Origin of the sequence: Nocardioides sp. zg-1308, assembly GCF_013155375.1 — a bacterium.
Lineage (GTDB): Bacteria > Actinomycetota > Actinomycetes > Propionibacteriales > Nocardioidaceae > Nocardioides > Nocardioides renjunii.
Genome location: NZ_JABJQY010000002.1, coordinates 2,084,259 through 2,195,763, shown reverse-complemented (window position 1 = coordinate 2,195,763; position 111,505 = coordinate 2,084,259). Strand labels below are relative to the sequence as shown.

At 72.9% G+C, this 111,505-nt stretch carries 107 protein-coding genes (2 of these 107 only partly in view); 55 read left to right on the top strand and 52 right to left on the bottom strand.

Annotated elements, in window-relative coordinates:
• A protein-coding gene (locus HN031_RS12330) for a VOC family protein (protein WP_172270268.1) crosses the window boundary here: on the bottom strand, positions 1-123 show its 5' portion. It extends 246 nt beyond the left edge of the window; the window shows 123 of its 369 coding nt (coding positions 1-123); the start codon lies at positions 121-123; the stop codon falls past the left edge of the window.
• Positions 124-227: 104 nt separating this feature from the next.
• Here HN031_RS12330 and HN031_RS12325 point away from each other — a divergent pair, with 104 nt between their 5' ends.
• Genes HN031_RS12325 through yidC form a run of 4 tightly spaced genes read left to right on the top strand, consistent with a single transcriptional unit; the run spans position 228 to position 4,239 of the window.
• The gene (locus HN031_RS12325; RefSeq protein WP_172270266.1) at positions 228-1,892 is read left to right on the top strand and encodes a phospho-sugar mutase; all 1,665 of its coding nucleotides are present in this window, start codon (positions 228-230) and stop codon (positions 1,890-1,892) included.
• Entirely contained in the window at positions 1,885-3,069 is a 1,185-nt protein-coding gene (locus tag HN031_RS12320; RefSeq protein ID WP_172270264.1) for a right-handed parallel beta-helix repeat-containing protein, read from the top strand. The genes HN031_RS12325 and HN031_RS12320 overlap by 8 nt, the downstream gene beginning before the upstream one ends.
• A gap of 26 nt (positions 3,070-3,095) precedes the next feature.
• Positions 3,096-3,383, top strand: coding sequence for a hypothetical protein (locus HN031_RS12315; RefSeq protein ID WP_172270262.1), 288 nt, complete (start codon positions 3,096-3,098; stop codon positions 3,381-3,383).
• A 58-nt stretch (positions 3,384-3,441) separates the two neighbouring features.
• Entirely contained in the window at positions 3,442-4,239 is a 798-nt protein-coding gene (yidC, locus tag HN031_RS12310) for a membrane protein insertase YidC (RefSeq protein WP_172270260.1), read from the top strand.
• Here yidC and HN031_RS12305 read toward each other — a convergent pair.
• On the bottom strand, positions 4,229-5,170 hold the full coding sequence (locus HN031_RS12305; protein ID WP_172270258.1) for an NAD(P)-dependent alcohol dehydrogenase: 942 nt from the start codon (positions 5,168-5,170) through the stop codon (positions 4,229-4,231). The genes yidC and HN031_RS12305 overlap by 11 nt on opposite strands.
• Before the next feature lie 82 nt (positions 5,171-5,252).
• Here HN031_RS12305 and HN031_RS12300 point away from each other — a divergent pair, with 82 nt between their 5' ends.
• Entirely contained in the window at positions 5,253-5,882 is a 630-nt protein-coding gene (locus HN031_RS12300; protein WP_172270256.1) for a TetR/AcrR family transcriptional regulator, read from the top strand.
• 64 nt (positions 5,883-5,946) lie between these two features.
• On the opposite strand, the gene HN031_RS12295 is transcribed toward HN031_RS12300, so the two are convergent.
• Positions 5,947-6,564: a hypothetical protein gene (locus HN031_RS12295; RefSeq protein ID WP_172270254.1), complete on the bottom strand. Its 618-nt coding sequence runs from the start codon at positions 6,562-6,564 to the stop codon at positions 5,947-5,949.
• A gap of 78 nt (positions 6,565-6,642) precedes the next feature.
• On the opposite strand from HN031_RS12295, the gene deoC reads away from it, so the two are divergent.
• The 5 genes from deoC (at position 6,643) to HN031_RS12270 (ending at position 11,157) form a co-directional block, all read left to right on the top strand.
• Entirely contained in the window at positions 6,643-7,620 is a 978-nt protein-coding gene (deoC, locus tag HN031_RS12290; protein WP_367650744.1) for a deoxyribose-phosphate aldolase, read from the top strand.
• Positions 7,621-7,631: 11 nt separating this feature from the next.
• On the top strand, positions 7,632-9,086 hold the full coding sequence (locus tag HN031_RS12285; RefSeq protein WP_172270252.1) for an aldehyde dehydrogenase family protein: 1,455 nt from the start codon (positions 7,632-7,634) through the stop codon (positions 9,084-9,086).
• On the top strand, positions 9,086-9,946 hold the full coding sequence (locus tag HN031_RS12280; RefSeq protein ID WP_172270250.1) for an aldehyde dehydrogenase: 861 nt from the start codon (positions 9,086-9,088) through the stop codon (positions 9,944-9,946). Before HN031_RS12285 ends, HN031_RS12280 begins: the two co-directional genes overlap by 1 nt.
• A 105-nt stretch (positions 9,947-10,051) precedes the next feature.
• The gene (locus HN031_RS12275; protein ID WP_172270248.1) at positions 10,052-10,498 is read left to right on the top strand and encodes a MarR family winged helix-turn-helix transcriptional regulator; all 447 of its coding nucleotides are present in this window, start codon (positions 10,052-10,054) and stop codon (positions 10,496-10,498) included.
• A 17-nt stretch (positions 10,499-10,515) separates the two neighbouring features.
• On the top strand, positions 10,516-11,157 hold the full coding sequence (locus HN031_RS12270) for a maleylpyruvate isomerase family mycothiol-dependent enzyme (protein ID WP_216652122.1): 642 nt from the start codon (positions 10,516-10,518) through the stop codon (positions 11,155-11,157).
• Between the two features lie 59 nt (positions 11,158-11,216).
• Here HN031_RS12270 and HN031_RS12265 read toward each other — a convergent pair whose 3' ends face one another.
• Positions 11,217-12,884: a substrate-binding domain-containing protein gene (locus tag HN031_RS12265; protein ID WP_172270246.1), complete on the bottom strand. Its 1,668-nt coding sequence runs from the start codon at positions 12,882-12,884 to the stop codon at positions 11,217-11,219.
• Positions 12,885-12,979: 95 nt separating this feature from the next.
• Here HN031_RS12265 and HN031_RS12260 point away from each other — a divergent pair, with 95 nt between their 5' ends.
• On the top strand, positions 12,980-13,570 hold the full coding sequence (locus HN031_RS12260) for an ATP-binding protein (RefSeq protein ID WP_172270244.1): 591 nt from the start codon (positions 12,980-12,982) through the stop codon (positions 13,568-13,570).
• Here HN031_RS12260 and HN031_RS12255 read toward each other — a convergent pair whose 3' ends face one another.
• Entirely contained in the window at positions 13,571-14,650 is a 1,080-nt protein-coding gene (locus HN031_RS12255; protein ID WP_172270242.1) for an adenosine deaminase, read from the bottom strand.
• Positions 14,651-14,685: 35 nt separating this feature from the next.
• Here HN031_RS12255 and HN031_RS12250 point away from each other — a divergent pair, with 35 nt between their 5' ends.
• Positions 14,686-15,138, top strand: a complete 453-nt coding sequence (locus HN031_RS12250; RefSeq protein ID WP_172270240.1) for a MaoC family dehydratase — start codon at positions 14,686-14,688, stop codon at positions 15,136-15,138.
• A 17-nt stretch (positions 15,139-15,155) separates the two neighbouring features.
• On the opposite strand, the gene HN031_RS12245 is transcribed toward HN031_RS12250, so the two are convergent.
• Positions 15,156-16,202, bottom strand: coding sequence for an NAD(P)-dependent alcohol dehydrogenase (locus tag HN031_RS12245; protein ID WP_172270238.1), 1,047 nt, complete (start codon positions 16,200-16,202; stop codon positions 15,156-15,158).
• A 69-nt stretch (positions 16,203-16,271) separates the two neighbouring features.
• Here HN031_RS12245 and HN031_RS22335 point away from each other — a divergent pair, with 69 nt between their 5' ends.
• Positions 16,272-16,838 carry a TetR family transcriptional regulator gene (locus tag HN031_RS22335; RefSeq protein ID WP_172270236.1) on the top strand — a complete coding sequence of 189 codons (567 nt, stop codon included), beginning with the start codon at positions 16,272-16,274 and terminating at the stop codon, positions 16,836-16,838.
• 18 nt (positions 16,839-16,856) lie between these two features.
• Here HN031_RS22335 and HN031_RS12235 read toward each other — a convergent pair whose 3' ends face one another.
• The 3 genes from HN031_RS12235 to HN031_RS12225 all read right to left on the bottom strand — a co-directional run bounded on the left by HN031_RS12235 (position 16,857) and on the right by HN031_RS12225 (position 20,260).
• Entirely contained in the window at positions 16,857-18,449 is a 1,593-nt protein-coding gene (locus HN031_RS12235) for a VWA domain-containing protein (RefSeq protein WP_172270234.1), read from the bottom strand.
• Between the two features lie 96 nt (positions 18,450-18,545).
• A complete protein-coding gene (locus tag HN031_RS12230) occupies positions 18,546-19,841 on the bottom strand; it encodes a thymidine phosphorylase (protein WP_172270231.1) in 1,296 nt (431 codons plus the stop codon).
• Positions 19,841-20,260 (bottom strand): cytidine deaminase, encoded by a 420-nt coding sequence (locus HN031_RS12225; protein ID WP_367650743.1) that lies wholly within the window; start codon positions 20,258-20,260, stop codon positions 19,841-19,843. The genes HN031_RS12230 and HN031_RS12225 overlap by 1 nt, the downstream gene beginning before the upstream one ends.
• A gap of 185 nt (positions 20,261-20,445) precedes the next feature.
• Between HN031_RS12225 and HN031_RS12220 the strand changes: the two genes are divergently transcribed.
• The 4 genes from HN031_RS12220 (at position 20,446) to HN031_RS12205 (ending at position 25,738) form a co-directional block, all read left to right on the top strand.
• On the top strand, positions 20,446-21,564 hold the full coding sequence (locus HN031_RS12220; RefSeq protein WP_172270227.1) for a BMP family ABC transporter substrate-binding protein: 1,119 nt from the start codon (positions 20,446-20,448) through the stop codon (positions 21,562-21,564).
• 87 nt (positions 21,565-21,651) lie between these two features.
• Positions 21,652-23,175 carry an ABC transporter ATP-binding protein gene (locus HN031_RS12215; RefSeq protein ID WP_172270225.1) on the top strand — a complete coding sequence of 508 codons (1,524 nt, stop codon included), beginning with the start codon at positions 21,652-21,654 and terminating at the stop codon, positions 23,173-23,175.
• Positions 23,172-24,437 carry an ABC transporter permease gene (locus HN031_RS12210; protein WP_367650742.1) on the top strand — a complete coding sequence of 422 codons (1,266 nt, stop codon included), beginning with the start codon at positions 23,172-23,174 and terminating at the stop codon, positions 24,435-24,437. Before HN031_RS12215 ends, HN031_RS12210 begins: the two co-directional genes overlap by 4 nt.
• Positions 24,434-25,738, top strand: coding sequence for an ABC transporter permease (locus HN031_RS12205; protein WP_367650741.1), 1,305 nt, complete (start codon positions 24,434-24,436; stop codon positions 25,736-25,738). The genes HN031_RS12210 and HN031_RS12205 overlap by 4 nt, the downstream gene beginning before the upstream one ends.
• A 5-nt stretch (positions 25,739-25,743) precedes the next feature.
• On the opposite strand, the gene HN031_RS12200 is transcribed toward HN031_RS12205, so the two are convergent.
• A complete protein-coding gene (locus HN031_RS12200) occupies positions 25,744-26,541 on the bottom strand; it encodes a trans-aconitate 2-methyltransferase (protein WP_172270223.1) in 798 nt (265 codons plus the stop codon).
• A gap of 127 nt (positions 26,542-26,668) precedes the next feature.
• Between HN031_RS12200 and HN031_RS12195 the strand changes: the two genes are divergently transcribed.
• Complete coding sequence (locus tag HN031_RS12195; RefSeq protein WP_172270221.1) at positions 26,669-27,877, top strand: HAMP domain-containing sensor histidine kinase; 1,209 nt, start codon at positions 26,669-26,671, stop codon at positions 27,875-27,877.
• Here the strand turns inward: HN031_RS12195 and HN031_RS12190 are convergent.
• From HN031_RS12190 to HN031_RS12175, 4 genes are read right to left on the bottom strand one after another with little or no spacing between them, the layout of a single operon-like run.
• On the bottom strand, positions 27,863-29,056 hold the full coding sequence (locus HN031_RS12190) for an amidohydrolase (protein ID WP_172270219.1): 1,194 nt from the start codon (positions 29,054-29,056) through the stop codon (positions 27,863-27,865). The two genes, HN031_RS12195 and HN031_RS12190, sit on opposite strands and share 15 nt — an antisense overlap.
• A gap of 5 nt (positions 29,057-29,061) precedes the next feature.
• Positions 29,062-30,096 (bottom strand): methylmalonyl Co-A mutase-associated GTPase MeaB, encoded by a 1,035-nt coding sequence (gene meaB / locus HN031_RS12185; protein WP_172271648.1) that lies wholly within the window; start codon positions 30,094-30,096, stop codon positions 29,062-29,064.
• Positions 30,097-30,103: 7 nt separating this feature from the next.
• A complete protein-coding gene (gene scpA / locus HN031_RS12180; protein ID WP_172270217.1) occupies positions 30,104-32,263 on the bottom strand; it encodes a methylmalonyl-CoA mutase in 2,160 nt (719 codons plus the stop codon).
• Positions 32,260-34,059, bottom strand: coding sequence for a methylmalonyl-CoA mutase family protein (locus tag HN031_RS12175; RefSeq protein WP_172270215.1), 1,800 nt, complete (start codon positions 34,057-34,059; stop codon positions 32,260-32,262). Before HN031_RS12175 ends, scpA begins: the two co-directional genes overlap by 4 nt.
• Before the next feature lie 141 nt (positions 34,060-34,200).
• Here HN031_RS12175 and HN031_RS12170 point away from each other — a divergent pair, with 141 nt between their 5' ends.
• The 5 genes from HN031_RS12170 (at position 34,201) to HN031_RS12150 (ending at position 41,721) form a co-directional block, all read left to right on the top strand.
• Positions 34,201-35,424, top strand: coding sequence for a hypothetical protein (locus tag HN031_RS12170; RefSeq protein WP_172270213.1), 1,224 nt, complete (start codon positions 34,201-34,203; stop codon positions 35,422-35,424).
• 10 nt (positions 35,425-35,434) lie between these two features.
• Positions 35,435-38,572: a DUF3604 domain-containing protein gene (locus HN031_RS12165; protein WP_172270211.1), complete on the top strand. Its 3,138-nt coding sequence runs from the start codon at positions 35,435-35,437 to the stop codon at positions 38,570-38,572.
• Between the two features lie 117 nt (positions 38,573-38,689).
• On the top strand, positions 38,690-40,234 hold the full coding sequence (locus tag HN031_RS12160; protein ID WP_172270209.1) for a BCCT family transporter: 1,545 nt from the start codon (positions 38,690-38,692) through the stop codon (positions 40,232-40,234).
• On the top strand, positions 40,231-41,172 hold the full coding sequence (locus tag HN031_RS12155) for a glycine betaine ABC transporter substrate-binding protein (protein WP_172270207.1): 942 nt from the start codon (positions 40,231-40,233) through the stop codon (positions 41,170-41,172). The genes HN031_RS12160 and HN031_RS12155 overlap by 4 nt, the downstream gene beginning before the upstream one ends.
• Before the next feature lie 45 nt (positions 41,173-41,217).
• Positions 41,218-41,721: an Hsp20/alpha crystallin family protein gene (locus tag HN031_RS12150; RefSeq protein WP_172270205.1), complete on the top strand. Its 504-nt coding sequence runs from the start codon at positions 41,218-41,220 to the stop codon at positions 41,719-41,721.
• Positions 41,722-41,736: 15 nt separating this feature from the next.
• Here HN031_RS12150 and HN031_RS12145 read toward each other — a convergent pair whose 3' ends face one another.
• The 3 genes from HN031_RS12145 to HN031_RS12135 are packed head-to-tail and all read right to left on the bottom strand — an operon-like array spanning position 41,737 to position 45,227.
• Positions 41,737-42,513 carry a succinate dehydrogenase/fumarate reductase iron-sulfur subunit gene (locus tag HN031_RS12145; protein ID WP_172270203.1) on the bottom strand — a complete coding sequence of 259 codons (777 nt, stop codon included), beginning with the start codon at positions 42,511-42,513 and terminating at the stop codon, positions 41,737-41,739.
• 10 nt (positions 42,514-42,523) lie between these two features.
• The gene (locus HN031_RS12140) at positions 42,524-44,404 is read right to left on the bottom strand and encodes a fumarate reductase/succinate dehydrogenase flavoprotein subunit (RefSeq protein ID WP_253943060.1); all 1,881 of its coding nucleotides are present in this window, start codon (positions 44,402-44,404) and stop codon (positions 42,524-42,526) included.
• A gap of 1 nt (position 44,405) precedes the next feature.
• Positions 44,406-45,227 carry a hypothetical protein gene (locus HN031_RS12135; protein WP_172270201.1) on the bottom strand — a complete coding sequence of 274 codons (822 nt, stop codon included), beginning with the start codon at positions 45,225-45,227 and terminating at the stop codon, positions 44,406-44,408.
• 146 nt (positions 45,228-45,373) lie between these two features.
• Between HN031_RS12135 and HN031_RS12130 the strand changes: the two genes are divergently transcribed.
• From HN031_RS12130 to HN031_RS12120, 3 genes are all read left to right on the top strand, one after another.
• A complete protein-coding gene (locus HN031_RS12130) occupies positions 45,374-46,102 on the top strand; it encodes a succinate dehydrogenase cytochrome b subunit (RefSeq protein ID WP_322921254.1) in 729 nt (242 codons plus the stop codon).
• A gap of 100 nt (positions 46,103-46,202) precedes the next feature.
• Positions 46,203-48,155 (top strand): fumarate reductase/succinate dehydrogenase flavoprotein subunit, encoded by a 1,953-nt coding sequence (locus HN031_RS12125; RefSeq protein WP_216652404.1) that lies wholly within the window; start codon positions 46,203-46,205, stop codon positions 48,153-48,155.
• Positions 48,152-48,895, top strand: a complete 744-nt coding sequence (locus HN031_RS12120) for a succinate dehydrogenase/fumarate reductase iron-sulfur subunit (RefSeq protein WP_172270199.1) — start codon at positions 48,152-48,154, stop codon at positions 48,893-48,895. The genes HN031_RS12125 and HN031_RS12120 overlap by 4 nt, the downstream gene beginning before the upstream one ends.
• A 188-nt stretch (positions 48,896-49,083) precedes the next feature.
• On the opposite strand, the gene HN031_RS12115 is transcribed toward HN031_RS12120, so the two are convergent.
• The 3 genes from HN031_RS12115 to HN031_RS12105 all read right to left on the bottom strand — a co-directional run bounded on the left by HN031_RS12115 (position 49,084) and on the right by HN031_RS12105 (position 51,865).
• Positions 49,084-50,031 (bottom strand): hypothetical protein, encoded by a 948-nt coding sequence (locus HN031_RS12115; RefSeq protein WP_172270198.1) that lies wholly within the window; start codon positions 50,029-50,031, stop codon positions 49,084-49,086.
• Positions 50,032-50,302: 271 nt separating this feature from the next.
• Positions 50,303-51,352 (bottom strand): YihY/virulence factor BrkB family protein, encoded by a 1,050-nt coding sequence (locus tag HN031_RS12110; RefSeq protein WP_172270197.1) that lies wholly within the window; start codon positions 51,350-51,352, stop codon positions 50,303-50,305.
• A gap of 3 nt (positions 51,353-51,355) precedes the next feature.
• Positions 51,356-51,865, bottom strand: coding sequence for a 2'-5' RNA ligase family protein (locus HN031_RS12105; protein WP_172270196.1), 510 nt, complete (start codon positions 51,863-51,865; stop codon positions 51,356-51,358).
• 60 nt (positions 51,866-51,925) lie between these two features.
• Here HN031_RS12105 and trpS point away from each other — a divergent pair, with 60 nt between their 5' ends.
• From trpS to HN031_RS12090, 3 genes are all read left to right on the top strand, one after another.
• On the top strand, positions 51,926-52,975 hold the full coding sequence (gene trpS, locus HN031_RS12100; protein WP_322425813.1) for a tryptophan--tRNA ligase: 1,050 nt from the start codon (positions 51,926-51,928) through the stop codon (positions 52,973-52,975).
• 103 nt (positions 52,976-53,078) lie between these two features.
• On the top strand, positions 53,079-53,588 hold the full coding sequence (locus HN031_RS12095; protein ID WP_172270195.1) for a sigma-70 family RNA polymerase sigma factor: 510 nt from the start codon (positions 53,079-53,081) through the stop codon (positions 53,586-53,588).
• Entirely contained in the window at positions 53,585-54,787 is a 1,203-nt protein-coding gene (locus tag HN031_RS12090; RefSeq protein WP_172270194.1) for a hypothetical protein, read from the top strand. The genes HN031_RS12095 and HN031_RS12090 overlap by 4 nt, the downstream gene beginning before the upstream one ends.
• Positions 54,788-54,795: 8 nt before the next feature.
• Here HN031_RS12090 and HN031_RS12085 read toward each other — a convergent pair whose 3' ends face one another.
• The 3 genes from HN031_RS12085 to HN031_RS12075 all read right to left on the bottom strand — a co-directional run bounded on the left by HN031_RS12085 (position 54,796) and on the right by HN031_RS12075 (position 58,592).
• On the bottom strand, positions 54,796-54,954 hold the full coding sequence (locus tag HN031_RS12085; RefSeq protein WP_172270193.1) for a hypothetical protein: 159 nt from the start codon (positions 54,952-54,954) through the stop codon (positions 54,796-54,798).
• Between the two features lie 106 nt (positions 54,955-55,060).
• The gene (locus tag HN031_RS12080; RefSeq protein ID WP_172270192.1) at positions 55,061-56,311 is read right to left on the bottom strand and encodes an MFS transporter; all 1,251 of its coding nucleotides are present in this window, start codon (positions 56,309-56,311) and stop codon (positions 55,061-55,063) included.
• A 73-nt stretch (positions 56,312-56,384) separates the two neighbouring features.
• On the bottom strand, positions 56,385-58,592 hold the full coding sequence (locus HN031_RS12075) for an NADP-dependent isocitrate dehydrogenase (RefSeq protein WP_172270191.1): 2,208 nt from the start codon (positions 58,590-58,592) through the stop codon (positions 56,385-56,387).
• 178 nt (positions 58,593-58,770) lie between these two features.
• Between HN031_RS12075 and HN031_RS21070 the strand changes: the two genes are divergently transcribed.
• Complete coding sequence (locus HN031_RS21070) at positions 58,771-59,886, top strand: aquaporin (protein WP_216652120.1); 1,116 nt, start codon at positions 58,771-58,773, stop codon at positions 59,884-59,886.
• On the opposite strand, the gene HN031_RS12065 is transcribed toward HN031_RS21070, so the two are convergent.
• Positions 59,883-60,581 (bottom strand): hypothetical protein, encoded by a 699-nt coding sequence (locus HN031_RS12065; RefSeq protein WP_172270189.1) that lies wholly within the window; start codon positions 60,579-60,581, stop codon positions 59,883-59,885. The genes HN031_RS21070 and HN031_RS12065 overlap by 4 nt on opposite strands.
• A 70-nt stretch (positions 60,582-60,651) precedes the next feature.
• On the opposite strand from HN031_RS12065, the gene HN031_RS12060 reads away from it, so the two are divergent.
• Positions 60,652-61,641 carry a malate dehydrogenase gene (locus HN031_RS12060; RefSeq protein ID WP_172270187.1) on the top strand — a complete coding sequence of 330 codons (990 nt, stop codon included), beginning with the start codon at positions 60,652-60,654 and terminating at the stop codon, positions 61,639-61,641.
• Positions 61,642-61,705: 64 nt separating this feature from the next.
• Here the strand turns inward: HN031_RS12060 and HN031_RS12055 are convergent, their stop codons facing one another.
• From HN031_RS12055 to HN031_RS12030, 6 genes are all read right to left on the bottom strand, one after another.
• Positions 61,706-62,029, bottom strand: a complete 324-nt coding sequence (locus HN031_RS12055; RefSeq protein ID WP_172270185.1) for a DUF3017 domain-containing protein — start codon at positions 62,027-62,029, stop codon at positions 61,706-61,708.
• A 1-nt stretch (position 62,030) separates the two neighbouring features.
• Entirely contained in the window at positions 62,031-62,879 is an 849-nt protein-coding gene (locus tag HN031_RS12050) for a bifunctional methylenetetrahydrofolate dehydrogenase/methenyltetrahydrofolate cyclohydrolase (protein ID WP_172270183.1), read from the bottom strand.
• Positions 62,880-62,905: 26 nt separating this feature from the next.
• Positions 62,906-64,498 carry a bifunctional phosphoribosylaminoimidazolecarboxamide formyltransferase/IMP cyclohydrolase gene (purH, locus tag HN031_RS12045; RefSeq protein WP_172270181.1) on the bottom strand — a complete coding sequence of 531 codons (1,593 nt, stop codon included), beginning with the start codon at positions 64,496-64,498 and terminating at the stop codon, positions 62,906-62,908.
• Between the two features lie 102 nt (positions 64,499-64,600).
• Positions 64,601-65,218: a phosphoribosylglycinamide formyltransferase gene (gene purN, locus HN031_RS12040; RefSeq protein WP_172270179.1), complete on the bottom strand. Its 618-nt coding sequence runs from the start codon at positions 65,216-65,218 to the stop codon at positions 64,601-64,603.
• Positions 65,219-65,227: 9 nt separating this feature from the next.
• Complete coding sequence (locus HN031_RS12035) at positions 65,228-66,424, bottom strand: YibE/F family protein (RefSeq protein ID WP_172270177.1); 1,197 nt, start codon at positions 66,422-66,424, stop codon at positions 65,228-65,230.
• Position 66,425: 1 nt separating this feature from the next.
• Entirely contained in the window at positions 66,426-67,709 is a 1,284-nt protein-coding gene (locus tag HN031_RS12030; protein ID WP_216652118.1) for a DUF6350 family protein, read from the bottom strand.
• Between the two features lie 122 nt (positions 67,710-67,831).
• Here HN031_RS12030 and HN031_RS12025 point away from each other — a divergent pair, with 122 nt between their 5' ends.
• Positions 67,832-69,724 (top strand): hypothetical protein, encoded by a 1,893-nt coding sequence (locus HN031_RS12025; protein ID WP_172270176.1) that lies wholly within the window; start codon positions 67,832-67,834, stop codon positions 69,722-69,724.
• A gap of 75 nt (positions 69,725-69,799) precedes the next feature.
• A complete protein-coding gene (locus tag HN031_RS12020; RefSeq protein ID WP_172270175.1) occupies positions 69,800-71,098 on the top strand; it encodes a hypothetical protein in 1,299 nt (432 codons plus the stop codon).
• 238 nt (positions 71,099-71,336) lie between these two features.
• On the opposite strand, the gene sucD is transcribed toward HN031_RS12020, so the two are convergent.
• Both sucD and sucC read right to left on the bottom strand, forming a co-directional pair.
• Positions 71,337-72,218 (bottom strand): succinate--CoA ligase subunit alpha, encoded by an 882-nt coding sequence (gene sucD, locus HN031_RS12015; protein WP_172270174.1) that lies wholly within the window; start codon positions 72,216-72,218, stop codon positions 71,337-71,339.
• 17 nt (positions 72,219-72,235) lie between these two features.
• A complete protein-coding gene (sucC, locus tag HN031_RS12010; protein ID WP_172270173.1) occupies positions 72,236-73,405 on the bottom strand; it encodes an ADP-forming succinate--CoA ligase subunit beta in 1,170 nt (389 codons plus the stop codon).
• Positions 73,406-73,545: 140 nt separating this feature from the next.
• Here sucC and HN031_RS12005 point away from each other — a divergent pair, with 140 nt between their 5' ends.
• Both HN031_RS12005 and HN031_RS22330 read left to right on the top strand, forming a co-directional pair.
• Positions 73,546-74,868: a deoxyribodipyrimidine photo-lyase gene (locus HN031_RS12005; protein WP_172270172.1), complete on the top strand. Its 1,323-nt coding sequence runs from the start codon at positions 73,546-73,548 to the stop codon at positions 74,866-74,868.
• 299 nt (positions 74,869-75,167) lie between these two features.
• Positions 75,168-75,863 (top strand): M23 family metallopeptidase, encoded by a 696-nt coding sequence (locus tag HN031_RS22330; RefSeq protein ID WP_216652116.1) that lies wholly within the window; start codon positions 75,168-75,170, stop codon positions 75,861-75,863.
• A gap of 160 nt (positions 75,864-76,023) precedes the next feature.
• Here the strand turns inward: HN031_RS22330 and pcrA are convergent, their stop codons facing one another.
• From pcrA to HN031_RS11970, 6 genes are all read right to left on the bottom strand, one after another.
• Positions 76,024-78,417: a DNA helicase PcrA gene (pcrA, locus tag HN031_RS11995; protein WP_172270170.1), complete on the bottom strand. Its 2,394-nt coding sequence runs from the start codon at positions 78,415-78,417 to the stop codon at positions 76,024-76,026.
• A gap of 47 nt (positions 78,418-78,464) precedes the next feature.
• Positions 78,465-78,821 carry a hypothetical protein gene (locus tag HN031_RS11990; RefSeq protein ID WP_172270169.1) on the bottom strand — a complete coding sequence of 119 codons (357 nt, stop codon included), beginning with the start codon at positions 78,819-78,821 and terminating at the stop codon, positions 78,465-78,467.
• Positions 78,822-78,839: 18 nt separating this feature from the next.
• Entirely contained in the window at positions 78,840-79,295 is a 456-nt protein-coding gene (locus tag HN031_RS11985; RefSeq protein WP_172270167.1) for a universal stress protein, read from the bottom strand.
• A gap of 1 nt (position 79,296) precedes the next feature.
• Positions 79,297-80,721: an APC family permease gene (locus HN031_RS11980; protein ID WP_216652115.1), complete on the bottom strand. Its 1,425-nt coding sequence runs from the start codon at positions 80,719-80,721 to the stop codon at positions 79,297-79,299.
• 100 nt (positions 80,722-80,821) lie between these two features.
• Positions 80,822-81,487, bottom strand: a complete 666-nt coding sequence (locus HN031_RS11975) for a response regulator transcription factor (protein WP_172270163.1) — start codon at positions 81,485-81,487, stop codon at positions 80,822-80,824.
• Entirely contained in the window at positions 81,484-82,806 is a 1,323-nt protein-coding gene (locus tag HN031_RS11970) for an ATP-binding protein (RefSeq protein WP_172270161.1), read from the bottom strand. The genes HN031_RS11975 and HN031_RS11970 overlap by 4 nt, the downstream gene beginning before the upstream one ends.
• A 167-nt stretch (positions 82,807-82,973) precedes the next feature.
• Between HN031_RS11970 and HN031_RS11965 the strand changes: the two genes are divergently transcribed.
• Positions 82,974-84,236, top strand: coding sequence for a PspC domain-containing protein (locus HN031_RS11965; RefSeq protein ID WP_172270159.1), 1,263 nt, complete (start codon positions 82,974-82,976; stop codon positions 84,234-84,236).
• 20 nt (positions 84,237-84,256) lie between these two features.
• Entirely contained in the window at positions 84,257-84,526 is a 270-nt protein-coding gene (locus HN031_RS11960) for a hypothetical protein (RefSeq protein WP_172270157.1), read from the top strand.
• A 3-nt stretch (positions 84,527-84,529) separates the two neighbouring features.
• On the opposite strand, the gene HN031_RS11955 is transcribed toward HN031_RS11960, so the two are convergent.
• Positions 84,530-85,636 carry a glycerophosphodiester phosphodiesterase family protein gene (locus HN031_RS11955; RefSeq protein ID WP_172270155.1) on the bottom strand — a complete coding sequence of 369 codons (1,107 nt, stop codon included), beginning with the start codon at positions 85,634-85,636 and terminating at the stop codon, positions 84,530-84,532.
• 66 nt (positions 85,637-85,702) lie between these two features.
• Here HN031_RS11955 and HN031_RS11950 point away from each other — a divergent pair, with 66 nt between their 5' ends.
• Both HN031_RS11950 and HN031_RS11945 read left to right on the top strand, forming a co-directional pair.
• Positions 85,703-86,245 (top strand): YbaK/EbsC family protein, encoded by a 543-nt coding sequence (locus HN031_RS11950; protein WP_367650740.1) that lies wholly within the window; start codon positions 85,703-85,705, stop codon positions 86,243-86,245.
• Positions 86,246-86,349: 104 nt separating this feature from the next.
• Positions 86,350-86,907, top strand: coding sequence for a hypothetical protein (locus tag HN031_RS11945; RefSeq protein WP_172270151.1), 558 nt, complete (start codon positions 86,350-86,352; stop codon positions 86,905-86,907).
• A gap of 89 nt (positions 86,908-86,996) precedes the next feature.
• Here the strand turns inward: HN031_RS11945 and HN031_RS11940 are convergent, their stop codons facing one another.
• Positions 86,997-87,509 (bottom strand): Gmad2 immunoglobulin-like domain-containing protein, encoded by a 513-nt coding sequence (locus HN031_RS11940; RefSeq protein ID WP_172270149.1) that lies wholly within the window; start codon positions 87,507-87,509, stop codon positions 86,997-86,999.
• A 51-nt stretch (positions 87,510-87,560) separates the two neighbouring features.
• Here HN031_RS11940 and HN031_RS11935 point away from each other — a divergent pair, with 51 nt between their 5' ends.
• On the top strand, positions 87,561-88,601 hold the full coding sequence (locus tag HN031_RS11935; protein WP_172270147.1) for an LLM class F420-dependent oxidoreductase: 1,041 nt from the start codon (positions 87,561-87,563) through the stop codon (positions 88,599-88,601).
• Positions 88,602-88,610: 9 nt separating this feature from the next.
• On the opposite strand, the gene HN031_RS11930 is transcribed toward HN031_RS11935, so the two are convergent.
• Positions 88,611-89,123 carry a hypothetical protein gene (locus tag HN031_RS11930; RefSeq protein ID WP_216652114.1) on the bottom strand — a complete coding sequence of 171 codons (513 nt, stop codon included), beginning with the start codon at positions 89,121-89,123 and terminating at the stop codon, positions 88,611-88,613.
• Positions 89,124-89,205: 82 nt separating this feature from the next.
• Here HN031_RS11930 and HN031_RS11925 point away from each other — a divergent pair, with 82 nt between their 5' ends.
• Both HN031_RS11925 and HN031_RS11920 read left to right on the top strand, forming a co-directional pair.
• Positions 89,206-90,354 carry an acyl-CoA dehydrogenase family protein gene (locus HN031_RS11925; RefSeq protein WP_172270143.1) on the top strand — a complete coding sequence of 383 codons (1,149 nt, stop codon included), beginning with the start codon at positions 89,206-89,208 and terminating at the stop codon, positions 90,352-90,354.
• A gap of 27 nt (positions 90,355-90,381) precedes the next feature.
• Complete coding sequence (locus HN031_RS11920; RefSeq protein ID WP_172270141.1) at positions 90,382-90,597, top strand: amphi-Trp domain-containing protein; 216 nt, start codon at positions 90,382-90,384, stop codon at positions 90,595-90,597.
• Here the strand turns inward: HN031_RS11920 and HN031_RS11915 are convergent.
• Positions 90,587-91,477 carry an alpha/beta fold hydrolase gene (locus HN031_RS11915; RefSeq protein WP_172270139.1) on the bottom strand — a complete coding sequence of 297 codons (891 nt, stop codon included), beginning with the start codon at positions 91,475-91,477 and terminating at the stop codon, positions 90,587-90,589. The two genes, HN031_RS11920 and HN031_RS11915, sit on opposite strands and share 11 nt — an antisense overlap.
• Before the next feature lie 128 nt (positions 91,478-91,605).
• Here HN031_RS11915 and HN031_RS11910 point away from each other — a divergent pair, with 128 nt between their 5' ends.
• Complete coding sequence (locus HN031_RS11910) at positions 91,606-93,240, top strand: ATP-dependent DNA helicase RecQ (protein WP_172270137.1); 1,635 nt, start codon at positions 91,606-91,608, stop codon at positions 93,238-93,240.
• Positions 93,241-93,280: 40 nt separating this feature from the next.
• Positions 93,281-93,661, top strand: a complete 381-nt coding sequence (locus HN031_RS11905; RefSeq protein ID WP_172270135.1) for a hypothetical protein — start codon at positions 93,281-93,283, stop codon at positions 93,659-93,661.
• 6 nt (positions 93,662-93,667) lie between these two features.
• On the opposite strand, the gene HN031_RS11900 is transcribed toward HN031_RS11905, so the two are convergent.
• On the bottom strand, positions 93,668-94,609 hold the full coding sequence (locus tag HN031_RS11900; protein WP_172270133.1) for an NAD(P)/FAD-dependent oxidoreductase: 942 nt from the start codon (positions 94,607-94,609) through the stop codon (positions 93,668-93,670).
• A 140-nt stretch (positions 94,610-94,749) separates the two neighbouring features.
• On the opposite strand from HN031_RS11900, the gene HN031_RS21560 reads away from it, so the two are divergent.
• Complete coding sequence (locus HN031_RS21560; RefSeq protein WP_367650739.1) at positions 94,750-95,223, top strand: GyrI-like domain-containing protein; 474 nt, start codon at positions 94,750-94,752, stop codon at positions 95,221-95,223.
• A gap of 25 nt (positions 95,224-95,248) precedes the next feature.
• On the opposite strand, the gene HN031_RS11890 is transcribed toward HN031_RS21560, so the two are convergent.
• Both HN031_RS11890 and HN031_RS11885 read right to left on the bottom strand, forming a co-directional pair.
• Positions 95,249-95,551, bottom strand: a complete 303-nt coding sequence (locus HN031_RS11890; RefSeq protein WP_172270131.1) for a hypothetical protein — start codon at positions 95,549-95,551, stop codon at positions 95,249-95,251.
• Positions 95,552-95,608: 57 nt separating this feature from the next.
• Positions 95,609-96,262 carry a TetR/AcrR family transcriptional regulator gene (locus HN031_RS11885; RefSeq protein WP_172270129.1) on the bottom strand — a complete coding sequence of 218 codons (654 nt, stop codon included), beginning with the start codon at positions 96,260-96,262 and terminating at the stop codon, positions 95,609-95,611.
• 84 nt (positions 96,263-96,346) lie between these two features.
• Between HN031_RS11885 and HN031_RS11880 the strand changes: the two genes are divergently transcribed.
• From HN031_RS11880 to HN031_RS11870, 3 genes are read left to right on the top strand one after another with little or no spacing between them, the layout of a single operon-like run.
• Complete coding sequence (locus HN031_RS11880; protein ID WP_172270127.1) at positions 96,347-96,718, top strand: DUF1761 family protein; 372 nt, start codon at positions 96,347-96,349, stop codon at positions 96,716-96,718.
• A 28-nt stretch (positions 96,719-96,746) separates the two neighbouring features.
• Positions 96,747-97,037, top strand: coding sequence for a DUF1905 domain-containing protein (locus tag HN031_RS11875; RefSeq protein ID WP_172270125.1), 291 nt, complete (start codon positions 96,747-96,749; stop codon positions 97,035-97,037).
• 30 nt (positions 97,038-97,067) lie between these two features.
• Positions 97,068-97,463, top strand: a complete 396-nt coding sequence (locus HN031_RS11870; RefSeq protein WP_172270123.1) for an HNH endonuclease — start codon at positions 97,068-97,070, stop codon at positions 97,461-97,463.
• Here the strand turns inward: HN031_RS11870 and HN031_RS11865 are convergent.
• Positions 97,423-97,698, bottom strand: coding sequence for a hypothetical protein (locus tag HN031_RS11865; RefSeq protein WP_172270121.1), 276 nt, complete (start codon positions 97,696-97,698; stop codon positions 97,423-97,425). The genes HN031_RS11870 and HN031_RS11865 overlap by 41 nt on opposite strands.
• Before the next feature lie 39 nt (positions 97,699-97,737).
• Between HN031_RS11865 and HN031_RS11860 the strand changes: the two genes are divergently transcribed.
• The gene (locus HN031_RS11860) at positions 97,738-98,247 is read left to right on the top strand and encodes a metallophosphoesterase (protein WP_172270119.1); all 510 of its coding nucleotides are present in this window, start codon (positions 97,738-97,740) and stop codon (positions 98,245-98,247) included.
• Here the strand turns inward: HN031_RS11860 and HN031_RS11855 are convergent.
• Positions 98,216-98,743: a DUF2243 domain-containing protein gene (locus tag HN031_RS11855; RefSeq protein WP_172270117.1), complete on the bottom strand. Its 528-nt coding sequence runs from the start codon at positions 98,741-98,743 to the stop codon at positions 98,216-98,218. The two genes, HN031_RS11860 and HN031_RS11855, sit on opposite strands and share 32 nt — an antisense overlap.
• A 45-nt stretch (positions 98,744-98,788) precedes the next feature.
• Positions 98,789-98,989, bottom strand: a complete 201-nt coding sequence (locus HN031_RS11850; RefSeq protein WP_172270115.1) for a hypothetical protein — start codon at positions 98,987-98,989, stop codon at positions 98,789-98,791.
• 90 nt (positions 98,990-99,079) lie between these two features.
• On the opposite strand from HN031_RS11850, the gene HN031_RS11845 reads away from it, so the two are divergent.
• The 3 genes from HN031_RS11845 to HN031_RS11835 all read left to right on the top strand — a co-directional run bounded on the left by HN031_RS11845 (position 99,080) and on the right by HN031_RS11835 (position 104,251).
• Positions 99,080-100,933 (top strand): long-chain fatty acid--CoA ligase, encoded by a 1,854-nt coding sequence (locus HN031_RS11845; RefSeq protein ID WP_172270113.1) that lies wholly within the window; start codon positions 99,080-99,082, stop codon positions 100,931-100,933.
• Positions 100,930-101,967, top strand: a complete 1,038-nt coding sequence (locus HN031_RS11840; protein ID WP_172270111.1) for a hypothetical protein — start codon at positions 100,930-100,932, stop codon at positions 101,965-101,967. The genes HN031_RS11845 and HN031_RS11840 overlap by 4 nt, the downstream gene beginning before the upstream one ends.
• A 133-nt stretch (positions 101,968-102,100) precedes the next feature.
• Positions 102,101-104,251 (top strand): MMPL family transporter, encoded by a 2,151-nt coding sequence (locus HN031_RS11835; protein WP_172270109.1) that lies wholly within the window; start codon positions 102,101-102,103, stop codon positions 104,249-104,251.
• Between the two features lie 19 nt (positions 104,252-104,270).
• Here HN031_RS11835 and map read toward each other — a convergent pair whose 3' ends face one another.
• Positions 104,271-105,044 (bottom strand): type I methionyl aminopeptidase, encoded by a 774-nt coding sequence (map, locus tag HN031_RS11830; protein ID WP_172270107.1) that lies wholly within the window; start codon positions 105,042-105,044, stop codon positions 104,271-104,273.
• Between the two features lie 38 nt (positions 105,045-105,082).
• Complete coding sequence (locus HN031_RS11825; RefSeq protein ID WP_172270105.1) at positions 105,083-105,778, bottom strand: hypothetical protein; 696 nt, start codon at positions 105,776-105,778, stop codon at positions 105,083-105,085.
• A gap of 104 nt (positions 105,779-105,882) precedes the next feature.
• Here HN031_RS11825 and xylB point away from each other — a divergent pair, with 104 nt between their 5' ends.
• Genes xylB through HN031_RS11810 form a run of 3 tightly spaced genes read left to right on the top strand, consistent with a single transcriptional unit; the run spans position 105,883 to position 109,614 of the window.
• Positions 105,883-107,268: a xylulokinase gene (xylB, locus tag HN031_RS11820; RefSeq protein WP_172270103.1), complete on the top strand. Its 1,386-nt coding sequence runs from the start codon at positions 105,883-105,885 to the stop codon at positions 107,266-107,268.
• 10 nt (positions 107,269-107,278) lie between these two features.
• The gene (gene xylA / locus HN031_RS11815) at positions 107,279-108,445 is read left to right on the top strand and encodes a xylose isomerase (RefSeq protein WP_172270101.1); all 1,167 of its coding nucleotides are present in this window, start codon (positions 107,279-107,281) and stop codon (positions 108,443-108,445) included.
• Between the two features lie 59 nt (positions 108,446-108,504).
• A complete protein-coding gene (locus HN031_RS11810) occupies positions 108,505-109,614 on the top strand; it encodes an ROK family transcriptional regulator (RefSeq protein ID WP_172270099.1) in 1,110 nt (369 codons plus the stop codon).
• Between the two features lie 34 nt (positions 109,615-109,648).
• Here the strand turns inward: HN031_RS11810 and HN031_RS11805 are convergent, their stop codons facing one another.
• Positions 109,649-110,878 (bottom strand): ROK family transcriptional regulator, encoded by a 1,230-nt coding sequence (locus HN031_RS11805; RefSeq protein WP_172270097.1) that lies wholly within the window; start codon positions 110,876-110,878, stop codon positions 109,649-109,651.
• Positions 110,879-110,887: 9 nt separating this feature from the next.
• On the bottom strand, positions 110,888-111,505 hold the 3' portion of the coding sequence (locus tag HN031_RS11800; protein ID WP_172270095.1) for a sugar ABC transporter permease. Its footprint extends 693 nt past the window's final position; the window shows 618 of its 1,311 coding nt (coding positions 694-1,311); its start codon lies off the right edge, out of view — the gene reads right to left on this strand; it ends in the stop codon at positions 110,888-110,890.

Sequence of the window (111,505 nt, the reverse complement as noted above, 5' to 3'; positions counted from 1 at the left end):
GCCGTAGCCGATGGCCTCCCCGAAGTCCATCAGGCGCCGGTGGCCCAGCACCCCCAGGACCCTGTCGTAGAACGCCGCTGCGCGCGGCAGGTCGGTGCAGTTGATGCCCAGGTGGTCGATCATCACCCGATCGTGGCACCGCCCACCGACAACGTCATGGCGCGCGGTCGCGCCGGCGACCAGTGGCCATGACGTCCCGCCCGGTCGCCGAGGGATAGCGTGCGTCCATGACCGCCGCGACCTCCGAGACCGAGCTGATCGAGCGCGCCCGTGCGTGGGCCGCCGAGGACCCCGACGAGCAGACCCGGGCCGAGCTCGGGGCCCTCGTCGAGGCGGCCGGGCGCGGTGAGTCGACCGACCTGGCCGACCGCTTCGCCGGCACCCTCGAGTTCGGCACCGCCGGCCTGCGCGGCGCGCTCGGCGCGGGGCCCAACCGGATGAACCGCGTCGTGGTGACCCGTGCGGCGGCCGGCCTGGCGGCGTACCTCCGGGACACCGGCCACGCCGGCGGGTCCGTCGTCGTCGGCTTCGACGCCCGGCACAACTCCGACGTCTTCGCCCGCGACACCGCCGAGATCATGACCGGCGCCGGCTTCAAGGCCTACGTCATGCCGCGCACGCTGCCCACTCCCCTGCTCGCCTTCGCGATCCGCGAGCTCGGCTGCGCCGCAGGCGTCATGGTCACCGCGAGCCACAACCCGCCGCAGGACAACGGCTACAAGGTCTACCTCGGCGACGGCAGCCAGATCGTGCCGCCGGCCGACGGCGAGATCGCGGCGCGGATCGCCGCCGTCGGGCCGCTCGCCGACCTGCCGCGCGGCGACGCCGGCCGGCTCGTCGGCGAGGAGATCGTCGACCGCTACCTCGACACCGTGGCCGGCCTGGCCGGCGACGGCCCGCGCGACCTCACGCTCGTCTACACCCCGCTGCACGGCGTCGGCGGCACGACCGTGGCCCAGGTCCTGGAGACCGCCGGCTTCGACGCCCCGCACGTCGTCGAGCAGCAGGAGCACCCCGACCCCGACTTCCCGACCGTCGCGTTCCCCAACCCCGAGGAGCCGGGCGCCATGGACCTGGCCATGGACCTGGCTGCCCGCAGCGGCGCCGACCTCGTGGTGGCTAACGACCCCGACGCCGACCGGTGCGCGGTCGCCGTGCCGGACGCCCACGGCTGGCGGATGCTGCGCGGCGACGAGGTGGGCGCCCTCCTGGCCCACCACCTGCTCGCCCGCGGCCGCACCGGCACCTTCGCCAACTCGATCGTGTCCTCCAGCCTGCTCGGCAAGATGGCCGCGGCCGCCGGTCAGCCGCACGAGGAGACGCTGACCGGCTTCAAGTGGATCGGCCGGGTCGAGGGCCTCGCGTTCGGCTACGAGGAGGCACTCGGCTACTGCTGCGACCCCGAGCACGTCCGGGACAAGGACGGCGTCTCGGCGCTGCTGCTGGTCTGCGAGCTGGCCGCCGAGGCCAAGGCGCAGGGACGCGGGCTCACCGACATCCTCGACGACATCGCCCACGAGCACGGCCTGCACGCCACCGACCAGCTCTCGGTGCGGTTCGAGGACCTGGCCCACATCCCCGCCACGATGGATCGGCTGCGGGCCACGCCGCCGACCTCCCTCGGCGGCCTCGCGGTCGAGCTGGTCGAGGACCTCTCCGAGGGCACGGCGCAGCTGCCGCCGACCGACGGCCTGCGCTACTCGCTCGCCGAGGACGCCCGGGTGATCGTGCGCCCGAGCGGCACCGAGCCGAAGGTGAAGTGCTACCTCGAGGTCGTCGTCCCGGTCGGCGAGGACCCCGACGACGGCGGCGTCGACGCCGCCCGCATCTCCGCCGTCGGCCGGCTCGACGCGATCAAGGCCGACCTGCGCAGCAGCGCCTTCGGTGGCTGAGGTGCAGGCGTCCCGTGGGCTCGCCGCGGTGGTGGGCCTGGTGCTCGGCGCCGCATCCATCCCCGCCTCCATCCCTGCGTCCGTCGCCGCGCCCGCCCCGGCGGCGTACGACGACAGCGCCCCGCGCACGTGGCACGTGGGCCCCACCCGCACGCTCACCGTGCCGAGCCAGGCGGCGGCCGTCGCGCGCGACGGCGACACCGTGCTCATCGACGCGGGCACCTACTCCGGCGACGTCGCGACCTGGACGCAGGACGACCTCACCCTGCGCGGCGAGGGTGGCCGGGCGCACCTGCGCGCCGACGGCCAGGACGCCCAGGGCAAGGCGATCTGGGTGATCGCCGGCGACCGCACGACCGTCGACCGCATCGAGCTCAGCGGCGCCGCCGTGGTCGACCGCAACGGCGCCGGGATCCGGCAGGAGGGCACGGGTCTCACCGTCACGCGCAGCTGGTTCCACGACAACGAGAACGGCATCCTGACCGGCGCCGACCCGGCCAGCGACATCGTCATCCGCGGCTCGCGGTTCTTCCGCAACGGCGGCGGCGACGGCTACTCCCACAACGTCTACATCGGCGCCGTGCGCTCGCTGACGGTCACCGGGAGCTGGCTGTCGGGAGCCGACACCGGCCACGAGCTCAAGTCGCGGGCCGCGCGCACCACCATCGTCGGCAACCGCATCAGCGACGGCGACAGCACCGCGAGCTACTCCATCGACCTGCCCAACGGCGGCCGCGCGCTGGTCGCCGGCAACGTCGTCGTGCAGGGACCCGCCTCGGAGAACCCCGCGGTCGTGTCCTACGGCGCCGAGGGCCTCACCCACCCGTCCCGCACTCTGTGGGTCGTCAACAACACCTTCGTCAACCAGCGCTCGTCGGGCACCTACGTCGCGGTGGCCGAGGGCGCCAGCGCCCACCTGCGCAACAACCTCCTCGTCGGTCCCGGGGACCTCACCAGCGGGCCGGCCGACGCGCGGGGCAACCGCCGCGTGGGCCCCGCCGGCTTCGTGGCGCCCGGGTCGGAGGACTTCCGGCTCCGCCCCGGCTCCCCCGCCGTCGACCGCGGCGTGACCGTCCCGGCGCGCTGGCGCGCCCGGTGGGAGTACGTCGCCCCCGCCCGGCAGGTCCGTCGCCCGGTCGCCGGGCGGGTCGACCTCGGGGCGTTCGAGCTCCGGTGACCGACGCGCGGGGCTACGCTGGCGCCATGGTCCGGTCCGTGGTGGTCGCGCTGGCGTCGCTCGTCGCCGCCATCTCGCTCGCGCCGACCGCGTCGGCCGTGTCGGCGATGTCGACCGAGGCCCTCGTCGTGCTCGCCGCGCTGGCGACCTCGACGGCGCTGATGGCCGTCCACGGACCCGCGGCCGTCCCCGACGCCACCCTGCGCTCGCTGCGGCCGCGGCGTCGCGCCGTCGACGTACCCCTCGTGCTGGCCGGGCGGACGACCGACGTGGGCCACCACCCGGTCCGACCGCGCGCTCCTGGACTCGTCTGACGCTCGCCCCCGCGCGAGCACGCAGACCCGTCCCGCCCCACCTGCTCCAGGAGCCACCATGTCCCTGCTCGAACCGTTCAAGCACGCCCTCGCCGCGGTCCTCGCGGCCACCCACGACGGCCTCACCTCGCTCGGTGCCGGTCCCGACGCCGCCACCACGTGGCTGCTGTGCATCGCCGCCGTGGTCGTCCTCGTGCGCACCGCGCTGCTCCCCCTCGTGGTCCACGGGGTCCGGCAGGCACACGCCGCCGCCCGCGCCCGGCCGCACCTGCGTGGGATCGCCGAGCGCTACCGCGGCCGCACCGACGCCGAGAGCCTCCGGGCGCACCACGAGGAGCGCCGCCTGGTCTCCGCCGAGCACGGGGTCAGCCGTCTGGGCTGCCTCCCGGTGCTGGTGCAGCTGCCGGTGTGGCTCGGTCTCTACCACCTGCTGGCCGACGTGTCCTCCGGTGCCGCCGTCGGCGCCATGGGGCCCGACCTCGTGTCGTCCTTCGGCGCCGCCTCGGTCGTCGGGGTCTCGCTCGCCGGACGGGGCTACCTCGGTGCCGGTGCCGTCCACCTCGCCGTGGTCGCGGGCTTGGCGGTGACCGCCGCGGCGCTGTCCTACGTCACCCAGCGCTACGTCGTCGCGTCGAACACCACGGTCGACGGCCTGCCCGAGGCGGTCGTCACCGCGCAGGCCGTCCTCCCTGTCGTGTCGGCGGGCGGCCTGCTCCTCGCCGGCGGTGTCGCCCCGGTGGCGCTGCTCGTCTACTGGGTGTGCAGCTCCACGTGGACGCTGGGCCAGAGCGCCGTCGTCGCGCGCTGGTTCCCGACGCCGGGGACGGCGGCAGCGGCGAGGCGACTCACGGCGTGACCACCAGGTTGCCCACCTTGTGCCCGGAGTCGACGATGCGGTGCGCCTCGACGACGTCGGCGAGCGGGAGGGTGCGGTCGACCACGGTCTCCAGCTCGCCCGACTCGACGAGCTCGAGCAGCGTCGTGAAGTCCTCGGCTCGCTCCGGCGCCACGCCGGCGACGACGTCGCCCCGCGCCCTCAGGGTCGACCAGAGGTCGGCGACGACGAGCAGCAGCACGCCCCCCGGCGCGACGAGCGAACGACCCACGGCCGTGGAGATGCTCCCGACGGTGTCGAGCACGACGTCGTACCGTTCCGCGACGGTGTCCAGCGGGGTCCGGGCGTAGTCGATCACCGCAGCCGCCCCGAGGGACTCGACCAGTGCTCCGTTGGTCGGGCCGCACACACCGGTGACGCGTCCGCCTGCGCGGTGCGCGAGCTGGACGGCGGCCGCGCCGACAGATCCTGAGGCGCCGTTGACCAGGACGGCAGTGCCCGGGCGTACGCGGTCGCGCAGGAAGTGCAGGGCGGTGCTGCCACCGAAGAGGACAGCCGCGGCGTCAGCGTGGCTCACGGCGGCGGGCTTCCGCACGAGCTTGTCCGCCTTCACCGCGACGAGCTCCGCGTGCGCGCCCATGCCGGCGCCGGTCATCCCGCAGACCTCGTCGCCGACGGCCAGGCCGGTGACCCGGCCCCCGACCTGCTCGACCACCCCGGACAGCGTGACGCCGAGCACCTGCCGCCGGGGCCCGCGCACCCCCAGGACGAGCCGGGCCGGCGTGGCGAACCCGCGGGGGAACTGGGCCCCGCGGATGCGGGCGTCGCCGGAGTTGACGGTGGTCGCCGCGACCCGGACCACCACCTGCCCAGCGCCGGCCGCCGGGTCCGGGACCTCTCGCACCGAGACGACCTCCGGCGGTCCGTACCGCTCGACGACTGCTGCCTTCATGGCACCCACTCCCTTACGCCTGTAAGACGACCGTTCCGCACTGTAGCCTTACGTGTGTAAGCCGGTCGATCCGAGGAGCACGATGTCCAGACCACCTCTCTCCCCCGCGGCCATCGTCGAGGCAGCCACGAGGGTGGCCGACGCCGCCGGACTGGGTGGGGTGAGCATGCGCAGCGTGGGTCGCGAGCTGGGCGTCGAGGCGATGTCGCTCTACCACCACGTGACCAACAAGGACGCGCTGCTCGACGGTCTCGCTGACTGGGTGTTCACGCAGGTCGACCTGCCAGTGGTCGGCCGTCCGTGGCGCGCCCAGATGGAGCTGCGCGCCCGGTCGGCCCGGGAGGTCCTCGTCGCCCACCCCTGGGGGCTCGGCCTGATCGAGTCGCGTCGCAACCCCGGCCCGGCCACCCTCCGTCACCACGACACGGTGCTGGGCTGCCTGCGGACCGCAGGATTCTCCGTCCCGCTGGCCGCGTCGGCGTTCTCCGTCATCGACGCCTACGTCTACGGGTTCGTGCTGACCGAGGTGAACCTGCCCTTCGAGGCGGGAGCGGCGGCCGAGGAGCTCGTCGCCGGGATCGACCTGCTCGCCGAGCTCCCGCACCTCGCCGAGATGGTCGCGCAGCAGGTCGTCGGCGGCAGCTACAGCTACGGCGACGAGTTCGAGCCGGGACTCGCGCTGGTCCTCGACGGGCTCGAGGCGCGATTGTGAGACGTGGCCCGCTGCGCTGACCGGGACCCGGGTCCCGGGTCCGCAGACCCTCGCCGGCTGAGCCTCACAGGAAGAATGACACGACCAGCACCAGGGACGCCCCCGCCACCAGCCCGATGGGCAGCCACGCGGGCTCGCGGCGTACGGCGTCGGGCAGCGCCAGCTGCTCGCGCGACCCCGGCCGCACCCCGGCGGCGCTGCGGGCGTGCTCGACGAGCTCGCGGAGCCGGTCGTCGACGAAGTCGGGGTAGGACATGCCCTCGCGCGCCCCGCCGGCCTCGCCCCCGCCCCGTCCGGCGGTGATCGACTTGCGCCACGACCGGCCCACGACGGTCGACACCCAGCGCCGGTCGGCGGCGCGGACGGCCAGCACCTGGCGCACGGCGAGCTCCTCGACGGCGGCGAGGCGGATGTGCACGGTCTCGACGAGGTTGCGCATGACGAGGTGCTGCTCGGTGGCCCACAGCGCCGGGCGCAGCATGGCGGCCCAGGAGAGCACCGCGACCAGCAGCGCGGCGGCGGCCACCCAGGGCGGGAACCCGTCGTCGAGGTAGGCCAGCCCGGCCACGACGACGAGGCTCGACAGCACCAGCGCGAGCCAGCCCGAGACCCGGCCGCTGGTGGCGTGGAACCGCTCGACCACCGTGTCGGGCCCGTCGTGCTCGTCCTGCAGGCGTGCCATCTTCTCCTCGTCCAGCTGGGCAGATGTCGGCCCTCTGGGGATTGCCGGGCTCTTCGTGGCCAACTCTATGCTGGGTCGGTGACACCCACTGCCAGCCCTCAGGTGAGCGGGGCCTTCGACGACATCGTGCGCTCGGACTCCTCGCTGCGCCGCTTCCTGCACGGCCTGCCCGGCGTCGACCAGGTCGGCTGCGAGGCCCGCGCCGCCGGCCTCGCCACCCGCTCCATCAAGACCACGGCCAAGGCCTACGCCATCGATCTCGCGATCCGCATGGTCGACCTCACGACGCTCGAGGGCCAGGACACCCACGGCAAGGTCCGCGCGCTCGCGTCCAAGGCGATGCGGCCCGACCCCGCCGACCCGTCCTGCCCGGCCACTGCCGCCGTGTGCGTCTACCCCGACATGGTGGCGACGGCCAAGGAGGTCCTCGGCGACAGCGGCGTCCACGTCGCCGCCGTGGCCACCGCGTTCCCCAGCGGCCGTGCGGCGATGGACATCAAGCTCGCCGACACCCGTGACGCCGTGGAGGCGGGCGCCGACGAGATCGACATGGTCATCGACCGCGGCGCGTTCCTCTCCGGTCGCTACCTCGACGTGCACGACGAGATCGCGCAGGTCCGCGAGGCCTGCGCCCGCCCCGACGGCACCAGCGCGCACCTCAAGGTGATCTTCGAGACCGGCGAGCTGCAGACCTACGACAACGTCCGTCGTGCCAGCTGGCTGGCCATGATGGCCGGCGGCGACTTCATCAAGACCTCCACCGGCAAGGTGCAGCCGGCCGCCACCCTGCCGGTCACGCTCGTCATGCTCGAGGCGGTCCGCGACTTCCGCGACCAGACCGGCCGGATGATCGGGGTCAAGCCCGCGGGCGGCATCCGGACCACCAAGGACGCCATCAAGTACCTGGTGATGGTCAACGAGATCTGCGGCGCTGACTGGCTCGACCCCGACTGGTTCCGCTTCGGGGCCTCCACGCTGCTCAACGACCTGCTGATGCAGCGCACCAAGATGACGACCGGTCGCTACTCCGGTCCCGACTACTTCACGCTGGACTGAGGCTGAGCGACATGAGCAACCCCTTCGAGTATGCACCCGCGCCGGAGTCGCGCGCGATCGTGGACATCAAGCCGTCCTACGGCCTGTTCATCGACGGCGAGTTCGTCGACGGCACCGGCACGACGTTCAAGACCGTCAACCCGGCCACCGAGGAGGTGCTCGCCGAGGTCGCCGAGGCCAGCGACGCCGACGTCGACGCGGCCGTGAAGGCCGCCCGCCGGGCCCACACCCGCGTCTGGTCGCGGATGTCCGGCGCCGAGCGGGCCAAGTACCTCTACCGGATCGCCCGGATCATCCAGGAGCGCGGCCGCGAGCTCGCCGTCCTGGAGTCCATCGACAACGGCAAGCCGATCAAGGAGTCGCGCGACGTCGACGTCCCGATCGTCGCCGCGCACTTCTTCTACTACGCCGGCTGGGCCGACAAGCTCCAGTACTCCGGCTTCGGCACCACGCCGCTGGGCGTGGCCGGCCAGGTCATCCCGTGGAACTTCCCGCTGCTCATGCTGGCGTGGAAGATCGCGCCGGCGCTGGCCTGCGGCAACACCGTGGTGCTCAAGCCCGCCGAGACCACGCCGCTGACCGCCCTCCTCTTCGCCGAGATCTGCCAGCAGGCCGACCTCCCGCCCGGCGTGGTCAACATCGTCACCGGCGCAGGTGACACCGGGCGCGCCATCGTGTCGCACCCCGACGTCGACAAGGTCGCCTTCACCGGCTCGACCGAGGTCGGCAAGGCCATCGCCCGCGCGGTCGCCGGCAGCGACAAGAAGGTGACCCTGGAGCTCGGCGGCAAGGCCGCCAACATCGTCTTCGACGACGCGCCGCTCGACCAGGCCGTCGAGGGGATCGTCAACGGCATCTTCTTCAACCAGGGCCACGTCTGCTGCGCGGGCTCGCGCCTGCTCGTGCAGGAGTCGGTCGCCGATGAGGTGATGGACCGCCTCAAGCGCCGCATGGCGACGCTGCGCGTGGGCGACCCGCTCGACAAGAACACCGACGTCGGAGCGATCAACTCGGCCGAGCAGCTCGCCAAGATCCGCGAGCTGTCGGCGATCGGCGAGGCCGAGGGCGCCGAGCGGTGGTCGGCCCCGTGCGACCTGCCCGCCAACGGCTACTGGTTCGCCCCGACCGTCTTCACCGGTGTCTCCCAGGCCCACCGCATCGCCCGCGAGGAGATCTTCGGGCCGGTCCTGTCGGTGCTGACCTTCCGCACGCCGTCCGAGGCGGTCGAGAAGGCCAACAACACGCCGTTCGGCCTGTCCGCCGGCGTGTGGACCGACAAGGGCTCGCTCATCCTCTCGATGGCCAACCGCCTCCGGGCCGGTGTGGTCTGGGCCAACACGTTCAACAAGTTCGACCCGACCTCGCCGTTCGGCGGCTACAAGGAGTCCGGCTACGGCCGCGAGGGCGGCCGCCACGGGCTCGAGGACTACCTCAAGGGAACCAGCGTGAAGGGAGCGGACAGCTGATGAGCCGCATCGACGTGCGCAAGACCTACAAGCTCTACATCGGCGGGCAGTTCCCCCGCTCGGAATCGGGCCGCTCCTACGTCGTCAACGACGCCAAGGGCCGCCTGCTCGCCAACGCCGCGCTCGCCTCCCGCAAGGACGCCCGCGACGCCGTGGTCGCCGCCCGCTCCGCCTTCGGCGGGTGGTCGGGCCGCACCGCCTACAACCGTGCCCAGGTCGTCTACCGCGTCGCCGAGGTCCTCGAGGGCCGCCGCGAGCAGTTCGAGGCCGAGCTGCGCGCGGCCGAGGGGGTCTCCTCCTCCCGGGCCCGCGCCTACGTCGACGCCGCCATCGACCGCCTGGTCTGGTACGTCGGCTGGGCCGACAAGATCACCCAGGTCGTCGGCAACGCCAACCCCGTGGCGGGGCCCTACTTCAACCTGTCCACGCCCGAGCCGAGCGGCGTGATCGCCGTCGTCGCACCCCGAGGCCCGCTCCTCGGCCTGGTCAGCGTCGTGGCGCCGCTCATCGTCACCGGCAACACCGTGGTGGTGATCGCCAGCGAGCAGCACCCGCTGACCGCGATCACCCTCGGCGAGGTGATGGCGACCAGCGACCTGCCCGGTGGCGTGGTCAACGTCCTCACCGGCTCGCAGGCCGAGATCGCGCCGTGGCTGGCCTCGCACATGGACGTCAACGGCATCGACCTCACCGGCGTCACCGACCCCGCGCTCGCGACCGAGCTCGAGGTGGCGGCCGCCGACAACCTCAAGCGCGTACGCCGTCCCGCACCGGACACGGACTGGCTGGCCGAGCCCGACCTCGACCGGATGACGCGCTTCCTCGAGACCAAGACGGTCTGGCACCCGATCGGCGTCTGAGCCACCGATCGACCACGACGGCCCCCGGAGGACCTCCGGGGGCCGTTGCCGTACCCCTTGCCATCCCTGTTGCCGCTCCTGACCCAAAATGACATCATTGGTGTCATGTCATCCCGCGGTGAAGTCCTCTACGACCTGCTCCGCCTGGTCCGCCCGATCGTGCTCGGCTCCGCCCGCGTCGTGGACGAGGGCCTCCGCGGGACGGGGTGGACCGTGGGGTCCCGCGCCGTCATGGAGGTGCTGGTCGTCGACGGAGCGGCCACCGTCCCGCGCGTCGCCACGCGGTTGTCGCTCGCCCGGCAGAACGTCCAGCGCCAGGTCGACGAGCTCGTGCGGCTCGGGCACGTGGCGACCGCGCCCAACCCCGACCATCGCCGGTCCGTCCTCGTGGCACCGACCGCCGAGGGTCGTCGCCTCTTCGGCCGGGTGCACGACCGCGAGCTCGCGGACCTCGCCCGACTGGCCCCGGAGTGCTCGGTGCAGGAGATCGCCGCTGCGACCGAGGTGCTGCGCAGCGTCGAGGCCGCGGTCCGCGCCCGGTGGGCGCAGTGACCTGGGTGCAGGTCCCGGTGGACGCTGACGACGTCTTCGCCCGGACGACGCGCAACCGGCGGGCGGCAGCGGACCTCCTCGCGTCGCTGACGTCGGAGCAGTGGCAGGCGCCGACCCTGTGCGAGGGCTGGACGGTGCGGCACCTGGCCGCCCACCTCGTGCAGCCGATGGTCGTCGGCTTCGGTCGGTTCCTGCTCGTGTCGCTGCGCCACCGCGGGGACACGGCGGCGACCGTCGACCACGTCACCCGGTCCCTCGCCCGCCGCGAGCCGGCCGAGCTGGTGTCCCTGCTGCGCGAGCGCGCGGCCGACCGGGTGGACCCGCCGCGGGTCGGCCCGATGGGGCCCTTCGCCGACACCTGCATCCACCTGCGCGACATCGCCCGGCCGCTCGGCCTGCCGGCCGACGTGCCGCGGGAGGACTGGCTGCTGCTGCTCGACCACCTCGCGTCCGGGACGGCGGCACCCGCCCTGACGCGCCCGGGGTGGACCGACGGCCTCGCGCTGCGAGCCACCGACGCGGACTGGGCCCGCGGCTCCGGGGCCGTGGTGGAGGGCGCCCTGGAGGCCCTCGCGATGGCGGTCACCGGCCGCCCGGCGGCGCTGGACGACCTGCGCGGACCGGGCGTCGGGGTCCTGCGCGAACGCCTCGCACGCTGATCCTCCGGGCGGTGCGCCCGGTGGACCAGCGTGCGGGTCGGATCAGCGTGCGGGTCGGATCAGCGGTTGAGCAGGGCCTGGGCCAGCACGCCGAGGATCTCGTTGGGGTTGTTGACCAGGTAGTTCTGGCCGCCCGTCGCCGCGGCGATCTGGTCGAGCTCGCCGGTGTCGGCGTCCTGCGAGATGCCGATGATGATCACCTTGACCGGCTTCGCGGGGTCGCGGATCGACTTGAGCTGGTTGACCAGCGAGTCGAGCGACAGCGAGCTGGAGTCGTCGCTCGCGCCGTCGGTGAAGATCACCACGGAGTTGAACCACGCCGGGTCCCACTTCTCCTGCGCGTGCTTGTAGGCCGCGAGGGTGGTGTCCATCAGGCCGGTGGCACCCTTCACCCGGGCGACCAGGGCGTCCGCTTCCTTGCGGACCAGCTCGCCGTGGGTGCCGGCCTCGCCGGCGTCGGCGTCGAGCCGGTCCAGGGCGGCGTACTCGGCGAAGGACGCGCCGTCCTCGCCGCGGTTCTTGGAGAAGCCCCAGATGCCGATCCGCGCCTGGGCCGGGAACGCGTCGAGCGCCACCTGCGAGGCCTGGACCGCGAGCTGGATGCGCGTCGTGTCGCCGATCGCCATCTTCATGGAGCCGGACAGGTCGACCACGGCGAGGATGCTCGAGGGGACCGAGAGCACGCGCCACTGGCGCAGCGCGTCGTCGGTGGTCTTCTGCGGCACCGTGTCGAGGACCTGGGCGTTGCCGAGGCCGATCTCGTTGGGCAGCGGGGTGCCGTCGGGGCCGCGGAGCTCGGCGGCGGCGATCGCCTCGACGCCGGCGCTCGAGGTGAACCAGCGGGTCAGCGCGCGGCCGACGCGGGCGGAGAGGTCGCCGCCCGAGGCGAGGATGTCCTTGGTGCCGCGGTTCACGTCGATCAGCGGGTACTGCAGCATCGGCACACCGGTGCGCGGAGCCACCAGCGTGAGCTGGTCGTTGCTGCGGCGGGCCGACAGGTAGGCCTGCTCGGTGGCCGGCACCAGCTGGGTGCTCGAGGCCGAGATGGTGGACAGGTCGGTCTCGTTGGCGCTGCCGGCGACGGCGCGCTCGCCGTAGGTCTGGGCGACGGGCACGGTCTTGGCCTCGATCGAGGCGGGCGTCTGGCCGGTCTTCTTCATCTCGGCGTAAGGCGCCAGGAGCGCGAGCGCGGAGGCGCCCTCGGCGCTCGGGTCGGCCATCGAGAGGCTGCCACCGTCGAGGACCTGCGACCACGAGGCGGGGGCCTCGGAGGACGGACCACCGATGAGCCCGACGGGCGTCTGGGCGAGGACGTCGGCGACCGGGGTGCCGGTCCAGCCGGCCGCGGTGAGCTGGCCCTTCCAGGTGGGGCTGTCGGGGATCCAGATCTCGGGCAGCTGGGCCTCCGGGTCGCTGAGGACCGCGACGACGTCCTTCACGGACCCGGCCGTGACCTGGATGTCGATGCAGGGCTCGTCGGCGTTGACGTCCTTGACCGCCTTCCTGACCAGGTCCTCCATCACGGGGGCCGTGGTGAGGGTGACCACCTCGGAGACGCAGTCGGCCGCGCCGGGCTCGCTGCTGTCGCCGCGGGTGGCGAAGAAGCCGACGAGGGCGACGACGAGGAGCAGCGCCAGCCCGGCCAGCACCCAGGTGTTGCGGGGGCGCCGGGCAGCGCCGCCGGAGATGTCCGCGGTATCGGTCGCGGTCGAGTCGTCGAGACTCATGGAGGTCCTCCCACAGAGGTGTCAATCGGGGGTCTGGGCGAGACTAATCTCCAGTCCGGACGTCCGTGGCCGAACGAGGAAATGAGTCTGTAACCATGCACACAGCCCAGGTGGTCGTCCTGGCCGGCCCGAGCGGAGCCGGCAAGTCGCGGCTCGCCGAGCGGCTCGGACTCCCCGTCCTGCGCCTCGACGACTTCTACAAGGACGGCGACGACCCGACCCTCCCGCGCATCACCCACGGCGCCAACGAGGGCCTCGTCGACTGGGACCACCCCGACTCCTGGCACCGCGAGGACGCGATGGCGGCGCTGCGCGAGCTGTGCGGCACCGGGCGCAGCGAGGTGCCCGTCTACGAGATCGCGCAGAACGGGCGGTGCGGGTCCCGCACCGTGGAGCTCGGGGGCAGCACCCGCTTCGTGGCGGAGGGGATCTTCGCGCCGGACGTCGTGGCCGCCTGCCGCGACGACGGCATGCTCGCCGCGGCCTACTGCATCACCCAGCACCCGCTCGTGACGTTCTGGCGCCGGCTCACCCGCGACCTGCGCGAGCACCGCAAGCCGCCGCTGGTCCTCCTGCGCCGCGGGTTCGCGCTCATGCGCGACCAGCAGCGCGTGGTCGCGCACGCGGTCGAGCAGGGGTGCCGCCGGGCGACCGGTGACCGGGCGTACGCCGAGCTCAGCAGCTGATCAGGCCTCGGCCATGAGGTCGGCGTAGCCCGGCTTGACGACGCGGTCGATGATCGCGAGCCGCTCGTCGAAGGGCAGGAACGCCGACTTCATGGCGTTGATGGTGAACCAGCGCAGGTCCTCGAGCGTGTGGCCGAACGCCTCGACCAGCCCGAACATCTCCTGCGTCATCGACGTGCCGCTCATCAGCCGGTTGTCGGTGTTGACGGTGACCCGGAACCGCAGGTCGGTCAGCAGGCCGATGGGGTGCTCCGCGAAGGACTCCGCCGCACCCGTCTGGATGTTGGAGCTCGGGCACATCTCCAGGGGGATGCGCTTGTCGCGGACGTAGGCCGCGAGCCGGCCGAGCTCGACCGAGCCGTCCTCGGCCACCGTGATGTCGTCGATGATCCGCACGCCGTGGCCGAGCCGGTCGGCGCCGCACCACTGGAGGGCCTCCCAGATCGAGGGCAGGCCGAACGCCTCGCCGGCGTGGATGGTGAAGTGCGCGTTCTCGCGCTGGAGGTACTCGAACGCGTCGAGGTGCCGGGTGGGCGGGAAGCCGGCCTCGGCGCCGGCGATGTCGAAGCCCGCCACCCCGCGGTCGCGCCAGGCGATCGCGAGCTCGGCGATCTCCATCGACCGGGCCTGGTGCCGCATCGCGGTGAGCAGCTGGCGTACGACGATCCTGCCGCCACTCGCGGCCGCCCCCGCGTCGAAGCCCTCCTGCACGGCGGCGACCACCTCGTCGAGCGTCATCCCGCCGCTCACGTGCTGCTCGGGGGCGTAGCGCACCTCGGCGTAGACGACGCCGTCGGCGGCCAGGTCCTCGACGCACTCGCGCGCGACACGGGCGATCGCCGGGCCGTTCTGCATGACCGCCACCGTGTGGTCGAACGTCTCGAGGTAGCGCACCAGCGAGCCGGAGTCGGCGGAGTCGGCGAACCACTGCCCGAGCGACGCGGCGTCGCCGGCAGGCAGCTCGTGACCGATCTCGGCGGCGAGCTCGACGATCGTCTGCGGACGGAGCCCGCCGTCGAGGTGGTCGTGGAGCAGCACCTTGGGGGCCCGGTGCACCTGGTCGCGGGTGGGAGTGGTCACCGGCACATCCAAGCAGGCGGACTATGTTCGCCCCCATGCGCACCTTCACCACCCTCGACGACGTCGCCGCAGCCGCAGGGTCCGAGATCGGCACCAGCGAGTGGCTCGCGGTCGACCAGGCCAGGATCGACTCCTTCGCCGACGCCACGCTGGACCACCAGTGGATCCACGTGGACGTCGAGCAGGCGGGCGCCGGGCCCTTCGGCACGACGATCGCCCACGGCTTCCTCACCCTGAGCCTGCTCCCCCACTTCGCCTCGCAGGTCTTCCGCCTCGAGACGCCGGGCGCGCGGCTCAACTACGGCCTGGAGAAGGTGCGCTTCCCCCACCCGGTGCCGGTCGACAGCAGGTTGCGCTCCCACGTGCGCTTCGGCGAGGTGCGCGACCTGCCGCAGGGCAAGCAGCTCATCGTGGAGCACACCGTCGAGATAGAGGGTCGCGACAAGCCCGCCTGCGTGGCCCAGCACGTCGTGCTGCTGCTCGCCTGACGCCGCCGTACGGCTGGTCAGCCGAGGTCGCGCAGGTCGAGGGTGAACCGGTAGCGGACGTCGTTGCGTCCCAGCCGCTCCAGCGCGGTCGCGACCTGGGCGGACGGGACCGTCTCGACGTCGGCGGTGACGCCGTGCTCGCCGCAGAAGTCGAGCAGCTCCTGCGTCCTGGCCCGTCCGGCGCTGCCCGACGAGGCCAGCCGACGGCGCGCGCGCAGCAGGTCCATCGCGTCGACCCGCACCTCGCCGAGGTGGCCCACCACCACCAGCGTCCCGTCGAGGGCGAGCGTGCGCAGGTAGGGGCCGACCTCGTGGGCGCCGGGGACGCAGTCGATGACCAGGTCGAGGCTCTCCCCCGCCGCCGCCATGTCCTGCTCGTCCGTGGAGAGCACCACCCGGTGCGCCCCCAGCGCGCGGGCGTCGGCGGCCTTGTCGGCGGTGCGGGTGAACACCGTGACCTCGGCGCCGAGCGCGACCGCCAGCTTCACCGCGAGGTGGCCGAGGCCGCCCAGCCCGACCACGCCCACGCGGGTGCCGGGTCCGGCGCCCCACACGCGCAGCGGCTCCCACACCGTGACGCCCGCGCACATCAGCGGGGCGACCGCGGCGGGGTCCAGGGCGGGCGGGCGGTGGTAGACGAAGTCCTCGCGCACGACGTACGACGACGACCAGCCGCCGAGCGTGGTGGAGCCGTCGACCCGGTCGGTGCCGCCGTAGGTCAGCGTGGGGAACTCGACGCACATGTTCTCCTGGCCCGCGACGCACATCGCGCAGGTCCCGCACGAGTCCACGATGTTGCCGACGGCGACGGGGTCGCCCACCGCGAAGGACGTGACCGCGGGGCCGGTCGCGACGACCTCGCCGACGAACTCGTGGCCCGGGACGAGCGGGGTGCCGCCGCGGCCCGCGGCGGACCCGCTGAGCGCGTGCAGGTCGGTGTGGCACACCCCGCAGTGCGAGATCCGGACCTCGACGTCGTCGGGCCTGAGGTCGCGGCGGGTGAGGCCGACGAGCTCCACCTCGCCGGGGCGGTCGGTCGCTCGGTAGCCGGTGACCTTGGACATGGTGACTCCTGGTGGGGTGACGAGCAGTGCAGAACCAACCGGTTGGTTGGTTCTCGGTAGACTACCCCGGTGGGAAAGGCCGAGCAGACCCGTCAGCGGATCCTCGAGGCGGCGACGGCCGAGTTCGTGGCGCACGGCCTGGCCGGGGCGCGCGTCGACCGCATCGCCGCGACCGCCCGGATCAACAAGTCCCAGCTCTACGCCCACGTCGGCAACAAGGACGCGCTGTTCGACGCCGCCGTCGCTCTGCACGTCGCCGCCACGGTGGGCCGGGTCCCCCTGACCGTCGAGGACCTGCCCGGCTACGCCACCCGCCTCTACGACGCCTACCTGGCCGATCCCTCGCTGGTCCGGCTGCTGATCTGGTCGCGGCTCGAGCGCCGGCCGAGCGGTGACCTGTTCACCACCCCACACCACGACGGTCCCGCGCTGGCCCGCCTGCACGAGGCCCAGGTCGCCGGCGTGCTGGTGGCCGACGTCGACGTCGAGGACCTCTGGTCGATGCTCATCGCGCTGGCCGGCACCTGGGCGCAGGCCTCCCTCACCCGCACCGCCGACCCCGGCGACCCCGGGTCCCTGCACCGCCGTCGCCGGGAGGCGCTCGCCGCCACGGTGGCGCGGGCGTTCGTGCGCTGAGGCGGCCGGGCCGCGGGCTCACCGCGACAGCACCGCCTGGGCGAACACCTCCAGCACGTCCTCGGGCTCGGCGGCGAGGTAGGCCTCGCCACCGGTCACCTGCGCCATCCGGCGCAGGGCCGCGAGGTCGGCGTCGCCGCTGATCGCGATGCCGACCATCCGCACCGGCCGCTCGGGGTCGCGCAGCTCCTCGAGCCGCTGCAGCAGCGGCTCGAGCTCGATCGAGCCCGGGTCCTCGTTGCGGCCGTCGGTCATGAGGACCACCGCGTTGGAGTAGTGCGGGCGGTAGCGGCGCACCGCCTCCCGGTAGGCGGCTAGCGCGGTGTCGTAGAGCCCCGTGCCGCCATCGGTCAGGGCCGACATCTGGTCGGCGCGCTCGCGCAGGGCGTAGCGCTGGGTGCGGCCGAAGCGCAGGTCGTCGAGCCGGCGCATCGGCTCGAGCTCGCGCCAGTCCTGCCCGGGCCCGCCCTGGTCGATGGAGAACACCCAGAGCCCGACCCGGGCGTGGTCGGGGAGGAACGAGAGCCCGATCCGGGAGGCGTCGGCCAGCAGGTCCATGCGCGACCCGGTGCCAGCGTCGGCGTCCATCGAGCCGGAGGCGTCGACGACGGCCAGCATGGAGGAGGGCACGCTGAACAGGCCCCACGACCGCACCGCCCGGGAGATGGCCTCCCCCGACGGCGTCGGCAGGACCTTGCCCGCCGCGCCCGGCGCGCGCAGCCCCTCGGCGGCCACCAGGCGGCGTCCCTCCTCGGTGGCGAGGTGGGCGCGGAGCGCACGGGCGAGCGCCCGGGCGCCGGGTGCGGCGTCGCGTCGCACCGTGAGCGGGAAGTCGAGCGCGGGCGAGCCGACGCCCGGGGTCAGGTCGCGCAGGTCGTCGCGGTCGGGAACGCCGGTGAGCTCCTGCTCGGTGGTGACGACGAGCCGGGGCGACCGGCGGGCGAACATCGCGGGCCGGACGGTGTCGTCGGCACCGCGCACCCGGCGGGCGCCGTAGGCCTGCGCGAAGGGGACCAGCATCTCGCGGGCGTCGACGCGGCTGCGGCCCACGGCGCGGGCCTCGGCCTCGGGGGCCGTGACGGCGAGCGCGCCGGACACGGACGAGGCCGGGTCGGGGACGGACACCAGCTTGGAGGCCTCGGCGTCGCCCCAGGAGCCGAACCGGCGCGCCTGGTTGCCGCCGACCAGCAGGACCGGCGTCGTGGCGAGGCTCGCCCCGAGCCGCAGCTCGGGCCGGGCGGCGGGACCGAGGTGGGCCGCGGTGGTGAGGTAGCGGGCCTCCGGGATCCAGATGTCCGGGAGCGCCCCTCCCATGGACACGCCCTGGGCGACGTCGATGCCCGAGCGCATGGCGGGCTCGACGGACGTGCAGGCCGGCGTGGCCTCCTCGAGGGCCGTGACGACGACGCCGTAGATGGCGGGCGCCACGGCCACGTCGACGGTGCGGAACCGGTCGCAGCCCGGCGCCGCGGCCTCGCTGCCCGGCCTGGCCATCGCGAGCCAGGTCGCGCCCGCACCGACGACCAGCCCCGTCACCATCACCACCGTCGCCAGCACCGCGGTGGACATCATCCTGGCGCGGCCCGACCCGCGCTCGTCGTTGTTCTGCATGGGCTCTCCCCGGATCCCTAAAGTAAAGGAACGCTAGGAACAGAACCGCGGCGAACGGGTGCTACCGACGGGTCATCGTCAGAGTTGGGGACGGCCTCAGCCGATGCGCTCCAGCACGATGTCGCTCGGGGTCGCCCGGTCCGCCCCGTCGCCGCCCGAGCCGATGTCGTAGCCGCCCTCGAGCGAGGCGAGGGCACGCTCGAAGCGCGCCGGCTCGTCGCTGAGCAGTGTGAACAGCGGCTCGCCCTCCGTGACCTCGTCACCCGGCCGGGCGTGCCACACGACGCCGGCGCCGGCCTGCACCGGGTCCTCCTTGCGGGCCCGGCCCGCACCGAGGCGCCACGCGGCCATCCCGACCGCCATCGCGTCGAGCCGGGTCAGCGTGCCGCTGCTCGGGGCGGTGACGACGTGCGACTCCCGCGCCTCGGGCAGGGCCGCGTCGGGGTCGCCGCCCTGCGCCCGGATCATCGCCTTCCAGGCGTCCATCGCCGACCCGTCGGCCAGCTTGTCCGCGGGGTCCACGTCACCGCGCCCGGCGCCCGCGAGCATCTCGCGGGCCAGCGCCAGGGTCAGCTCCACCACGTCGGCGGGGCCGCCACCGGCGAGCACCTCGACCGACTCGGCGACCTCGATCGCGTTGCCGGCGGTCAGGCCGAGGGGGGTCGCCATGTCGGTGAGGAGCGCGACCGTGTGCACGCCGGCGTCCGTGCCGAGGCCGACCATGGTCTCGGCGAGCTCGCGCGCGCTGTCGACGTCCTTCATGAAGGCGCCGCTGCCGACCTTGACGTCGAGCACGAGCGCGCCGGTGCCCTCCGCGATCTTCTTGCTCATGATCGAGCTGGCGATGAGCGGGATCGCCTCCACCGTGCCGGTCACGTCGCGCAGGGCGTAGAGCTTCTTGTCGGCGGGGGCGAGGCCCTCGCCCGCCGCGCAGATGACCGCGCCGACCTCCTCGAGGATCGCGACCATCTCCTCGTTGCCGAGGTCCGCGCGCCAGCCCGGGATGGACTCGAGCTTGTCGAGGGTGCCGCCGGTGTGGCCGAGGCCGCGGCCCGACAGCTGCGGCACGGCCACGCCGCACGCCGCGACGAGCGGGGCCAGCGGGAGGGTGATCTTGTCGCCGACGCCGCCGGTGGAGTGCTTGTCGGCGGTGGGCCGCGACAGCGTGGAGAAGTCCATCCGCTCCCCCGACGCGATCATCGCCGCGGTCCAGCGGGAGATCTCGGTGCGATTCATGCCGTTGAGCAGGATCGCCATGGCGAGCGCCGACATCTGCTCGTCGGCCACCTCGCCGCGGGTGTAGGCGTCGATCACCCAGTCGATCTGGCTGTCGGTGAGCTCGTGCTTGTCGCGCTTGGCGAGGATCACCTCGACGGCGTCGTGTGCGGGCATCAGGACCGTCCTGCCTCGTCGGTGGCCACCCGGGCCAGGTCGTCGGGCCCGAAGGCGTCGGGCAGCACCTCGCTCATCGGCTTGACCCCGGAGACGGTCCACAGCAGCAGGTCGCGCCCGCCGTGCTCGAAGAGCAGCTGGCGGCAGCGCCCGCACGGCATGATCACCTCGCCGTCGCCGTTGACGCACACGAAGTGGGTGAGCCGCCCGCCCCCGCTGGCGTGCAGCTGGGACACCAGCCCGCACTCGGCGCACAGCACGACGCCGTACGCCGCGTTCTCCACGTTGCAGCCGACCACCGTGCGTCCGTCGTCGACCCGCGCCGCGGCCCCGACGGGGTAGTGCGAGTAGGGCGCGTAGGCGCGGCCCATCACCTCGACGGCGGCCTGCTTGAGCTCGTCCCAGTCCCTCTGTTCCACGCGGCCACTATGGCGCATACGGCGAACCGCCGGTCTTCGGCATCTTCCGCCGAAAGTCCTCCGGCGGGTTTTAGGTCTCAAACGCATTTCGGAACACCGCAACCCCGTGACGCAGCGAGCCGTGGCAGGCATCATGACGCCGAACGCTGGCCCCAACCCCGGGGTGCACGATTTTGGAGGCATTTGTGTTGAAGACGAGGAAGGTCGTCTCGAGCGGCCTCGTGGCCCTGCTCGCGGCCGCGACCCTGGCTGCGTGCGGCGACGCACCCGCGGAGGAGACGAACGGCGGGAGCGGGAGCGGGAGCGAGCCCGCCGCCAGCGACTTCCTGCCCTGCATCGTGTCCGACGCCGGCGGGTTCGACGACAAGTCGTTCAACCAGCTCGGCTACGAGGGCGCCAAGCAGGCCGCCGACGAGCTCGGCGTGGAGCTGAAGCCGGTCGAGTCCAACAGCGAGAACGACTATGCCCCCAACCTGGAGAGCCTGGTCGGCGAGGGCTGCGACGTCATCGTGACCGTCGGCTTCGCCCTGGCCGCCGCGACCAAGGAGTCGGCCGCGGCCAACCCCGACATCGAGTACGTCCTGATCGACGACTCCGCCGACGGCGGCGACGACGGCGAGACGTTCGACGGCAAGGCCGACGAGCCCAACATCAAGCCGCTGCTCTACAACACGGCCGAGGCCGCGTTCCTCGCCGGCTACGCCGCTGCCGACTACACCAAGACCGGCAAGGTCGGCACCTTCGGCGGCCTGCCCTTCCCGACCGTCACCATCTTCATGGACGGCTTCAAGCAGGGCGCGGAGTACTACGCCGAGGAGAAGGGCAAGGACGTCGAGGTCGTCGGCTGGGACGGCAAGGACGGCTCCTTCACCGGGGGCTTCGAGGCCAACGAGGCCGCGACCAGCACCGCCAAGCAGATCCTCGACCAGGACGTCGACGTGGTCCTCCCCGTCGGTGGCCCGATCTACCAGGGCGCGATCACCGCGATCGAGGACTCCGGCAACGACGTCGCCATGATCGGCGTGGACGCCGACCTGTTCGAGACCGACCCCGACACGCAGGACTACGTCATGACCTCGATCCTCAAGGGCATGAAGGTCTCGACCTACGAGGCCGTCCTGGCCGCGGGCAACGACGAGTTCGACTTCGAGCCCTACGTGGGCACCCTCGAGAACGACGGCGTCGGCATCGCCCCGTTCCACAACTTCGAGGACAAAGTCAACCCCGAGCTGGCCGACGAGCTCGAGACCGTCAAGGCCGGCATCATCGACGGCTCGATCAAGGTGAACTCCTACCTGGGCTGATCACCCGCGCTCCACATCGGAGGGAGGCCGACGGACCCGTCGGCCTCCCTCTCTTTTGCCAAGATCCGACCCCTAGGATGCGATGCCATGAGACTCGTCCTGCGAGGCATCACCAAGCGCTTCGGCAGCGTGGTGGCCAACGACTCGATCTCCCTCACGGTCGAGCCCGGTGAGATCCACTGCCTGCTCGGCGAGAACGGCGCGGGCAAGTCGACGCTGATGAACGTGCTCTACGGCCTCTACCGGGCCGACGAGGGCGAGATCGAGCTCGACGGCGAGGTGCAGCACTTCACCGGCCCCGGCGACGCGATGGCCGCGGGCATCGGCATGGTGCACCAGCACTTCATGCTCATCCCGGTCTTCACCGTCGCCGAGAACGTGATGCTCGGCAACGAGTCCACCGGCTTCGCCGGCACCCTCGACCTCGACGCGGCCCGTGACCGCGTCACCGAGATCTCCGAGCGCTTCGGCTTCCACGTGAAGGCCGACGCGCTCGTCGAGGACCTCCCGGTCGGCGTGCAGCAGCGGGTCGAGATCATCAAGGCGCTCTCCCGCGACGCCGAGCTGCTCGTCTTCGACGAGCCCACCGCGGTGCTCACGCCGCAGGAGACCGACGAGCTGATGGACATCATGCGCCAGCTCAAGGAGGCCGGGAAGGCCATCGTCTTCATCACCCACAAGCTGCGCGAGGTGCGCGAGGTCGCCGACCGGATCACCGTGATCCGCCACGGCAAGGTGGTCGGCGAGGCCGACCCCAAGGCCAGCAACGCCGAGCTCGCCTCGATGATGGTCGGCCGCCCCGTCGAGCTGGTGGTCCACAAGGACGAGCCGACGCTCGGGGCCGAGGCGCTCGTCGTGGAGGACCTGCGGGTCGTCGACGCCGCCGGTCACGTCCAGGTCGACGGCATCTCCTTCACCATCCGCGCCGGCGAGGTCCTCGCCGTGGCCGGCGTGCAGGGCAACGGCCAGACCGAGCTCACCGAGGCCCTCCTCGGGCTGCAGGACGACGTCAGCGGCTCGGTCGTGCTCGACGGCGAGCAGCTCGTCGGCCGCTCCACCCGCCGGATCCTCGACGCCGGGGTCGGCTTCATCCCCGAGGACCGACAGGTCGACGGCCTCGTGCCCGGCTTCACCATCGCCGAGAACCTCATGCTCAACCGCAGCTTCAGGTCGCCGTTCGTCAAGAACGGCTCCCTGCGCCTCGGCGCGCTCCGCGCCTTCGCCGAGAAGAAGCTCAAGGAGTACGACGTCCGCGCGCGCGACATCCACTCGCTGGCCGCCAACCTCTCCGGCGGCAACCAGCAGAAGGTCGTCGTGGCCCGCGAGCTGTCGCGCGACCTGCGCCTGCTCGTCGCCGCCCAGCCCACCCGCGGCGTCGACGTCGGCTCCATCGAGTTCATCCACAAGCAGATCGTCGCGACCCGCGACAGCGGCATCCCGGTCATGGTGGTCTCGACCGAGCTCGACGAGGTGGTGGCCCTGGCCGACCGCATCATGGTGCTCTACCGCGGTCGCGTCGTCGGCATCGTGCCGGCCGACACCCCGCGCACCACCCTCGGGCTGATGATGACCGGCGAACGCCCCCAGGACGTGAAGGACGTGGTGGCGTGAGCGACACCGACAAGCCGCAGCCCGACGAGAAGCCCACCGGCGGCAGCACCCGCGTCGACGCGCCCGTCGACCCCGCCGAGGACTCCGCCGCCACCTCCGGCGACCGGTCGCGCTCCCTGCTGCGCGAGATCGCCTCCGGCGACGCACTGGCCGGGGTGCTCGCGGTGTTCCTCGCCGTCTTCGTCGGCTCGGTGATGATCGCCGCGACCGACGAGACCGTGCGGGAGACCGCGAGCTACGTCACCGCCCGACCCTCCGACTTCTTCACCGCCCTGTGGGACGCCATCTCCGGCGCCTACAGCGCGATGTTCCGCGGCGCCGTGTTCAACTACAACCTCACCGAGCCCGCCCAGCAGTGGCGCCCGCTCACCGAGACCATGAAGTTCGCCGGCCCGCTGGTCCTCGGCGGCCTCGGCGTGGGGCTGGCGTTCCGCGCCGGCTTGTTCAACATCGGCGGCCGCGGCCAGATGCTGGTCGCCGGCGGCGCCGCCGGCTGGGTCGGCTTCCAGCTCGACCTCCCCACGGCGATCCACCTGCCGCTCGCGATCCTGGTCGGCATGGCCGCCGGCGCACTGTGGGGCGGCATCGCGGGCCTCCTCAAGGCCCGCACGGGTGCCCACGAGGTGATCGTCACGATCATGCTCAACTACGTCGCCTACTACCTGCTCTTCTACGCCCTCACCAAGGAGTGGCTGCTCAAGACGCCGGGCTCGGTGAACCCGAAGTCGCCGCCGATGAAGCAGTCGGCGGTCCTGCCGGACGTGCTGGGCGAGCAGTTCAACCTGCACCTCGGGTTCGTGATCGCGCTCGTCGCGGTCGCCGTGGTGTGGTGGGTGCTCAACCGCTCCACCTTCGGCTACCGGGTGCGCGCCGTCGGCGAGAACCCGCACGCCGCGCGTGCGTCCGGCATCAACGTCGGGCGGACCTACACGGTCGTGATGATGGTCGCCGGCTCGCTGCTGGGCCTGGCGGGCATCAACCAGGTGCTCGGCACCGTCACGAGCGGCGTCTCCCTCGACCTCGACGCGGCGATCGGCTTCGACGCCATCACCGTGGCGCTGCTCGGCCGCTCCCGTCCGCTGGGCATCCTCGCCGCGGGGATCCTGTTCGGCGCCTTCAAGGCCGGCGGCTTCACCATGCAGACGTCCGAGAACATCTCGGTCGACCTGGTGCTCGTCGTGCAATCGTTGATCGTCCTCTTCCTCGCCGCACCCCCGCTGGTGCGCGCGATCTTCCGGCTCCCCGCCCAGGAGGCCAAGTGAGCACCGCGACCCAGCAGCCCGTGCCCGAGAGCGGTGGGCTGGCTCCCGACACGGCCGTGACCCCCACCCGGGGTGCCGGCGCCCGCAAGCTGCCGATCATCCTCGGCGTGCTGACGGTGCTCCTCGCCGTCGTGCTGCTGCGCTCGAGCCACTCCGGCAGCACGACGTTCCAGCTCGCCGTCGACAGCGACTTCGTCCAGCTGCCCGACATCGTCGTGCCGTCCGGGCCGACCGCGTGGGTGATGGTGGTGGTCTGCCTCGCGCTCACCGCCGAGGCCCTCCGCCGGATGCTGGCGCGCTCGCGGCAGCCGCTGTGGATCCCGATCGCCTTCGCGGTCGCGTGGATGATCGGCTTCCTCAGCTGGGCCGCCGCCGACGGCACCATCCTCGTGGTGAGCCTGCTGGGCGGCGCCGTGGCGCTGGCGATCCCGCTGGTCTTCGGCGCCCTCGGTGGCGTGCTCGGCGAGCGGGCCGGCGTGGTCAACATCGCCATCGAGGGCCAGCTGCTCCTCGGCGCGTTCGCCGCCGCGATCGCCGCCTCGACGACCGGCTCGCCGTGGGCCGGCCTCGTCGCCGCCGCGGTGGCCGGCGCCCTGGTCGCGCTCGTCCTCGGCCTGTTCGCGATCACCTACTTCGTCGACCAGGTCATCGTCGGCGTGGTGCTCAACGTGCTCGTGCTCGGCCTGACCAACTTCATGTTCCGCCAGGTGCTCACGCCCAACGCCGAGACGCTGAACTCCCCCGACCGCTTCCAGCGGCTGCCCATCCCGATCCTCGGCGACATCCCGCTGATCGGCCCGATCCTGTTCCGCCAGACCCCGCTCGTCTACGTGCTCTACGTCGTCGTCGCGCTGGTGGCGTACGCCCTCTACCGCACCCGCTGGGGCCTGCGGGTCCGTGCCGTCGGCGAGCACCCGAAGGCGGCCGACACGGTCGGCATCAAGGTCAACCGCACCCGCTACCGCACGATCCTGCTCGCGGGCCTGATCGCCGGCATGGGCGGCGCCTACTACAGCCTGGTCTCGGTCTCCCAGTTCAACCGCGAGATGACCGGCGGGGCGGGCTACATCGCGCTGGCGGCGGTCATCTTCGGCAAGTGGGACCCGATCCGGGCCACCCTGGCCGCGCTGCTCTTCGGCTTCGCGTCCAACCTCCAGGGCGTGCTGTCGGCGATCGGCTCCCCGGTCCCCAGCCAGTTCATGCTGATGCTCCCCTACCTCGTCACCATCTTCGCGGTGGCGGGCCTCGTGGGCCGGTCCCGGCCGCCCGCGGCGGACGGAGTGCCCTACCGACAACAGTGAGCGGGTCAGCCGCGGCGCCGGGCCACCTGCAGCACCGCGCCCCAGCCGCGCACGAGGCGCCCGTCGGGACGGCTCGCGAGCCGGCGGCGGACCTCGGCGTACAGGTGCTCCCGCTTCGCGGGCGCCATCGCGATGTGGCCGGAGAAGGTGTCGAGCAGGCGCAGGTACCCCTCGGCGTCGTAGGTGACCTCCCAGTCGACCTCGCGGACGGTGACGACCTCGAAGAGTCCGGTCCCGTCGATCTCGTCGCGCTGGTCGGGCAGCCCGCCGGGCCGGGGACGGACCGCGTCGCCGGGCAGCGCCTCCCCGATCTCGTCGTAGACCGGTTGGATCTCGGCGAAGAACGGGTCACCCCCGTCGGGGAAGACGTGGGTGGCGCTCCAGAAGGCCAGGTGCCCGCCCGGCACGAGCAGCTCCCAGGCCCGCCGGTAGCGCACCGTCGGGTCCAGCCAGTGCCAGGCGGTCGCGGCGAGGACGAGGTCGAAGCGCTGCGGCGTCGCCGGTCGGTAGGTCTCGAAGGCCGTCTCGACGACGTCGACCTCCTCTAGCTCGGCCAGGTTGCGTCGCGCCGCGGCGGCGAGCGCCGGACCCGGTTCGAGGCAGGTCATCGCGAACCCACGCCGCGCGAGGGGCAGCGTCGCCTTGCCGGTGGCGCAGCCGATCTCCAGCAGCCGGTCGCCTTCGTGCAGGCCGGCGGCGGCGACGAGCGCGTCGTACAGCTCGGTGGGATAGTCGGGCCGCGCCTCCTGGTAGGTGTCGGCAGCGGAGTCGAAGGTCGTCCGCAGGTCCCGTGGCTCGCCCATCGAGCGATCATCGCAGCCGGCGGATGTCCGGGTCCGGTCACCGCCCGGGCGGCTCTCGTGCTCTACTGAAAAGGCGGCCGGAGCCCGGCCGAGGCGTTCACCGCGACCAGCACCCGGGAGGAACCCGATGCACGACGACCGGCCCCGCCCCGCAGCCCCTGGGCGCACGTCGCCCGAGGGCGCACCCGACGAGGGCTCGGAGCGCTACGCGTCGATGTTCACCCACCACCCCCACGCTGCCTACTCGGTGGACCGCAGCGGCCACTACACCGACGCGAACGGCCACGCGCTCGCGATGACCGGGCTGACGCTGGAGCAGATGCGGCGCTCGCACTACTCCGACGTCATCCACCCCGACGACGTCCACCTCATCGACGAGAGCTTCGCCAACACCCTCACCGGCATCCCCCAGCTCACCGAGGCCCGCGTGCTCCGGCCGGACGGCGAGGTCATCGACATCCGGTGCACCATGATCCCCGTCGTGGTCGGCGGCGAGGTCGTGGGCGTGCACGGCATCGCCGAGGACGTCACGGCAGCGAAGGAGCTGGTGCGCCAGCTCGAGGAGGCCAACGCCGCCAAGAGCCTGTTCCTCGCCACCGTCAGCCACGAGGTCCGCACCCCCCTGGCGGCGCTCGTCGGGGCCACCGAGCTGCTGGTGCACGCCGACCCGGGGGCGGAGCAGGAGCACTACGTGCAGATGGTGCACCGCTCCGGCCAGCGGCTGATGCACCTGGTCAACGACCTGCTGGACTACTCCGGCCTCGAGGCGCACCAGGACGTGCTGCACCCCCGCGTGTTCGGGCTGCGCGCCGCCGTCGACGACGTCGCCGGGTGGGCGGTCCCCCTGGCCGAGGCCCGCGGCCTCACGTTCTCGCTCACCGTCGACGAGTCGGTCCCCGTGACGGCGTTCGGCGACGGGCGCCGCGTGGTGCAGGTGGTGACCAACCTGGTGCAGAACGCGCTCAAGTTCACCGACCGGGGCGGCGTCGAGGTGCGGGTCGAGGCCCGCAGCGGCGCACCGTGCCCGGACGAGGAGGAGTGCACCGCCGACACCTGGGTGCGCTTCGAGGTCGCCGACACCGGCATCGGCATCGCCGAGGACCACCTGCAGGCGTTGTTCGAGCCCTTCACCCAGGTCGACCCCCACGCTGCCCGCGAGCACCGGGGGGTGGGTCTGGGCTTGGCCATCTGCCGCGCCCTCGCCGACCTGCTGGGCGGTCGGCTCGACGTGCGGTCCACGCCGGGCGTCGGGAGCACGTTCACCTTCGGCGTCCCGCTGGCGAGGGTCACCGAGGACGGCACCGAGGACGGCGACGTGCCGTCAGCGACCGGCTGAGAGCGCCGTCACCGCGGCCTCGGCCAGCACCCGCGAGGCGATGCACGTGGCGCCCTCGTCGATGCGCAGGTTGCCCTGGTGGAGGTCGTAGGTCGGCCCTCCGGGCGAGCGGGTGCCGAGGCGCGCCATCGCGCCCGGGACGGAGTCGAGGTACCAGCCGAAGTCCTCGCCGCCGAGGCTCTGCGCGGTGGAGACGTGACCGTGCGGGCCCAGCACGCGCTCGAGGGCCTCGCCGAGCAGGGCGGTGGAGACCTCGTGGTTGACCACCGGCGGGACGCCGCGCTGGTAGGTCACCTCGGCGGTCACGCTGTAGGGGGCGACGATCGCGCTGATCAGCTGGCGGATGAGGTGCTCGGCGTCTGCCCAGGCGACCGCGTCGAGCATCCGCACGGTGCCGGCGACCGTGCCGCCGTGCGGGATGACGTTGTGGGCCGAGCCGGCGCGCACCATGCCCCACACGACGCTGACCCCGGCGCGGGGGTCGAGGCGACGGCTGAGGATGGCGGGCAGCTCGGTGATGACCTTGCCGAGCGCGAAGGTGAGGTCCTCGGTGAGGTGGGGCCGCGAGGTGTGGCCGCCCTTGCCGATGAGCCGGACGGTCAGCGCGTCGGCGGCGCCGGTGAGCGGCCCCTCCCGCAGGCCGATCCGTCCCACGTCGAGGCTGGGGTCGCAGTGCAGGCCGAAGACGTGGCTGACGCCTTCGAGCGCGCCGGCCGAGATGAGGTGCAGCGCCCCACCGGGCATGACCTCCTCGGCGGGCTGGAAGAGCAGTCGTACGCGCCCGGGCAGCAGGCCGCGCGTCGCGACCTCGGCGAGCGCGAGCCCCGCGCCCACCAGGCCGGCGGTGTGGACGTCGTGCCCGCAGGCGTGCGCGACCCCCGGGTTGGTGCTCCGCCACGGGTCGGAGATGAGGTCGTCGACCGGCAGGGCGTCCAGGTCGGCCCGCAGCGCCACCAGCGGTCCCCCGTGCCCGACCTCGGCGAGCACACCCCCGCCCTCGGGGCGGCTCGTGGTCCAGCCGGCGTCCTCGAGAGCGGACACGACGAGGTCCGAGGTGCGGCTCTCGGCCCAGCTGAGCTCGGGGTGCGCGTGGAGGTCGCGACGGAAGGCGACGAGGTCGTCGGCGTGCTTGTCGACGACCTCGGCGATGACGGATGTGGCGGGGACAGCGGTTGGCATGACCCTCACAGGTTAGTTGGTCCGTCCCACCCGTGCGGGCGATGGTCATAAGCGGCCAGGATCCGGTCGGCGGCCAGGGGTGCCGGGAGCTCCCCCGACAGCACGGCACGGCGTACGTCGTCGCGCACCGCGGCGACCTCCGGCGACGACCGCAGCCGCTGGTCGAGCTCGTCGCGCACGAGCGCCCAGGTGAAGTCGAGCTGCTGCCCCGCGCGCTTGCGGGCCAGCCCGTCCTCGCCGAGGTGGTCGCGGTGGGCTCCCACGCGCTGCCACACGTCGTCGACACCGGTGCCGGTCAGCCCCGAGCAGGTCACGACCGGCGGCGCCCACTCGGCGTGGCCGCGCACCAGGCGCAGGGCGCCGGCGAGCTCGCGCGCGGCGACCCGCGCCTCCCCCTCGTGGTCGTCGCCGCCCGCCGCGTCGGCCTTGTTGACCGCGACGACGTCGGCGATCTCGAGGATGCCCTTCTTGATGCCCTGCAGCTGGTCGCCGGTGCGCGCGATGGTGAGGAAGAGGAACGTGTCGACCATCCCGGCGACCGTCACCTCCGACTGCCCGACGCCGACGGTCTCGACCAGCACGACGTCGTGGCCCGCCGCCTCGAGCACCAGCATCGCCTGGACGGTCGCGCGGGCGACGCCGCCGAGGGTGCCGGCCGACGGGGAGGGCCTGATGAACGCGCGGGGGTCGACCGACAGCGTCGCCATCCGGGTCTTGTCGCCCAGGACCGAGCCGCCGGTGCGCACCGACGACGGGTCCACGGCGAGGACGCCCACCCGGTGCCCGGCCGCGGTGAGCCGGGTGCCGAGGGTCTCGATGAAGGTGGACTTGCCGACGCCCGGCACGCCGGAGATGCCGACCCGCGTCGCGGGCGGCCGCTCGACCTGCGCGAGCGCGGTCAGCAGGTCGCGGGCCGCGACCCGGTGCTCGCCGCGCGAGGACTCCACCAGCGTGATCGCACGAGCGACGTCCGCGCGCCGACCGGCGCGCACGCCGTCCACGAGCGCGGCGACGTCCACGGGACGGGCGGCCCGCGCCATCACGGCCTCACGCGGAGCGCAGCCGGGCCAGCAGGTCGAGCGCGGACTCGGCGATCACGGTCCCGGGCAGGAACACCGCGGCGGCGCCCATCTCCTTCAGGGTCTCGACGTCGTCGGGCGGGATCACGCCGCCGATGACGATCATGACGTCCGGGCGGCCCTGGTCCGCGAGCGCCTGCTTGAGCGCCGGCAGCAGCGTGAGGTGGCCGGCCGCCAGCGAGGACACCCCGACGATGTGGACGTCGGCGTCCACCGCCTGCTGCGCGACCTCCTCCGGCGTGGAGAACAGCGGCCCCACGTCGACGTCGAAGCCGAGGTCGGCGAAGGCCGTGACGACCACCTTCTGGCCGCGGTCGTGGCCGTCCTGGCCCATCTTCGCGACGAGGATGCGCGGGCGCCGCCCCTCCTCGACCTCGAACTCCTCGGTCGCGGCGAGCACCTCGGCGACCCGGGAGCCGGCTGCGGTGCCTGCCTCGTCGCGGTACACGCCGCTGATCGTACGGATCACGGCCTGGTGGCGGCCGTAGACCTTCTCCAGCGCGTCGGAGATCTCCCCCACCGTGGCCTTCGCGCGCGCCGCGTCGACGGCGAGCGCGAGCAGGTTGCCCTCGAGGGACCCGCCGCCGACCGGTCCGCGCTCGGCCGACGCGGTCAGCGCGTCCAGCGCCCGGCGTACGTCGTCGTCGTCGCGCTCGGCCCGCAGCCGCTCCAGCTTGGCCACCTGCTGGCGGTAGACGTCGTCGTTGTCGACGCGCAGGACGTCGAGCCGGTCCTCGACCGGGAGCCGGAAGGTGTTGACGCCGATGACCTTCTGGGCGCCGGAGTCGATGCGCGCCTGGGTGCGCGCGGCCGCCTCCTCGATGCGCATCTTGGGGATGCCCTGCTCGATCGCGGCCGCCATGCCACCGGCGCGCTCGGCCTCGAGGATGTGGGCCCACGCCCGCTCGGCGAGGTCGTGGGTGAGCTTCTCGACGTAGTAGGAGCCGGCCCACGGGTCGATGACCTGCGTGGTGCCCGACTCCTGCTGCAGCAGGAGCTGGGTGTTGCGGGCGATGCGCGCGGAGAAGTCGGTCGGCAGCGCGATCGCCTCGTCGAGGGCGTTGGTGTGCAGCGACTGCGTGTGGCCCTGCGTGGCGGCCATCGCCTCGATGCAGGTGCGCCCGACGTTGTTGAAGACGTCCTGCGCGGTCAGGGACCAGCCCGACGTCTGGCTGTGGGTGCGCAATGAGCGCGACTTCGGGTTCTGCGGCTCGAAGTCGTCGACGAGCCGCGCCCACAGGGCCCGGGCCGCGCGCATCTTGGCGACCTCCATGAAGAAGTTCATCCCGATCGCCCAGAAGAACGACAGCCGCGGCGCGAACTGGTCGATCGTCATGCCGGTCCCGAGGCCGGCACGGATGTACTCCACGCCGTCGGCGAGGGTGTAGGCCAGCTCCAGGTCGGCCGTCGCCCCGGCCTCCTGGATGTGGTAGCCGGAGATCGAGATGGAGTTGAAGCGCGGCATCCGCTGCGAGGTGTAGGCGAAGATGTCGCTGATGATCCGCATGCTCGGCGCCGGCGGGTAGATGTAGGTGTTGCGGACCATGAACTCCTTGAGGATGTCGTTCTGGATGGTCCCGGCCAGCTGCTCCGGCGCGACCCCCTGCTCCTCCGCCGCGGCGATGTAGAGCGCGAGCACCGGCAGCACCGCGCCGTTCATCGTCATCGACACCGACATCTCGTCGAGCGGGATGCCGTCGAAGAGGGTGCGGGTGTCGTAGATCGAGTCGATGGCCACGCCGGCCATCCCGACGTCGCCGCGCACCCGCGGGTGGTCGGAGTCGTAGCCGCGGTGGGTGGCGAGGTCGAAGGCGACGCTCAGGCCCTTCTGGCCCGCCGCGAGGTTGCGCCGGTAGAACGCGTTGGACTCCTCGGCGGTGGAGAACCCGGCGTACTGCCGGATCGTCCACGGCTGCGTCGTGTACATCGTCGGGTAGGGACCTCGCAGGAAGGGCGCCAGCCCGGGCCACGTGTCCAGCCCGTCGAGGCCCTCGAGGTGCTCGGGCCCGTAGACCGGCAGGATGTCGATCCCCTCGGGGCTCGTCCAGGGCTGCTGGTCGCCGGGCGACGCGCCGGTCGACGCACGGCCCGCGAGGGGCACCTCGGCGAAGTTGTCGGGAATGCTCATCGGGCGAGCTCCTCTCTCACGCGGGCCAGGAACCCCAGCGCATCGACCCCCACGGCGCACGAGTCGTCGACGTCGGTCACCGTCCGCTCCCCCGGCCGGCCCGCCAGCACGACGTACGACGCCCCTGCCGCGCGCAGGGCGGCGACGAGGTCGGCGCCCCACTCGGCATACGCCGCATCGGTGCCGGCCAGGCAGACGACCCGCTGGCCGGCGTGGGCGGCGAGCACCGACGCGGCGTCGGACGTGGCACCGGCCGCCTCGACGGCGACGCCGCCGGCGGCGAGCAGGTTGGTCGCGAAGGTGGCGCGGGCGGTGTGGGCTGCGACCGGCCCCATGGTGGCGAGGAAGACGGGACGGTCGGCGGGCGCGGCGCGCATGTCCTCGTAGGCCGAGGCGTAGCGGATTCCGGCCCGGCCGAAGGGCGCCCGCTCGGGCAGCACCTCTCCGAGGTGGGGGAACTCCGAGATGCCGGTCAGCGGCCGCGAGCGGTCGGCGATGCCCGCGTCGCGGGCGTCGCGGACGGCGCGCACGCGCTCCTTCACCCCGGCGGCGGCCTGCTCGCCGAAGCCGCCGTCGGCCTCGATGCGGCCCAGCTCGGCCCAGCCCGCGACGGCGAGGTCGTCGGTGAGCCTCTCCACGGCGTACGAGCCCCCGGCGGGGTCGGCGACGGCGGCGACGTGCGACTCCTCGATGAGCAGCGAGGAGGTGTTGCGGGCGATGCGGCGACCGAACGCGTCGGGCAGGCCGAGGCGCTCGTCGAACGGGACGACGGTGACGGCGTCGGCGCCGCCCACGCCGGCCGCGAAGGCGGCCACCGTGGCGCGGAGCATGTTGACCCAGGGGTCGAACCGGCTCATCATCGCCCGGCTGGTGACGGCGTGCTGGCGCTGCGGGACGTCGGACCCGGCGCTCGCCTCGAGCACCCGCGCCCACAGCCGGCGCGCGGCGCGGAGCTTGGCGATCGTGGGGAGCTGTTCGTCGGTGGCGGCGTAGCGGAACTCGATCAGCCCCGCGGCCTCGTCGACGGTGAGGCCGGCGTCGGTGAGCAGGCGCAGGTAGTGGACCCCCACGGCCGTCGTCCAGCCGAGCTCCTGGGCGTCGCTGGCGCCGCGGTCGTGGAGGGCGGTGCCGTCGACCACGGCGCCGAGGACCCCGAGGCCCTGCGCTCGGCGGACGGTGGCGACGAAGGTGTCGGCGACGGTCGAGCCGTCGTCCCCGACCCGCTCGCCGAACGCCAGCGCGGTGGCCGGGTCGGCCGACAGGTTGTTGGCCGGGTGCGGGTCGCCCGCGACCTGATCGAGGAGCCGGGCCAGCGCCTCGGACTGCTCGGCGTCCGGGCGGTCCAGGGTGACCGGCGCCAGGTCGAGCAGCACGCCCCGCAGCGCGGTGGGCAGGTCGACCGTCCGGGACAGATCGAGGTGGAGCGAGGTCGCACCGTTGTCGAGGTCGACGAGGGCCGCCTCGTTGATCGCCGCGGCGTCGTCGCCGACCAGCGACGTCCGCACGTCCCAGGCGCCGGTCCGCTGCGGACGACCGCTCGTGGTGAGGCGCTCGAGGTCGGCGGGCCGGCCGATCGGGGCGACCTCGATGCCGTCGAGGGTGGTGTGCGCGAGGGCGGCCCACACGTCGGAGTCGGGCGCGTCGTCGCCCAGGCGCCGGGCCTTGCGCAGCACCGCGGCGGTGGCCGCCTCCCAGGCCGCGACGTCGTAGGTGTCGTCGTCCCCCACGAGCCGGAGCGTGCCCTCCGCGGGCTGCAGCTCCTCGGGCTCGTCCAGTCCACCCTCGAGGTCGGTCATGGTCCGCAGGATAGGACGAGCCTCACGCCGCGGACACCGGCCGGCCTGTGGGATGGGTCTCACGGGCCTCCGCAGGCTCCCGGGCGGGCCGGGACTGCAGACCCATGCCCCAGGTGCCGCGCCGTTCCTAGCGTCACCGCCATGACCGACGTCCACCTCCACGTAGGGCTGGCCAAGACCGGCACGACGACCATCCAGGCGGCGCTCGAGGCCGGCGCCGGGAGGCTGGCCGCAGAGGGGGTGCTCTTCCCCGGTGGCAGCCACCGCGCGCAGCGGCTGGCGGCCTACGACCTGGTCGGCCAGCGGGTGCACGGCGAGGAGCGCGGCCAGGTCCCGGGGGCGCTGCGCCGCCTGCTCGCCGAGGTGACGGCGTACGACGGCGCGCGCGTGGTCGTGTCGGAGGAGGAGCTGTCGCTGGCCCGCCCGCGACAGGCGCGGCGCCTCGTGCGGGCCCTCGGCGACCACCGGGTCTTCGTCGTGGTGGGGGTGCGCGACGTCGCGCGCACCGTGGTGTCGTCGTGGCAGCAGACGGTCGTCAACGGCGGGTGCGTCACGTGGCACGACTTCGTCTCGAGCGTGCGCGGCGAGCCGGGCGCACCGCCGAGCGAGGGCCTGTCCTTCTGGTACCGGCACGACGTGCGCCGGGTGGTGGACGCGTGGGCCACGGCGGTGCCGCCCGAGCGCATCCGTCTGGTGACGGTGCCGCCGCCGGGAGCCGGGCCGACGACCCTGCTCGACCGCTTCGGCCGGGCCACCGGCCTGCCCGACGGCTGGGCCGGCACCCTCCCTGCGGCGCGCAACGTCTCCCTCGGCGCGGCCGAGCTCGAGGCGGTGCGGCGGCTCAACGAGTCGGTCGCGGGAGCGCTCACCACCAGCCAGCACCGGTTCGTGGTGGAGGCGGGCATCCGTGCGCGGCTGGCCGGGGCGGCCGGTCGCCCGCCGGAGCTGCCGGCCGAGCACCGGGCGTGGGCGCGGGCGTACGGCGAGGGCGTGGTGGCCGACCTGGCGCGCCGCGGCCTCACGGTCCACGGGGACCTCGCCGACCTCGTGCCGGCGCTCGAGGGCGGGACCGGTCCCGCGCTCGACCAGGTGGCCGACGAGGAGCTGCTGGCCGCCACGCAGGCGGCGCTCGTGTCGCTCGCCCTCGACCACGGGCGGCTCTTCCGCCGCTACCGGCGGGCCTTCCGGCAGGCGGAGGGACGCCTCCCCGGGGTGGCCGAGGTGCTGGGCAGCGGGGCGCGGGCCGGCGGCTTCCACGTCCGCAAGTGGGTGCTGCACCGGGCCGACCACCACCCGCTGGTCGCGCGCGCCTCGCGCGCCTACGTCGGGCGCACGTCCGGCCACAGGGGGGCCGGACAGGGCTAGGTTGTGCGGCATGCACGACCACGCGCACGGGCACGGTCACTCCCACGCGCACGTCTGCGGCGGCCCCGACCACCACCGGGGCGACTACACGCCGCAGCAGCGCGCCGACCTCGACCTGGTGCTGGCGTTCAACCGCCGCATGTCGGAGGCGATCAACTCGCGTCTCGACGTCCGCGCGGTCGAGGAGGTGCTCGACCCCGACCCGCTGCGGTTCATGTGGGTGGACGAGGGCAAGGGCCGGGTGGCCGAGATGATGGCGCACGCCCACGCCGTGCTGGACCAGGCGCCGCGCCACGACGGGCACGCCCGCGCCGGCGCGGACCCGGTCGCCGGCGCGAGCAACGCCGCTCGCCCGACCGTGGCCGTCGGCCCCGACGGCACGAGGCTCGTCGCCTGGACCGAGTGGGTCCCCGAGCGCGGCGAGCTCGTCCGGGCCGCGCTCGGCGACCAGGTCGACGCCGGCGAGTCGGTCGTCGTCTCGGGCGAGGTCGCCGACGTCCACCGGCCGACCGCCGCGATCACGACCGGCGGCGTCGCGTGGGTGCTCTTCGGGCGCAGCGACGACGGCGACGTCGCGATCTGGGGCACCCGCTGGACCGGCACGGGCTGGTCGGACGCCGAGCCGGTCAGCGACGGCGGGCACCCGGCGTTCAACCAGGAGGCCGTGGCGCTCCCGGACGGCGGGCTCGAGGTCTGCTGGCAGGCCCGCCACGAGGACCGCTTCGCGATCTTCACGCGTCGCTGGACGCCGCTCGGCGGCTGGGGCGACACCGTCCGGGTCAGCAGCGGGGTCGAGGCCAACGTCTGGGACCCGAGCGTCACCGCCTTCGCCGACGGCGCGACGGCCTACGCCTGGTCCGAGTACGCCGACGGCGCCTACCGCGTCGTGGTGCGGCGGCGCACGCCCGACGGCGAGCTGGGCGAGCCGCAGGACCTGACGTCCGGGTCCGACTACGCGCTGCACCCCCACCTCGCGGTCACCCGCGACCAGCAGCTGTGGTGTGCCTTCGACCTGATCACCGTCGTCGGCCACGGCGGCAGTGGACCCACCAAGCTGCGCCCGGTCGCGGACGTCGGCGCCGACCCCGCGGTGGTGGACGGGGTGCGGCCCGGCAGCGAGAACGTTCCGCCCGAGCTGCTGCCCGACGTCTCGGCGTCGATCCGGGTCGTGGCCGTGACGGACCACGGGTTCCTCGACGCCCCCGGTGACCTCGCCCCGACCCTCGACGTGGTGCCGGCCGGGCTCCCCAAGCTGGTCGCGACCGAGGACGGTGGGCTGGTCGTGGCCTACCGCATCCACCGGCGGCTGCCCCTGATGACCTACTACTGGGAGATCGCCGCCCAGGCGCTCGGACCCGGTGGGTGGCTCCCGCCGACGACCTTCAGCGGCACCGACGGGACGCTCGAGGAGGTCTCCGTGGCGGCGGGCCCGGACTCGCAGGTGGTCGTCGCCGCCCAGACCGACTCCCGGCTGCAAGTGGCCCTCGACTGGACGGAGGGGTTCGGCGGACGCGAGTGCCCCTACCTCCACGACCACCACGGCGCCGTCGTGTGGCACGGGGTGCACGGCATCGGCACCGTCGTCCTCGCGCGGACCGCGTCGGCCGGTGTCGCGATGGCACCGCCCACGGCCGGCGCACGGACGAGCCGCGTCCACGCCGGCGACCGTCCGGACGCCCGGCGCTGGGCGGAGCCCGCCGCGCGCGACGGGCGCCGCGAGCGCTACACCGTCACGAGCGGCGAGCGCACCTACCAGCTCTACTGGGGCGACCTGCACCGGCACTCGCTCGTCAGCCGGTGCACCGCCGGCGACGAGCCGTCGCTCGAGGACTTCTACCGCTACGCGTGGGACGTGTGCGAGTACGACTTCTGGGCCGTGACCGACCACTCCGAGAACTCCTCGGACCACCAGTGGTGGTCGATCCAGAAGATCGCCGACCTCTTCAAGGTCGACGACCGGTTCGTCCCGCTCTACGGCTTCGAGTGGACCTCGGCCGACAGCGGCCACCAGAACGTCATCTTCGGCGACGTCCCCCGCGGCGCGCCGATCTTCTCGGCGTTCGCCGAGGGCACCACCGACCCGGCCGGGCTGTGGGAGCAGATGGCCCAGCACCCCGACTTCCCGGCGATCACCATCCCCCACCACCCGGGGTCGGCGATGGTCTACAACGACTGGGACTACCACCACCCCGACTACAGCCGGCTCGTCGAGATCTTCCAGGCGTGCCGCGGCAACTACGAGGCGCTGGGGGCGTTCCGGCAGTACAGCGACGCGACCCAGGAGGGCACGTTCGTCCTCGACGGTCTCCAGCGCGGGCACCGCTTCGGGTTCATCGCCTCCTCCGACCACGGCCACGGCGCCAGCTATGTCGGCGCGTTCGCGTCCTCGCTGGACCGTGCCTCGGTGTTCGAGTCGCTGCACGCACGCCGCACCTTCGCGGCGACGACCCGCGACCTGCTGCTCGACGTACGTGTCGGCGAGGCGCTGATGGGCGAGGCCGTGGTCCTCGACGGCCCGGCCACCGTCACCGTCCACGCCGAGGGCTACGCCGAGCTCGCCCGCGTCGACATCCTGCGCGACGGCGTCGTGGTCCACGCCACCGCGTCCGGCCACGACGTGCCGGACGGCGAGGTGAGCGTCCCGGTGCGCGTCGAGTGGGGCGGGAGCGACCGGACCACCGCGTGGGACGGGACGCTGAGCGTCAGCGGCGCCCGCGTCGTGCAGACACCGTTCTGGAGCCCCGAGGTCGTCGAGGTCGACGAGGCGTCGGTCCGCTGGGCGTGCACGACGGCCAGCTTCGGCGAGCCCTACGGCTCGCAGCGCGGCGGGATCGAGCTGACCGTGGTCGGTCCGCGAGACGCCACGGTGGGCGTCCGCGTCGGCGAGCGGACCACCGAGGTGACCCTCGGCGAGCTGCTCGACCACCCGGTCCACGAGGTCCCCGGCGGCGACGGCAACGGTCACCTGCGCCTGCAGCCCGGGATCGGCGGCCTGTCCGGCCTGGGCACCACGTCGCTCGACCTCACCTGGACCGATCCCGAGCCACCGGGCGGCGGCTCGCGGTTCTACTACGCCCGCGTCTTCCAGGTCGACGGGGAGGTCGCGTGGTCCTCGCCCATCTGGGTGGATCCCGCTCCCGCACCTTGAGTAAGTCGATCCAGGAGCAAGACAACGCATTGACAGGCGGATCGCCCGCCACCATGGTGGACCGATCCTCCGGGTGAAACCGTCGCCCGCGCGTCCTCGGGAGACCATGTGAAGCGGATGCTCAAGGACGTCGACCCGATCGTCTTCTGGGGGTCGGCGGCCCTGATCGCCGCCTTCGTCGCCTGGGGGCTCCTCGGTCCGACCAGTCTCGCGACCGTCATGGGCAGCTCGTTGGGCTGGGTGATCGGCAACTTCGGCTGGGTGTTCGTGCTGATCGCGTTCTCCGTGCTGGCGCTGTGCATCTTCCTCGTCATCCACCCGTGGGGTCGGCTGCGGCTCGGCCCCGACGACTCGCGGCCCGACTTCGGCACGTTCTCGTGGGTGTCGATGATGTTCGCCGCCGGCCTCGGCGCCGGGCTGCTCTTCTACGGCATCGCCGAGCCCGTGTCGCACTGGTCGTCCCCGCCGCACGGCCTCGCCGAGCCGGAGTCGGAGGCCGCCGCGCTCGTCGCGCTGCGCTACACCTACTTCCACTGGGGCTTCAACGGCTGGGCGATGTACGCCGTCATGGGCGGGGCGATGGCCTACTTCAGCTTCCGCAAGGGGCTGCCCGTGCTGGTCAGCTCGACCTTCACCCCGGTCCTCGGGCCGGACGCCTCCACCAAGCCGCTCGGCCGGCTCGTCGACGCCCTGGCCATCGTCGCCACCCTCTTCGGCACCGCCACCGCGCTGGGCCTCAACGGGCTCCAGCTCAACAGCGGCCTCAACTACCTGCTCGACGTGCCCAAGTCCGACGCCGTCGCGGTCACGATCATCGTCGTGGTGACCCTCCTCTTCGTGGTCTCGGCGACCTCCGGCGTCGAGAAGGGCATCAACTTCCTGGCCAACCTCGGCGCCTTCGCCACCATCGGCCTGTTCGTGTTCTTCCTCGTCGTCGGCGGCTCGACGGTCCTGGTCATCTCGCAGGGCATCGAGTCGATCGGCAACTACGTCCTGCAGGTGCTGCCGATGTCGCTGCAGACCGGGGTCGGGGACGAGCAGTGGATGGCGGGCTGGACGATCTTCTACTGGGCCTGGTGGGTCTCGTGGGCACCGTTCGTCGGGATGTTCGTCGCCCGCATCTCGCGGGGCCGCACCATCCGCGAGTTCATCGTCGGCGTGGTGGCCGCGCCCACCGGCTTCGGCTTCCTGTGGTTCGCGGTGGTCGGCGGCACCGGCATCGAGCTGCAGCGCAGCGGCCGGGCCGACATCGTCGGCTCGCTCTCCACACCCGAGCTGGTGCTGTTCACCGCGCTCGACGTGCTCCCGCTCCCGGTCCTCAGCAGCGCGCTCTGCGTCGTGCTCATCGCGCTGTTCTTCATCAGCGGCGCCGACGCCGCCTCGGTCGTGATGGCCACGATGGCCTCGCGCGGCTCGCTGCGGCCCTCCAAGTTCGTGGTGATCGTGCTCGGCCTGCTCATGGGCGGCATCGCCTGCGCCATGCTGCTGGTCGGCGGCCTGACGGCGCTGCAACAGGCGGCCGTGTTGGGTTCGGTGCCGTTCACGTTCGTGCTCGTGGGCGTCGCCTGGTGCTGGATCAAGGCACTCCGCGAGGAGACCGCCGGCGGCGCGACACCCGCTGTGGTCGTGAAGGAGCGCGCGGGCACGGGCGGCGCCCCGTGAGCCGCGCGACGAGGTCCGCCCTCGTCCTGGCCGCGCTGGCGCTCGTCGCTGCGTGCGGCGAGCCCAACACCGAGCGCGACGCGTCCCAGCAGCCGCAGGGAGCGACCCTGCGCGTGACGATCGGGACCCAAGCCTTCCCCGAGGCCCTGGTCCTCGGCGAGCTGTGGCGGCAGGCGCTCGCCGTCAACGGCTACACCGTCGACCTCCGCAAGGCCGTCGGCCCGGCGGAGGACCTCGACCAGGCGCTGCGCGACGGCGACATCGACGGCTACGTCGCCTACACCGGCACCGTGCTCTCCATCGTCGCCGGACAGGAGGTCTCCGGCCTCGACCCCGAGCAGACCTACGACGCCGTGGAGGACTACTACGACGACCAGGACATGGAGGTCAGCGAGCCGACGCCGTTCGAGAACAAGGACGCCATCGCCGTCGCCGACGCCTTCGCCGAGGACAACGGGCTGACCTCGATCGCCGACCTCGCCGACCTGGCCGCCGGCGACGGGGTGAGGCTCGGGGCGCGGCCCGAGTTCGAGGACCTCTACCTCGGCCTCGAGGGACTGCGTGAGGTCTACGGGCTCGAGGACGTCGAGTTCACGCCGGTGGAGCTCGGCGAGCAGTACGCCCTGCTCGACGACGGCGAGGTCGACGCGGTCGACGCCTTCACCACCGACCCGCAGCTGCGCGGTGGCGGCTTCACGCTGCTGGAGGACCCCGAGCTGCTCTTCGGCTCGCAGAACGTCGTGATGGTCGTCGACGAGGGCAAGCTCGACTCCATCGACTCCGACGCCTTCATGGACGTCATCGACACCGTCAACGCCCAGCTCACCGAGGACGCGATGGTGGACATGAACGCCGAGGTGACCGACGGCCGCGGCGAGGCGGACGTGGCCCGCTCGTTCCTGCGCCGTGTCGGCCTGATGACCCCGCTGCGCGGCTGACACCCGTCCCCCACGATCCCCCGCCACCACACCCAGGAGCCACCGATGCCCGACCGCCGCAACCCGTTCGAGGGCGTGACCGACTTCGTCAGCGAGCTCTCCCGGCTGCGCTCGCTGGGCGTGCACGGGGCGCTGGAGTCCTCCGGCGACAACCCCGAGCGCACCCACGCCTCGGCCTGGGTGCCCAGCACCGACATCCTCGCCACGGGCGACGACCTGGTGATCCGCATCGAGCTCGCGGGCGTGGACCCCGCCGACGTCGACCTGCGGTTCAACCACGGCGTGCTGACCGTCTCCGGCGCGCGCCAGGCGGGAGAGGCCGAGCACGCCGAGGACGCGACGTTCCTGGTCCGCGAGCGCTACCACGGCGAGTTCCGGCGCGCGATCACGTTGCCGGACGACGTGACCCCGGAGCAGATCGAGGCGACGTTCGAGGACGGCCTGGTCACCATCGTCGTGCAGGGCGCCGCCACGGACCGCGACGGCAGCCGGATCGAGATCGCCCACCGCGGCGGCGCGAGGAAGTCCCGCCGGGTCCAGCCCTCCTGAGCCGCTGCTGACCGGCTAGACCTCGGTGCGGCCGTCGTCGTCGCGGTTGCGCAGGCCGATCTTGTTGCCGAGCCACACCAGCGGGTCGTACTTCCGGTCGACCACGCGCTCCTTCATCGGGATGATCCCGTTGTCGGTGATGTGGATCCCCTCGGGGCACACCTCGGTGCAGCACTTGGTGATGTTGCACATCCCCAGCCCGGCCGCGTCCTGCGCGAGCCTGCGACGGTCGTGGGTGTCGAGGGGGTGCATGTCGAGCTCGGCGTAGCGGATGAAGAAGCGCGGCCCGGCGAAGTGCTGCTTGTTGTCCTCGTGGTCGCGCACCACGTGGCACACGTCTTGGCACAGGTAGCACTCGATGCACTTGCGGAACTCCTGGCCCCGCTCGACGTCGACCTGCATCATCCGGCGCTTGCCGTCGGCGTCGCGCGGGCCGAGCTCGGCGTACGGCAGCTGCTTGGCCTTCTCGTAGTTGAACGACACGTCCGTGACCAGGTCGCGGATGACGGGGAACGTGCGCATCGGCGTGACCGTGATCGTCTCGGCCTGGTCGAAGTCCGAGAGGCGCGTCATGCACAGCAGCCGTGGGCGGCCGTTGACCTCGGCGCTGCACGAGCCGCACTTGCCGGCCTTGCAGTTCCAGCGGATCGCCAGGTCGCCGGTCTGGGTGGCCTGCAGGCGGTGCAGCGCGTCCAGCACCACCTCGCCGTCGGACACCTCGACGGTGTAGTCGGTGAGCTCGCCGCCCTCCGCGTCGCCGCGCCACACGCGCATCTTGAGGTCGTAGGCCATGTCCGTCCCCTCACGTGTCCTGGAAGAGCTGCTCGAGGTCGGCGGGCATCACCGGCAGCGCCTGCTCCGTGATGTCCACGCCGTCGCCGGACGCGTCGAGCGTGAGCACCAGGTTCTTGGCGCCCCACCCGGGGTCGGGCCCCGGGAAGTCGTCGCGGGTGTGCCCGCCCCGCGACTCCTGGCGGGCCAGCGCGGCCCGGGCGATGCACTCGCTGACGAGGAGCATGCTGCGCAGGTCGAGCGCGAGGTGCCACCCGGGGTTGTACTGGCGGTGGCCCTCGACCACCATCCGGGTCGCCCGCTCCTTGAGCTGCTCCAGCGCCTCGAGCGAGCGCTCGAGCTCCGGTGCGGTGCGGATGATCCCGACGAGGTCGTTCATCGACTGCTGGAGGTCCTGCTGGATCGTGTAGGGGTTCTCGGAGCCCCCCGACGCGTCGGCTGCGACGTCGAACGGCGCCAGCGCGCTCGCCTGCGCCTCCTTGACGTCCACCTCGTCGATCACCGGACGCGCGCCCTGCTGCCCGGAGGTGACGGCGTACGCCGCTGCGGCCTCGCCGGCCCGCTTGCCGAAGACGAGCAGGTCGGAGAGGGAGTTGCCGCCCAGCCGGTTGGAGCCGTGCATCCCGCCGGACACCTCGCCCGCGGCGTACAGCCCGGTCACGGCCGACTCCTGGGTGTCGGGGTCGACCTCGACGCCGCCCATGACGTAGTGGCAGGTCGGGCCGATCTCCATCGGCTCGGCGGTGATGTCGACGTCGGCCAGCTCCTTGAACTGGTGGTACATCGAGGGCAGCCGCTTGCGGATGTAGTCGGCGTCGCGGCGGCTGGCGATGTCGAGGAAGATGCCGCCGTGCGGTGAGCCGCGCCCGGCCTTGATCTCGGAGTTGATGGCCCGCGCCACCTCGTCACGGGGCAGGAGCTCCGGCGGCCGACGGTTGTTCTTCTTGTCGTCGTACCACCGGTCCGCCTCCTCCTCGGTGTCGGCGGTCTCCGCCCGGAAGTAGTCGGGGATGTAGTCGAACATGAAGCGCTCGCCCTCGGAGTTGCGCAGGATGCCGCCGTCGCCGCGCACCGACTCGGTGACGAGCAGGCCCTTCACCGACGGCGGCCACACCATGCCGGTCGGGTGGAACTGCACGAACTCCATGTTGATCAGGCTCGCCCCTGCCCGCAGCGCGAGGGCGTGGCCGTCGCCGGTGTACTCCCAGGAGTTGGACGTCACCTTGTAGGACTTGCCGATGCCGCCGGTCGCCAGGATCACGCTGGGCGCCTCGAAGGTGATGAAGCGGCCGGTCTCGCGCCAGTAGGCGAAGGCGCCCGCCACGCGGCCCTCCCGGTCGCCGGCCTCCTTGAGGACGTCGGTGACCGTGCACTCCATGAAGACGTCGATGCCGAGCTGCACGGTGCGCTGCTGGAGGGTGCGGATCAGCTCGAGCCCGGTGCGGTCACCGACGTGGGCCAGCCGGGCGTAGCGGTGGCCGCCGAAGTCGCGCTGGGAGATCAGCCCGTCCTCGGTGCGGTCGAACAGCGCGCCCCAGTCCTCGAGCTCGAGCACCCGCTCCGGCGCCTCCTGGGCGTGGAGCTGGGCCATCCGCCAGTTGTTGAGCATCTTGCCGCCGCGCATCGTGTCGCGGAAGTGGACCTTCCAGCTGTCCTCGGGCCACCGGTTGCCGAGCGCCGCGGCCGCGCCGCCCTCGGCCATCACGGTGTGGGCCTTGCCGAGCAGCGACTTGCAGACCACCGCCGTCCGGGCGCCGGCCTCCTGCGCGGCGATCGCAGCCCGCAGCCCGGCGCCGCCGGCACCGATCACCACGACGTCGTACGCGTGGCGCTCCATGCCGCCGCGGGCCTCGGGCGACATCTCGTTGCCGGTCATCTCGTGTCGGGTCATCTCAGAAGAACCTGATGTCCTGGATCGTGCCGGTGGCGAGCAGGAAGATGTAGAGGTCGACGAGGGCGACGGAGAACAGCGAGTACCACGCCCACCGGCCGTGGCTCTCGTTGAGCCGCGAGACCCAGGTCCACAGCCGGTAGCGGACGGGGTGCCTGGAGAAGTGGCGCAGCCGGCCGCCGACGATGTGGCGGCACGAGTGGCACGAGAGCGTGTAGAGCCAGATGAGCGCCACGTTGACGATCATCAGCAGCGTGCCGAGCCCCATGTGGACCCCGCTGGTCTCGCCGTCGCCCACGGCGTACTGCGCCGGCATCGGGCGGAAGGCCAGGACCGCGTCGAAGGTGAGGACCAGGCCGACGACCACGGCGGCATACCAGAACCAGCGGTGGACGTTCTGCAGGACCAGCGGGAAGCGGGTCTCGCCGGAGTACGACGCGTGCGGCTCCGCGACGCCGCACGCGGGCGGGCTCATCCAGAACGCGCGGTAGTAGGCCTTGCGGTAGTAGTAGCAGGTCATCCGGAAGCCGAGCGGGAAGACGAGGATGATCAGCGCCGCCGACAGCGGCCACCAGGCGAACGGCTGCCCGAAGTCGGACGCCCCCTCGACGCAGTCGCCGAGGCACGGCGAGTAGAACGGCGACAGGTAGGGCGAGGCGTAGTAGTCGCGTCCCATGAACGCGCGGACGCTGGCGTAGACGACGAAGGCCGAGAAGACCACGAACGTCGCGAGCGGCTGGAGCCACCACCGGTCCTGGCGCAGGGTCCGCGCCTCCACGTGCGCGCGGGTCGGACTCGTCACGCCGTGGTCGGTCGTTGCCATGCGTCCTCCAGACGGTCCGGGCGTGGGGTCCGGGCGATGGCTCCGACTATGGCGTGAGTCACACTCCAGCGGAAGTGGGCGCGCCCGGACGAACCTCACACTGCCTCGGCGCGGCCTCCGCGTGATCCGAGATATACGGTGAAGAGGTGGCAACCCAAATCAACGCCTCCCGCCCGTCCGGTCCCACCCTGGTGAAGGGCGCGCGGGCATCGCGCACCACCGTCGCGCTGAAGCTCGCCATGGCCGTCAGCGGCTTCCTGTTCGTGGGCTTCGTGCTCGCGCACATGTACGGCAACCTGAAGGCCTTCGGCGGTCACGACACGTTCAACGAGTACGCCCACCACCTGCGCGAGCTCGGCGAGCCGTTGCTGCCGCACGAGGGCGCGCTGTGGATCCTCCGGCTCGGCCTCATCATCTCGCTCGTCGTGCACGTCGTCACCGGCGTGCTGCTCTGGCGCCGCGCCGCCCGGGCCCGCACCACGAAGTACGCCGTGAAGAAGAACTCCGGCGTCACCCGCGCGAGCCTGATGATGCGCTGGGGCGGCGTCACCATCCTGGTGTTCCTGGTCTGGCACCTGCTGAACTTCACGATCGGCAAGGTCAACCCGCAGGGCGGGGCGACCAACGACCCCTACAACCTCATGGTCGACACCTTCGACGTGTGGTGGATGACCGTGATCTACCTCGTCGCGATGCTGGCGCTGGGCGCCCACCTGCACCACGGCATCTGGAGCGCCGCCCAGACCCTCGGCTGGACCGGCACCGCCGCCAAGCGCCGCCGGGCCAAGCAGGTCGGCTTCGTCACCGCACTCGTCATCTCGGGCGGCTACTCCCTCGTCCCGCTCGCCGTCCTCGCCGGCATCATCACCAAGTAAGGGGTCATCGCACGTGAGCCACGACATGGACATGCCCGACACCGTCACCGCGACCGAGGCCTCGGCCACCGTCGCGCCGGACGGCGACTACGACGACGCGATGGGTTACTACACGCCGGGCGAGCCACTGGTCGACGGCAAGGCGCCCGACGGTCCCGTCGCCGAGCGCTGGCAGAACCGCAAGTTCGAGGCGCGCCTGGTCAACCCGGCCAACCGCCGCAAGCTCTCCATCATCATCGTCGGCACCGGCCTGGCCGGCGCCTCGGCCGCCGCCACGCTCGGCGAGGCCGGCTACAACGTCAAGACGTTCTGCTACCAGGACTCCCCGCGCCGGGCGCACTCCATCGCCGCGCAGGGCGGCATCAACGCCGCGAAGAACTACAAGGAGGACGGCGACTCCGTCCACCGGCTGTTCTACGACACCGTCAAGGGCGGCGACTACCGCTCGCGCGAGTCCAACGTCTACCGCCTGGCCGAGGTCAGCACCAACATCATCGACCAGTGCGTCGCGCAGGGCGTCCCCTTCGCCCGCGAGTACGGCGGCCTGCTCGACAACCGCTCCTTCGGCGGCGTGCAGGTCTCGCGCACCTTCTACGCCCGCGGGCAGACCGGCCAGCAGCTGCTGATTGGCGCCTACCAGGCCCTCGAGCGGCAGATCTCCACCGGCACCGTCTCGATGTTCACCCGCCACGAGATGCTCGAGCTGATCGTCGCCGACGGCAAGGCCCGCGGCATCATCGCCCGCGACATGGTCACCGGCGAGATCCAGACCCACCTCGCCGACGTCGTCGTCATCGCCTCCGGTGGCTACGGCAACGTGTTCTACCTGTCCACCAACGCGATGGGCTCCAACGTCACCGCCGCGTGGCGCGCGCACCGCAAGGGCGCCTACATGGCCAACCCCTGCTACACGCAGATCCACCCGACGTGCATCCCGGTCTCCGGCTCGCACCAGTCCAAGCTGACGCTGATGTCGGAGTCGCTGCGCAACGACGGCCGGATCTGGGTGCCGAAGAACCAGGCCGACTGCGACAAGGACCCGCGCGACATCCCCGAGGAGGACCGCGACTACTACCTGGAGCGGATCTACCCCTCGTTCGGCAACCTGGTCCCCCGCGACATCGCCTCCCGCGCCGCGAAGAACGTCTGCGACGAGGGCCGCGGCGTCGGCCCCGAGGTCGACGGCACCCGCCGTGGTGTCTACCTCGACTTCGCCGACGCGATCGACCGGCTCGGGCGCGACGCGGTCGCCAACAAGTACGGCAACCTCTTCGACATGTACGCCCGCATCACGGGCGAGGACCCCTACGCGGTGCCGATGCGGATCTACCCCGCCGTGCACTACGTCATGGGCGGGCTGTGGGTCGACTACGACCTCCAGTCGACGATCCCCGGGCTGTTCGTGACCGGGGAGGCCAACTTCTCCGACCACGGCGCCAACCGCCTCGGCGCCTCCGCGCTGATGCAGGGCCTCGCCGACGGCTACTTCGTCCTGCCCCACACGATCCGCGACTACCTCGCCGACGGCCCGTTCGAGCCCATCGGCGAGGACCACCCGGCCGTGGTGGAGGCGCGGGAGTCGGTGCGCGCCCGCACCGAGCACTTCCTGTCCGTCAACGGCACCCGCAGCGTCGACTCGTACCACCGCGAGCTCGGCAACATCATGTGGGAGTACTGCGGCATGGAGCGCAACGAGACCGGGTTGAAGAAGGCGATCGACCTGATCCGCGGCCTGCGCGACGACTACTACCGCAACGTCAAGGTGCTCGGCGCCTCGGAGTCGCTCAACCAGTCGCTGGAGAAGGCGCACCGCGTGGCCGACTTCTTCGAGCTGGGCGAGCTCATGTGCGTCGACGCGCTCAACCGGCGCGAGTCCTGCGGCGGCCACTTCCGGTCGGAGTCGCAGACCGAGGACGGCGAGGCGCTGCGGCACGACGAGGAGTTCGCCTACGTCGCCGCCTGGGAGTGGGCCGGCCTCGACGAGAAGCCGATCCTCCACAAGGAAGACCTGGTCTACACGGCCATCGAGATGAAGCAGCGGAGCTACAAGTGAACGTGACCCTGAAGATCTGGCGTCAGCCGGACGCGGCGTCCGAGGGCGCCATCCACACCTACGAGGTGGCCGACGTCTCGCCCGACATGTCGTTCCTCGAGATGCTCGACGTGCTCAACGAGCAGCTCAACGACCGGGGCGAGGAGCCGGTCGCCTTCGAGTCCGACTGCCGAGAGGGCATCTGCGGCAACTGCGGGCTGATGATCAACGGCGAGGCCCACGGCCCGGAGGTGACCACCACCTGCCAGCTGCACATGCGGTCCTTCACCGACGGCGACACGATCACCGTCGAGCCGTGGCGCGCCGACGCCTTCCCCGTCCTCAAGGACCTCGTGGTCGACCGCGGCGCCCTCGACCGCATGATCCAGGCTGGCGGCTACATCTCGGTCAACACCGGCTCGGCCCCCGAGGCCCACTCGGTGCCCGTGCCCAAGGACGATGCCGACCGCGCCTTCAACGTCGCGACCTGCATCGGCTGCGGCGCCTGCGTGGCGGCCTGCCCCAACGGCTCCGCCTCGCTCTTCCTCGGCGCGAAGGTCACCCACCTCGGCCTGCTGCCCCAGGGCCAGCCCGAGCGCGACGAGCGCGTGGTCAACATGGTCGCCCAGCACGACCACGAGGGCTTCGGCGGCTGCACCAACATCGGTGCCTGCACCGCGGCCTGCCCCAAGGAGATCCCGCTCGACGTGATCTCCCAGCTCAACAAGGACCTGCGCACGGCCATCAAGCACGGCCACTGATCCACCAGCGTCGACGAGGGCCGGGGGTGTCACCCCCGGCCCTCGTGGCGTGTGTGGTGCTGCGACGCTGTGGGCGGTGAGTGACGCAGCTTTTCTGCGGCAAGAACCTGTCTCACTCACCGCTCCTGCGCTCTGTCGCGGCTGAGCGGTGAGTGACGCAGCTTCTGGCGACCTGGAACCTGTCTCACTCACCGCTGCCGAGGGATGCGCGGGCGGACCAGCCGGCTGATCGGCTGGAAGAGGGCCTCCCACGTCCCGCCGAAGTCGGGCGCCGGGCCGTCGTACCCGCGTTGCACGAGAGCAGCGTGGACGGTGCGCACGGCGGTCCTCGGGGTCCGCAGCCGCTCCTGGGTGATCAGCTCGTAGGCGACGCCGTGACGTCGGTAGGCGCGGTAGCGGTCGATGTCCGCGTTGTACTGCCCTCGGTCCTCCTGGTGCTGCCTGCCCTCGTACTCGATCGCCACCTCGCTCGTGGCGAACCACTGGTCCGGCGTGACCTCGATCCCGGGCGCGAGCTCGATCGTGCGGTTGACCTGTGGAACGGGCAGACCGGCGCGGACGACGTACGCCAGCAGCTCCGCCTCGGGCAGCGACCGGCACCGGTCGTCGAGGTGGGGCAGCACGTACGACGTCTCCGCGACGCCCCGGCGCCACGGCTCCTCCTCGATGATCCGATCGAGCAGGCCGAGGTCCAGCAGGCCCAGGCGGCGCATCTCGCAACCGACCTTGATCGCGTCGATCAACCGAGCGGCCGCGCAGTAGGCCACGTAGGCCGCCTCGGCGGTGGCCGCGCCGTCGTCGTTCGGAGGCAGCTTGACCGTCCGGTGCAGGAAGACGTCGGGCAGTGCCAGGTGGTGGTCTCCCTGCACGACGAAGTGGAGCGGGGTGCGCGGACCGTAGTCGACGCCGAGCTCCTGGATCCGGGTGATGCCTGTCGTCAGCGCCTCGTCGGGCAGGGCGAGCCGCGCAGCTGCAAGTCGGTCGCCGAACGACGGCTCGAGGCCGCGGTGGCAGTAGACAGCGTCGTACAGTCGGCGGAACTGCGGTCCTGCCAACACGCCGCGCGTGATGCCGGACTCGAGCGCCTCGGAGCGTCGGAAGGGGCGGTTGCGGAACTCATCGGGGACGGCGTACATCCCGCCATGGAGCCAGCCCGTCCCGCCGAGGACCAGCCGCTCCGACACCGCCTTGGGGACGACCTCCCGAGGTGCGCACCTGTGGACAGCTGGTGGCGCGCGGAACCCCCTCGTCGAGCGGTGAGTGACGCAGGTTCTGAACGCCGAGAAGTTGTCTCACCCACCGCTCAGGTCGGAGTCGACAGCCCAGCGGTGAGTGACGCAGGTTCTGAACGCCGAGAAGTTGTCTCACTCACCGCTCCAGGCGGCGGGGGGCGGACCCCACGGACCCCTAGGACCGCCGACGGCGGACGAGGGCGACCAGCCCGAGCATCGAGGCGGCGCCGGCGGCGAACGCACCCGTGGTGGAGGCACCGGCGGAGGCGGGGCGTACGACGGCCGCGGCCGCGGTCAGGTCCATCTGCGGGCCCTCGACCGCGCGGGCGTCAGACGTGCGGGCCTCGCGCTCGGCGCGGGCGGCGGGCGAGGTGAAGGCCCAGGCAGCGGCGAAGACGACGATGCGGGAGAAGTAGTTGATCCACACCAGGAGGATCAGCGCGATGCCGAAGGCCTGGAAGGCCGGCGAGCTCGCCGTGCTCTTGAGCAGGAACGTCGAGAGCTGCTTGAGGACCTCGAAGCCGATGGCCCCGAGCAGCGCGCCCGACCAGAGCGAGCGGGTCGGCACGTTGGGGTGGGCCAGCAGCCGGAAGAAGGCGAAGTAGAGCAGGGTGTTGGCGGCCATGCCGAGGACGAGGGCGAGCGCCCAGAAGAACACCTCGGCGACCACGCCGAGGCCGAGCCACTCCACGATCGGGGTGAGCACCTTGGTCGCGATGCCCGACACGGCGACGCTCGTGACGAGGATCGAGCCCAGCGCGAGGAGCGCCAGCACGTCGCGCACCTTGCCCACGACGAAGTTCGGCTGCTCGCGCTCCGGCTCCTCGAAGACGGCGATCAGCGCGGTGCGCATGCCCGAGAGCCAGCCGAGCCCGGAGTAGAGCGTGAGCAGCACCCCGACGCTGAAGATGCCGGGCGCGGCCTCCTGGAGCGTCTCGAGGCTCACGCCGCTCTCGCCGCCCACGAGGCCGGGGAGCACGGAGTTGGCCGCGTCGACGAGGGTGTCCTCGGCGCCCGACCACACCTTCGCGACCTGGCCGAAGACGGCGAAGGACAGCGCGAGGATCGGGAAGAAGGACAGGAAGGCGAAGTAGGTCACCGCGGCGGACAGCGCGCTGCCGTTGACGGAGCCGTAGTGCTCCACCATCCGCACGGCGTGGTCGACGAGGGGACGGTGCTCGCGCACGTCCTCGATGCGTTGCTTGACGTTCGACACGAAGGACATCGCTCAGCCCAGCTCGTAGTGGTGGGTGGGCTGCCAACCGGCGTGCTCGTCGTGGACGTAGAGGCTGAACGCCCCGACCGGGAACCGGCACTCGAAGGTCGCGAGCTCGTCGAAGGCCCGGTCGAGGGTCGCGTCGTCGAGGTGGTGGGCGATCGTCACGTGCGGGTGGTAGGGAAAGTGGAGGTCCATCGCGAGCGGCCCGCGGCGTACGGCGTCGGCGAGCAGCTCGCACGCCGAGATGCCCTCGGCCAGCATCACGAACACCACCGGCGACACGGGACGGAAGGTCCCGGTGCCGCGGAGGTGGATGTCGAAGGGGTCCACGCCGGCGGACGCCTCGGCCAGGTGCCCGGTCACGGCGTCGAGGTCGGAGTCCGCGACCTCGGTCGGCGGGATGAGCGTGATGTGGGTCGGGATGTGCGTCGCGGTCGCGTCGCCGATGGACGTCCGGTAGTCCTGCAGCTCGGTCGCCCAGGGCTCGGGGATCGCGATGGCTACTCCGATGGTGGGCACCTCCGGAACCCTACAGAACCCGTTCGCGGCGCCGATCGGCCGCGTGAAAGGATCGGCCGCGTGAGTGACACCTTCCGCGCCGCCCAGGCTCGCAGCGACGCCATCGAGGAGCAGATGGCCACCGATCCGGCCTCGCTGCGGATGCTCACCGGTGACCGCCCCACCGGCGCGCTGCACATCGGGCACTACTTCGGCTCGATCCGCAACCGCCTCCGCCTGCAGGACAGCGGCGCGGAGATCTGGCAGCTCATCGCCGACTACCAGGTGATCACCGACCGCGAGGTCGGCGGCGACATCGCCGGCAACGTGCGCAACCTGCTGCTCGACAACATCGCCGCGGGTCTCGACCCCGAGCGGGCCACGATCTTCACCCACTCCTCGGTCCCGGCGCTCAACCAGCTGATGCTGCCGTTCCTCAGCCTGGTCAGCGTCGCGGAGCTGCAGCGCAACCCCACCGTCAAGGACGAGGCGAAGTCGGCCGGCATCACCTCGATCGGCGGGCTGCTGCTCACCTATCCCGTGCACCAGGCGGCCGACATCCTGTTCTGCAAGGCCAACGTCGTGCCCGTCGGTCGCGACCAGCTCCCCCACCTCGAGCAGACCCGGGTGGTCGCGCGCCGGTTCAACGACCGCTACGCCCCCGTCTTCCCCGAGCCGGGGGCGCTCCTCTCCGAGGCGCCGCTGATCCTCGGCACCGACGGCACCAAGATGAGCAAGTCCAAGGGCAACGTCGTCGAGCTGCGGATGACCGCCGACGAGACGGCCAAGAAGCTCAAGGGCGCCAAGACCGACAGCGACCGCGTCATCACCTACGACCCGGACCACCGTCCCGAGGTCGCCAACCTCCTCACCCTCATCGGCCTCTGCGAGGGTGTCGACCCGGCGGCGGTCGCCGAGGAGATCGGCGACGGCGGCGGCGGTGCCCTCAAGGGCCGGCTGACCGACGCGATCAACACCGAGCTGGCCCCGCTCCGCGCCCGACGCGCGGAGCTCGAGGCGGAGCCCGGCTACCTGGAGGACGTGCTCCGTCGCGGCAACGCGCGGGCCAACGAGGTCGCGGAGGCCACGCTCGACGAGGTCCGCGAGGCGATGGGCATGGTCTACGCCTGACGGGCTGACCGCGTCGCGCCTGCCGACCTCCGGCCCGGTGCAACCGGAACGCCTCCCCACGAGTCGTCGTCATGAGAGCAGACGACGAGTGGGAGGGTGGGCCATGCCCCGGACCGGCGCGGTGGACCGTGTGCAGGAGGTGTACGCCACCTCCTACCGCCGCCTGGTCGGCCAGCTCACCGGCGTGACCGGTGACCCGGTCGAGGCTGAGGACGCGGTGATGGAGGCGTTCGCGCGGGCCGTGAACTCCTCCCGCTCGTTCCTCGCCGCCGACAACCCGGAGGCGTGGCTGCGCACCGTCGCGGTCAACGTGACCCGCACCCGCTGGCGGCGCAGCCGCTTCTTCCGCGACGTCAGCCACCGCCTCGTCGCCGAGAAGGCCTACGCCGACCTGCCGGAGGACCGGCTGGTCCTCCTCGCCGCCCTGCGCCGTCTCCCCGTGGCGCAGCGCGAGGCGATCGCGCTGCACCACCTGGCCGACCTGCCGGTGCACGAGGTGGCCGAGGCGGTCGGGGCGCCGGTGGGGACCGTCAAGGCCCGCCTGGCACGCGGGCGCGCGGCGCTCGCGGTGCTGCTCTCCGACGACCAGCAGCCCGAGCGGAGCCACCGATGAGCCTGCCCACCGACCTCGCCCAGCACGTCGCCGAGCGCGCCGAGCCCCCCGGCTTCGACGCGGTGCTCGCCCGCGCCGGCCGTGCGCGGCGCCGACGTCGTACGACGGTCGCGTCGGCGCTCGCCGCCGCGGTCGTGGTCGGCGGGGTCGCGCTCGGCGCGGGTGGCTGGCTGGACCCCGACCGGCAGTCCCCCGATCCGGCGCCGCCGGTCCCGACCGAGACGTGGGACGGTGCGCCCGAGGTCGACGCGCGCCTGCCCGAGGACGTGCGCGAGGTGCTCGGGGAGGACCGGGTCCACCCCTGGGCCGTCGCCGGGTCGGAGGGCGGTGGGGTCGCGGCGCTGTGGCGGGGGTGCCCCGACGACGCCGCGGCCGACCGGCAGTGCCGCTCCGCGCTGGTGACCCGGCTCGGCGACGACGTCCGCGGCAGCGTGCTGGAGGGCGACTCGCCGACGCTGGCAGAGGTCCCGGGCGGTTGGCTGGTCGGTGACGACTCGGGCCTGTTCCGCGTCTCCGCGGAGGGCGTCCGCGACCGCGTCGTCGACCCCGGGGGCAGTGCCGTGCCGGTCGAGCCCGGCGACGCCGTGGTGCCCACCCCCGGCGGCCTGCGCCTGCTGCGCGGGACGAAGCTGCTGCCGCTTCCATCGCCCGACGGCGGCAAGGTGCTGGCGGCGTACGCGACCCCGGCGGGCGACCTCGTCGTCGCCGTCCCGTTCGGCACCGGTGCCGTCGAGCTCCGGTGGAACGACGGCGGGCCGATCTGGTTCCAGGGCCGCGTGGCGCGCCCGGGGGCCGGGGCGGTCTCGGGCGCCGCGATGGCCGGGCACCAGGACGGCGTGGCCGTCGTGCTGCTCGGCGACGCACCCGACGGCTCGGTGCCCGTCCTCGAGGTCGCCTCCTCGCCGGACGCGGCCCGCACCTGGCAGCGGGCCCGCAGCTCCGGGGACCTGCGGGACCTGTCAGGGCTCGCGGTCTCCGACGTCGGATCGACCTACCTCACGACGGGCTCGCACGGCGCGCTGCGGGTGGGTGCCGCGGGCGAGGTGTCGGCGGTGCAGCAGTCGCCCCAGGACCACTCGGTGTTCCTGGCCTCGGACCGGGTGTGCCTGGTGGCCGAGGCCGGGGAGGTCGACGTGCTCCGGTGCTCGTTGGACGACGGAGCGTCCTGGAGCTCGCAGGCCCTCCCCGGCTTCCGGTGAGGGATGGCTCAGACGACCCAGCCGACGTTGTCGGCGACGAGGTCGGCCATTGGGTAGATCCCGCGGATGTCCTGGCGTCGCTCGAACAGGCTGATGACGTCGTGCACGTTGCGGTCGGCGAGCTCGCGGCGCCGACCCATCTGGATCTCGATCTTCTCCTCGTCCATGACCCACCTCCGGGAAATGTTGCGGGTGGCCGATCCACCCCCGTTGATTGGATCGTTACAAAGCCAGGCTACGCAAGGATTCCGGCATTGTTAACGGCAGGAAAAATCAGGCGGACGTGACGGCATTGCCGCGCACGTGCAGGCGCGCCGAGACCAGCAGGATGGCCACGCCGGCGAGGGAGAGCCCGAGGCCGACGAGCGCCGGGGCCCGCAGTCCCCAGCCCGCGGCGATGACGATCCCGCCGAGCCACGCGCCGAGCGCGTTGGCGATGTTGAGCGAGGCGTGGTTGAGGGCCGCGCCCAGGGTCTGGGCGTCGCCGGCCACGTCCATCAGCCGCAGCTGGAGGTTGACCACCAGCACGGAGCCGAGCGTGGTGATGAGGAAGACGACGGGCAGGGCGGCCCACCCGTGGGGGGCCGCGACCCAGAAGGCGAGCATCGTGGCGGCCATCCCGGAGCCGCCGATGATCAGCGAGCGGAAGATCGACCAGTCGGCCATGATCCCGGCGAGGCCGGTGCCGGCGACCATGCCGAGCCCGAACGCCAGCAGGAAGATCGGCACCGACCGCTCCCCCAGCCCGCCGACGTCGGTGACGACGGGGGCGATGTAGGAGTAGACGGCGAACATGCCGCCGAAGCCGACGGCGCCGGCCAGGAGGGTCAGCCACACCTGCGGGACCCGGAAGGCCGCGAGCTCACGCCGACCACTCGCCTCGGCGTCACCGGGGCACGACGGGACGAACCACACGACGAGCGCGAGCGTGACCAGGGCGAGGCCCGCGGCGGCCCAGAACGCCGCCCGCCAGCCCAGCTCCTGGCCCAGCAGCGTCGCGGCAGGCACGCCGAGGACGTTGGCCACGGAGAGGCCCAGCATCACCTGCGCGACCGCGCGACCCTTGCGCGAGGGCCGCGCCATGCTGGCCGCGACCAGGGACGCCACGCCGAAGTAGGCCCCGTGGGGCAGGCCCGCGGCGAAGCGGGCCAGCATCAGCTGCTCGTAGGACGTCGCGAGCGCGCTCACGGCGTTGCCGACCGCGAAGGCGGCCATCAGCGCCACCAGCAGCGCCCGGCGCGGCAGCCGGGCGCCCATGAAGGCGAGCACCGGCGCGCCGACGACGACGCCGACGGCATAGGCCGAGATGAGGTGGCCGCCGGTGGGGATGGAGACGGCCACGCCGTCGGCGATCTGCGGGAGAAGCCCCATCGTCACGAACTCGGTCGTGCCGATCGCGAACCCGCCCATCGCCAGCGCCAGCACGGCGAGGCCGAAGTGCCGCGCGGTCACCGACGCGACGTCGAGGTCCTCCGGGGTGGGCTCGGCGGCCCCGGAGGCCTGGTCGGTCGCAGTCGTGGTCATCACTGGCCGCAAGAGCAGGACCCCCGAGGAGTATTCCCCGGGGGTCCTGCCTGTGACGCGGGTCGCGTGCGCGTCAGAGCGTCGCGAGCGCCTCGTTGAACGTCGCCGACGGCCGCATCACCGCGGCCGCCTTCTCCGGGTCGGGGCGGAAGTAGCCACCGATGTCGGCCGGCTGTCCCTGCACGGCGAGCAGCTCGTCGACGATGGTCTGCTCGTCCTCGCGCAGCGTGCTGGCGAGCGCCGCGAACGCCTCGGCCAGCGCGCTGTCGTCGGTCTGCTTCGCCAGCTCCTCGGCCCAGTAGAGCGCGAGGTAGAAGTGCGAGCCGCGGTTGTCGATCGTGCCGAGCTTGCGCCCCGGCGAGCGGTCCTCGTTGAGGAAGGTCTCGGTCGCCCGATCGAGGGTGTCGCCCAGGATCTTGGCGCGCGCGTTGTCGTCGTAGCCGGCGAGGTGCTCCAGCGACGCCGCGATCGCGAAGAACTCACCGAGGCTGTCCCAGCGCAGGTAGTTCTCCTTGACCAGCTGCTGCACGTGCTTGGGCGCCGAGCCGCCGGCGCCCGTCTCGAACAGGCCGCCGCCGTTCATCAGCGGGACGATCGAGAGCATCTTGGCGCTGGTGCCGAGCTCGAGGATCGGGAAGAGGTCGGTGTTGTAGTCGCGCAGCACGTTGCCGGTCACCGAGATGGTGTCCTCGCCGCGGCGGATCCGCTCGAGCGAGTACGTCGTCGCGGCGGCCGGCGCCATGACCTCGATCTCGAGGCCGTCGGTGTCGTGCTCGGCCAGGTAGTCGTTCACCTTGGCGATGAGGTTGGCGTCGTGGGCGCGGCTCGCGTCGAGCCAGAACACGGCCGGGGTCGCGCTGGCGCGGGCCCGGGTGACGGCCAGCTTGACCCAGTCGCGGATCGAGGCGTCCTTGGTCTGGCAGGCGCGCCAGATGTCGCCCGCCTCGACGTCGTGGGACATCAGCACCTCACCGGCGGCGTTGCGGACCTCGACCTTGCCGGCGGCCGGGATCTCGAACGTCTTGTCGTGCGAGCCGTACTCCTCGGCGGCCTTGGCCATCAGGCCGACGTTGGGCACCGATCCCATCGTCGAGGGGTCGAGCGCGCCGTGGGCCTTGCAGTCGTCGATGACGGCCTGGTAGACGCCGGCGTAGGACGAGTCGGGGATGACCGCGAGGGTGTCCTGCTCCTGGCCGTCGGCGTTCCACATGTGACCCGAGGTGCGGATCATCGCGGGCATCGAGGCGTCGATGATGACGTCGGAGGGGACGTGCAGGTTGGTGATGCCCTTGTCGGAGTCGACCATCGCCAGGGCCGGGCCCGAGGAGAGGCCGGCCTCGAAGGCGGCCTTGATCTCGGCGCCGCCCTCGACCTGGTCGAGGCCGGAGAGGATGCCGCCCAGGCCGTCGTTGGCGGACAGGCCCGCGGCGGCGAGCTGCTCGCCGTACTGGGCGAAGACGTCGGCGAAGTAGGCGCGCACGACGTGGCCGAAGATGATCGGGTCCGAGACCTTCATCATCGTGGCCTTGAGGTGGGCCGAGAACAGCACGCCGTCCTCCTTGGCCCGGGCGACCTGCGCCTCGAGGAACTCGTCGAGGTGGGCGGCGCTCATGAAGGTGGCGTCGACGACCTCGCCGGCGAGGACGGCCAGGCCCTCCTTGAGGACCGTCTCGCCGTCGGTGCCGACGTGGACGATGGAGAGGGTGTCGTCGCCGTCGATCACGACCGACTGCTCGTTGCTGCGGAAGTCGTCGTGGCCCATCGTGGCGACCGACGTCCGGGAGTCGCTGCTCCACGCGCCCATCGAGTGCGGGTGCGACTTGGCGTAGTTCTTCACCGACGCGGGGGCGCGGCGGTCGGAGTTGCCCTCGCGCAGCACCGGGTTGACAGCAGAGCCCTTGACCCGGTCGTAGCGGGCGCGGACCTCGCGCTCCTCGTCGGTCTGCGGGTTCTCCGGGTAGGCCGGCAGGTCGTAGCCCTGCGACTGCAGCTCGGCGATGGTCGCCTTCAGCTGCGGGATCGAGGCCGAGATGTTGGGCAGCTTGATGATGTTGGCCTCGGGCTGCGTGGCCAGCTCGCCGAGCTCGGCGAGGGCGTCGTCGAGGCGCTGCTCGTCGGTGAGGCGGTCGGGGAACTGGGCGATCACGCGACCGGCGAGGGAGATGTCACGGGTCTCGACGTCCACACCGGCGGTCTTCGCGTAGGCGGCGATGATCGGCAGGAACGAGTACGTCGCGAGCAGCGGCGCCTCGTCGGTGTGGGTGTAGATGATCTTGGCCATGGGTAGGACAGCTCCTGGTGATCGTTCCGAGTGATCGGGCGGCATAACTCTTGACGTCAAGATACCTGACGCGCGTCTTCGTGACGACTCGCCTACCCTCGCACCCCTGCCCGGCCGCGGCTAGAGTTCCCGTGGCCGCCGCGGGGTGCGGCCACCATGACCCTGGAGGGGGCTCGCCATGAGCGACACCGTCGCAGACTCACCGACCACCGGACAGAAGTTCACCGCGGAGACGCTGGGCACCTTCGTGCTCGTGTTCTTCGGCTGCGGTGCCGCGCTGATCAGCGGGGGCGACTACGTCGCGACCGGCCTGACCTTCGGCCTCACCGTGGTGGTGATGGCCTACGCCGTCGGCCGCGTCTCCGGTGGCCACTTCAACCCGGCCGTCACCCTCGGCGCGGTGCTGGGTGGCCGCCTGCCGTGGAACCAGGTCGGCATCTACATGGCCGCCCAGCTCCTCGGCGGACTGCTCGCCGGTGCCGCGCTCCTCGGCATCATGCAGGGCTTCCCCGACTTCTCCGCCGAGGGCAACATGGCGCAGAACTTCTTCGGCGACCAGAGCGCCCTCGACTTCGCGTGGTGGGCCGCGCTGCTGCTCGAGACGCTCATGACGGCCGTCTTCCTCTGGGTGATCCTCGCGGTCACCGACGAGCGCAACGAGGTCAACGTGGCGCTCGGTCCGTTGGCCATCGGCCTGTCGCTCGCGATGATCCACTTCGCCTCGATGGCGGCGACCGGCACCTCGGTCAACCCCGCCCGCTCCATCGGGGTCGGCGTCTTCGCCGGCACCGACGCGATCGTCCAGCTGTGGCTCTTCGTGCTCGCGCCGCTCCTCGGTGCGGCGATCGCCGGGCTCACCTACCCCGTGCTCTTCGGCCAGGGCGCCACCCCCGTCGCGGGCTCCGGCCTCAGCTTCGGCGGCGGTCGCAAGGACCAGTTCGTCCCCGGCAACTACGAGGCCCAGTGGAACCAAGGCCAGCAGGGCGGCTGGGGCCAGCCCGGTGCCGCGTGGGGCGCTCCCCCGCAGCAGCAGTGGGGCCAGCCCGTGCCGCCGCAGCAGCCCGACCCCGCCTACGGCGCACCGCAGGGCGCACCCCAGGGCGCACCCCCGGTGGCACCCGGCCAGTGGGGCCAGCCGGCCCCGCAGCAGCCGCCGGCCCAGCCCGGGCAGTGGGGTGCTCCCCCGGCCCAGCAGCCCGGCCACCCGGGACAGCCCGGGCAGAGCGCGCCCGGCCACTGGGGCAACCCCGACGGCGACGACGACGGCCGCACGCAGGTGCGCCGCCCCGACTAGCGCTCGCGCACGGCCAGCCAGCCGGCGTCGAGGGCCTCGACGCTGACGAGGCCGACCCCCGACTCGTAGACCCTGCGCGTCGCGGTGCCGGCCTCGTCGCGCGTCTGCAGCATCTGGCGCGACTGGTCCTCGATCCTCACGACGTTCTCCCGACCGTCGGCGAGACGGAAGGCCAGCCACCCGTCGCCCAGTCGCGGGTCGGCCGGCATCGCCAGCCCCGCCTCGGCGTTGCCCTCCCCGGCGCGCCAGCTGGCCCCGGGGAACGAGTCGGCGCCCACCAGCCAGACGTTGCCGTCGTCGTCCTGGGCGTAGAACCGCGTCTCCTCCACGTCCCGGTCGTCCCGGTCGGCTCCGTCGAGGTCCGTCGTGGTCCGGACGGCGGTGGCGGTCAGCCCGGCCACCTCGGTGGTGGTGTCGAGCACCTCGGCGTCGATGGTGCCCACGGTCCGCCCGTCCTTGGTGACCGTGTAGCGCCACGCCGCGCCCGGCTCGAGGGCGAGCCAGGGGTTGTCGACGGCGTCGACGAAGTCGTCGGGGTCCGGCGACGGCGTCGGGATGACGAGCCCGTTGATCCCCTGCGAGTCGTACGGCGCGGGCTGGCCGATGCCCGCGCAGCCGGCGAGCCCGGCGGCCAGGACCCCGGCCGTGGCGAGGCCCGCCAGGCGTCGTACGGCTCCCCACATGGGCGCCAGCATGCCAGCCGCCCCCCGCTGCTAGCGTCAGCGGGACAGACTCATCGACCTCACCTCGCGAGGAGTAACCACCGTGACCTCCGCTGAACCCCTCAAGGTCGCCGTCACCGGCGCCGCCGGCCAGATCGGCTACAGCCTGCTCTTCCGCCTCGCCAGCGGGGCACTCGCCGGGGACCGCCCGATCGAGCTGCGACTGCTCGAGATCGAGCCCGCCCTCAAGGCGCTCGAGGGCGTCGTCATGGAGCTCGACGACTGCGCGTTCCCGCACCTCGCCGGCGTCGAGATCGGTGCGGACGCCGAGAAGATCTTCGACGGCGTCAACCTCGCCCTGCTCGTCGGTGCCCGCCCGCGCGGTCCCGGCATGGAGCGCGGCGACCTGCTCTCGGCCAACGGTGCGATCTTCACCGCCCAGGGCAAGGCCCTCAACGCGGTCGCGGCCGACGACGTGCGCATCGGTGTCACCGGCAACCCGGCCAACACCAACGCGCTCATCGCGATGAGCAACGCCCCCGACATCCCGAGCGAGCGCTTCTCCGCGCTGACCCGACTCGACCACAACCGGGCGATCTCCCAGCTCGCGGCGAAGACCGGTGCCAGCGTCACCGACATCAAGAAGATGACGATCTGGGGCAACCACTCGGCCACCCAGTACCCCGACCTCTTCCACGCCGAGGTCAACGGCCAGAACGCCGCCGAGCTCGTGGGCGACCAGGGCTGGCTGGAGAACGACTTCATCCCGACCGTCGCCAAGCGCGGCGCCGCCATCATCGACGCCCGCGGCTCGTCCTCGGCCGCCTCGGCCGCGTCCGCGACCATCGACGCCGCCCGGGACTGGCTGTTCGGCTCGGCGCAGGACGACTGGGTCTCGATGGCGGTCGTGTCCAGCGGCGAGTACGACGTCCCCGAGGGCCTCGTCTCGTCGTTCCCCGTCACCACCTCCGGCGGCGACTGGTCGATCGTCGAGGGCCTGGAGATCGACGACTTCTCCCGCGCTCGGATCGACGCCTCGACCGCCGAGCTCGCCGACGAGCGCTCCGCGGTCACCGAGCTGGGGCTTGTCTGAGGCGGCCTGCCCTGAGCGACCGACGACGGCCGGGCCCCCACGCGGGTGCCCGGCCGTCGTCGTCTCAGAAGCCGCCCGGCTGGTTGGGGATCGAGCCGGCGAGGAAGACGAGCGACCCGCCGAGCACCGACAGGATCGCCGCGTCGAGCACCTTGTGGCGTACGGCGAGCATGCCGGCGTCGCGGTTGCGGAGCAGGAGCCGGACCAGGGCGGCGAAGACGAGCGCTCCGCCCATCAACCGGATGCCCGTGCGCCACTCCTCGAGCACGACCAGCACCATCGCGACGCCGACGGTCACGAGGACGAGCAGGTAGAACGCGCCGCCGATGGTGGACGGGTAGCGTCGCCCGTCGTCCTCCCGGCCGTCGCCGTGCTCGGACTCCGTCATGTCAGGACCGCAGGGACTTCTCGGCGATCTCCACGATGTTGGTGAGCAGCATCGCGCGGGTCATCGGACCGACGCCCCTGGGGTTGGGCGAGACCCAGCCCGCGACCTCCCACACGTCGGGGTGCACGTCGCCGGTCACCTTGCCCTCGACGCGCGAGACGCCCACGTCGAGGACGGCCGCGCCGGGCTTGACCATGTCGGCGGTGATGATGCCGGGCACGCCCGCGGCGGCGACGACGATGTCGGCGTTGCGCACGTGGGCGGCGAGGTCGACGGTGCCGGTGTGGCACAGCGTGACGGTCGCGTTCTCGGAGCGCCGGGTCAGCAGCAGCCCGAGCGGGCGACCCACCGTGATGCCGCGGCCCACGACGACCACCTCCGCGCCGGCGATCTGCACGTCGTGCCGGCGGAGGAGCTCGATGGAGCCGACCGGGGTGCACGGCAGCGGGCCGGCCTCGCCGAGGACGAGCTTGCCGAGGTTGGTGGGGTGCAGGCCGTCGACGTCCTTGTCGGGGTCGACGCGCGACAGCAGGGCGAACTCGTCGAGCCCGGTGGGCTGCTGGACGATGAAGCCGGTGCACTGGTCGTCGGCGTTGAGCTCGTCGATGACGGCCTCCACCTCGGCCTGGGTGGCCGTGGCCGGCAGGTCGCGGCGGATCGAGGTGATGCCGATCTCGGCACAGTCCTTGTGCTTCGCACCGACGTACCAGTGCGAGCCGGGGTCGTCGCCGACGAGCACCGTGCCGAGGCCCGGGGTGACCCCCTGCTCGGCGAGGGCGGCGACGCGCTGGGCGAGCTCCGCCTTGATGGTGCGCAGCGTCGCCGCGCCGTCCAGGGTCTGTGCCGTCACGGCGGTCAGTCTAGGGACGTCGGCCATCAGTGGAAGAAGTGGCGCGTGCCGGTGAGGTACATCGTCACGCCGGCCGCCTCGCAGGCGGCCACCACCTCGGCGTCGCGCACCGAGCCGCCGGGCTGGACGATCGCGCGGACCCCGGCGTCGATGAGGATCTGCGGACCGTCGGCGAAGGGGAAGAAGGCGTCCGAGGCCGCCACCGCGGACGTCACCCGCTCCCCCGCCCGCTCCACGGCGAGCCGGCAGGAGTCCACCCGGTTGACCTGGCCCATGCCGACGCCGACGGAGGCGCCGTCGGCGGCGAGCAGGATCGCGTTGGACTTCACCGCGCGGCAGGCGCGCCACGCGAAGGCGAGGTCGGCCAGCACGTCCTCGGAGGCGGCCTCGCCGGTGGCCAGCGTCCACGTGACGGGGTCGTCGCCGCCGCCCTCGACCTCGGCCGAGAGGACGTCGCGCTCCTGCAGCAGGAGGCCGCCCGAGATCGCGCGCATCTCGGCGCCACCGCGGACGAGCGGGGGGCACTCGAGCACCCGGATGTTTTTCTTGGCCCGCAGCGCCTCGATCGCGCCGTCCTCGTAGCCCGGGGCGACGACGACCTCGGTGAAGATCTCGGCGACCTGCTCGGCCATCGCGACGGAGACCGGCACGTTGGTGGCGATGACGCCGCCGAAGGCGCTGACCGGGTCGCACTCGTGGGCCTTGCGGTGCGCCGCGGCGACGTCCTCGCCGACGGCGATGCCGCACGGGTTGGCGTGCTTGATGATCGCGACGGCCGGCTCGTCGAAGTCGTACGCCGCCCGGCGGGCCGCGTCGGCGTCGACGTAGTTGTTGTAGGACATCTCCTTGCCGTGGTGCTGGGTCGCCTGGGCGAGTCCCGGACCCTCGGGGAGGAACCCGTTGCTGTAGAGCGCGGCGCGCTGGTGGGGGTTCTCGCCGTAGCGCAGCACCGCCTCCTTGCTCCACGTGGCGCCCATCCACGCCGGGAAGCCCGAGCCGTCGCTGGTGTCGGCGAGCACGTTGCCCATCCAGGAGGCCACGTGCACGTCATAGGTCGCGGTGTGGACGAACGCCTCCGCGGCCAGGCGCCGGCGCTCGGCGAGCGTGAACCCGCCGGCGGCCACGGCGGCCAGCACGTCGTCGTACGCCGCGGGCGAGGTGACGATGGCGACGCTCGGGTGGTTCTTGGCCGCCGCGCGGACCATCGAGGGACCGCCGATGTCGATCTGCTCGACGCACTCGTCCGGGGAGGCGCCGGACGCGACAGTGTCGGTGAACGGGTAGAGGTTGCTCACGACGAGGTCGAACGGCTCGATGTCGAGCTCCTCGAGCTGCGCGACGTGGGACTCGAGGCGCCGGTCGGCGAGGATCCCGGCGTGCACGCGCGGGTGCAGCGTCTTGACGCGGCCGTCGAGGCACTCGGGGAACCCGGTGAGGTCCTCGACGCGGGTGACGGGCAGGCCGAGCGAGTCGATGAGCGCGGCGGAGCCACCGGTCGAGACCAGCTCCACGCCGGCGTCGTGCAGGGCGCGGACGAGGTCGTCGAGACCGGTCTTGTCATAGACGGAGACGAGTGCTCGCTTGATCGGGGTGCGGGCCTCAGCGGCTTCAGGGGACACGGGACTCCTCGGTCGGTTCGAGTCGGGGGCACCCAGGCGTTCGATGCCCTCGCGCGTCACTCCCTGGTGGTGGCCCACCTGCGCCAGTCGTGTGGTCGAACCCTACCGAGCACCGGCGCCGATGCGAACCCGGCGGCCCTCGACCGTGATCCCCTCCCGCGCGATCCGCCCGACCGCCTCGACCAGCATGGCGCGCTCCGCGGTCTTGATCCGCTCGTGCAGCGACGCGACGTCGTCGCCCTCCTCCACCGTGACCGGCACCTGCGCCACGATCGGACCGGTGTCGACGCCCGCGTCGACGACGAAGAGCGTGGCGCCGGTGACCTTGACGCCGTGGTCGAGGGCGTCGCGCGGGCCGTGCATGCCGGGGAACGCCGGGCACAGCGCGGGGTGGGTGTTGAGGGTGAGGAACTTCGCGAGGAAGTCGGTCGAGAGCAGCTTCATGAAGCCGGCCGAGACCACCAGGTCCGGCTCGAAGCGCTCGACGACGGTCGCGAGGGCGGCGTCCCACCCGTCGCGGGTCTCGAAGTCCGACAGCGAGCGGACGAACGTCGGGACGCCGGCGCGCTCGGCGCGCGCCAGTCCCTCGATGCCGTCGCGGTCGGCGCCGACCGCCACGACGCGGGCGCCGTACGCCGGGTCGGTGCAGGCGTCGAGCAGGGCCTGCAGGTTGGTGCCGGACCCGGAGACGAGGACGACGAGGCGCGTGGGCTGCTGCACGCGTGGATCCTATGCGCGGTGCGAGGCGCGGCGGGACGGCCCGGCGCCCGCGGACCGCTCGCGGACCAGGCGGCCGGCGACCAGTGCGGCGATGGCCGTCGTGACCGGGACGGCGGCGAGGATGCCGAGGCCGCCGACGAGTCCGCGCACCACCTCCTGGGCCACGACCTCCTGGCTCACCGCGATCCCGAACGGCAGCTCGAGCGCGGAGAACACCAGCATCAGCGGCAGCGTCGCGCCGACGTAGGCGAGCACGAGCGTGTTGACGGTCGACGCGGCGTGCGAGCGACCGATCCGCATCGCCCGGGCGAACAGGGACCTGGCGCTCGCCTCCGGGTCCACGTCGGCGAGCTCCCACACGGCCCAGGTCTGGGTGACGGTCACGTCGTCCAGGACGCCGAGGGCGCCGATCACCAGCCCGGCCAGCAGCAGTCCGCGGAGGTCGACCTGCGCCGCGATGCCGGAGATGTACTGGCTGCCCTCGTCGACGAGCCCCGTGAAGTGCCCGACCTCGGTGAACACCCAGCCGACGCCACCGATCACGAGGAGCGACACGAGGGTGCCGAGCATCGCCACCGTCGAGCGGACGTCGAAGCCGTGGGAGAGGTAGAGCGTGACGAGCATGATCGCGGCGGCGGTCACCACCGCGACCGCGAGCGGCGGGGAGCCCTCCATGATGGCGGGCAGCGTGAAGACCGCGATGAGCACGAGGGAGTACGCCAGGCTGGCGAGCGCGCCGATGCCGCGCCAGCGCGACAGCGCCAGGACGCCCACCGCGAACAGGACCAGCAGCGTCAGCAGCGGCGGGCCGCGGTCGAAGTCCTGGAAGACGTACTGCTCTCCCGCCGGGGCCTGCTCGGTGAACGAGACGACGATCCGGTCGCCGGCCTGCACGTCGGGTGCGTTCTCGCCGAAGGGCAGCAGCGCCAGCGCCTCGCCCGGGGCACCGGGCCCGCTCAGCAGCTCGACCTCGGCCTGCTGGCAGCCCTCGCCGAGGTCGCAGGTGACGACGGAGCGCACCTCGGCGGTGCCCCGCTCCACGTCGGTCCCCGGGCCGGCGAGCTCGAGGTCGCCGTCGGGCCAGAGCAGGGCGAGGCCCACCACGGTCGCGAGGACGAGCGGTCCGACCACGAGGGCCACCACCATCCGCAGGTGTCGCGGCAGCGGCCCCAGCGACGAGTGGCCGTGGCCGTGTCCGGCCCCCACGTCAGTCCTCGGGAGCGGTGGTCGGTGCGGTCGTCGGTGCGGGCGCGGGCTCGTCGCTCCGTGCCCGCGCCGCGCGCCACGCCGGGAGGGCGAGGACCGACGCACCGAGGAGGGCGCCGACGCCGCACGCGGTCATCGCGTGCACCAGCACGTCGGGCACGAACGGGCCCACGAACCGCATCCGGCCGGGTCCGGCCGCGCCCCCGGCGAGCGAGGCGAGGACGGCGAACCCCACGCCGGCCGCGAGACCGCCACCGCAGCCGGCGAGCGCGATCCGGTCCCAGGTCAGCGGCCGGGTGCGCAGGGCACGGTGGGCGGCGACCGCGGCCACCACGGGCGGCAGGAGCATCAGGGCACCGACCCAGCCCGGCGGCGTACCGGCTGCGGGGAGGGCGGCCAGGAGCGGCACCACCGGGAGCGGGCCGAGCACGACCGCGCCCGGCGAGACCAGCGTGGCGCCGCCGACCGCGAAGCCGGGCCCGAGGAGCCAGGAGCCGGCGCACAGCACGGCGTTGGGCAGGAAGGCGGCGTTGACCAGGGCGTAGAGGCCGGCCTCCGACGGGCTGGGGTGCAGGCTGGAGGTCATCGTGGCCGCGTCACCGAAGGACAGTCCGAGCGCGACGAGGAAGAGCAGGCCCGAGACGAGCAGCAGGCTCCGCAGCACGGCGCCCGCCACGACGGCTCCCGCCCGCACGGCGGCCGGCACGAGCGCCGCCCAGATCGCGGCGCGGCCCGAGCCGACGGCGATGGCGGGGGCGGCGACAGCGGCGGTGAGCAGCAGCGTCCAGCCCAGCACGCGGGGCACGGAGGGGTCGACAGCAGAACCGGCGGCCAGGGTGGCGACCACCACGGCGACCACGGCGTAGCCGGCGAAGAACGTGCCGATGGCGATCGGGACGGTGAGGTCGCGCTCACCGTCGGAGATCCGGTCGGCGTCGGGACCGTGGCCGGACACCGAGTCGCCGACGCGGTGGCCGAGGCGCCACGTCGACCACGCCGCGACGGCCGTGATGCCGAGCGGCACGAGGGTGATCCGCGCCCCCATGACCGTGAGGCCGGAGCCGTGGCCGGCGAGCCAGGCGAGCGCGCCCATCCGCATCCCGTCGCGGGGTGCGCCGTGCACGCCCGCGTCGGTGACGAACCAGCCGATCACGCCGGCCGCCAGCAGCACGACGAGCGGCCCCAGGGCGGCCAGCGCCCCGCCGAGCGTCGCGATCAGGACCAGGGGGCGCGGGCGCGCAGCGGCAGCCCGGGCGCTGTCGGGTCGGGTGAGGAGCGACGTCATGACCGGGCCATCATCACCCGGCCGGCCGGACGGATCACGCTCCCACGCCGCCCAGGGCGGCCTCGCCGCCGCTGCGGTCGGGTTGTGCGCGTCGTGGGCCCCTCCCGTACCGTGGAGCGGTCATGAGGAGCCCCGAGACGTTCGACGCCTACTACGTCGAGACACGCACCCGACTCCTGCACGAGGCCTACGCGATGACCGGGGACGCGCCGGCGGCCCGCGCGGCCGTGCGGGACGCGTTCGTCGTCGCGTGGCACCACTGGCGCAAGGTCGGGGCCCTCGAGGACCGCGACGGCTACGTCCGCCCGATCGCGCTGGGCCGTGCCCGGCGCCGGCACACCGCCCGCATCTGGCACCGCGACAAGGCGCTCGACGCCGAGGCGCGCGCCACCCTCGACGCGCTCTCCAAGCTCACCGCACGCCAGCGCGAGCTGCTCGTGCTCAACGGCCTCTCGACGCTCTCCCTCTCCGACATCTCCCGCGAGGTGGGCCTGCCCCGCTCCGACGCCGAGCGCGAGCTGCAGACGGCGACCGCCCAGTTCTCCCTGAACCGCGACGTCCCCACGACGGAGGTCGCGCGGCTGCTCCACGACCTGGCGGCGCCCCTCGAGTCGACGCGCTGGCCCCGGGCCACGGTGATCCGGCGCGCCGGGGCCGCGCGGCGTCGTACGCACACGGCGATCGGCGCCGCCGTGGCGACGGCCGCCCTCGTGGTCTCCGGCTCCCTCGTCGCGACGGGCGCGGGTGCCGAGGCGACCAGCCTGAGCGAGGAGAAGGCCACCACCGGCGTCACCGTCCACGCGCCGTCCGCCAGCTCCGGCGGCGAGGAGCTCATCAGCGCGGACGCACTGCTCTCCCCCGACCAGATGCAGCGCTACGGCGCCGCCCTGGACTGGCGCGAGACCGCGACCACCGACAACCTCGGCGGCGACGGGCTGCTCGCCCCCTGCCAGCGCGAGCGCTACGCCGACCCCGCCGCCGTGACCGCCCTCGCCCGCACGTGGCGCGGCTCGGCTACCCGGACCGTGGAGAAGCAGGTCGGCCGGGGCCAGCGGCAGCGCACCCGCAAGGAGCAGGTCAGCCGCATCGAGTCGACCGCCGTCGAGCTGGTCGAGCTGTCGCGCGGCGAGCGGCGAGCCGAGCAGGGCTTCGAGACGGCGTCCATGTGGTACGCCGGCTGCATCGATCCCCGCACGCAGCTGCTCTCCACCCGGACGGTCAAGCGCGTCGGCGACGAGGCCCGCACGTTCCGGCTCCGCACGTGGGGCAGGCAGCCGGCCACCATCTCCGTCGGCGTGGCCCGCACCGGCAGCATGGTCGTCACCCACGTGGTGCGCAGCCAGGGCAAGCCCGTCAGCGACCGGACCGCGACCACCGGCCTGGCCGCCGCCGTCAACGGGCTGTGCGGCTCCGAGGGCGCCGCCACCTGCGCCGGTCGCGCCCGTGCCCGGGCCATCGGCCCGCTTGACGTCGGTACGCCGCCCGGCGTGCTGTCCGTCGTCGACCTCCCGCCGGTCTCGGCCGTGCGCGGCCCGTGGGTGGGCACCGACCCCGAGCGGGCCCGGACCAACTACGCCGCCACCCGGTGCGACCGGACGAGCTTCCAGGGCAAGGGCATCCGCAAGGCGCTGACCCGGACCTTCCTCTTCCCCGAGACCCCCAACGCCTCGCAGCTCGGCCTCACCCAGACGGTCGGGGCCATGGAGGCGGCCCGGGCCCGCGACTTCGTCGAGCAGGTGCGCAGCCGCATCCGCGACTGCGGCCGGGCCAATCTCGGCACCACCGTCACCCAGCTGGCGTCCACCTCGTCCCGGGCCACCGACCTCAGCGTCTGGTCGTTGACGATCGAGCTCAACGACCGGCAGTCGTTCCCGTTCCTGATGGCGATCGTGCGCGACGGCACCGCGGTGTCGCAGCTCGGCTTCGCCCCCGACCGCGACATGACGATGTCGCGGACCGACTTCGTCGCGCTGTCGCGGCGGGTCCTCGAGCGCCTGGCCACGCTCAGCTCCTGAGCCCTGCGCGACCCGGTGTGGGATCCGGGGCGATCCCGGCGCAACCTTTCGGCCGCCGCCGTGGTCATACCGGGCATGACGCGACGCCTGCACCCCCGGACGGGAGCCGTGCCGGCCCTGGCGTGGGCGCTGGCCGGCGCGCTGGCGCTGTCCTCCTGCGGTGACCGGTCGCCGGACGCCTCCGCCTCCTCGGGTGGCAGCGCCGCGGACTCGTCGGGGCAGCCCGCCCGCACCGAGATCCCGGACGACTTCCCGCTGGCCAGCGGGATGGGCGGACCGGGCGACCGCATCGCGACGTCGCGCAGCGGCACCGGCCTCCGCGACCTGACGCTGTGCCACAGCACGCCGCTGCGCGGCCTGGGACTCCGGGACCGGATGGTCGCCGACAACAGCGGCGGCGAGTCGGCCGACACCCGGGAGCTGGTGCTCCTCGGCAGCGCCGACGAGGCCGGCCGGCTGGCCACGACGATCAGCGACCTGGCGTCGGCGTGCGAGACGCCCGATCGGGCGGGCGACACCGAGACGCTCACCGAGGTGCGCGCGTCGCCGTTCGGCCCGGCACCCGCCTCCACCCTCGTGCAGACCTGGACCATCGGTGGCGAGCCGGGGGACGGCGCCACCGTCGTCCACGTCCTGCCGGCCGGGGCGGCGCTGCTCGTCACCTCGACCTACGGCCAGTGGACGGCGGACGAGCTCGAGGAGGGCGTCGCCTCGACCGTCGCGCCCCTCCGGGAGGCCACCGCCGCGCTGCGCATGTTCGACGACGACACGACGGCCCAGCAGCCGACCCAGCAGCCGACGGAGCCGACGGAGCCGACCCAGGAGCCGACCCAGGAGCCCTCTGCCGTCCCCGAGGACTTCCCCCTCGACGTCGGGCTCCCCGCGGACGGCGGCGACACCACCGTGTCCGCCCCCTCGCCCGACGGGGACGGGATGGGCGAGGTGGAGATGTGCGGTCGCGTCGTGTGGCCACAGCCGGCCACCCCCGGTGGCGTCCGCCGCCTGGTCACCGGAGCATCGGGCCCGGAGTACTTCGAGGGCCGCGAGCTGGTCGTCCACGAGGACGCCCAGCTGGCCGTCGGCGCGATGGACGTGCTGCGCGCGGCCGCCTCCGACTGCCGCACGGTCCGCAACCAGGTGTGGACGGTGCTCGACCGGGACACGGGGCACGACACGGTCACGGTGGGCCTGACCTACAGCGACGGCCTGGGCAGCTCGGTCTTCCAGGTCACGCGTGTGGGCTCGGCACGAGTGATGGTCACCACGTACGGTGAGGGGTCGCTTGCATCGCTGGGCAGCCAGGCCGACGAGGTCACCGAGACCACCGGAAGGATCGTCCCAGCGATGTGTGTGTTCACGAAAACGGGGTGCTAGACATGTCCATTCCTTCGACGCTGGCCAGCTCGGCCTGCCCGACCCTCCCGTCGCCACGGCGCGTCTCTCCGGTGGCGCCGGTCCGTCTGCTCGGCGCCCACGTCGTCTGGCGCGTGCTCTGGGAGGCGAGGCGGCCGACCCGGCACGAGGTCCGCCACGACGGCCGGACGGCCCCGCAGGATGACCTGCGGAGCCGTCTGGAGGGGAGCCGTCCGGATCGCCCGGGCGCGGGTGCCGATCAGAGGTTCTGAAGGACCTCGCGCATCAGGGCCGCGGTCTCGGACGGCGTCTTGCCGACCTTGACTCCGGCCGCCTCGAGGGCCTCCTTCTTGGCCTGCGCGGTGCCCGAGGAGCCGGACACGATGGCGCCGGCGTGGCCCATGGTCTTGCCCTCGGGGGCGGTGAACCCGGCCACGTAACCGACGACCGGCTTGGTGACGTGCTCCTTGATGTAGGCCGCCGCGCGCTCCTCGGCGTCGCCGCCGATCTCGCCGATCATCACGATCGCCTTGGTCTCCGGGTCGTTCTCGAAGGCCTCGAGCGCGTCGATGTGGGTGGTGCCGATGATCGGGTCGCCGCCGATGCCGATGGCGGTCGTGAAGCCGAAGTCCTTGAGCTCGAACATCATCTGGTAGGTCAGCGTGCCCGACTTGGAGACCAGGCCGACGGGGCCCTTGCCCGCGATCGTGTGCGGGGTGATGCCGGCCAGCGACTCCTCCGGCGTGATGATGCCCGGGCAGTTCGGGCCGATCATGCGGGTGGACTTGCCCTCGAGGTACTGCACGACCTCGGCGGTGTCGAGCACCGGCACGCCCTCGGTGATGACGACCAGGAGCGGGATCTCGGCGTCGATGGCCTCGATGCAGGCGTCCTTGGTGAACGCCGGCGGGACGAAGGCGACGGACACGTCGGCGCCGGTCTCCTTCATCGCCTCGGCGACCGAGCCGTAGACGGGGAGCTCCTTGCCGCCGAGCTCGACGGTGGTGCCGGCCTTGCGTGCGTTGACGCCGCCGACGATGTTGGCGCCGGACTCGACCATCAGCGTGGTGTGCTTGGCACCCATGCCGCCCGTCATGCCCTGGACGATGATCTTGCTGTCCTTGTTGAGGTAGATGCTCATCGGTTCAGTTCTCTCTCTCAGGCCTGGTGGGCGAGCTCGGCGGCCTTGTCGGCCGCGCCGTCCATCGTGTCGACCTGGGTGACCAGCGGGTGGTTGAGCTCGTCGAGGATCGCGCGGCCCTTGTCGACGTTGTTGCCGTCGAGGCGCACGACGAGCGGCTTGGTGGCGCTGTCGCCGAGGATCTCCAGGGCACCCTTGATGCCGTTGGCGACCTCGTCGCACGCCGTGATGCCGCCGAAGACGTTGACGAAGACGCTCTTGACCTGCTCGTCGTTGAGGATCACGTCGAGGCCGTCGGCCATCACCTGGGCGTTGGCGCCGCCGCCGATGTCGAGGAAGTTGGCGGGCTTCACGCCGCCGTGGGCCTCACCGGCGTAGGCGACGACGTCGAGGGTGCTCATCACGAGCCCCGCGCCGTTGCCGATGATGCCGACCTGGCCGTCGAGCTTGACGTAGTTGAGGCCCTTGTCCTTGGCCTTCGCCTCGAGGGGGTCGGCCTCCTCGCGGATCTCGAACTGCTCGTGGTCGGGGTGGCGGACCTCCGAGGCGTTGTCGTCGAGGGAGACCTTGCCGTCCAGCGCCTCGAGCTTGTCGCCTTCGAGGCGGGCGAGCGGGTTGACCTCGACGAGGGTGGCGTCCTCCTCGACGTAGACCTGCCACAGCTTCTGGACCATCTCGATGGCCTGGTCGCGCAGCTCGGCGGGGAACTTCGCCTCGTCGACGATCGCGGCGGCCTTCTCCGGCGTGACGCCCTCGAGGGCGTCGATGCGGATCTGCTTCACGGCGTCGGGGTTGGTCTTGGCGACCTCCTCGATCTCCACGCCGCCCTCGACCGATGCGATGCACAGGTGCGAGCGGTTGGAGCGGTCGAGCAGGAAGGAGAAGTAGTACTCCTCCACCGGCGGCGTCGCCGGGGTGACCAGGACGCGGTTGACGCGCAGGCCCTTGATCTCCATCCCGATGATGTCGCGGGCGTAGGACTCGGCCTCGTCGGCGGTCTTGGCGATCTTCACGCCACCGGCCTTGCCGCGGCCGCCGGCCTTGACCTGCGCCTTGACGACCGTGACCCCGCCCATCTCCTCGGCGGCTGCTCGGGCGGCCTCCGGGGTCTCGGCGACGACACCCAGGGTGGTCACCACTCCATGCTTGGCGAAGAGCTCCTTCGCCTGAAACTCCATCAGATCCACGGCGTACCCAGTCCTTTTCGTCTGCAACAGTGCGCGGGATTTCCTCTCGGCACCCTAGTCCTGTCCGGTGGGTCGCACGAGGTCGGGTGCGCGTGGTGGTCGTCACCGTCGGAGCACACCGTCCGGCTACGTTGGAGGACATGTCCACCTCGAGCACCTCGGTGATGTGGTTCCGGCGCGACCTGCGGCTGCGCGACAACCCCGCGCTCCTCGCGGCGCTCGACGAGGGGCCGGCGGCGGCGCTGTTCGTCGTCGACCCGGCCGTCTGGGACGGCGCCGGGGCCGCGCGCCGCGCCTGGCTCGCCGCCAACGTCCTCTCGCTCGCCGAGCGCATCCCGCTCGCCATCCACCACGGCGACCCGCGCGAGGTCGTGCCGCGGCTCGCGGACGGACGCCGCGTGCACGTCTCGGCCGAGACCACGCCCTACGGCCGCCGCCGCGACGACGCGGTCGGCGGACGCGTCGAGCTCGTGCCCACCGGCTCGCCGTACGCCGTCGGGCCCGGCCTGGTGCGCAACGGCAGCGGCGGGCCCTACCAGGTCTTCAGCGCCTACGCGCGGGCCTGGCGCGAGCGCGGGTGGCCCGAGCCCGCGGCCGCGCCCCGGTCCCCCGACCTCGTGCCGGCCGACTCGGACCCGAAGGCGGTCCGCCTCCTCGAGCAGGCCGTGGTCGACGCACCGCTCGACCTGCCCGGGGCCGGCGAGGACGCCGCGTGGCGCCGGTGGCGCGCCTTCCGCGACGACGGCCTGCGCCACTACAAGACCGAGCGCAACCGGCCCGACCACGACGGCACGTCGCGCCTGTCGCCCTACCTCCACCTCGGGGTCCTGCACCCGCGGTCCCTGCTGGCCGAGATGGACACCCGCTCGACGTACGCCAACGAGATCGCCTGGCGCGAGTTCTACGCCGACGTGCTGTGGCACCACCCCGCCTCCGCCTGGGCCGACCTCAAGCCGGCGCTGCGCGGGATGCGCTACGACGACCCGGTCGACGCGATCGAGGCGTGGAAGAGCGGCACGACCGGCTATCCCATCGTGGACGCGGGGATGCGCCAGATGATGCAGGTGGGCTGGATGCACAACCGGCTGCGGATGATCACCGCCTCGTTCCTCACCAAGGACCTCCACGTGTGGTGGGGGGTCGGGGCGCGCCACTTCCTCGACCTGCTGATCGACGGCGACGTGGCGTCCAACAACCACGGCTGGCAGTGGGTGGCCGGCACCGGCACGGACGCCTCGCCCTACTTCCGGGTCTTCAACCCCGTGACGCAGGGCCTCAAGTTCGACCCGCAGGGCGACTACGTACGCCGCTGGGTCCCCGAGCTCGCGCACCTGCCCGGCAAGGCCGCGCACGAGCCGTGGAAGTCCGACGTCGGCTACGAGCACGGCTACCCGCCCCGGATCGTCGACCACGCCGCGGAGCGCGCGGAGGCGCTGGAGCGCTACCAGGCGGCCCGCGTCTGATCGGGCGGCCGAGCCGGCGGCTGCTCGGGCGTCCGCATAGCGGCCGGTGAGGCGGGTACCTCCACCGATTTGGTCGAGGGTTGCACTTTCCCGTGATCTTTCCGTTACAGTCGTGCGCGGTCTTGCCGACCCGACCCCCCTGACCCGGCAGATTGGTAAATACCCCTATGGGCAACCACCGAGCGGAGCGCGCTCCCAAGCGTCGCACCTCGGCACCGGCTGCACCCGTGACCGGCAAGCGGCGCGCATCGACGCCGCCCCGCCGCTCGGCGGTCCGCAGCCTGCCTTCCCTGCCCCTCGTGGCAGGTGTCGCCGTCCTGGCCATCTCCGCCGGTGGAGCCGTCACCGCGTCCGGTGCCGGCGTCTCGAACCTGACCCCCACGGGCTCCTCCCTCGAGGCCAGCGGCGCCGTCGGCTCGATCAGCGGCCAGGCGCTCGCGCGCCGCGGTGCCATCGCGAGCCGCAGCGCCACCCGCGAGGCCGGCGAGGAGACCGATCCCGAGCTCCTCGCCCTGGCCGAGAAGCAGATGGCCGAGCGTGCGGCCAAGCTCGAGGAGATGCGCCGGGCCGCCGAGCAGCAGGCGGCGAAGATCAAGGAGAACAAGTGGGTTCTCCCCCTCGAGAGCTACGGCATCACCGCGACGTTCGGGCAGTACGGCCTCTGGGCCAGCTACCACACCGGCCTGGACTTCAACGCCAACAGCGGTGACCCGATCATCGCGGTCGCCAACGGCACGGTCACCGAGACCGGCTACGACGGGGCCTACGGCAACAAGACGGTCATCACCCTCGACGACGGCACCGAGATCTGGTTCTGCCACCAGACGTCGACCTACGTCTCGGTCGGCGACCGCGTCAACGGCGGCGAGGTCATCGGCACCGTCGGCACCACCGGCAACGTGACCGGCTCCCACCTCCACCTCGAGGTGCGGCCCGGCGGCGGCGACCCCGTCGACCCGTTCCAGGCCTTCGTCGAGCACGGCATCGTTCCGTGACCGAGGCCGGGCCATGACGTACGACAGCGTCATGGCCGGCGGTCGCCCCGGCGACCAGCACCCATGACGTACGGCAGCAGCGTCATCGCCGACGGTCGCCCCGGCGACCAGCACCCATGACGTACGCCGAGCATCGGTCCCGACCGGCGGGAGCCCGCCGCTAGAGCTTCTCCACCGGCGCGTAGCGCAGCAGCAGGCGCTTGACGCCCTCGGAGCCGAAGTCGATCGAGGCGACCGACTTTTCCGCGACGCCGTCGACCGCCACGACCGTGCCCATGCCGAACGAGTCGTGCACGACCCGGTCGCCCGGCTCGAGGCTCGGGATCGGCCGGGCCGGCTTGGACTTGGCGGCGACGTCGGCGCGCATCGCCGCTGAGGAGAAGTTGCGCCGGCCGGCGTCGGTCGGCGTGCCGAGGCGCGTCGAGCCGCCGGTGAGGTCGGGTCGCCCCCAGCGCGTCTGCTCGACGGCCGTGCGGCGCCAGTCGACGAGGTCGACCGGCAGCTCGTCGAGGAAGCGGCTGGCCGGGTTGTGGCTGGGCGCTCCCCAGGCCGACCTGACCAGCGCCCGGGAGACGTAGAGCCGCTGCTGGGCCCGGGTGAGGCCGACGTAGGCGAGGCGGCGCTCCTCCTCCAGCTCGGGCTGGTCACCGAGCGAGCGCTGGTGGGGGAAGACGCCGTCCTCCAGCCCGGTGAGGAAGACGACGGGGAACTCGAGCCCCTTCGCGGTGTGCAGCGTCATCAGCGTCACGACCCCGGAGTCGTCGCCGTCGGGCGAGTCGGGGATCTGGTCGGCGTCGGCCACGAGGGCCACTCGCTCGAGGAAGTCACCGAGGCCGACCGCCACGGTCCCGGCCTCGATGTCGGCAGGGTCGGCGCTCGGACCCGGCTGCGGGTCCTCGGCGAACTCGCGGGCGACCGCGACGAGCTCGGCGAGGTTCTCCACCCGGGTGGCGTCCTGGGGGTCGTCGCTCGCCTCGAGCTCGCTGAGGTAGCCCGAGCGCTCCAGGACGGACTCGAGGATGACGTCGGGGCGCTCGTCGGCCTCGACCATCGACTGGATCTCCTGCACCATCGCGACGAACGCCTCGATGTTCTTGAGGCTGCGGGTCGCCAGGCCCGGCGCGTCGGCGGCGCGGGTGAGCGCCTCCCAGAAGGTGGTCCGGTCCCGCTCGGCGAGGGCGGCGATGCAGGCCTCGGCCCGGTCGCCGATGCCGCGCTTGGGGGTGTTGAGCACCCGTCGCAGCGAGATCTCGTCGGCGGTGTTGACCAGCATGCGCAGGTAGGCCAGGGCGTCGCGGACCTCGCGGCGCTCGTAGAAGCGCACCCCACCCACGACCTTGTAGGGCTGGCCCGTGCGGATGAACACCTCCTCGAACACCCGGGACTGGGCGTTGGTGCGGTAGAACACCGCGACGTCGGCGGGCCGGACCCCGGCGTCGTCGACGAGCTTGTCGATCTCCTCGCTGACGAAGCGCGCCTCGTCGTGCTCGTCGTCGGAGACGTAGCCGACGATCCGCTCGCCGTCGCCCGCGTCGGTCCACAGCCGCTTGGGCTTGCGCCCGCGGTTGTTGCCGATGACCGAGTTCGCGGCGGTCAGGATCGTCTGCGTGGAGCGGTAGTTCTGCTCGAGGAGGATGGTCGACGCGTCGGGGAAGTCCTGCTCGAAGTCGAGGATGTTGCGGATGTCGGCCCCGCGGAAGGCGTAGATCGACTGGTCGGCGTCGCCGACGACCATCAGCTCGCTCGGGCCGACCCGCTCGCCTGCTTCCTCGGCGTCGGCCGTCCCGGTCTCCTCGAAGGACTGCCCGCACAGCTGCTGGATGAGGCTGTACTGCGCGTGGTTGGTGTCCTGGTACTCGTCGACGAGGACGTGGCGGAACCGGCGGCGGTAGTTCTCGCGCACGTCGGGGAACGCCTGGAGCAGGTGCACCGTCGTCATGATGAGGTCGTCGAAGTCGAGGGCGTTGGCCTCGCGCAGGCGGCGCTGGTAGTGGGTGTAGGCCGAGGCGTAGGCCTCCTCGAACGAGTTGCGGGCCTCCTTGGCGGCGTCCTCGGCGTCGCGCAGCTCGTTCTTCTGGTCCGAGACCCAGTGCAGCACGGCGTTGGGCTGGTAGCGCTTGGGGTCGAGCTCGAGGTCGCGCAGCACGAGCGTCATCAGCCGCTTGGAGTCCGCGGCGTCGTAGATCGAGAAGTTGGACTTGAAACCGACCCGGTCGATCTCCTTGCGCAGGATGCGCACGCACGAGGAGTGGAACGTCGAGACCCACATGATCCGGGCGCGCCGGCCGACGAGGTCCTCGACCCGCTCCTTCATCTCGGCCGCGGCCTTGTTGGTGAAGGTGATCGCCAGGATCGAGCCCGGGTGGGCCTTGCGCTCGTCGATGAGCCAGGCGATCCGACGCGTCAGCACCCGGGTCTTGCCCGAGCCGGCGCCGGCGACGACGAGCAGGGGCGCGCCGGCGTGCGTCACGGCCGCACGCTGGGGCTCGTTGAGGCCCTCGAGGAGGGGGTGGTCCGTCGCGGCCTGATCGAGGGAGGTGTCGGTGGGGCTCATGTCGTCCCCAGCCTAGGCGGCGGGTGGGACAGCCCCGGTCGCCGACCTCAGGTGTGCACGGGCGACCAGAAGATGGCGACCGCGATGTTGGCGACCGTCAGCACGAGCAGACCGAGGTAGAGCCCCTGCGGGATGCGCGGCTTGCGCATGTTGACCATCACCAGGACCAGGATGACCAGGCCGATGCCGAACTTCACGCCGATCTTGGCGTGGTCCACGTCCGTGTCGCCCGCCTCGAGCACGCCGACGAGCAGCAGCCCGGCCAGGAACGCCGTACCGGCTCCGTCGCGCATCGGCGGGTTGACGACCTTGTGCGGCTCGCGCACCTGCACCAGGAGGCCGCCGAGCAACGCGGCGAAGCCGAGGACGTGGACGAGGAGCAGCACCAGCCGCAGGGTCTCCATGCGGACACCCTAGGCGGCTCAGCGCTTGCGCGGCTTGCGGGGAGCGGGGCGCACGACGAGCACCGGGCAGGGTGCGTAGTGCTGCACGCGCTGCGCGGTGCTGCCCAGCAGGACCGCGTCGCTCAGCCCGCGGCCACCGGCGGCGACCACGACCAGGCCGGCGTCGTACTGCTTGGCGGCCTTGATGATCTCGTTGGCCGCGGAGCCGCTCCGGATGCGCTTGTGGACCTTGGGTCCCCAACCGTCGAAGACCTTCGCGATCGTCGCGACCGCGCTCTCGGCGGCGTCGCGGAACGAGCCGGCCGGCCACTTGTTCTCCTCGGACAGGTCGTCGGCGAACGCGACCGAGGCCAGCGGGCGGATCACCGCCACCACGGAGATGTCGGTGACCTTCCCCGGGTCCGCGAAGGACTTGAGGTGCTTGGCCGCGGCGAGCGACTGCCGCGATCCGTCCGTGGCGACGATGACGTGCATGTCAGACCTCCTGGTCGAGTGGCGGAGTCGACGAGCCGGTGCCCTTGCTGCCGAAGAAGTACTCGGCGAGGAAGAGCACGAACCCGACGCCGAGCAGGCCCGCGCACCAGATCAGCGAGTGCGGGTCGTCGTAGATCGTGAAGTAGAGGATCGCGAGGTTGCCGACCAGGCCGACGAAGAGCAGCGGCGTGTTGGCCCGGAAGAACGGGTGGTCCTCGTCGCGCCCACGCAGCTTGAGGCACGCCACGATCACGATCGCGTAGATGGCCAGGAGGAGCACGACGGTGACGGTGGCGAGGCGCCCGACGAGGTCGATGCCGCCACCGGCCTCGGTGACGAGGGTGCCGATGACGAGCAGCGACGCCACCACGGCACCGGAGAAGATCAGGCCGACCCAGGGACTGCGGCGGACCGGGTGGATCTTGGCGAAGACGGCGGGCACCACGTCCTCGCGGGCCATGCCGTAGAGGACGCGCGGCTGGGTGACGATCGTGACCAGCGTGGTGTTGGTGATCGCGACGAGGGCGATGATGGAGAACAGCGTGGTCATGAAGTCGGTCGAGATCGGCAGGATGCCTGCCTTGACGACCTCGAGCAGCGCGGCGTCCGAGGTGGCCAGCGTCTCGGTCGGCACCGTCAGGGCGGCAGCCATCGACACCAGGACGTAGACCAGGCCGGCCACGACCATGCCGCCGACCAGCGAGCGCGGGAAGGCCTTGTAGGGGTCGATGGTCTCCTCGGCGACGTTGGCCGTGTTCTCGAAGCCGGTCATGGCGAAGAAGGAGAACGAGATGCCGGCGAGCACGGCCAGGGCCGGGCTGCCGTAGTCGCCCGAGGTGTCGATCTCGGTGAGCACGCCGAAGTCGGCGTTGCCCTCGGCGATGTGGACGACCGCGATGACCAGCACGATGAGCAGGCCGGCGACCTCGACGAAGGTCATCAGCATGTTCATCCACACCGACTCGGTGATGCCGATGAAGTTCACGACCACCAGCAGCGCCACGAAGACCAGCGAGATGAGCAGGGCGGGCGGACCGGACCACAGGGTCTCGAAGTAGGACGCGAAGCCGACGGCGAGCGAGCCCGACGCCGCCATGCTCGCGGCGAGGAACGACACGGTGATCAGGAAGGTGAGCGGCCGGTTGCCGAAGGCCTTGTTGACGTAGAGGGAGGCGCCGGCGGCCTGGGGGTACTTCGTCACCAGCTCGGCGTAGGCCGACCCGGTGATCGCCGCGATGGTCACGCCGAGGGCGAAGGCGATCCAGAACGCGCCGCCGACGGCTGCGGCGACCAGTCCGATGAGGACGTAGATGCCCGAGCCGAGCACGTCGCCGAGCGTGTAGAAGAAGAGGAGGCGGCCGGTGATGGAGCGCTTGAGCTCACTGTCGTCCTCGTCGGGACGGGGGATGGTGGCGGAGTCGGCCACGGGCGCCTCCATTTCCGAGTGGGGAAGGGGAATCCTCCGACCCCACCGCGTCGGCGCCGTTCTGTCAATCGTCACCACCCCGACGGGCGTCGTGCGGCGATCAGAGGAGGCGGCGGTCCGAGGCCCACTTGGTCAGCTCGTGGCGGCTGGAGAGCTGCAGCTTGCGGAGCACCGAGGACATGTGGGTCTCCACCGTCTTCACCGAGATGTAGAGCTCCTTGGCCACCTCCTTGTAGGCGTAGCCGCGGGCGATGAGGCGCATCACCTCGCGCTCGCGCTCGGTGAGCCGGTCGAGGTCCTCGTCGACGGCCGCGACGTCGATCGAGCCGGCGAAGGCGTCGAGCACGAAGCCGGCCAGCCGGGGTGAGAACACCGCGTCGCCGCCCGCCACCCGGGTGATCGCGTCGACGAGCTCCGGACCGGTGATCGTCTTGGTGACGTAGCCGCGGGCGCCGCCGCGGATGGTGCCGATGACGTCCTCGGCCGCGTCCGAGACCGACAGCGCGAGGTAGCAGGTGTCGGGCGAGGGCTGGCGCCGCATCACCTCGACCCCGCCGCCGCCGGGCAGGTGCACGTCGAGGAGCACGACCTGCGGGCGGAGGTCGCGCACGACGGCGACCGCGGCGTCGGCGTCGGCGGCCTCGCCGACGACCTCGACGACCCCCGCGCCCGTCGCGGCCAGCTCGGCGCGGACGCCGGCGCGGAACATCGCGTGGTCGTCGACGAGGACGACGCGCACGGCTCCACCTGGGCTGGCCTGGTTCATCGGTTCTCCTCGTCCTGGGGGTGGGTCTGGGGGTGGGTCTCGGTCTGGGCGTGCGCGCGGTCGCGCGGCATGTGCAGCCGCACCTCGGTGCCCTCGCCGGGGGCCGAGCGTACGTCCGCCCGCCCGCCGTGGCGCGACATCCGGTCGACGATGCTGCTGCGGACCCCGTGCCGGTCGCCGGCGACGCCGTCGACGTCGAAGCCGGTGCCGCGGTCGCGGACGAAGACGTCCACCGCGGACGGCGAGGTCTCGGCGTAGACGTCGGCGCGCTGGGTGCCGGCGTGCTTGGCGACGTTGACCACGGCCTCCCGGGCGGCGTGGACCACCGGCCGGAGCTCGTCGCCGAGGGGGCAGTCGCCGACGGTCACGACGTCCACGACGACGTTGTGCTGCGTCTCCACCTCGGCGGCCATCTCCTTGAGCGCGCCGGCGAGGGTGGTGGCGTCGGCGGTCTCCGCCTCGAACAGCCACTGGCGCAGGTCGCGCTCCTGCGAGCGCGCCAGCCGGGCGACCGCCGTCGAGTCGTGCGAGTTCTTCTGGATCAACGCGAGCGTCTGGAGGACCGAGTCGTGCAGGTGCGCGGCCATGTCGGCCCGCTCCTGGGTCCGCACGCGCTCGGCCCGCTCGGCGCTGAGGTCGTCGATGAGCCGCATCGCCCAGGGACCGACGACGATCGCGAGCCCCAGCAGGCCCAGCAGCCCGGCCACCAGCACCGGCACGGCGAAGGTCGCCTGGCCGGCGGCGACGGCGAAGACGATGAGGGCGGTCACGATCAGCCCGAGCCCCGCACCGATGCGGCCGTAGGCGGCCCAGCCGCCGCTGCCGAAGATTGCCCGGAACGGGTCGATGCGACCGGAGGAGTCCATCCACCGCTCGCGCTGGGCCTCGTCGGCCTGCCGCCACAGCAGGCCGATGCCGGCGATGCCGAGCACGACCGGCCAGAACAGCACGCCCTGGCCGAAGATCTGCTCGACGCCGAGGACCACCCCGAAGAACAGCGCACCCAGCGCGATGGCCGGACCGGCGTCGCGCAGGCGCGAGCGGCGACCCGGGCGCTTGCCGGTGCGGGTGGCGCTCTCCAGCCCCGGCGCACTGTGCTCGAAGCGCTGGTCGGCGGGCAGGAACACCCACAGGCCGGCGTAGAGCATCAGGCCGAACCCGCCGAGGAAGGCGGTGGCCACGAAGAACCCCCGCACCCACAGCACGGGCAGGGCCAGGTGCTCGGCCAGGCCGGACGCGACCCCGCCGGCGAGCGGCGCGGTCATGTCGCGGTAGGCACGGCGGGGAGCGCCGGGCCGGACGGGGTAGGTGTGGGTCATCGTGGCTCCATCGTCGCAGGCACGCGCGTGCGCGACCATGAGGATCGACCCGAGGACCGACCCCGAGCCGACCCTGAGTCGTCCCCGGGGGTGGCGCGCGGGATCGGGGCCGCGAATCAGGGCTGTCCCCGATGGTGCGACCCGCCCCCGCCGACGAGAGTTGAGCCATGGACGAAGCAAGCCCCACCACCGAGCACCCCACCCCGCCTCCCGGCGGGCCGGGCCGGCCCTCCGGTCCCCGCGTCAGCCGCGAGGAGATGAAGGACCTGGGCCGGCTGCGCCGCAGCGTCACTGACCGGCACATCGCCGGCGTCGCCGGCGGCCTCGCCCGGCACCTCGACGTCGACGCCGTCATCGTGCGGGTCGCCCTCGTGGTGGCGGTCTTCTTCGGCGGCGCAGGCCTCCTGGCCTACGTCGGCGCCTGGATCCTGGTGCCCGAGGAGGGCACCGACGACGAGCCGCTCGGCCTCGACCCGCGCAGCCGCACGCTCGCCCTCGGCGGCGTCGGCGTGCTCGCCGTGCTGTGCGCCGTGGGCGACTGGGCCGGCGCGTTCTGGTTCCCCTGGCCGCTGGCGATCATCGCGGCGCTGGTCGTGTGGTTCCTGCACCGCAAGGACAGGGGCGGCTCGCGCAGCGGGTACGGCTACGCGGCACCGACCTACGCCACTCCCCCCGGTGCCACCGACGACACCTCCGTCGACCCGTACGCCGACCCGTACGCCGATCCGTACGCCGACCCGTACGCCGACCCGTACTCAGCGGGGCCCGGCACCGAGCCGCAGTGGGAGCAGTACGCCCGCCCGCGCGGGCCCCGACAGTTCCGCAACCCGCGCCGGCGCGGACCCATCCTCTTCTTCTTCACCCTCGCCCTGGTCGCGCTCGCCGAGGGGGTCCTCGGCGTGGTCGACCTGGCCGGGGTGGACGTCACCGACAGCGCCTACCCGGCGCTCGCCCTCGGCATCATCGCCGCGATGCTGCTGGTCGGCTCCTTCTGGGGCCGCGCGGGCGGCCTCATCGCCCTCGGCCTGGTGGCCGCCCTGGCCACGGCCGCGGCGACCATCGGCAGCACCGTCGAGGACGAGGACCGCCTCTACACCCCCGTCAGCGCCGCCGCGGTGCAGGACAGCTACGAGTTCGGCGGCGGCGAGCTCGTCCTGGACATGTCCGACGTGTCCGACGTCGACGAGCTCGACGGACGCGACATCACCGTCGACGGCGTCGGCGGCCGGGTCGAGGTGATCGTGCCCGAGGGCGTGGACGTCGACGTGCGGGCGCAGGTCGTGGGCGGCGACGTCCGGGTCTTCGACCAGCGCCAGGACGGCTTCGACATCACCCTCGACGCCTTCCTCGACGGCGGCGACCAGGTGCCCGACATGTCCATCACCATCGACCTGCTCGGCGGCGAGATCATCGTCCGCGAAGCGGCCTGACGCAGAGGAACGAAGCAGTCATGAGCGAGAACAGCTACGACGCCGACATCTACGGCTACGACGAGCCGATGGTCGGTCCCCTCGACGCTCCCGAGAAGCCGTCCGGCCGGCACCCGGTCAACATCGCCCACCTCGTCATGGGCGTCGCCTTCGCCGGGATGGTGCTGGTCTGGGCGCTGGTCCAGGGCGACGTGGTCGACACCGGCGAGATGCGCTGGCTGATGCCGATCCCGTGGATCGCTGCCGGGGCCGCAGGCCTCGCCGCGACCGTGTGGCCCTCACGCAGGTGAGCGTCAGGCGCCGAGCGTACGCCGGTGCGAGCGCGGCGCGACGCTCTCGCGGAGCGCCGCGAGAGCGGCCTCGGGGTGGTCGGTGATCACGCCGTCGACACCCGCGGCGAGCAGCGCCCGGACCTCGGCGCCCATGTCGCCCGGGGCGTCGGGAGCCGCGCCCCGGCGCAGGTTGCTCGGCAGGAAGCGATTCTCTGCACGCACCGTCCACACGTGCACGGTGAGCCCGTGGCGGTGCGCGTCGCGAACCAAGGTCGACGGGGCGCCGATCGCACCACCGGCGTCGCACGGCAGCACCATCGACTTGTGCGGCCCGATGCCGTCCGCGTAGTCGTCGATCCACGCCAGGCCGTCGGGGGTGAGCAGGTCGCCGTAGGTGCGCGGGTCCCCCGCCGCCACCAGGTCGGCGGGACGGCACGACGACGGCTCCACCAGCTGGATGATCGGCAGCCGCGTGCGCCCGGCCAGCCGGCGCAGGACCGTCGTCTCGAACGACATGATGCCCACCCGCGCCCACGGGTGGTCGAGGCCGTGGCGGGCCAGGTCGCGCAGCAGCGGGGTGTCCAGCGGCAGCCCGGCGAGGTCGTGGTGGGTGGCGTGCTTGAGCTCGAGCAGCACCCCGACCGTGCGGCCGCGGCGGGCCGACTCCGCGCCGACCATCGCCAGCACCTCGTTGAGCGTGGGCACGCCCTCCGCGCCGTCGTAGGCCGTGTTGCCCGGCCGGGTGAGCGGCATCCGCTCGCGGGCGGCCAGCGTCTTGAGCTGCGCCAGGGTCAGGTCCTGCACGAACCAGCCGTGCTGCACCTCGCCGTCGACGGTGAGGGTGCGGCGCAGGTGGGCCAGCTCGGGACGGTCGGCGACGTCGGTGGTGGCGCTGAGCTCGAGGTCGTGGCGGGCGACGAGGACGCCGTCGCGGGTGGCGACCAGGTCGAGCTCGATGTCGTCGACCCCCATGCGGATGGCGGTGCGGTAGGCCTCGAGAGTGTGCTCGGGCCGGTGCCCGCTCGCGCCCCGGTGGGCGACCACGGCCGGCGTGAGCACGAGCGACGCGGCCGACGACGGGGCCGCCTCGACCGGCCGGTCGAGGGGCGCCTCGCGGGTCACCGTCATGGGCCCAGCGTGGGGGCCCCGTGCTGCCGTGCGATGACCCCGAGGTGAATGGCGCATGATGACCGCGTGACGCTCCCCTCCCTGTCCGCCCTCACCAGCCTGCCCGCCACCGAGCGGCCCGACCTGCTGGCGGCACCCGTCGCGGCGGCGCTGGCGGCGTGGCCGGGGGCGGCGGAGGTCGCCGTCGTGGAGATCGACCCGGACCTCGCCGACACGGCCGCGATGAGCGAGGCGTACGACGTCGCGATGACCGCCAGCGGCAACTGCGTGGTCGTCGCCGGGGCGCGGGCGGGCGAGGAGCGGGTCGCCGCCTGCGTGGTCCGCGCCGACACCCGCGCGGACGTCAACACGCTGGTGCGCAAGCTGCTCGACGTCCGCAAGGCGTCGTTCCTGCCGATGGACCGGGCGGTCGCCGAGACCGGCATGGAGCACGGCGGGATCACGCCGGTGGGGCTGCCGGAGGGTTGGCGGGTGCTGGTGCACGAGGCGCTCCTCGACGAGCCCGTCGTCGTCCTCGGCAGCGGCGTGCGACGCTCCAAGCTGCTCCTGCCGGGTCGGCTGCTCGTCGACCTGCCGGGCGCCGAGGTGGTGCCCGACCTCGGTCGGTGAGCCCCACGGGGGTGGCCCCCCTCCGGGTGGTGCGCCGGGCATGGATCGAGGGGTGGCGGGTACGAACCGAGTTCCGCACCGACCCGTCCACCCCCGGAGGACCCATGTCCACGAACACCCTGTCCCGCTCGCTCCACGACGTCGGCCTGGCGGCCTGGTTCGGCGGCACGCTCGCCAACGCGACGGCCCTCAACCACGCTGCCGCCGAGGCGGGCTCCCCCGGCCGCGTCGGGGCCGTGGCCAACGTCGGCTGGGACCGCTGGACCCCGGTCAACGCCGCGGCCATCGCTGCCCACGTCATCGGCAGCATCGGCATGCTCGGCAGCGACGCCGGTCGTGCGAAGGCCCAGAAGGGCGCCACCCGCACCGTGCTGATCAAGACCGGCCTCACCGCGGCCGCCCTCGGCGTCACCGCCTACAGCCGCGTCCTCGGCAAGCGTGTCTCGGCCGAGACCGCCGTGCCCGCCGAGTCGGGCACGGAGCCGGCCAGCACCACCCCCGCCGACGTGGCCGCCGCGCAGCGTCAGCTCAAGCTGCTCCAGTGGGCGGTCCCGGTCCTCACCGGCGCCCTGGTCGTCGTCAGCGCCCAGGCGGGCGAGGAGCAGCGCCCGTCCAACGTCCTCGAGGGCATCGCCGCCAGGATCACGGGCCTGCCCAGCTGACGTCCTCTCGACCCGAACGCTGATCGTGGAAGATCCGAGTCACCTGGTGGCTCGGATCTTCCGCGATCACGGTTCGGTGACAAGCCTCGTCAGTCCTTCTGGGGGATCCGCAGCCGCTGGCCGACGCGGATCGCGTCGGGGTCGGTGATCGCGGGGTTGGCCGCGACCACCTGCGCGACCGTCGTACGCGTGAAGTCGCGCAGCTTCCGCACGATCGAGGTCAGCGTGTCGCCGGTCTCCACGCGGTAGAGCAGCCAGCCGCGGAGGTCGGCGAACATCACGACCTCGACCTCCCGGGTGTGGAACCCCGGACTGGGCCCCTCGTCGGGCAGGCCCGGGTTGTCGCCGAAGACCTGCACCGTCAGGCGGGTGCCGTCTCGCGGCGGACTCGCCACGGTGACCCGTGCCGAGAAGGCGCCGACGCCGGCCATCCCGCCCTCCGACTGCGCGAAGTCCTCGGCCAGCACCCGGCCGCGGGGATCGAGCACCCGGATGCCGATGGTGCCCTCGAACCCGTTGCCGACACCGGCGACGAGGAACGTGCGTGCGACGAGGTCGTGCCGGGCGGGCTGGCGCACCCGTACGTCAGTGATGAGGCCCATGCCCGAGTATCGACCTTGCCATCGTGACAGTTCCACTGTCACGATTGCGGTATGCGCCTCGCGACCCTGCTGATGTACGACGGCAACCCCCGCACCGCGGCCGACCAGGTGGTCGCGCTGGAGAAGGCCGGTCTCGACAGCGTGTGGGTCGCGGAGGCCTACGGCTTCGACTCCCCCACGCTCATGGGCTACCTCGCGGCGAAGACCGAGACGGTGCAGATCGGCTCCGGGATCCTCAACATCTACTCGCGCACGCCCGGCGCCCTGCTCCAGACGGCGGCCGGGCTCGACAACGTCAGCGGCGGGCGCGCGATCCTCGGCATCGGGGTCAGCGGACCGCAGGTGATCGAAGGCTTCCACGGGGTGCCCTACCGCCGACCGATGGCCCGCACGGCCGAGGTCGTCGAGATCATCCGCAGCGGCCTCCGGCGCGAGCCGCTCACCGCCGACGGCGAGTTCCACCTGCCGCTGACCAAGGACGACGGCGCCGTCACCGGGCTCGGCAAGCCGCTCAAGCTGCTGACGCGGCCGGAGCGCGACACCATCCCCATCTGGATCGCCGCCCTCGGGCCCAGGAACGTCGAGCAGACCGCGCAGATCGCCGACGGCTGGATCCCCCACCTCTTCCACCCCGAGAAGTCGCACCTCGTCTGGGGCGACGCGCTCGCCGCAGGCAACGCCGAGCGGCAGGAGGGCCTCGCCCCGCTGCGGGTGATGGCGGGCGGGATGGTCGCCATCGGCGAGGGCCCGGAGACCAAGGCGCTGCTCGACCTCGCGCGACCGATCTTCGCCCTCTACGTCGGCGGCATGGGCGCCAAGGGCAAGAACTTCTACAACGACGTCGCCCGCGCCTACGGCTACGAGCAGGAGGCCGAGGAGATCCAGGACCTCTACCTCTCGGGCAAGAAGAAGGAGGCCGAGGCGCTGATCCCGGCCGAGTGGCTCGAGGCGGCGAACCTCGTGGGCCCCGAGTCCTACGTCAAGGAGCGCATCGCCGCGTTCGGCGAGGCGGGCGTCACCGACCTCAACATCACGCCGGTCTCCGACGACCCCGCGGCAACGGTCGCCCGGGTCAAGGAATGGGTGTCCTGACCCGTGCGCTCACCAGCGCCGGTCCAGCAGACCCGCCGCCCCACGCTGCTGCTCACCGAGCTCGGCGTCGAGCACCAGCAGGGCGCCGGTGAGCGCCGGCGTGGCCCACTGCAGCCACGACAGCCTGCGCCGCGCGTGCTCGGCGGCGCGTGGGTCGCGCGGGTGGCCGTCCTCGCCCTCGGCGCGTCCGAGGCGCTCGCCGTGGACGTACGCGGCAGCCGTGGAGGCGACCGCAGCGCCGGTGAGCAGCGCCTTCGCGACGGTGGTGACGGTCGTGGGCGCGTGCCCCGCGACCCGGTTGCGGTTGTCGGCGGTGATCGCGATGCCGCTCAGCAGGTGCAGCGCGATCGCCGCCCCCTGCACCGGTCCCCAGCGCTCCCACCCGGTGCCGGAGACCTCGACCTGCTCGCGCCGGGTGTCGGGCTCGCGCGCGGCCGGGTTGAGGCCCACCGCACCGAAGAGCGAGCCACCGAACCAGGCGGCGTTGGTGACGAGGTGCGTTGCGCGTATCGACGTGCTCACCAGACCCATCCCGCCACCGTAGGTGCGGCCCCGCCGCACCACCTCACCCCGCGGGACCACCCCGCCGACAGGAGTCGTCGCCATGCCTGAGCGCCCCAGCATCCTCGAGCAGGAGCACGAGGACTTCCGCGCCGTCGCGCGCGCCTTCTTCGACAAGGAGGTGGTGCCGTTCCACGCGCAGTGGGAGCGAGACGGCATCGTCGACCGCGAGGTGTGGCGCCGCGCCGGTGAGCGCGGGCTGCTGTGCTTCGACGTGGACGAGGCCCACGGCGGACCGGGGATACGCGACTTCCGCTACAACATGGTGCTCGCCGAGGAGTCCGCCCGCGCCGGGGCCTCCGGCCCCGGCTTCGCCGTGCACACCGACATCATCGTCCCCTACCTCTCCTCGCTGGGCACCGAGGAGCAGAAGCGGCGGTGGCTGCCCGGCTGCGTCTCCGGCGACCTCGTGACCGCCATCGCGATGACCGAGCCGGGTGCGGGCTCGGACCTGCAGGGCATCCGTACGACGGCCGTCGACGCCGGCGACCACTACGTCCTCAACGGCTCGAAGACGTTCATCTCCAACGGCATCCTGGCCGACCTGGTGGTCGTCGTGTGCCGCACCGACCCCGACGCCGGGCACCAGGGCATCTCGCTGCTCGTCGTCGAGCGGGGCATGGACGGCTTCGAGCGCGGCCGCAATCTCGCCAAGATGGGCCTGCACGCCCAGGACACCGCCGAGCTGTCGTTCACCGACGTACGCGTGCCGAAGGAGAACCTGCTCGGCGCCGAGGGGTCAGGTTTCGTCTCGCTGATGGAGAACCTGCCGCAGGAGCGCATCTCGATCGGGTGCATCGCGGTGGCCGCCATCGAGCACGTCCTCGACCTGTGCCTGGCCTATGCCCGCGAGCGGGAGGCCTTCGGCAAGCCGATCGGGTCGTTCCAGCACAACCGGTTCGTGCTCGCCGAGATGGCCACCGAGGCCCACATCGCCCGGGTCTTCATCAACGACTGCGTGCTGCGCCTCAACGCCGGCGAGGTCGACACCTCCCTCGCCTCGATGGCGAAGTGGTGGACCACCGAGCTGCAGAAGCGGGTCGTGGACGCGGGCGTGCAGCTGCACGGCGGCTACGGCTACATGGACGAGTACCCGATCTCCAAGGCCTACACCGACTCGCGGATCCAGACGATCTACGGCGGCACCACCGAGATCCAGAAGGAGATCATCGGGCGCATGCTGGGGCTGTGACGTCGAGCGAGGGCTAGGTTGGGCCCCATGGACCTCTTCGAGATGGACGAGACCCGGACGATGACCCGCGAGGAGGCCGCGACCAGGCTGCGCGCCCTCGCCGACTCCCTCGCCAAGCACAACTCGGTGGAGTTCCTGCGCGACGGTGGTCGCATCACGGTCTCCGTGCCCGAGCAGGTGAACCTCAAGGTGGAGGTGGAGCTCGGCGAGTCCAACGAGGTGGAGATCGAGCTCACCTGGTAGCCGCGAGCACCTCGGTCAGCCGCGCCGCGAACTCCTGCGGCTTGCCGGTCTGACCGAACTCCCCGCCCAGGAAGCCGTTGTGGCCGCCGGGGAACACCACCGGCTCCTGCCCGAGCGCTGCCGCCAGCGCGTACGCCGACCGGCCGGCGACCTCGCCGTCGGTGGGTCCGCCCGACTCCTCCCCCACCGCCACGACGACCCGCGTCGGTGCGCGGCGCACCGCCTCGAGGTCCGGCACGCGGGTGACGCCCTCGCCGCGCATGTTGGCCATCAACGGGTCGTTGCGCGAGCCGTCGTCGTCGGTCGGCAGGCCGAACATCGCGGGGCCCGGGGCCGGCTCGTCGCCGGTCACTTCGCCCCGGTGCACCACCAGCCCGATGAACCGGGCCATGGCCGGACCGAGGCCGCAGGCGTCGTAGGTGGCGACCATGTCGGCGCACACCCGCGCGATCGCGTCCGCGTCGGGCAGCAGCGCGGTCATCGGCGGCTCGTGCGCCACCAGGACGCGTACGTCGTCGGGGTGGGTGGCGACGAGGTGCAGGAAGTTGACGGCCGCCCCGGACGAGGCGAGGACGTCGACTGGGCCAGCGTCGAGGGTCCGGACGAGGGCGTGCAGGTCCTCGGCGTGCTCCTCGGGCGTGACGGCGGCGGTGTCGTCCTCGCGCGTGCTCCGGCCGGTGTTGCGCGGGTCGGTCAGCACGAGCACCCGGTCGGTGCCGAGCGCGGCGGCGAGGCTGCCGAACCCGGTGCTGTCCATGGGTGACCCGGCCAGCACGAGCGGCGGCGCGTCGGGCGTGGCGGTGGCCAGGTCGCCGAGCACGGAGAAGGCGAGCACGGCGCCGGGCACGGCCACCGTACCGGGCGTCCAGGGTGCGGTCATGGGGCCATCATCGAGCGGTCGTCGACGGCTCGCAACCACGTGCCGGCCCCGCATGGGCCGGGTCGAGCGGGGGTACCCCCACCCTCCGCGGACAGACCGGCCGGCGGCCGGGTGGGGAGGAACAGGCGTTGGCGACACGGTCGGCCCGCGTGCGGGAGGCAGCAGCGCACCACTTCGGCCACGAGTCCCTGCTGCCGGGGCAGGAGGAGGCGGTCAGCGCGCTGCTCGACGGGCACGACGTGCTGCTGGTGGCGCCGACGGGTGCGGGGAAGTCGCTGACCTACCAGCTCGCCGGGCTGCTGCTCGGTGGGTGCACCGTCGTGGTCTCCCCGCTCCTCGCGCTGCAGCAGGACCAGGTCGACGGGCTGACCGAGGCCGGCATCGGTGCCGCCCGGCTCAGCTCCGCGGAGTCCGCGGGGGACCGCGAGGAGGCGCTGCGCGCCGCCCGCGCGGGTGAGGTGAGGTTCCTGCTACTCTCACCCGAGCAGCTGGCCAACCCGGAGGTCCTCGCCGAGGTCGCCTCCCTCGAGCCGACGCTCGTCGCGGTCGACGAGGCCCACTGCGTCTCCTCCTGGGGCCACGACTTCCGACCGGACTACCTGCGGCTCGGTGAGCTCGTCGAGCGGCTCGGGTCGCCGCGGGTGGTCGCGATGACCGCGACGGCGGCACTCCCGACGCAGGAGGACATCGTCGAGCAGCTTCGCCTGCGACGGCACCGCGTCGTGGTCACCGGCTTCGAGCGGGACAACATCGCGCTGGCCGTGGAGCGGTTCGCCGACGGCCACGAGCAGCGGGACCGCGTCCTCGAGCTCGTCGACGAGCTGTCCGCGGAGCTGGTCGGTCCGGGCGGCGGGAGCGGCATCGTCTACTGCCGGACCCGCAAGGGGGCCGAGATGTACGCCGACGCGCTGCGCGAGCGCGGACACCGCGCGGCGGCGTACCACGCGGGGCTCCCCCAGCGGCGCCGCGCCGAGGTGCACGAGGCGTTCATGGACGACGGTCCCGACGGCGGGCTGGACCTCGTCGCCGCGACGTCCGCCTTCGGCATGGGCATCGACAAGCCCGACATCCGCTTCGTCGTCCACGCCGACGTGCCCGAGTCGCCGGACACCTACTACCAGGAGGTGGGCCGCGCCGGTCGTGACCGCGAGCCGGCGCAGGCGGTCCTCGCCTACCGCCCCGAGGACCTCTCGCTGGGGCGGTTCTTCGCCACGCCCGTGCCGAAGCCGGCCGACGTCCGCGCCGTCGTCGCCGCGCTGGAGGCCGCCGGCAGCGACGACCCGCGGGAGGTGAGCCAGCACGTCGACTTCGGGCCGCGCAAGACGGGCCGGCTCGTGAACCTGGTGGGCCTGGCCCGCGCGTCCGGCGACCTGCCCGAGGACGCCCCGGTGGGCAGGCTCGTCGAGGCCGTGGTGGCCCGGGCCGAGGCGCAGCGCAGGCTCGAGGCGTCGCGCGTGGAGATGATGCGGGCCTACGCCGAGACCGACCGCTGCCGCAGCGCCTTCCTGCTCGGCTACTTCGGCGCCGACACCCGCACCCGGTGCGGCGCCTGCGACAACTGCGTCGCGGGCACCGCCCCCGACGAGGAGCCGGACGCCGACCAGCCGTACGCCGTGCAGAGCACGGTCCGGCACGTGGAGTTCGGGCCCGGGACCGTGACCGACGTCGAGGAGGACCGGGTCACGGTCCTCTTCGAGGAGGTGGGCTACCGGACGCTCGCCCTCGAGGTGGTCGAGGACCGCGGCCTGCTCGAGGAGGCGTAGGGCCTTCCCGGGCCGCGCTCCGCGGGGCCACACTGTCCCGGTGACCGAGACCGGGGTGGGGCAGAGCCTGGGCGTCCGCTTCGCGCAGGCCGTCGCCGACCGGGACGAAGCAGCGCTGCGGGCGCTCCTCGCCGACGACGTCGACTTCAAGGGCCTGACACCGGGCCGCCTGTGGGAGGGCGCCGGACCGGACGCCGTCGTCGAGGCGGTCTTCGGCTCCTGGTTCGAGGAGTCCGACCACGTCGACCGTGTCGTCGAGGTCACCGAGGGCGACGAGGTCGCCGACACCTCACGCGTCGGCTACCGCTTCGACCTGACCAACCCGTCGGGCGCCTACGTCGCGGAGCAGCAGGCCTACTACCGCGGCGCGGAGCGGATCGAGCACCTGCGGATCATGTGCTCAGGCTTCCGGCCGCGCTGAGGAGGGCTAGAGCCGGTCCACCAGCTCGCGTGCCAGCGCGACACCCGAGAGCCAGGCGGCCTCGACCCGGGGCTTCGGGCCCCACCCGTCACCGCACACCCCCACCAGTCCGGCGGGCCGGCCGACGAGGGCGTACGGGTCCTCCCGCTCGCCGACCGGCCGGGCGAAGGTCCAGCGGTGCGCGTAGGTGTCCGCCGGCTCCGGCAGTCCCAGCAGGCGGCGCACGGACCCGACCATGGCCGGGACCGCCGAGGCGGGATCCTCGAGGTGTCGGCCGGCGAGGTCGGAGGTCGAGTGGAGGACCAGGACGGGGGCGTCGTCGCCGCGGCGCCGACCGTCGTCCGCCACCCAGCCGAGCGCCGGGTCGCCGTTGACGAAGGCGCCGTCGAAGCGACCGCTCGGGCTCACGTCGTCCCAAGTGCGCTCGGGCCAGCGAGCGGCCACGGCGATGACGGGCTCCCAGTCGCGGTCGAGGCTCGCCGCAAGGGGGTGGTCCCTCACGAGGCGACGGGCCTGCGGGTCCGGCATGGCGAGGACGACCGCGGCCGCGTCGAGATCGGCCACGTCCTCGACCGGCCGACTCTGGACCTCGAGCCCGGCGGCGAGGTCCTCGACCAGCGACCGCAGCCCGCGGGGTGCGCCCCACCGGGCGGGACCGCTCGAGAGCCGCACCTCACCGTCCTCGAGGACGCAGAACGTCTCGGTCCAGGGTGTGGCGAGGCCGCGCCGGGACCAGTCGTCGACCGCGTCCTCGAAGCCGCCGTCGGAGACGGTGAAGTAGGAGGCGCCGAGGTCGACCGGCCGGTCCCACAGGCGGCGCGAGGCCATCCGACCGCCCGGGCGGTGGCCGCGGTCCACCGCGCTCACGCCGACACCCGCCCTGCGCAGCTCGCACGCGCACGCCACTCCGGCCAGGCCCGCACCCACCACCACGACGTCCGCTGACATGGGCCGACCCTAGCCAAGCAGGACCCACCGACAGTCGGACGAGCGCCGGAGCGAGCCCTCCTCACCTCGAGGCCGAGCTGGAGCGCACCCGGTCGGCGGTCGCGTCGCTGCGCCGGCTGCTGCGACCGGACCCCGCGCCGGTGCACGTCGAGCTGCGCTCGGTGCCGGCGACCACGGTGGCGGCGATCGAGGGCGAGGTGGGTCGGGACGACCTCCTGGCCTGGTACGCCGGGGCGATGGCCGAGCTCGACGCGGTGCTCGACGCGGTGCTCGACGAGCCGACGGGCCCGCCGGGAGGGCTCTACGACAACGCGCTCTTCGAGGTCGACCGCGGGCACGCGCTCGTCCACCGGCCGGCGGAGCGGCCGCCGCGCCGCGGTCGCGTGCACCCGGTCACGCTGCCTGCCGTGGAGCTGGCCGTGGCCACCCACGTCGGGGCGCACGACGACATCGAGGTGACCGACGGCGAGGTCGGCGCCTGGGTGGTCGCCACCGCGCTCGCGGTCGCCGGCCCGGTGCGCGAGACGTACGTCGTCGGGCCGCGGGACACCGCCGACCCGGCCGCCTGGCGCACCGAGATCGGGTGGCCGGTCTTCCGGGTCGCCCCGGCATGAGCCACGACCCGCCGCGCGGCGGGCGTCAGTCCCCGCCGCGCTTCTCGTGCAGCCGCTGCTGGGCCTCCGCGAGGTAGGCCAGGCACGGCGCATCCTCGCCGGGGTGCTTCTCGACGAGGTGGAACGACCAACGGTCCATGGCAGCGAGGTAGCCGTTGTCGCCACCGGCGCGGTGCGTCGACCACGCCCGGTCGCCGCGTGCCGTGCAGGACGTGCAGCTGATCCGGTAGAGGAACTGCTGCTCGCCGTCGAGGTCGATCCTCACCCGGGCGAGCGGTCCGGCCTCCCGCGCGGCCTTGCGCTCGCGCGCCGAACGGCTCGCCACCATGTCGTTCCTCCACCCTGGGCGCGGAGCCCCTCCGCGACCGTCCGCGGCCACCCTAGGTCAGGCGCCGGCTCCCGGTCCGGGTGCGTAGCGCGCCAGGAACGTCTCCACGGCGCTGACCGCGACGGCGGCGAGGTCGGCGGGATCCACCTCCGTGGCACCGGCCTGCAGGGTCCGGGCGTTGAGGTGCTCGCCCACCGCCAACCAGGTGATCTGGTGGGCGGCCGTCGCGGGGTCGTCGATCGAGAGGGCACCGCGCCGGTCCAGCTCGCGCAGGGCCTCGGCGAGGTCCGCGATGTTGGCGTCCCAGCTGTCCGCGACGTAGCCCGCTGCCACCTCGGGGAACCGCAGCGACTCCGCGGCGACCAGGCGGCGCATGCGGACGACGTCGGGGGCGAGGACGCCGGCCTGCACCGTGCGCGCCAGCGCGAGCAGCCCGGCCCGCACGTCGTCGGCGGCGAGCAGCGCGTCGAGCGCCGGTCGCATCGCTCCCCTGCCCCGGGCGGCCCAGTCCCGCACCACCGCGGAGTAGAGCTCGTCCTTGGACGCGTGCTCGCGGTAGAGCGAGGACTTGGAGATCCTGGCCCGGGCGGCGACCTCGCTCACGGTGGCGCCGTCGAGGCCGCGCTCGAGCATCACCGCGCGCGCGACGGACAGGAGGTCGTCGCCCTGGCTGCCCGAGGGGCGACCGCGACGTCGCGTGCTGGCCTCCACCGTCACCCCCTTTCAGTACTTGACGGTACCCGACATCGGGCGTACGTTTTCAGTACCGCATGGTACTCGCCCGGGAGGCACGACATGACCGCACTCGGCATCGCCCTCGCCGCCGTCGCCGGACTCGTCATCGGCGGGGTCGTCTACGCGCTCGTCCCGATGCCGGACCTCGAGCCGGTCCCGGCGCCGGCCCGCACGGGAGGGCTCACCGCGGTGGTCGAGCTCGCCCGCAGCGCCGCCGTGGCCGCCATGCTCGCCGGCGTGATGGCGTTCGGCGACCTGGCCGGCGCCGGCGACGGCGCGCTGCTCGGCCTGCTGCTGGTCGTGGTGCCGCTCGTCCTCCTGGCCGGGTCCGTGTTCCACGAAGGCGCCAGCACCCGGAGGGCGACCGTCCACGCCGCCGACTGGCTCCTCAAGCTCGTCGCCCTCGGCGCCATCGTCGGCGCCTTCCGCTGAGACCACCACCCACTGTCAGGAGCCCCGCATGTCCGCGAGCACCGAAGGACCGATCGACATCACGTTCACCGCCACCCTCGGGAAGGTGCGCCCCGGCGACACCTGGACCTGCGTCCAGCTGCCCGGGTCGGCCGAGGCCTTCGGCACCCGCGGCCTGGTCAAGGTGGCCGGGACGGTCGACGGCGAGCCGTTCCGCGGCGCGTTCATGGCCCTCGGCGACGGCACCCACAAGCTCCCCGTCGCCCGGAAGGTCCGCGACCGCATCGGGAAGAACGACGGCGACGAGGTCACGGTCCACCTGGCCGAGCGCCTGTCCTGAGCGGCTGCCCCGAGCGCCTACGCTGCCCCGGTGGCGGTGAACCGATCCCGGCGGGCCCGGGCCGCGCGTCGACGGCAGCGGCGGATGTCGGCGATCGAGCACGACCTGACCGAGACCGAGTGGTCCGCCCTGCTGGAGGCGTGGGCTGGCTGCGCCTACTGCGGTGCGACCGGGCAGCCCCTGCAGAAGGACTGCGTCCTGCCGCTGTCCCGCGGCGGGCGCTACACGCTGCCCAACATCGCCCCGGCGTGCCGCTCCTGCAACGCCAGCAAGTGCAACGACGAGGTGACGGGCTGGCTGCGCCGCAAGCGGCTCGACGAGCGCGCCTTCCTGGTGCGCCACGCCGAGGTGCAGGCCCAGCTGCAGGCCCAGCTGCGGGCCGAGGTCAGAGCGGAGTGTCCTCCGGCACCACCCGCAGCACGCTGACCGTCCCCGCCTCCCGGCCCAGCACGACCTTCACGCCGTCGAGCCGCTCGAGGGCGGCGCGGACGTCGTCCTCGTCGAGGCGGGTGTCGACCGCGATGTCGGCGTCGCGGACCGGCACCGTGGTCGCCGGCCACTCCTCGGACGGGACCTGGAAGGGGTCGAAGTCGGTCTGCGCCGCCGACCACAGCTGGAGCGCGGACTCGGCGACCATGTCGTCGATGGTGTTCTCGGCCATGGCTCGACCGTACGCGGCGGCTCGCAGTTGACTGGACCCATGTCCACCCGACTCCTCCTGATCGCCGACACCCACCTGCCGAAGCGTGCCCGCGACCTTCCCGCCGAGGTGTGGCGCGCCGTCGAGGAGGCGGACGTGGTGGTCCACGCCGGCGACTGGGTCGACGTACACCTGCTGGACGAGCTCGAGGAGCGGTCCCGGCGCCTGGTCGGGGTGCACGGCAACAACGACCACGGCGCGCTGCGCGAGCGGCTGCCGGAGGTGGCGCGGGTCGAGATCGAGGGGATCCGGTTCGCGGTCGTCCACGAGACGGGGCAGGCGACAGGGCGCGAGGAGCGGATGAGCGCGCAGTACGCCGACACGGACGTGCTCGTCTTCGGCCACAGCCACATCCCGTGGGACACCACGAGCGCGACGGGGCTGCGGCTGCTCAACCCGGGCTCACCCACCGACCGGCGCCGGCAGCCGCACTGCACCTACCTGACGGCGACGGCACGCGACGGCGAGCTGCACGACGTCACGCTGCACCGGCTCCCGCCACGGGCGTAGGCGCCCACGACCGGTCGGCCAGCGACCGCGCGCCGGAGCGCGCGAGGAGCCAGCCGGTCACGACCAGGGCGGCCCCGAACGCCAGGAACCCCAGGTCCCACGACAGCGGCCCACCGAGGTCGTCGCGCACGTGGTGGACGCCGAGCAGCTGGTGGTCGACGAGGCCCTCGACGAGGTTGAACGCGCCCCAGCCGGCCAGCACGCCGCCGAGGTGGAACCGCCAGCTCGGCGGCAGCCGGCCCTGGCGCCACTGGGCCAGCGTGACGATCGAGGCGCCCAGCACCACGAACCACGAGAAGAGGTGGAAGAAGCCGTCGGCCAGCGTGTTGACCTCGAGGCCCGCGACCGTGGTCACCGGGTGGTCGGCGGTCGCGCTCACCATGTGGTGCCACTGGAGGATCTGGTGCAGCACGATCCCGTCCACGAACCCGCCCAGCCCGATGCCGTACATGAGGCCTGCCGCGGCCGACGGGGGCTCCCCGACGTGTGTCGTCATGGCGCCCCGGTACCCAGCGGGCGCGGGCCTACCGAGCCGGACCGGTCAGGGCGTGGGCCCGCCGTCGCGGTGCGACGGGCAGTCCGGGTTGGTGCACTCCCGTACGTCGACCGGGTCGTCGCCGGCACCCACCACGCCGTCGTCCGGACCTGCCGGTCGCCCGGCGTCGTCGCCGGCCGTGCCGGGGTGGGCGAGCAGGCGGACCTCGGAGCCGCAGACGGAGCACGCGTCGTAGTCGGAGTACACGGCTCGACCCTAGCCAGCCCGGCGGGCCGGGCACCATGATGTGACCCCCGCCACACCCGTGGCGCGGACCCCGTGCCTCGAGGAGGACCCATGGCCCACGAGATCCCCGCCGACGTCGCGGCGGCCCGGGCGGAGTACGAGGCCCGCATCCTCGGCCTCCACGTGCCGGCCACCGTCCGGCAGGCGGCCGAGCGGTTCGGCGACCAACCGGCCTTCTCGGACCGGTTCGACGTGCCGGAGGGCGAGACGTGGTCCACCATCAGCTGGGCCGAGACGTGGGAGCAGACCCAGCGGGTCGCCGCGGCACTCGTCAGCCTGGGCGTGGCGACCGGCGAGCCCGTGGCGATCATGGCGGCCAACCGCACCGCCCACACGCTCGCCGACTACGGCGCGATGACGGCCGCGGCGGTGCCGATGTCGATCTACAACACCTTGGCGCAGGACCAGGTCGCCTTCATCGCCGGCGAGTCGCGGCCCGTGGTGGTCGTCCTCGAGGACCACGACCGCTACCAGCGCTGGGAGCGTGCGCTCGCCGAGGTCGACTCGGTCCGCCACGTGGTGATGCTGTCCGACGCCGAACGTGTCGACGACCCGCGCGTGATGACCTGGGCCGACTTCCTGGCGCACGGCGACGACACCAGCGGCGTCGAGGAGCGGATGGAGCGCATCACCCCCGACCTCCCGGCGACCTACCTCTACACCTCCGGGACCACCGGCAACCCCAAGGGCGTCGTGCTGACGCACCACAACGTCATGTACGAGGCGGTCTCGACGCTGGACCACGCCGGGCTCGCGGGCCCGCAGCGCGGGATCAGCTATCTCCCCCTCGCCCACATCGCCGAGCGGGTGCTGGCGACGTACGCTCCCCCGTTCCTCGGCAGCCACGTGCACGCCATCCCCGACCCGGCCGGGCTGCTCGGGGCGCTCGGCGAGGTGCACCCCACCGCGTTCTTCGGGGTCCCGCGCGTGTGGGAGAAGATCAAGACCGGCATCTCGGCCAAGCTCGCCGAGGACCCCGACCCGGCCAACCAGAAGATGGCCACCGACGCGATGGCCGCCGGGCTCGCCTGGACCCAGGCCCACGAGTACGGCAACGAGCTCACGCCCGAGGTCGAGACCGCCTACAAGGAGGCCGACGAGGCGATCCTCGCCTTCCTGCGCCTGCTCCTGGGGCTCGACCAGGTGCAGTGGGCGGCCAGCGCCGCCGCGCCGATGCCGCTCGAGGTGGCGAAGTTCATGGGCGGCCTCGGCCTGCACGTCTACGACGTCTACGGCATGACCGAGACGACGGGCGCCTTCACCTCCAACGGACCCGGTGCCTTCAAGCTCGGGACGGTCGGCCGGCCCAACCCCGGCATCGAGGTGCGGCTGGCCGACGACGGCGAGATCCTGTGCCGCGGCCCGGTGAACACCCCCGGCTACCACCTGCAGGAGGCGGCCACCCGCAACCTCGTCGACGGGGACGGCTGGATCCACACCGGCGACATCGGCACCGTCGACGAGGACGGCTTCTACTCGGTCGTGGACCGCAAGAAGGAGCTCATCATCACCTCGGCGGGCAAGAACATCGCGCCCTCCAACATCGAGAACTACCTGAAGGAGTCGCCCGTCGTCGGCCACGCGATGGCCCTGGGCGACGACCGGTCCTACGTCGTCGCGATCCTCACCCTCGACGGTGAGATCGCTCCCCTGGTGGCCGCCAAGATGGGCGTCGAGTTCACCGACCTGGCGGACCTGTCCACCAAGCCGGAGATCCGCGCGATGGCGCAGGCGGCCGTCGACAAGGCCAACGAGCGGCTCTCCCGCCCCGAGCAGGTCAAGGCGTGGGAGCTGCTGCCCGACGAGTGGACCGCCGAGTCCGAGGAGCTCACCCCGACGCTCAAGCTCAAGCGCCGCATCGTGAAGACGAAGTACGCCGACGTGGTGGAGGGCCTCTACTCATGAGGACCGTGCTCCGCGGTGCCGCCCTCGCGACGACGCTCGCGCTGGCGGCGGGGCTCGCACCCGGGTCGGCGGGCTCGACCCAGGACGCCCCGCGCACCGTGCTCGACGTCCGCGACCTCGAGCAGGGAGCCGCCCCGGCGATCGCCTGGAGCGAGCGCCGCGCCGGCAGGACCGTGGTGCACGGTGCCGGCGGCACGACCACACCGGTGCCCGACGGGGTCACCGAGATCGCCCCGATGGGCTCGGGCCACGTCGTGCAGACGGCGGGCGAGCGCCCCACGACCACCCGCTGGTACGCCGCGGACGGCACCCCGGGACGACGCGCGTGGCGCACCGGCGACGGGCTCGCCGTGTCCGCGCGGGGCGGGGCCGTCGCGTTCTCGGGCAGCCGCGGACGGGTCTGGTCGATCGACGAGGAGGGCGACCGGGTGCTCTCCTTCAACCCCGTCCCGGTCACCGGCAAGGGCCGCGCGGTGGCGCTGCGCGGCGAGGACTGCAAGGAGGACGGGTCGAGCACCGGCTGCACGGTCTACGTCAACGGCGTGGCCCGCGGCTGGTACACCTCCTCCCACGGCATCGTCGACCGTCCCCCGCACCTGCGCCACGTCTCGACCGGCCGCGGGCCGTGGCTCGGCGGCATCACCTCGGTCAGCGACACCGGGTCGTGCAGCGCGATGCTGCGCGACTGGAGGGTGCGCTGGCGCACCTGCGACAACCGGTTCTCCGACGTGAGCCCGGACAACCGCCACGTCCTCGGCCTGCCGGCGTACGGCGACGGGTTCGGCCCGACGACCCTCGACCTGCTCGCGACGAGGGACGGCTCGGTCGTCCGGTCCTTCACCGCGGACCGCGGAGGACGCTCGGCGGTCTACTTCGACGAGGTGTGGGAGGACCGCACGCACGTCCTCGTGGTGACGTTCCAGGCCGGGAGGTGGGCCGTGGTGCGCCTCGGCGTGGACGGCTCGATGGAGTACGCCGTCGCACCCCGCCGCGCGCCGGACCTGGCCCCGCCGTTCCAGCTCCAGACGAGGTGACCCGGTCCGTGCCGGACGAGTGACCGGGTCCGTGGCGGACGAGCGATCCGGTCCGTGCCGGACGAGCGACCCTGTCTAGACCTCAGGGTTTTTACCGATGCGGGCGACCCGGCGGGGCTGCTCCACTGGACGCATGCACCGTCAGATCGCCGGGTCACTGACCGGCCCCGTCACGAAGTGGATCGTCCTCGCCGCCGTGCTGGCCATCACGGCCATCATGGGGGTGTTCTCGACCAAGCTCACCTCGGTGCAGAACAACGAGGCGTCCTCGTGGCTGCCGGCGTCGGCGGAGTCCACCAAGGTGCTCGACGAGCTGTCCGAGTCCGTCGACCCCAACGACATCCCGACGCTCGTGGTCTACCACCGCGACGGTGGCCTGACCGAGGACGATTTCGCCGCCATGGAGTCGCACGGCGAGGAGATCGCCGGCCTCGAGGGCGTGACCGACACCGGTGTCCTGACCCCCGCCGCCGCCGAGCAGGCGGCCGCCCAGGGCGCGCCGGTGCCCACGCTCGTGGCCGAGGACGGCGAGGTCGCCTACCTCTACTTCGTCCTCAACTTCGGTGACGACGGCTGGAACGCGATCCCGGACGCCGCGGAGGAGATCCGGGGCATCGCCGAGATCGACGGCGGCGACGTGCACCTGGCCGGCTACGGCGGCCAGGCGGCCGACTCCGCCGCGGCCTTCGAGGGCATCGACACCAACCTCATCCTCGCCACGCTGGCCGTGGTGATCGTGATCCTGCTCTTCACCTACCGCAGCCCGGTCCTGTGGCTGCTCCCGATCATCTGCGCGGTCGTGGCCAACACGATCGCGACCGGGCTCGTCTACCTGCTCGCCAAGTACGCCGGGCTGACCGTCAACGGCCAGAGCCAGGCGATCCTGAGCATCCTGGTGATCGGCGCCGGGACCGACTACGCCCTGCTGCTGGTCGCCCGCTACCGCGAGGAGCTGCGCCGCCACGCCGACCGGCACGAGGCGATGGCCTTCGCGCTGCACCGTGCCGCGCCCGCGATCTTCGCCAGCGCCGCCACCGTGGCGGTCGGGATGCTGTGCCTGTCCTTCGCCGAGCTGAACTCGACGGCGGGCCTGGGACCGGTCAACGCCATCGGCGTCGCGGTGACGTTCCTCGTCATGGTCACCCTCCTGCCGGCCCTGCTGGTCATCTGCGGGCGCTGGGTGTTCTGGCCCAAGCGGCCGGCCTTCGGCAGCCCCGAGCCCACCTCCAGCGGCATCTGGGCGCGGGTCGGTCGGGCCATCAGCCACCGCCCGCGCCGGGTCTGGGTCACCACGACCGGCCTGCTGCTGCTGGCCTGCCTGGGCCTGTTCCGGCTCGACGCCTCCGGCCTGTCGACCGAGGACACCTACACGCAGGAGTTCGACTCCATCAAGGGCCAGCGGCTGCTCACCGACCACGGCCTGGCCGACAACTCCAACACCCTCCAGGTCGTGACCAACACCGACGCGGCCCCGGACGTGATCGCGTCCCTGGAGGGCATCGACGGGCTCGGCGAGCCCGGCGAGGTCCAGCCGCTGGCCGACGGCCGGTCCTGGTTCGAGGCCACCATCAACGCCGACATCTCCTCCAGCACGGCCGCCGGCATCGTCGAGGACTCGCGCGACGCGGCCCACGACGTCGACGGAGCCGACGCACTGGTCGGCGGCGGCTCGGCGTTCTACCTCGACACCAAGATCGCCTCCGAGCGCGACAGCTGGGTGATCATGCCCCTGGTGCTGCTGGTGGTGCTGCTGATCCTCATCGGGCTGCTGCGCTCGATCGTGGCGCCGGTGATCCTGATGGCCACCGTGGTGCTGTCCTTCGGCGCCGCGCTGGGGATCTCCGCGCTGCTGTTCGAGTACGTCTTCGGCTTCGCCGGGTCCGATCCGGGGTTCCCGCTCTTCGCCTTCGTGTTCCTGGTGGCGCTGGGGATCGACTACAACATCTTCCTGATGACCCGGGTCAGGGAGGAGACGGCGACCCACGGCACCCGCAGGGGCTCGCTCATCGCCCTCGCCTCCACCGGAGGCGTGATCACCTCGGCGGGCATCGTGCTGGCCGCGACGTTCCTCGTCCTCGGCTCGCTGCCGCTAGTGTTCCTGGCCGAGCTGGGCGTGGCCGTCGCGTTGGGGGTCATGCTCGACACCCTCGTCGTGCGGTCGGTGCTGGTCACCGCGCTCAACCTCGACCTGGGCGGCAAGATGTGGTGGCCCAGCAAGCTCGACGCGGAGGACGCGCCCCTCACCCAGGCCGAGGCCGAACGGCCCCTGGAGACGGTGCACTGACCGCCCGTCGGCGCCGGGATCAGCTGCTGGGCAGCGTGAGGATCTCGGCGCCGTCGTCGGTGATCGCGATGGTGTGCTCGCTGTGCGCGGTGAGGCAGCCGGTCTCGCTCCGCAGCGTCCAGCCGTCCTCGTCGGTGACGAGGACGTCGGTGTCGGCCATCACCCACGGCTCGAGCGCGAGCAGCAGGCCCGGTCGGAGCTGGTAGCCCCGGCCGGGTCGTCCGTCGTTGGACACGTGCGGGTCCTGGTGCATCGTCGTACCGATGCCGTGGCCGCCGAACTGCATGTTGATGGGATAGCCGGCGCCGCCGAGCACCGAGCCGATGGCGTGCGACAGGTCCCCGATGCGGGCGCCCGGCCCGGCCGCGGCGATGCCGGCGGCCAGCGCCACCTGGGTGACCTCGATCAGGTCCGAGGCCCCGGCGGGGCGGCTGTCCCCCACCACGAAGCTGATCGCGGAGTCGGCGGCGACACCGTCGAGCCGCACCGCGAGGTCGAGGGTCAGCAGGTCGCCGTCACGCAGGCGCTGGTCGCGCGGGCGGCCGTGGAGGACCGCGTCGTTGACCGCCGTGCAGACGTAGTGGCCGAACGGTCCGCGACCGAAGGACGGCGCGTAGTCGACGTAGCAGGACTCGGCGCCGGCCTCGCGGATCATCTCCGCGGTCCAGCGGTCGAGGTCGAGGAGGTTGGTGCCGACCGTGCTGCGCTGCTTGAGCGACTGGAGGATGTCGGCGACGAGGGCGCCGGTCCTGCGCGCTCGGTCGACCTGGGCGGGGGTGAGGATCTCGATCATCGCGGCACCATCATCTCAGGCTCGTCATCCCAGGCTCGTCATCTCAGGCCCAACCTCGTGCACCGCTTCTCGGTGGCGCCGCTGCACAGGTCGTCGAGGGTGAGCACGCCCTGGGCGACGAGCACCGAGGTGAGGCTGTCCACGGTCACGTCCTGGTCGCGGTGCAGCCACGACTCGACCCCGTCGACGTCCTCGCCGCCCGTGGCGGGGTCCCCCGCGAGGTAGGACACGGCGACGTCGGCCGCCTGCTCGCTCATCGCCCGGGTCGGGACGTAGGTCATCGACCGCTCCTCGCCGAGCAGCACGTCGCGCGCGGCCTCGAGGTCCGTGCCGGACTGGGTGGGCACGGCGCCGCCGTCGAGGCCGACGAAGCGGTCGGAGCCCGGCACCAGCTCACCGAGCGAGACCACGGGCAGCTCGCCATCGGTGAGGGTGCCGAGGTCGTCGGGGTCGACCGGCACCACCACGACGACGTCGGCGGAGGTCGCCGCGGCCTGGCGGACCTGGCTCTTCTGGGTGGCCGCGTCGCCCTCGGCGTCGTAGACCTCGACCCGGCACTCGTCACAGGTCGCCTCGACCCGGTCGGTGAACGCCTCGACGTCGACCGCGCGCGACGAGGAGTCGGTGCCGTCGGCGACCAGCAGGGCGACGGTCGGCTCGTCGCCGGCGCACGCGGACAGCAGCGGTGCGGCGAGGAGCGCGAGGGCGGCGAGTGGGAGGCGGGCGCGGAGCATCGCGTCGAGGTTATGACATGACGGACCGCGCCGTGGCACCCGCGGCGCACACGACCTGTGCCGGACCTGTTGACTTTAGTTCGAGACTCGTACTTAATAGCGGGGTGACCCTCGTCCTCGGCATCGACTCCTCGACCCAGTCGACCAAGGCGCTGCTCGTTGACGCCGACGACGGCAGCGTCGTCGCGGAGCGGACCGCGCCCCACCCGCCCGGCACCGAGGTCGACCCCGCCGCCTGGCTGCGCGCCGTCGACACCGCGACCGAGGGGCTGCTCGAGCAGGCCTCCGCCGTCGCGGTCGCCGGGCAGCAGCACGGCATGGTCGCCCTCGACGAGACCGGCGCCCCGGTCCGTGACGCGCTGCTGTGGAACGACACCCGCTCGGCCTCCGCCGCGCGCGACCTGATCGCCGAGATGGGTGGTCCGCAGGCCTGCGCCGACGCGATCGGCAGCGTGCTCGTCGCCTCCTTCACCTCCACCAAGCTGCGCTGGCTGCGCGACCACGAGCCGGACCGGGCCGCCAGGGTGCGCAGCGTCCTGCTCCCCCACGACTTCGTGTCACGCCACCTCAGCGCCCCCGGGACCGAGCCGTTCACCGACCGCGGCGACGCGTCGGGCACGGGCTACTTCGCGACCGCCGGCTCCTGGCGCCACGACCTCCTCGAGCAGGCGCTCGGCCACGACGCCGTCCTCCCGCGCGTCGTCGCGCCGGGCACGGTCGCCGCCGAGACGTCCGGTGGCGCGCTCGTCGCCGGGGGCACCGGCGACAACATGGGCGCCGCGCTCGGGATGGCGCTGGCCCCCGGCGACGTCCTCGTCTCCATCGGGACGTCCGGAGTGGCGTCCACGGTGAGCGCGACGGCCGTGGCCGACGGCACCGGGACGGTGACCGGCTTCGCCGACGCGAGCGGCGGCTTCCTGCCGATGGTCACCACGATGAACGCCGCGGGCATCCTCGACCTGCAGGCCCGGTGGCTCGGCGTCGACCACGACGGCCTCGCCGCCCTGGCACTGGAGTCCGCACCCGGCGCCGGCGGGGTCACCCTGCTCCCCTACTACGGCGGCGAGCGCACCCCCAACCGGCCCGACGCCGTCGGCACCTGGACCGGGCTGACCCCCGCCACGACCCGCGCCGACCTCGCGCGGGCGGCGTACGAGGGCCTGCTCTGCTCGCTCGCCGAAGCGGTCGACCGGCTGGTGGCGGCCACCGGCCAGCCACCGCGGCGCCTGCTCGTGGTCGGCGGCGCCACCCGGAGCGAGGCCGTCCGCGCGCTCGCGCCGGCCGTCCTCGGCGCGGCCGTCACCCTTCCGCCCCCCGGCGAGTACGTCGCCCTCGGCGCCGCGCGGCAGGCCGCCTGGGCGCTGGCCGGCACCGCCGAGCCGCCGCAGTGGCCGGCGCCCGGCACCACGGTCCTAGAGGCCGAGCCCACCCCGCACGTGCGCGAGGCCTACGCCGACCTGCGCGACCGCACCACCCCCTGGACCGACTGAAAGGCATCCCATGAGCACGCAGATCCCCACCCCGACCCCCGAGGACAAGTTCTCCTTCGGCCTCTGGACCGTGGGCTGGCAGGGCGTCGACCCCTTCGGCGGCGCCACCCGCCCGCCGATGGACACCGTCCACGCGCTCGAGAAGCTCGCCGCCCTCGGGGCCTACGGCGTGAACTTCCACGACGACGACGTCATCCCCTTCGGCAGCGACGACGCCACCCGCGACAGCATCATCGCCCGCTTCAAGAAGGGCCTCGAGGACACCGGCCTGGTCGTCACCACGGCCACGACCAACCTCTTCAGCCACCCGGTCTTCAAGTCCGGCGGGTTCACCAACAACGACCGCGACATCCGCCGCTTCGCGCTGCGCAAGGTGATGCGCAACGTCGACCTCGCCGCAGAGCTGGGCGCCAAGACCTACGTCGCCTGGGGCGGTCGCGAGGGTGCCGAGTACGGCGCCTCGCAGGACACCCGCGTGGCGCTGGACCGGATGAAGGAGGCCTTCGACCTCCTGGGCGACTACGTCACCGAGCAGGGCTACGACCTCCGCTTCGCGATCGAGCCCAAGCCCAACGAGCCCCGCGGCGACATCCTGCTGCCGACCATCGGCCACGCGCTGGCGTTCATCGAGCGCCTCGAGCGCCCCGAGCTCGTCGGCGTGAACCCGGAGATCGGGCACGAGGAGATGGCCGGCATGAACGCCGCGGCCGGCTACGCGCAGGCCATGTGGGCCGGCAAGCTGTTCCACATCGACCTCAACGGCCAGAACGGTCCCAAGTACGACCAGGACCTCCGCTTCGGCGCGGGCAACGTGCGCGGCGCCTTCTGGGTGGTCGACGCGCTCCTCGAGGGCGGCTACGACGGCCCGGTGCACTTCGACTACAAGCCGGCGCGCACCGAGGACGAGGACGGCGTGTGGGTCTCGGCCGAGGCCAACATGCGCAACTACCTCATCCTGCGCGAGAAGGTGAAGGCGTTCCGCGCCGACCCCGAGGTGCAGGCCGCGCTGGAGGCCGCGAAGGTCACCGAGCTCGCCGTGCCGACCGTCGACGCCGCCGAGGGCTGGAAGGGCCTGCTCGACGCCGAGCTCCCGGACCCCGAGGCTCTGGCCACGCGTGGCGGCGGCTTCGAGCTGCTCGACCAGCTCGCGCTCGAGCACCTCTACGGCGTCCGCTGAGCGGGCCCATCCGTCAGGCCAGCGCCACCGAGGGGCTGCGCCGGCACAACACCGCAGCCGTGCTCCGCGCGCTGCGCCGGCACGGTCCGGCGACGCGCGCGGAGCTGGCCAAGCACACCGGGCTGGCCAAGGCGACCGTCGGCGTCATCGTCGCCGACCTGGAGGCCAAGGGCGCGGTGGCCGAGGAGGACGCGCGGTCCGGGGCGCGTGGGCGCCCCGGCCGCCCGGTGGGGCTGCGCGGTGACCGCTTCGTGGCCCTCGGGCTCGAGCTCAACGTCGACTACGTCTCGGCCGTCGTGGTCGACCTGGCCGGCGACGTGCTCCACAGCGAGGTCCGGCCGGCCCCGACCGGTGCCGCGCTGCTCGACCTCGCCCGCGACGTGGTCCGCCGGCACACCGGGCCGGAGCGGCCGACCGTCGGCGCGACCCTGGCCGTGCCCGCGCTGGTGCGGGGCGACGACCGGACGGTGGCGTGGGCGCCCAACCTCGCGGTCGAGGGCGCCGGGTTGGCCGACGCCCTCGGCCGCCTGCTCCCGGGCGTGCGCGTGCAGGTGAGCAACGACGCCAACTGCGCGGCGTACGCCGAGTCGCACCACGGCGCTGCCCGGGGCGCCGCCCACGCGCTCTACCTCACCGGGACCGTCGGCATCGGTGCCGGCATCGTGCAGGACGGCGAGGTGATGCGCGGCGGTGCCGGCTTCGCCGGCGAGGTCGGCCACATGCCGGTCGGCGACTCGAGCGCGCCCTGCGGGTGCGGGCGCCGTGGCTGCTGGGAGGCCTCCATCGGCCTCCACGCGATGCTGGCCGCCGTCGGGATGCCGGAGCTCGACACCCCGCTGCGCACGGCCGAGTCGGTGGCCGCGCGCGCACGCACCGACGCCGGCGTCCGCGCCGGCCTGGAGCGGGTGGGGCGCGACGTCGGGCTGGGGATCGCCATGCTCAGCAGCGTGCTCGACCCCGAGGTGGTGGTGATGGGCGGCTACTTCGCCCCGCTGGGCGACCTGGTGCTCGAGCCCGCCCGGCGCACGCTCGACGAGCGCCTGGCCTCGGAGGTGCAGGTGCGCCCCGACCTGCGACCGAGCACGCTCGGCATCCGGGCCGCGGCCCTCGGGGCCGCGGAGCAGTCCTTCGACGCCGTCTTCGCGGGCGACGCCGAGCTGCCCGGCTAACCGAAGGGGTCAGCCGCGGGGTCGGCCCGGCGGGTCAGCCGGCGAGCCGGCCCTGCACGTCGACGAGGGCGGTGCCGAGCGCGGCGACCGGGTCGGTGAACAACGGCTCGAGGGCGATCTCCGCCGCACCGAGCAGGGGCGAGTCGGAGCCGAGGCCCGGGAGCGAGAGCGTCACCGACTCGAGCGGTGCGGGCAGGGCGCGGTCGACGAGCCCGGCGTCGACCTCCGCCGCCACCAGCCGGTAGAGCGAGCGGAAGTAGCCGCCCAGGACGACCATCTGCGGGTTGAACATGTTGACCAGGCTCGCCAGGCCCTGCCCGAGGGCGGTGCCGGTGGAGCGCAGCGCGGCCGACGGCGTGTCGAAGCCGTCGAGCACCTCGTCGAGCTGGGCCACCTTGTCCGGCGGGCATTGGATCGCCGCGGCGATGGCGTGTGCGCCGACCTCGGTCTCCCAGCACCCGCGGCTGCCGCAGTGGCAGGGGCGGCCGTCGGGGTTGAACCGCAGGTGGCCGACCTCGCCGGCGTAGCCGCCCGCGCCCTCGAGGCGTTGCCCGCCGGTGATGATCCCGGCGCCGACGCCGACGTTGCCGGAGACGTAGATCAGCTCGCCGGTGCCGACCCCGGCGCCGCGGGTGTGCTCGGCGAGGGCACCCAGGTCGGCGTCGTTGGCGAGGCAGACCGGGACGTCGAGGCCCAGGGCGGCCAGCACGATGCCCCCGAAGGACACGTCATGCCACTCCAGGTTGGGGGCGAGCCGGATCAGCCCGTCGCTGCGCCGCACCAGGCCCGGCACGCTGATGCCGATCCCGACGAGCGGCGCCGAGGCCGGCGCGTCCTCGACGACGGTGCGGATCAGCGCCGCCACCGCAGCGCCGACCTGCCACGCCTCGCCGTCGCTGTCGACCGCGGCGTGGGCCCGCTGCAGGACCCGGCCGCCGAGCCCGGTGCGGGCCACGACGGCCCGGTCCACGCCCAGGTCCACCGCGATGACGTAGGGCCCGTCGGCGGCGATCCGGACACCTGCGGAGGGACGACCCGCGCCCTGGCGTACGCCCTCCACGGGCGAGGTCCGCTCGGACAGCCCCAGCGACTCCAGCTCGCCGACCAGCCCCGCGATGGTGCTGCGGTTGAGACCGGTGCGGCTGGTGAGCTCGGCCCGCGAGATCTGGCCGGCGCCGTGGACGTGCCGCAGCACCGTGCCGAGGTTGTGGCGCCGGATGGCCTCCTGGTTGGTGCCGAGGCCCGAGCGCCGCTGCGGGCTCATGTGCTCGACCTACACGCCGGCCGAGGACCGGCGCCGCCGCGAGATCGCGTCGACGCTCGCCGCGAGCAGCAGGACGCCGCCGGTGACCACGAAGTTGATGTAGGCCGCCTGGTTGAGCAGGCCGAGGCCGTTGGGAATCGTGGCGATGACCAGGCCGCCGATGACCGCGTCGATCGCGCGACCGCGCCCACCGAAGAGGCTGGTGCCGCCGATGACGGCGGCCGCGACGGCGTAGAGCAGCACGTTGCCGCCACCGGACCCCGGCGAGACCTTGCCGGTGTAGGACGCCGACAGCAGCCCGCTGATGGCGGCCATCGAGGAGCAGATCACGAAGGCGGAGATCCGCATCCGGCGCACGTTGATGCCGGCACGGCGGGCGGCCTCGGCGTTGCCGCCGACGGCGTAGAGGTGGCGCCCGAAGCGGGTCTTGGTGAGGACGAACGTCCAGAACAGCAGCAGCGCGATGACGACCGGCGCCACCCACGGGACACCGCTGATGTCGAACAGGTTGGGGTTGGGCGCGCGGTTGGCGCTCAGCAGGGCGGTGAGCCCGAGCACGATCACGGCCAGCACGGCGATCTTGAGGGCCACCAGCCCGAGCGGCTGGTGGACCAGGCCCCGGGACGA

What these genes read in the sequence shown, in the direction of transcription:
- HN031_RS11975 (WP_172270163.1), bottom strand. Translation starts at nt 81,487, where the DNA reads ATGAACCAGGCCAGCCCAGGTGGAGCCGTGCGCGTCGTCCTCGTCGAC.
- yidC (WP_172270260.1), top strand. Translation starts at nt 3,442, where the DNA reads ATGTCCCTGCTCGAACCGTTCAAGCACGCCCTCGCCGCGGTCCTCGCG.
- HN031_RS11840 (WP_172270111.1), top strand. Translation starts at nt 100,930, where the DNA reads ATGAGGACCGTGCTCCGCGGTGCCGCCCTCGCGACGACGCTCGCGCTG.
- sucD (WP_172270174.1), bottom strand. Translation starts at nt 72,218, where the DNA reads ATGAGCATCTACCTCAACAAGGACAGCAAGATCATCGTCCAGGGCATG.
- HN031_RS12005 (WP_172270172.1), top strand. Translation starts at nt 73,546, where the DNA reads ATGTCCACCTCGAGCACCTCGGTGATGTGGTTCCGGCGCGACCTGCGG.
- HN031_RS11915 (WP_172270139.1), bottom strand. Translation starts at nt 91,477, where the DNA reads ATGACCGCACCCTGGACGCCCGGTACGGTGGCCGTGCCCGGCGCCGTG.
- HN031_RS12305 (WP_172270258.1), bottom strand. Translation starts at nt 5,170, where the DNA reads ATGAAGGCAGCAGTCGTCGAGCGGTACGGACCGCCGGAGGTCGTCTCG.
- HN031_RS12170 (WP_172270213.1), top strand. Translation starts at nt 34,201, where the DNA reads ATGACCGACGTCCACCTCCACGTAGGGCTGGCCAAGACCGGCACGACG.
- HN031_RS12265 (WP_172270246.1), bottom strand. Translation starts at nt 12,884, where the DNA reads ATGAGTCTCGACGACTCGACCGCGACCGATACCGCGGACATCTCCGGC.
- HN031_RS11835 (WP_172270109.1), top strand. Translation starts at nt 102,101, where the DNA reads ATGCACCGTCAGATCGCCGGGTCACTGACCGGCCCCGTCACGAAGTGG.
- HN031_RS12095 (WP_172270195.1), top strand. Translation starts at nt 53,079, where the DNA reads ATGCCCCGGACCGGCGCGGTGGACCGTGTGCAGGAGGTGTACGCCACC.
- HN031_RS12195 (WP_172270221.1), top strand. Translation starts at nt 26,669, where the DNA reads ATGCACGACGACCGGCCCCGCCCCGCAGCCCCTGGGCGCACGTCGCCC.
- HN031_RS12135 (WP_172270201.1), bottom strand. Translation starts at nt 45,227, where the DNA reads ATGGCAACGACCGACCACGGCGTGACGAGTCCGACCCGCGCGCACGTG.
- HN031_RS11935 (WP_172270147.1), top strand. Translation starts at nt 87,561, where the DNA reads ATGCGCCTCGCGACCCTGCTGATGTACGACGGCAACCCCCGCACCGCG.
- HN031_RS12280 (WP_172270250.1), top strand. Translation starts at nt 9,086, where the DNA reads ATGAGCCGCATCGACGTGCGCAAGACCTACAAGCTCTACATCGGCGGG.
- HN031_RS12080 (WP_172270192.1), bottom strand. Translation starts at nt 56,311, where the DNA reads ATGACCACGACTGCGACCGACCAGGCCTCCGGGGCCGCCGAGCCCACC.
- HN031_RS11890 (WP_172270131.1), bottom strand. Translation starts at nt 95,551, where the DNA reads ATGGTGGCGAGCCGTTCGGCGCGCGAGCGCAAGGCCGCGCGGGAGGCC.
- HN031_RS11960 (WP_172270157.1), top strand. Translation starts at nt 84,257, where the DNA reads ATGAGCGAGAACAGCTACGACGCCGACATCTACGGCTACGACGAGCCG.
- HN031_RS11985 (WP_172270167.1), bottom strand. Translation starts at nt 79,295, where the DNA reads ATGCACGTCATCGTCGCCACGGACGGATCGCGGCAGTCGCTCGCCGCG.
- HN031_RS12300 (WP_172270256.1), top strand. Translation starts at nt 5,253, where the DNA reads ATGTCCAGACCACCTCTCTCCCCCGCGGCCATCGTCGAGGCAGCCACG.
- HN031_RS12165 (WP_172270211.1), top strand. Translation starts at nt 35,435, where the DNA reads ATGCACGACCACGCGCACGGGCACGGTCACTCCCACGCGCACGTCTGC.
- HN031_RS12020 (WP_172270175.1), top strand. Translation starts at nt 69,800, where the DNA reads ATGACGCGACGCCTGCACCCCCGGACGGGAGCCGTGCCGGCCCTGGCG.
- HN031_RS11880 (WP_172270127.1), top strand. Translation starts at nt 96,347, where the DNA reads ATGACCGCACTCGGCATCGCCCTCGCCGCCGTCGCCGGACTCGTCATC.
- HN031_RS12055 (WP_172270185.1), bottom strand. Translation starts at nt 62,029, where the DNA reads ATGACGGAGTCCGAGCACGGCGACGGCCGGGAGGACGACGGGCGACGC.
- HN031_RS11945 (WP_172270151.1), top strand. Translation starts at nt 86,350, where the DNA reads ATGTCCACGAACACCCTGTCCCGCTCGCTCCACGACGTCGGCCTGGCG.
- HN031_RS12275 (WP_172270248.1), top strand. Translation starts at nt 10,052, where the DNA reads ATGTCATCCCGCGGTGAAGTCCTCTACGACCTGCTCCGCCTGGTCCGC.
- HN031_RS11920 (WP_172270141.1), top strand. Translation starts at nt 90,382, where the DNA reads ATGGACCTCTTCGAGATGGACGAGACCCGGACGATGACCCGCGAGGAG.
- HN031_RS11955 (WP_172270155.1), bottom strand. Translation starts at nt 85,636, where the DNA reads ATGACGGTGACCCGCGAGGCGCCCCTCGACCGGCCGGTCGAGGCGGCC.
- HN031_RS12230 (WP_172270231.1), bottom strand. Translation starts at nt 19,841, where the DNA reads ATGCCCGCACACGACGCCGTCGAGGTGATCCTCGCCAAGCGCGACAAG.
- HN031_RS12085 (WP_172270193.1), bottom strand. Translation starts at nt 54,954, where the DNA reads ATGGACGAGGAGAAGATCGAGATCCAGATGGGTCGGCGCCGCGAGCTC.
- HN031_RS12295 (WP_172270254.1), bottom strand. Translation starts at nt 6,564, where the DNA reads ATGGCACGCCTGCAGGACGAGCACGACGGGCCCGACACGGTGGTCGAG.
- HN031_RS12110 (WP_172270197.1), bottom strand. Translation starts at nt 51,352, where the DNA reads ATGTCCTTCGTGTCGAACGTCAAGCAACGCATCGAGGACGTGCGCGAG.
- HN031_RS12260 (WP_172270244.1), top strand. Translation starts at nt 12,980, where the DNA reads ATGCACACAGCCCAGGTGGTCGTCCTGGCCGGCCCGAGCGGAGCCGGC.
- HN031_RS11825 (WP_172270105.1), bottom strand. Translation starts at nt 105,778, where the DNA reads ATGCTCCGCGCCCGCCTCCCACTCGCCGCCCTCGCGCTCCTCGCCGCA.
- meaB (WP_172271648.1), bottom strand. Translation starts at nt 30,096, where the DNA reads ATGGCGCGGGCCGCCCGTCCCGTGGACGTCGCCGCGCTCGTGGACGGC.
- HN031_RS11875 (WP_172270125.1), top strand. Translation starts at nt 96,747, where the DNA reads ATGTCCGCGAGCACCGAAGGACCGATCGACATCACGTTCACCGCCACC.
- HN031_RS12285 (WP_172270252.1), top strand. Translation starts at nt 7,632, where the DNA reads ATGAGCAACCCCTTCGAGTATGCACCCGCGCCGGAGTCGCGCGCGATC.
- HN031_RS12325 (WP_172270266.1), top strand. Translation starts at nt 228, where the DNA reads ATGACCGCCGCGACCTCCGAGACCGAGCTGATCGAGCGCGCCCGTGCG.
- HN031_RS12150 (WP_172270205.1), top strand. Translation starts at nt 41,218, where the DNA reads ATGCCCGACCGCCGCAACCCGTTCGAGGGCGTGACCGACTTCGTCAGC.
- pcrA (WP_172270170.1), bottom strand. Translation starts at nt 78,417, where the DNA reads ATGAGCCCCACCGACACCTCCCTCGATCAGGCCGCGACGGACCACCCC.
- HN031_RS12140 (WP_253943060.1), bottom strand. Translation starts at nt 44,404, where the DNA reads ATGACCCGACACGAGATGACCGGCAACGAGATGTCGCCCGAGGCCCGC.
- HN031_RS11900 (WP_172270133.1), bottom strand. Translation starts at nt 94,609, where the DNA reads ATGTCAGCGGACGTCGTGGTGGTGGGTGCGGGCCTGGCCGGAGTGGCG.
- HN031_RS11970 (WP_172270161.1), bottom strand. Translation starts at nt 82,806, where the DNA reads ATGACCCACACCTACCCCGTCCGGCCCGGCGCTCCCCGCCGTGCCTAC.
- HN031_RS12025 (WP_172270176.1), top strand. Translation starts at nt 67,832, where the DNA reads ATGAGGAGCCCCGAGACGTTCGACGCCTACTACGTCGAGACACGCACC.
- map (WP_172270107.1), bottom strand. Translation starts at nt 105,044, where the DNA reads ATGATCGAGATCCTCACCCCCGCCCAGGTCGACCGAGCGCGCAGGACC.
- HN031_RS12075 (WP_172270191.1), bottom strand. Translation starts at nt 58,592, where the DNA reads ATGGCCAAGATCATCTACACCCACACCGACGAGGCGCCGCTGCTCGCG.
- HN031_RS11865 (WP_172270121.1), bottom strand. Translation starts at nt 97,698, where the DNA reads ATGGCCGAGAACACCATCGACGACATGGTCGCCGAGTCCGCGCTCCAG.
- HN031_RS12145 (WP_172270203.1), bottom strand. Translation starts at nt 42,513, where the DNA reads ATGGCCTACGACCTCAAGATGCGCGTGTGGCGCGGCGACGCGGAGGGC.
- HN031_RS12200 (WP_172270223.1), bottom strand. Translation starts at nt 26,541, where the DNA reads ATGGGCGAGCCACGGGACCTGCGGACGACCTTCGACTCCGCTGCCGAC.
- HN031_RS12115 (WP_172270198.1), bottom strand. Translation starts at nt 50,031, where the DNA reads ATGTACGCCGTCCCCGATGAGTTCCGCAACCGCCCCTTCCGACGCTCC.
- HN031_RS11940 (WP_172270149.1), bottom strand. Translation starts at nt 87,509, where the DNA reads ATGGGCCTCATCACTGACGTACGGGTGCGCCAGCCCGCCCGGCACGAC.
- HN031_RS11845 (WP_172270113.1), top strand. Translation starts at nt 99,080, where the DNA reads ATGGCCCACGAGATCCCCGCCGACGTCGCGGCGGCCCGGGCGGAGTAC.
- HN031_RS12125 (WP_216652404.1), top strand. Translation starts at nt 46,203, where the DNA reads ATGGGTTACTACACGCCGGGCGAGCCACTGGTCGACGGCAAGGCGCCC.
- HN031_RS11990 (WP_172270169.1), bottom strand. Translation starts at nt 78,821, where the DNA reads ATGGAGACCCTGCGGCTGGTGCTGCTCCTCGTCCACGTCCTCGGCTTC.
- HN031_RS12315 (WP_172270262.1), top strand. Translation starts at nt 3,096, where the DNA reads ATGGTCCGGTCCGTGGTGGTCGCGCTGGCGTCGCTCGTCGCCGCCATC.
- HN031_RS12245 (WP_172270238.1), bottom strand. Translation starts at nt 16,202, where the DNA reads ATGTCCAAGGTCACCGGCTACCGAGCGACCGACCGCCCCGGCGAGGTG.
- HN031_RS12215 (WP_172270225.1), top strand. Translation starts at nt 21,652, where the DNA reads ATGAGACTCGTCCTGCGAGGCATCACCAAGCGCTTCGGCAGCGTGGTG.
- HN031_RS12160 (WP_172270209.1), top strand. Translation starts at nt 38,690, where the DNA reads ATGCTCAAGGACGTCGACCCGATCGTCTTCTGGGGGTCGGCGGCCCTG.
- xylA (WP_172270101.1), top strand. Translation starts at nt 107,279, where the DNA reads ATGAGCACGCAGATCCCCACCCCGACCCCCGAGGACAAGTTCTCCTTC.
- HN031_RS12175 (WP_172270215.1), bottom strand. Translation starts at nt 34,059, where the DNA reads ATGACCGACCTCGAGGGTGGACTGGACGAGCCCGAGGAGCTGCAGCCC.
- HN031_RS12090 (WP_172270194.1), top strand. Translation starts at nt 53,585, where the DNA reads ATGAGCCTGCCCACCGACCTCGCCCAGCACGTCGCCGAGCGCGCCGAG.
- HN031_RS11855 (WP_172270117.1), bottom strand. Translation starts at nt 98,743, where the DNA reads ATGACGACACACGTCGGGGAGCCCCCGTCGGCCGCGGCAGGCCTCATG.
- HN031_RS11965 (WP_172270159.1), top strand. Translation starts at nt 82,974, where the DNA reads ATGGACGAAGCAAGCCCCACCACCGAGCACCCCACCCCGCCTCCCGGC.
- HN031_RS11925 (WP_172270143.1), top strand. Translation starts at nt 89,206, where the DNA reads ATGCCTGAGCGCCCCAGCATCCTCGAGCAGGAGCACGAGGACTTCCGC.
- HN031_RS12065 (WP_172270189.1), bottom strand. Translation starts at nt 60,581, where the DNA reads ATGCTGGCGCCCATGTGGGGAGCCGTACGACGCCTGGCGGGCCTCGCC.
- HN031_RS12250 (WP_172270240.1), top strand. Translation starts at nt 14,686, where the DNA reads ATGCGCACCTTCACCACCCTCGACGACGTCGCCGCAGCCGCAGGGTCC.
- HN031_RS12235 (WP_172270234.1), bottom strand. Translation starts at nt 18,449, where the DNA reads ATGCAGAACAACGACGAGCGCGGGTCGGGCCGCGCCAGGATGATGTCC.
- scpA (WP_172270217.1), bottom strand. Translation starts at nt 32,263, where the DNA reads ATGAGCATTCCCGACAACTTCGCCGAGGTGCCCCTCGCGGGCCGTGCG.
- HN031_RS21070 (WP_216652120.1), top strand. Translation starts at nt 58,771, where the DNA reads ATGAGCGACACCGTCGCAGACTCACCGACCACCGGACAGAAGTTCACC.
- HN031_RS12030 (WP_216652118.1), bottom strand. Translation starts at nt 67,709, where the DNA reads ATGACGTCGCTCCTCACCCGACCCGACAGCGCCCGGGCTGCCGCTGCG.
- HN031_RS11860 (WP_172270119.1), top strand. Translation starts at nt 97,738, where the DNA reads ATGTCCACCCGACTCCTCCTGATCGCCGACACCCACCTGCCGAAGCGT.
- HN031_RS12190 (WP_172270219.1), bottom strand. Translation starts at nt 29,056, where the DNA reads ATGCCAACCGCTGTCCCCGCCACATCCGTCATCGCCGAGGTCGTCGAC.
- HN031_RS11805 (WP_172270097.1), bottom strand. Translation starts at nt 110,878, where the DNA reads ATGAGCCCGCAGCGGCGCTCGGGCCTCGGCACCAACCAGGAGGCCATC.